Raw genomic sequence first — 115,343 nt, 5'->3', positions numbered from 1 at the left:
ATCGGTGCAGAGGGCTAAATGGTTCCACAGGAACCTCCCCCTGATCGGGGTTTTATGCGACCCCTTCATCGGGCGAGAGGCTCCTTTTCATCCCTTTATCGGCTCTTTCAATCTCTACAGGAAAACCATATCCTTTCGGGGTTGACTACTTCCGCACTGCGGGCAAAAAGACCTTGAAGGGATAGATAACTACCGGCGCAGGTACACTGCTGTACCCTGACGTTCCATCCCCTAACTGACCGTACCGGTTATCTCCCCAGCACAGCACCCCGCCGTTGTCCGTCAGCGCACAGGTATGATCTCCACCCGCGGCTACTGCTCTCACCCCGCTGGAGAGGCCGCTCACTGCCACGGGCGTCAGTCGCTCCTCCCTCGTCCCGTCCCCTAACTGACCATACCGGTTATCTCCCCAGCACACTGTCCCGCCGCTGTTCTTCAGCGCACAGGTGTGATTTTGCCCCACAGCGATGCCAATCACCCCGGTGGACAGTCCGCTCACCGCCACAGGCGTCAGCCGATCTTCCCAGGTCCCGTCCCCTAACTGACCATACCGGTTGCTTCCCCAGCACACCACCCCGCCGCTGTTCTTCAGCGCACAGGTGTGGTACCCACCCGCGGCTATCGATCTCACCCCGGTGGACAGTCCGCTCACCGCCACGGGCGTCCGCCGATCCTCCCAGGTCCCGTCCCCTAACTGACCGAACCGGTTGCTTCCCCAGCACAGCATCCCGCCGTTGTCCGTCTTTGCACAGGTGTGATCCCATCCGGCAGAGATCGCAACCACTCCGCCGGACAGTCCGCTCACCGCCACGGGCGTCAGCCGCCCCAACGTCGTCCCGTCCCCTAACTGACCATACAAGTTGGTTCCCCAGCACAGCACCCCACCACTGTCCGTCAGTGCACAGGTGTGACTGTACCCCGCGGTTATCGCAGTCACCCCGCTAGAGAGACCACTCACCGCCACGGGCGTCAGCCGCCCCAGCGTCGTCCCGTCCCCTAACTGACCGTACCGGTTATCTCCCCAGCACAGCACCCCGCCGCTGTTCGTCAGTGCACAGGTATGGTACCTTCCTGCGGCGATCGCAACCACCCCGCTGGACAGTCCGCTCACTCCCACAGGCGTCCGCCGATCCTCCCTCGTTCCATCCCCTAACTGACCATTCCAGTTATCTCCCCAGCACAGCACTCCACCACTGTCTGTCAGCCCACAGGTGTGACTGTACCCCGCGGTTATCGCAGTCACTCCGCCGGACAGTCCGCTCACCGCTACAGGGAACACGCGGTACCCCAGCGCTCCACCCCCTAACTGACCATTCCAGTTTTTGCCCCAGCACAGCACCCCGCCGCTGTTCGTCAGCGCACAGGCGTGAGACCCACCTGCGGCGATCGCAATCACCCCGCCGGTCAGTCCGCTCACTCCAACAGGCGTCAGCCGGTTCTCTCTCGTCCCGTCCCCTAACTGACCATTCCAGTTATTTCCCCAGCACAGCACTCCGCCACTGTCCGTCAGCCCACAGGTGTGACCATCCCCTGCGGCGATCGCAATCACCCCGCCGGAGAGACCACTCACCGCCACGGGCGTCAGCCGCCCCGACGTCGTCCCATCCCCTAACTGACCGTACCGGTTGTCTCCCCAGCACAACATCCCACCGCTGTTCGTCAGCGCACAGGTGAGACCGTACCCCGCAGTGATCGCAACCACCCCGCTGGAGAGACCGCTCACTCCAACAGGCGTCAGCCGCTCCAATGTCGTCCCATCTCCCAACTGACCAAACGCGTTGCTTCCCCAGCACACCACCCCGCCGCTGTTCTTCTGCGCACAGGAGTGACTGTACCCTGCGGCTATCGCAGTCACCCCGCCGGACAGTCCGCTCACCGCCACGGGCGTCAGCCGATCCTCCTTCGTCCCATCTCCCAACTGACCATTCCAGTTATCTCCCCAGCACACCACCCCGCCACTGTTCTTCAGCGCACAGGTATGGTACCCCCCGGCGGCGATCGCAATCACCCCGCTGGACAGTCCGCTCACTCCCACAGGCGTCAGCCGCCCCAACGTCGTCCCATCCCCCAACTGACCGTACTCGTTATTTCCCCAGCACAGCACCCCGCCACTGTCCGTCAGCGCACAGGTGTGACTGTATCCCGCGGTTATCGCAGTCACCCCGCCGGAAAGTCCGCTCACCGCCACGGGCGTCGCCCGATCCTCATTCATTCCGTTTCCTAACTGACCGTACTCGTTATTTCCCCAGCACAGCACTCCCCCACTGTCCGTCAGCCCACAGGTGTGACTGTACCCCACGGCTATCGCAGTCACCCCCTCAAGTGGTTCGAATGTCAGGAGGCGCCGGGCAGAGATTCCTTCCCCCAAACGCAGAGCGTCCCTGCTCTCCTCCAGCGCGGAGAAGACTGCCTCCTTTCCCCTCGCTTCGGACTGCTCATTTCCCAACCGGGCAACTTCCCCATACGGAGCAAACGCTGAAATCAACAGGAATAACAGTCCCATCACGAAAAAAAGGTTCTTTTTCATTTGTGTCCCCCTTTTCCTAATCTTTGATCTTAAGAGGTGAACTTGTAATCAATGTAACTTATTGTAGAAGGAAAATCAATCATTTCTTTCCCAAAACCGGACATGAATCTGGACAACAGGCTGATCATCCGGATTTTGGTTTAGGCCAAACGTTTCAACTGCGGGGCTTCTCTCCATCCCGTGAGGGAGGAAAGCCAGCCCGGTTGTTTCCAGGCGCTTTCAGGAGGAGAAAATCAGCGCCACATTAAAAAAACCGTGCCTTCCTCTTGCAGAAGGCACGGTGAATCAGGCGTGATTTAATGTTTACTGCGCGCTGGACATCGCCGGGCGGAACTTGTAGCCGTACACAATGATGCCCTTTTCATCGCCATCATCGCGAATCCGGCGGGTGACCATCTCCACGGGCATACCAATCTGCACCGGCTGATCGCCCAGATCGGTCAACTGAGCAGTCACAATGGGACCTTCTTCCAGTTTAACCAGCGCCACCGCATAGGGCAGGTTCTTTTCATAGCCTGCGGGGGCGTCGTTCATGACGGTAAATGAGAATACAGTGCCTTTACCGCTAAAGTTAAATTGCGTCTTGGCTTCGCCGCCGCAGTTCGGGCAGACATCCCGCGGAGGGAAGATTTTGGCTTCACAGTGCGGGCACACCTCGCCCACCAGGGCGTAACGCTGTTTACGAATTCTCCAATGGCGTGGATTTTCCATCTTTCTTACTCCTTTTCTCTCGGACCATTAAGCCGTGTTCTTTTTGACAAGTTCAAGGTTGACTATAGGGCTGCGTGGCTCTCAATGGCTATCATTGTCGCCTGAAACCCTATCAAAACCTATCAAATTTCATCCGTTGACCCGTTCCAGCACGTGCGCTACCGCCGTTGAGGCTGGACCGCCCAGATTCTGCACCAGCGCACGGCGTGCGTTGGGGATCTGATTGCTCCCCGCCTCGCCACGCAATTGTAAGGCTGCCTCAACAACCTGATAGATCCCGGCGGCGCCCAGCGGATTACCCCGCGCTTTGAAGCCGCCCATAGTCAGAATCGGCAGTTTACCATCCCGCCGCAGAGTGCCATCCTGTCCCAGTTTCCAGCCCTCGCCGCGCGGCGCAAAACCCGCCGCTTCCAGCGAAAGCACCGCGTAGATGGAGAAGGAATCGGTCAATTCGAAGAAGTCCACATCCTGCGGAAGAATGCCCGCCTGGCGGCAGGCTCCTTCGACGGAGAGCCGCGCGGCATCGAACGCCAGCGGATCAGTGCGGTCGTGCAGGGCAAGGGTGTCGCTGGAAACGCTGGAGCCCGAAACCTTCACCAGCGGATGCCTGATCGACTCAGGAACAAGTTCTCGACGGGTGAGCACCACCGCCGCCGCACCGTCGGCATAGGGCGCCATGTCCATCAGGTTGACCGGTTCGCTGAGCATGGGCGCACTGTCATAGGCTTTCTGGTTGATGGGTTTACGGTACATGGCAAAGGGGTTGCCCACAGCGTTCTCATGGGCAAGGATGGGGAAGGCTGCAAAGGCTTCCCGCGGGGCTTTGTACTCGTGCAGGTACAGTTGCATCACCAGCCCCGCCTGGCCCGTCAGGGACAACCCCTGCGCCAGTTCGTAGTCGTAGTCAGTGCTTTCAGCAATGGCGCGTTCCAGTTCAGGTCCAACGACATCGGTGATTTTTTCCACACCCACCACAATGGCTACATCCACAAACCCGGAGGCAACCGCCAGATACCCCAGGCGAAACGCTCCACCGCCTGAAGCCCCTGCCGCCTCCACGGTGATACCCTCAATGCCCGTCAGATTGCTCCAGTCGGGCAGAAGCGCACCCAGATTGCTCTGATGCGATACCGTTGGAGCCAGCAGGTTGCCAATGTACATGGCTTGCGGCTTCAACCCACCGGCATCTTTGATCGCCGCCAGCACTGCGCGGGTAGCCTGCGAACGCAAAGAAACATCCCAGTGTTCCCCAACGGGGATTTGACCAACACCTGCGATGACAACGTCGCTCATACCCTTACCCCATATCAATCTTGCCGCGGAAGCGGGCGTAGGTAGCGTAATCAATCTCGGTACGGCGGGCAATGTAGTCGGCAGTCCGCGGCGCCAGATTACGCCGCGCTTCGATTTTGTCCGTTACCACCCAGTCAAAGGCATCCGAACCGGCACCCGAGCCAAAGGAAACCACCAGGATGCGGTCGCCGGGTTGGGCAACATCCAGCACCGCGCTCAAGCCCACCAGGGCCGCTCCGGCATACGTGTTGCCGATGACCGGCGCAAGCAGGCCGGTTTTGATCTGCTCATCGCTGAATCCCAGCAGTTGCCCGGCACGCTGGGGAAACTTGGTGTTGGGCTGGTGGAAAACAGCAAAGCGGTAATCTTCCGCGCGCGTGCCCAGTTCTTCCATAAGGGCTTTCCCGGCTTCAACAATGTGTTTGAAGTACGCCGGTTCGCCGGTGAACCGCTGACCATGCTCCGGATACTTCTGATTGGCGCGCCGCCAGAAATCGGGCGTATCGGTGACATACGAATACGAGCCATTGAACACTGCCAGAGCATTTTCCGCCGGACCGACGATGTACGCCGCTCCGCCGGAAGCGGCGGTGTACTCCAGTTGATCGCCGGGCTTACCCTGTGCCGTATCCATGCCAATTGCCATGGCGTAATCGCCCATGCCCGATCCCACCAGAGAAATCGCAGCCACCAGCGCCTCGGTGCCGGCTTTGCAGGCGAACTCCCAGTCTGCCGCCTCAATGGAGGGACCCGCGCCAATGGCTTCTGCCACCACCGTGCCGGTGGGTTTGACGGCATACGGATGCGATTCTGAACCCACCCACACAGCACGCAAGAGGGATGCGTCCATCTGCGCCCGCGCCAGCGCGTTGCGCGCGGCTTCAATGGACATGGTGATGACGTCCTCATCCAGCCCGGCAACGGCTTTTTCTTTCACCGGACCGCTGCCCTTACCGCCTTCCCACACCCGCGAAACTTCGCTGGCAGGCAGGCGGTAGCGCGGGATGTATGCACCATAGCCGATGATTCCCACCGGTCGGTTCGATTTCAATACACGTCCGCTCATAACGTTTTGTCCATCCTCTCCAGAGTTATGAAGTCAGTTCTTTCAAAATTTCCTGGGCGCGGTCAATGCGCACCACTTTTTCTTCAACCATTCGGCTGGCAACCCGGTCAATCAGGTCCCCGCTTGCCCCTGCAGCAATGGCAACCTGCCGGGCATGAAGAGTCATGTGTCCGCGCTGAATGCCCTCGGTTGCCAGCGCCCGCAGAGCCGCCAGATTCTGCGCCAGCCCCACCGAAACGATAATCTGCGCCAGTTCGGCGGCGCTCTTCACCCCCATCAACTGGATGGCGGCGCGCGCCGCAGGATGCACCCGGGTTGCCCCACCCACGATGCCCACTGCCATGGGCATCTCCAGCGTCCCCACCAGATTACCCTCGCGGTCTTTGCCCCATGTGCTCAATGAGGTGTAGCGTCCCGAACGGGCGGCGTAGGCATGCGCGCCGGCTTCCACAGCACGCCAGTCGTTGCCGGTGGCAATCACCACCGCATCCACGCCGTTCATGATACCCTTGTTGTGGGTAGCAGCGCGGTAGGGATCAGAGGCGGCAAACGCCCATGCCTCGATGATGCCGTCACGCACGCGCTCGCCAGCGTAGTCGCCAAACGCCAGCGCTGTCACCGGGATGGTACAGCGCGCCCGTGCCACTCGCCGCTCGGCAAGGTTGGTGAGGATGCGCAGGTGCACCCGCCCCCCGCTGATTTGCTCCACCCGCGGAGCCAGGCGTTCCATCGCGGTGTTAACCGCATTGGCGCCCATGGCATCGCGCACATCGTAAATCAAATGCACCACCAGATAAGACCCAATGGGCGAGTCGGCAATCAGACGCACCTCCAGATCCCGCCCTCCCCCGCCCAGTTTTGCCAGCACGGGATCCACCGCAGTGGCTTCGTCGAGCAATTCCTGACGATGCTCCAGAATCTTAAGACGGGCGCTAGCCGGGTCGTCCAGATCCAGCACCTGCATTTGACCGATCATCTCCGGCGCGCTGGTGGTGGCAAAGAAGCCCCCGCCCTGCAACGCCAGTTTCGCCATGAAAGAGGCACTGGCAACCACCGAAGGCTCTTCCAGCGCCATGGGCACGAGCACATCCCGTCCATTGACGCGGAAATAGCGGGCAATCCCCAGCGGCAAGCCGTACACCCCGATGACGTTCTCAATCATGTGGTCAGCCTGCTCGGGAGTCAAGCCGGGCAGTCCACTGAGCATCTCCACTTCACTCAGGGGAATGCCTGCCTGCTCGGCAACCCAGCGCCGGCGCTCCTCCAGCGGCAAATCGTAAAACTTCAAACCCGGCTCAGCCATTCTCATCCTCCAACCTGTACATGGTTTGTATAACCAATATACTTTCTTCTACCCGTAGAAAAAAGGTCAAACTGCTTTATATATAAGGTTTCGACACTGGCAAAAACTATCAGGATTGGTATTGATAGGGAAAAAGCCATTCATCCCCCAAAGTTTATGGGAATGGATGGCTAATGATGGAACAGGTGAGAAAAAAACCTTCCCTCAGGGACAGGCAGGGACTTCCAGGAGAGATGAAAGCATCCCATACTGCCGGATACCCTGTTCGACCTTCCACGTCTTTTGAGCCTCGGTGCAATTGCCCGCGCGCATCTCCTGTTCCCAAAGCCACGCCAGCGCTTCCAGTCGCCCATCCTGCGGAGAGAGGAACAGGAAATTCGGCGGTATATCAACGGGAAACACGGCACGATCAAGATATCCTGCCAGATAGTACCCCCGCGAGCCGGTGAAAACCCGCCCCAGCCCATCACGGAGGTAACGGGCACTGCGTAATGCCCAATCCATATCTCCAACTGCCAGAGCCACCCGCCACTCTGCCACTTGAGGTGAAAAACCTTTTTCACCGGCGGCACGGCTGAAGGCAATCCACTGCCGGGCTTTGTCCATCTTGCCCGTTTCCAGCGCAGCAAGTGCTTCCTGCCAGTAGAAAGGATCCTGGCGCGGTAGACTTGCGTCATCCCTCGCCTGACGTCGTAGAAGAGTTTCTTCCCAGAAAAGACTGCTTGTCAGCAAAGGGTCAAGACGCAGACCCTCGCGATAGGCTTCCAGTGCCTGTTCCTGCCAGCCCAACTGTTCGGCAATCCAGCCAGCATACAGCGCAAACGAGGGCTCATTTCTGGCGCGCGCCCGCGCCTCTTTGATGGATTGCCACGCCGCTTCCAATTTCCCCTCAGCAACATATATCCCTGCCAGAGTAGCATGCCAGTGCGCGGGAGCAGGTTCTTCTTTCAATACACTTTCCATGCGCTGACGGGCAAGTTCGAGCCAGCGTGTATCTCCACTGGCTTGCCATGCCCACGCCGCCGCCATTCCCGCCTGCTGACGATATAGAAAATCCGCAGGATTTCGCCGGACGACTTCCTCATACCGCAATGCGGCTGAGAGTGCATCCCCCTGCTGAAATGCCTGCGCCGCCTTCACAGCAGGCAGAGCTCCCCACCATGCTCTTACACCCAGCCCGATGACAAATACCATGGGCAAAAGTAACCAGATACTTCGCAAGGGCAAGCGCGGCGCATTCGGCTTTCCGTCATCCCACGCCATGGCGGTAATCAATACGGCTCCACCTATAATAACCGGAGAGAAAGAAATATCATCCCCAATCCCATGCGCGATCAGGGTAAGCAGCGACGCCATAAATACCGCCCTCTCCATTCGGAGAGGGGAATTGAGCGGAGTATGCCGCCAAACCATCCATAAACGATAGAACAGTTTCACGATCAGAAGAATAAACACGACCAGCCCGATAATGCCAAACTCTGTGAGCACCTGAAGGTACACATTATGGGCATGCGGTGCCAGAAATCCTCCGGGAAAATCCCGGCTGTGTTCTAAGTACGCTAACATGAAATTGCCTGCCCCAACGCCCGTGAGTGGATGTTCCCGCCATGCTTGCAGGACAAACCCCCAAATGCCTGTGCGCGATTGCGCCAGTGTGCCTGCGCCATGTGAAGGGTGAGCGCTAAAATACGTGTATCCCAGTCTTGCAACCCCAAAGGCAATCACAAAACACAGCACCACTACCAGTACCATGCGCTTCCAATGGCGCCGTAACACTTCCCAGACTTTGTGCCGGACGTCCCAGCCCCAAAAGAGCATCAGACTTCCCCAGCCAACCAGAGCGCCCAGCCAGCCAGAGCGTGAACTGGAAAAAGGCAACGCAAAGGCGTACAGTACAAGCCAGAGGAAAGCGCCTGTGCGACGCCCCACCCCACCACGGCGTAAATGAAGTGCTGCCAGAGGAGCATAGAGATTCATCACTGCCATGAAAGGATTGGGATGCCCAATGATGCTGATCACCCGGTAGGGAAAGGGAGGAAGAATGGAACGACTACCAGCCACCTGCCAGAAGCCTTCGTACCACCAGAAAATTTCTGCCACTGCCATGGCGCCCACCCAACCGCTGACCAGCAAAAGCCCATCCACAACCCGCTGATGTGAAACGCCACGACCTAACAACACCAGCGCGCCGTAAAACAGAATGACATATCCCGTGGTCATGGCAAGAGGCTCCCATCCCCGTTGCGGATGGCGAGCAAAAGCCAGTGAAAGCCCCCACGCAATGGCTCCCAGCACAAAAATTCCTTCCAATCCGGTGCGCGGGAGCATCTCTTTTCCCATGCTTCCCACAAAGACGAGGCTCGCCACTGTAAAAAACACCAGAGAGATGCCCCACATCACCGGGCTGAATTTCCAGAGAACCATATTCCCGGTAGCAAGAAACATCCCAGTCGCAACGCTCACGGTGATGAGAGTATTTAGAACGCGGGTTGTGCGTGAATCCGTTTCTGATAGCATTTCCATTCTCCTCACAGACGTGCATCTCCATTGTACTGAAGGTGCAATATCAGCGCAAAGTCTTACAACAATAATCCAGTCAATTAATTTCATTGTGCGCTATTCCATCAGGGTCGTTCCATGTAACCTTTTGTCTCTGACCGCATCCAATAACTGATTAAACAATCAGAAACTGGGAGATAAAACACTCTTATGGAAATGATCATCGATTTTCCCGGCGGCGCCAAAGTGGACGCCCATTTTGGTCAGTTTACAGTGAAGACCGACCAGCCCCCCATGGGCGGCGGAGATGGATCCGCGCCCGCGCCCTTTGAGGTCTTCCTTGCCTCTATCGGTACCTGCGCAGGCATTTACGTGCTGGGCTTCTGCCGTCAGCGCGGCTTGCCCACCGAGGGCATTCGCATTATCCAGCGGGCGTACCGCGATTTCACCACCGGTTTGATCGGCACCATTGAACTGGAAATTCAAGTTCCGCCCACCTTCCCGGAGAAGTACCATGAATCCCTGGTGCGCTCGGCAAATATGTGTGCGGTCAAGAAGCATCTGGAGAATCCGCCCAAATTCAACACCTACACCCGTGTTGTGGAGTAAACAGTAAAATCCCTCTGAAGTTCAGGGGGATTTTTTATCCATGTTCGCTGACGCAAGCCTGCACGGGTGATATACTACACACGGAGCGGAATCTTATGACAACCTACGTGCAGGTTGCCGTCAATCTTACAACCCTTCCCGAATTGTACGATTACCACGTACCCGCCGAACTGGAAGGCAAAATCCAGCCGGGCAGTCTGGTGGTCGTGCCGTTCGGCAGGCAGGTGATGCAGGGCGTGGTCTGGCGTTACGTCTCTGCCCCACAGGTGAGCGAAACTCGCCCCATCGGTGCACTTCTGGACCCGCAACCGGTGCTGACGACGGCGCAACAGCAACTGGCGGAGTGGCTTTCACAGCACTATCTGGCGCCGCTTCCAGCCTGCATTGCGCTGATGATCCCCCCCGGGTTATCCCGTCAGGCAGATACCCTTCTCTCTCTGCGATTGGAGGCTCTGCCGCCTCTGGAAAGCCTCTCCCCCATTCAGCGGCGGCTGGTGGACTTGCTGAAAGAACGCGGCGCTTTACGCGGCGCTCAAATTGATACTCACATCAAAGGGGTAGACTGGCGCCCTGTCGCCCGCCGCATGACCCAACGCGGCTGGCTGGAAGCCAGACCCATCCTGCCTGCCCCGACAGTGGCGCCCCGCCGTGAGCGCCTGATCACCCTTGCCATTCCCCCTGCACAGATCGAAGCCCACTGCACCCGGCTGGGACGTCCCGGCACTGCCGCATATGAACGGCGACTGACCCTGTTGCGGGTGCTGGCGGCTCAACACGAGCCAATGGCTCCGGCATGGCTGTTCACCGAAGCCGGTGGCGGCACCAGCGCCGATCTGCGCTGGCTGGAAGAGCACGGCTTGATTCGCTCGCTGGTGGGCGAGGTGATTCGCAACCCGCTGGAGCGCATGGATATTCCCCCGTTGAGCGAGGCGCCGCAGTTGACCGGCGAACAGCAAGCCGTCTGGGACGAGGTGCAAACCGCCCTGAGGCGCGTGGAAAACGGGCAGAGCAATCCTCCGCACATTCTGTACGGCATTACCGGTTCCGGTAAGACGGAAATTTACCTGCGCGCAGTGGAAGAAACCCTGAAAATGGGCAGACAGGCTCTGATTCTGGTACCGGAAATCTCGCTCACCCCACAAATGGTACAGCGTTTTGCGGCACGCTTCCCCGGACAGGTGGGCGTCATCCATTCGAAACTCTCACAGGGTGAGCGCTACGATACCTGGCGGCGCGCCCGCGCCGGTCAATTGCCCATCATTGTCGGTCCGCGTAGTGCCCTGTTCACCCCGTTTCCTCAACCGGGGTTGATTGTGGTAGATGAGTTTCACGATGAGTCCTTCTACCAGGATGAATTACCGCCCACCTATCACGCGGTGGAAGCCGCGCTGATGCTGGCACGCCTGACCAACAGTCTGATCCTGCTCGGCTCTGCCACGCCCGACGTGTCTCTGATGGAGCGGGCGCAGCGGTCTTCGTGGCGCATCCTGCACCTGCCCGAACGCATTCTGGCGCACCGTCAAGCCGTGGAGAAGCAACTGGAACGGCTGGGGAAGGTCTCTCTGCTGAAAGTGGGAGAAGGGGAGAGCGCCCGCCTGGACCTGCCTCCCGTGCAGGTGGTGGACATGCGCCAGGAACTCAAAGCGGGTAACCGTTCTATCTTCTCCCGCGCGCTGGAGAACGCCCTGGAAGAAGTGCTGGAAAAGCAGGAACAAGCCATCCTGTTCCTCAACCGCCGCGGGAGTGCCACCCATGTGTTTTGCAGGGAGTGCGGCTTCACCCTGCGCTGTCCGCGCTGCGAAGTTCCGCTGGTGTACCATGCCGACGCCACTGCGCTGATCTGTCATACCTGCGGCTATTCCCGCAAGATGCCCACCACCTGCCCGCAGTGTGCCAGCCGTGCCATCCGTCAGGTGGGGTTGGGCACCGAGCGAGTGGAAGCCGAGGTCAAAGCGCGCTTTCCGGGTGCCCGCGTCCTGCGCTGGGATGCCGAGACCACCCGTCTGAAAGGCACACACGAACTGCTCCTGCGGCACTTCAGCCATCATGAGGCGGATATCCTCATCGGCACGCAGATGATTGCCAAAGGGCTGGACCTGCCGCTGGTCACTCTGGTGGGCGTGATTCTGGCAGATATCGGGCTGACCCTGCCGGACTATCGCGCCGCCGAACGTGGTTTTCAGTTGCTCACGCAGGTTGCAGGGCGCGCCGGGCGCAGTCCGCTGGGCGGCAGGGTGATTCTGCAAACCTATATGCCCGGTCACTACGCCATTCAGACTGCCAGCCGGCACGATTACAATGCCTTTCTGGAGCGCGAACTGCACGAGCGGCGGCGACTGGGCTACCCGCCCTTTGTCCGGCTGGCACGGCTGGAACTGCGCCATGCCGACCCGACACACGCCCGCGAGGAAGCCCATCGCATGGCAAATCAAATTCATGCCTGGATAGAGCAGAGCGGAATGACCACTCTGGAAATGAGCGGTCCAACGCCCTGCTTCTTTGCAAGGCGCGCCGGGCTGTACCGCTGGCAGATCATCCTGCGCGGCGGAGATCCGGCGGCACTGCTGCGCGGCAAGCCGCTGGAAGGCTGGCAGGTGCAGATTGACCCACCCTCTTTGCTGTAGGAAACCCTCTCTGGATGAAGGAAAGCAAAGGAATTTTCTCTGAGAACAGGACATGGCATCCTCACAGGGAGGATGCCATGTCGCTTCGGAGGAAAACCATTTTTATACGGTTGCCGGCTCTGGCTGAGATTGCGGCACGCGGAAGCCTTTCTGAACAAAATCCTTCTCCCATGCCGGCGCTAAAATCTGCTGGACACAGGCCGCGTATTCATCCAGCGCCGGAGCCAGTTCGGTGAGCAGCGTCTCTGCGCCGGGGTGCGTGGGATAGGGATGATATTGAGCGGCGATCTGCCGGAAGACGTGGGGGTTGTCAATCAACTGGCAGGGTAACAGCAAATTGGGGTTGAAGGGTTGCCGCTCGCGGATAGCGCGGAAGAAGGGCGTATCCAGCGCCTCGCGTAAACTGACCTGATGAATGTTGTGCGTGGCAAAGTGTGTGAAAATGCACGGCTCGACATCTCCGCGCGAGTTGATGTGAAAGTACTCCTTGCCTCCGGCAATGCATCCGCCCACCCAGGGGGCATCGTTCCAGAAGTCAATCACGAAGAGCGGGCGGGTATTGCGGATGCGCGCCGCGCCGTTGAGGCGCATCCATTCGCGCTGAGCAGGTGTGGGCATCAACTCCGGATTGGGGTGATCGCCTACCGGCATGTACATGAAATGCCACCCGATGAAGGCGCCCTGCTCCACCAGCCAGTCGTTGAAGGCGTCACTGCAGACCGTTTCCAGATTGTGGCGGGTGACCATGCTGGAGAAGCCAAAGAACACACCGGCTTGATGCAGGTCCTGCATCGCCCGGCTCAAACGCTCAAAGGTGCCGGTGCCGCGGCGGGTGTCAGTCTCCTCGCGGAAACCTTCCACGCTGATCATCGGAGCAATATTGCCAAGTCGGGCAATGCGCTCAACAGTTTTCTCGTTGAGCAAAGTTCCATTGGTGAAAATCATGAAAGCCACATCCGAATGTTGTTCGCACAGATCAAACAGTTCGGGGTAGACGAACGGTTCGCCGCCCAGCACGGTAACCACATAAATGCCCAGTTCCTTGCCCTCGCGAAGCAGACGGTCAAAAGTCTCGGCGGGCAGGTCATCTTTGCGGGTGTAATTGGCGGCGTAACAGCCTACACAGTGCAGATTACAACGCATGGTGGGGCTGATGAGCATGGTAAAGGGCGGTCGGAAGCCTTCCGTTTCCATCAGGCGGGTGCGCACCTGTGCGGCGGGACCGTAACTGTTGTTGAAGACCACATTGCGAATCAACGCGCGCTTGACCTGCGGATTGCACTCCTTCAAAAAACGGCGAATCAACAACGCGCCGGGGTGCTTTTCCTGCCACAACCGCCGAATGGCGGGGATTTGCTGTCGGGCGGTGGGGTTATCTCCGGCGATGTGCTCAGCCAGGGAAAGAATACGCTCCACATCCGAATCGGATGCGTGCTCCAGTAAGGTCAGCAGGGCAGACAGGCTCTGCTCCTGCGCAAGCCGGGAAAGGGAATTCCATGCCATAAGTACCTCCTTGAGAAAAACGGCATTCCATCAAAGTTTCGGTATGATTTTGCCCCGTTTATTTTAAAGTATATAGTGACACTCTACACTATTTAACACCTGCCTTTTTTCCCATCCCGCCTGCGCTGAATGGATTCCGGTTACAATAAAAACAGAAATGGAGTGGAGGACGTATGGGGCAAGGTGGAGAGAAACGCAATCCAGATCGCATTCCCATGCGCGAACTGGAGCGGTTAACTGGCTTAACGCGCATGACCATCAACTTTTACATTCGGGAAGGACTGCTGCCCGAACCGGAGAAGACCGCGCGCAACATGGCATACTACAACGCCGAGACGGTCAGCCGTCTGCGCCTGATTCATCAGTTGCGTTCGCGCTATGGTCTTTCCCTGACCCAGATTCGGGAATTACTCACCCACTCGCTGGAAGAAAACCTGCTAAGCCTGGCGCTGGAAGTACGCAACCGCGTCTTCCGTCCGGCGCGCCGACCCGTGAGGCACAAACGGTTTCGCGCGAGGAATTACTGCATAAAACCGGGCTAACCAATGCGCAACTGGAGCACCTGATTGCCCTGAAATTAATCTACCCATCGCGGGATGGTGAAACGGCACCCGAACACTTTCACTCCGACAGCGTGGTGATGGGGCAACTGATTCAGCGTTTCGCTCAGGAAGGCATCACCCTGGAAGAACTGGAGCCAATTGCCCGCGTCTTACAGGAAATCACCCGGCTGGAGACTGAAATTTACCGTCAGACCATGGCTTCTGCCGACCCCCAGGAAGGCAAGCCGCCTGCCGACGACCCACAGCGCAAACAGGTTCTGGTCGAACTGGCAAGTCTGTTCATCGCTCTGGCGCATTTACATTCCCTGCATCACGCCATGAACGGCAAAGAGACCGGCAACGGCTAGCCCCGGGTCAATTTTCTGGCTCTGGCGCGGACCGGGCAATTTGCTTTTCCCGTTCCAGCAAACGGCGCTTGCGCGATACCCCCCAGCGGTACCCCGCCAGCGAGCCATCCCCGCGCACCACCCGGTGACAGGGAGTGACCAGCGAGACCGGATTGGTAGCGCATGCCCGCGCCACCGCGCGAACCGCTCTGGGATTGCCCAGCGCTTCTGCTACCTGCGCATAGGTACGCGTCTCACCCGACGGGATACGGCGCAGTTCCTCCCACACCCGCAACTGAAACGCCGTAGCGCGCACATCCAGCGGCAGGTGACTCACATCCGGCAATTCACCCCGCAGGTAAGCCAGTACCTCGCTCACCCAGGCGCGCATTTCCTCCCCCGCGGGACGAATCTGCGCCTGCGGGTATTCCTGCCGGAGCGCCTCCAGCATGACATCATCCTCATCGCCCATGCTCAGAAAACAGATCCCCCGGGACGTGCCTGCCACCAGCAGGCGTCCCAGCGGACTGTCTACCAGCGTGTAGGTTATGTCCATTCCCTTACCTCCCATGCGGTAGTGATGCGGTGTGGTCCCCAGCGTGACCGCTCCGCCAGCGTACATGCGCGCCGGAGAGCCATAGCCGGCGGCATACACCGCCGCCGTGACCGAGTCACCCGCCCGCAATTCCTGACGCAGCGCCTGACGACGCAGGGCTTCGCCGTACTGTCGGGGAGTGACCCCCAGCGCAGATTTAAACCCGCGCGTCAGATGAGAAGGACTGATGCCCACCGCGCGGCTCAAGTCGCTCAATGGAAGCGGTCGTCCGGCTTCTTCCAGCAGACGGCACACTTCCAGCACCCACATCTGCGGGGGCGGCAGGGGGTCATCCGGCGCACAGCGTTTACAGGGGCGGAATCCGGCGGCGCGGGCTTCGGCTGGCGTGGCAAAGAAGCGCACCTGATCGCGATGCGGACGACGCGAAGGGCAGGACGGACGGCAGTACACGCCGGTAGAACGCACTGCAAAAACAAACGTGCCGTCCCGGGCGGCGTCCCGCGCCATCACCGCCTGCCAGAGCGTTTCTTCATCATGCGTTTCAATCGCCATACCCACATGATACTCGTTCTGAAGCCAACTGGCTACCCGTTTTTTGCGGTCAAAGTTCGGTATAATGAAATCGAACGCCGGACAGGCTGAACCTTTCATCCACAGGAATGGCATCCCGTTCTCTCCATGCACAGCGTTCTGCGAATGCAGGGTATGCCTGATGAGCCATATCAGACCGATCCGGTCATCCTGTCCTGCAAGCACCATCCTCTGGAGGAAAACCCATGCCCCTGGAAATCGTTATTGGCACACAGTGGGGAGATGAAGGCAAGGGACGGGTAGTGGACCTGCTCTCCGCCCGCGCCGACATCGTTGCCCGTTACAACGGCGGCGACAACGCCGGTCATACCGTCACGGTGGGCGAAAAAGTCTTCAAACTGCATCTCATCCCCTCCGGCATCATCCATCCCACCACCATCGGAGTGATTGGCAACGGGGTGGTGGTGTACCCGCCCACGCTGTTCAGCGAAATCAACATGCTTCAGGAAAACGGCGTGAACGCCTCGCCCGAACGCCTGCGCCTTTCGCATGCCGCCCACCTGATCACGCCGGCGCACCGCGCCCTTGACCACGCCCAGGAAGCCGCCCGCGGCGCAGGACAGATTGGCACCACCGGGCGCGGCATCGGTCCCGCCTACACCGACAAAGCCGCCCGCCGCGGCATCCGCCTGGAAGAAATGCTCAACCCCAATGCCTTCCACAAACGCATCCTGGCGCACGTAGAAGAGACCAATCAGTGGCTGGTAGGCGTGTATCAGGCAGAACCGCTCGATCCGCAGGCTATTGCCGACGAATACGCCGGTTACGCCGAAAAAATGAGCCCCTACATTACCGACACCTCCCTGTTCCTCTGGCAGGCGCTTCAGAACGGTCAAACCGTACTGGCAGAAGGAGCCCAGGGCACCCTGCTGGACCTGGATCACGGCACTTACCCCTTCGTGACCAGTTCCACCCCCACCGCCGCCGGCGCGCTGGTGGGACTGGGACTGGGTCCTGGCACTGCCACCCGCGTGATTGGTGTGACCAAAGCCTTCCAGACGCGCGTAGGTGCGGGTCCCTTCCCCACCGAGGTGAGCGGCGAGATGGCAACCCGCCTGCGCGGCACCGGTGCCAACCCCTGGGACGAGTACGGCACCACCACCGGACGTCCGCGCCGGGTAGGCTGGCTGGATGGCGTACTGTTACGCTACGCCGTGCGCATCAACAACATCACCGATCTGGTGGTAACCAAACTGGACGTGCTGACCGGCTTGCCCGTCATTTTGCTGTGCACCGGCTACCGCATCAACGGGACCACTTACACCGACCTGCCGCTGGGTCCCGCCGATCTCTCGCCTTTTGAACCCGTCTATGAGGAACTTCCCGGTTGGACGAGCGATGTGCGGAGTGCGCGCTCGTGGAACGACCTGCCCATGGAAGCCCAGCGCTACCTCTCGCGGATTTCTGAACTGTGCGGTGTTCCGGTATGTCAGGTTTCCGTTGGTCCAGAGCGAGAGCAGGTGGTGGATCTGTGAGACTGTGGAAAGTGTGGGCGACGGGCATTGTTCTGCTCGGTCTGGCGGCATGTGCCATCCAGCCAGTGGAGAGCGCCCCGCGGGTCACTAACACCCCAACGGCAACGCTGACCCCCACCCTCACGCCGGTGTGGTTTCCCCCCACCGAAACCCCCACCCCCATTCCCACCGCCACGCCGGTGCCAACACTGGATATGCGTCCGGGGGTTGGCGAAGTCGTGGCAGGGGATGATTTCACCGGCAACAACTGGAAGACCGGTGAAAGTGAAGCCGGACGCATCACCCTGAGCCACGGCAAACTGACCCTGGCGGTGACTGCCGAAAGAGGCATTTTAACCAGTCTGCGCAACGGCACCCTTCCCGGCGAAGGGTATCTGGAGATCACCCTTCAGGCAAGTCTGTGCCGTCCGGAAGATGTGTACGGCGTGCTGGTACGCGCCGCCTCTCCCCGGGATGGCTACCGTCTCCTGTTCAACTGCGGCGGTTTCCTGCGCGCCGAGCGCCTGAAGGATGGCAAGATTGCCCTTCTGCAGGACTGGACGCCGGTGGCTGGACTGCCTTCGGGGTTACTGCCTGCCCGCCTGGGGGTGTGGATGGCAGGGCAGGAACTGCGCCTGTTCGTCAACGACGTGTATCAATTCAGCGTGCGTGACCCGGTGTGGACGGAAGGGAGCATCGGGGTGTATGCCCGCGCCGCCGGGTCCTCCCCGCTCACGGTAACGTTTACAGCGCTGGAAGTGCGCGCCCTGGACGCCTCGCGCATCCCCACCGCCACGCCAATCCCCAGCCCAACCCCGTAACAGGGAAAGGCTTCTTAAGAAACAGAGAGTTTCATCAGCATGGAAAGTTGTTTAAACAGGGTATGATTCCTGCCAGAGAAAGGAGTATTCTATGAACACATCCACATCCAAGCCCGCATGGCTCGAAAATGCCGTTTTTTACGAAATTTACCCCCAGTCCTTCTTCGACAGCAACGGCGATGGCATTGGCGATTTACCCGGTATCATTGCCAAACTGGATTACGTCAAATCGCTGGGTTGTAATGCCATCTGGCTCAACCCCTGCTTCGTCTCGCCCTTTTACGACGCCGGGTATGATGTCGCCGATTACTACAAAATCGCCCCGCGCTATGGCACCAATGAAGACGCCCGCCGTCTGTTCGAAGAAGCCCACAGGCGCGGTATGCGCGTCTTACTCGACCTGGTGGTTGGACACACTTCCATCGAACATCCCTGGTTCAAGGAATCTTGCAAAGCCGAGCGCAACGAGTACACCGACTGGTACATCTGGAATGACGACCCCTGGCGCTGGGATGAGCCGGGTTTCCATGTGGTGCATGGCTACGCCGACCGCCACGGTAACCCGCTGACCAACTTCTTCTACTCCCAGCCCGCGCTCAACTTCGGCTTTGCCCATCCCGATCCGCGCAAGCCCTGGCAGCAGCCCGTGACCGCCCCCGGACCTCAGCGAGTGCGCCAGGAAGTCAAGAATATCATGCGCTTCTGGCTGGAAATGGGCGCCGATGGCTTCCGCGTGGATATGGCTGGCTCGCTGGTCAAGAACGACCCCGGTCAGGTGGAGACGGCGCGCTTCTGGCGCTGGATTCACGACTGGCTGAGCGCCGAATTCCCCGAAGCCGCCATGGTCTCCGAGTGGAGCAACCCCGAAGTAGCCATTGGACTGGGCGGCTACCACATGGACTTCCTTCTGCACTTTGCCTCGCGCGGCTATACCTCGCTGATGCGCAAGCAGTACGCCAAAGGCCGTCCCGGCGGAGACCCCTACGGATTTGCCTTCTTCGATAAGTCCGGTCATGGCAACATCATGGAATTTCTGGATGAGTACCTGTACCACTACAACAAAATTGCCGGAAAGGGATACATTGCCATCCCCACCGGCAACCATGACATCAACCCGCGCATTGCCATCAACCGCGACTGGGACGATCTGGAAGTCATTTACCTGTTCCTGATGACCATGCCCGGAACGCCGTACATTTACTACGGCGATGAAATCGGCATGCAGACGCTGAATCTGCCCTCCAAAGAGGGCGGGTACGAGCGCACCGGATCGCGCACACCCATGCAGTGGAGCGACGAAGCCAATGCCGGCTTCTCCACCGCGCCGCGTGAGCATCTCTACCTGCCGGTGGATGAGCGCCCCGGACGTCCCACCGTTGCCGCGCAGGAAAACGATCCCAACTCTCTGCTCAACCGCGTGCGCCGCTTGATCGCCCTGCGCCAGAGTCACCCCGCCCTGCAAGCCAGCGGCGCCTTCGAGGTGGTATATGCCGAAGCGGGCAAACTGCCCTTTGTCTATCAGCGCAAACAGGGCGATGAGACCGTGCTGGTGGCAATCAACCCGGCGGCGTACTCCGTCGAGGTGAATCTGGACGGCAAACGCTTCAGCCAGGTGGTGAAAGAACTGTACGGCGCGAAGAACGCTCTGACCCGCGAAGGAGACGGCTGGATACTGCACCTCCCGCCCGTCAGCGGCATTGCCTATCAAATCGCGTAAGGCTTAAGAGATTAACAATCAAACCCTCTTCCTGAATGGGAAGAGGGTGATTTTTTATTTTGGGCACACCCTGAAGCCCTTTCACTTCATACAAGGGGAAGCGCGCCGACTTCTCCCCGCTCAACCTCAGGGCAACCAGTCACGGGTATACCAGCGCAGGTAGGCGGGAACATGCGCCTGCCAGTAGGCTTCATCATGCAAGCCCTCGTTGAAATACCACTCGTGCGGCACGCTCAGGCGGGTAAACATCTCCTCCACCGAGATGGCTTCCGCGCGGTAGCGATCAGCGCGCCCGGTATCCAGATACACACGCGGGAAAACCGTTTCCGGATGGGAGAGGATGATCTGACGGAGATGGGTTTCCTGCCCGTAATACGGAGCAAGGCTGTGCGCCCCCACCGCCGAGAACAGGTCGGGATGCTCAAAAGCCAGATCCAGCGCCCATGCCGCCCCGCGGGATAACCCGCCAACGGCACGGCAGGCGCGTTCGCGACACAGTCCGTAGTGCGATTCAACGAAAGGAAGCAGTTCCTCCACCAGCGCCCTGCCGTAGGGGCTTTCACGCTGAGCAATGCCGGTATTCCACTCTTCCGGCAGAAGGATGACGAAGGGGCGCATCTGCCCGGCGGCGATCAGGGCGTCGGCGGCGGCGCCCATGCCCAGCCGTTCCCACTGATCGGCGCGGTAACTCTGCCCGTGGAGCAGAATCAGCACCGGGTAGGCGGTGTCGGAACGGGCATCAAAGCACGGCGGCAGATAGATGCGGTAGTACAGGGGACGATCCATCAGGCGTGAGTCCATTTCGCCATCTTCAAAATGCCCCTGCCGTTCCGGGCATGGCGTGGGGGTGGAAACAGGCATGGATGTGGGGGAAGCCTGAAGGGTCGGCGAGGGTGACGGGGATATCCCCGTCGCCCCCAGAAGGGTCAGGGATGGCGCGGGAGAAACCACGGCGGGGCTCGCCGCAGGCGGAACGCTCCCGCCGCAAGCGGCAAGCAGGAACACAAGAATCACACCCCAGCAGGCAATGCGCATGGGGCAGAGTATATCACAGCCTTTTCCCGGGGGAGAACTTATCCGTTCAAACCCAGACTGCGCAGGAACATGCCTACCAGATACGCCACCGCGGCGGCAAGCCCGCCTACCACCAGCATCTCCAGCCCACTGCGCAGGGGGGGACGTTCGGTCACCAGCACTTTGGCGGCGCCCAAACCGAACAACGCCAGCGCAGAAACGCCCACCGAAATCCAGAAGGCGCTCTGTCCGCTCAGGGTGAAGGGCAACAGCCAGTCCAGCAGGAAGACCATCATGGGGAGCAAACCGGCAATCACAAACGCTCCGAAGGTGACCAGCGCGCTGGTGAGCGGTTTCGTATCGGCGGGGAGCAGATTGAGTTCCTCAAGCATCATGGCATCCACCCAGCGGGTTTTGTCGCGGGTCTTGATCTCCACCATCTGGTTGGCGTCCTCTTCGGGGTATCCCTGCGCCAGATACAACTGGCGCAGTTCTTCCTTCTCTGCCTCGGGGAAATACTCCACCTCCCACGATTCACGCTGGCGTTCGCGCTCGTACAGTTCCATTTCGCTCTTTTCGGAAAGGTAAGCGCCAACTGCCATGGAAAAACCATCCGCAAAGACATTTGCCAGTCCCAGGATGATGATGATCTCGGGTTTGAGTCCGGCGCCTGCCACGCCGCTCACCACCGCAAAGGTGGTGATGATGCCGTCCAGCCCGCCGTACACCATGCTGCCCAGGTACTCCGACCCCGCCGAAGCATGGCGTTCGCGGTGCTGCATGGCACGGCGGATGGTTTCCAGGTCATGTGCCTGTGCCGAAAGTTCAGGTTTGCCGCTCAAAAAACCCTTGCGGGCGTCTTCTAATCGTTTGGAAAAACTCATCGTGTCAGCCTCCTTGATAGCCCCATTTTAACACAGGGAAGACTGGCGTGACTCAGAATCAACCTTTTTGGTATTTCCTCTTTTTCTGCCCATGCTATACTGATTCTCATGGAACCACGCAGTCTCACCCATATTCGTCACCTGATCTCGACCGTCGGCGCGCGAGCCAGTTGCTCTCCGGCGGTGCGTCATGCGGCGCTGGAGTGCGCCCGTCTCCTGGAAGCCTGCGGCGCGGTCAAAACACGCCTGCAATCGTTCCGGGGAGTGCCGGAAACGTACCTGCCCTTCCTGTGGGCATTTGGAGCCGCCGCGCTGGGGTCTCTGCTTGCTCTCCTGGGCGCATCATCGGGATTTTTCGCTGTGGGAGCCGTTCTCAATGCGCTGGGGGTGTGGGCAATGCTGGCAGAAAGCGAATTCCGTCCTCACTGGGCAACACCGCTGCTGCCGCGGCGGGAAACGGTTAACCTGATTGCCCGCTTCGATCCGCTGGAAAGACCCCGCCGGTCGGTGGTATTGTGCGCCCATCTGGATACTCATCGTACGCCGGTGTTCTATTCCACCGGCGCGTGGTTGAAGGCATTCGGCGCGCTGGTCACAGGATGCTTCCTCAGCATGGCGCTGGGGACACTGGCGCTGGGGCTGGCGGCTTTCGCCGGCTGGGAATGGATGCGCGGACTGGCTTTGCCCCTTTTCCTGGTACAGTCCTTTGCCGCGGGGATGATGGTGCACGCCCTGCGTACCCCGCATACGCCCGGCGCTAACGACAACGCTTCGGGCATCGGGGTAATTCTGAGCATGGCAGAACGGCTGATGAACCAGCCTCTCCGTCAAACCTGCGTGTGGGTGCTGTTGACCGACTGCGAGGAAACCGGCGCCTGGGGAATGCGGGCATTTCTCAACCGGCATGCGGAAGAGGTAGACAAAAATGCCCTGTACGTCATCCTCGATCAGGTAGGCGCGGGCGAACTGCGCATCCTTACCCGCGATGGGCTGATCTTCAAACACCCCACCCATCCGGAGGCGCTGAAATGGGCGCGGAAAGCGCTCCGCGCTCAACCACTGGCATGTCAGGAGATAGTCGGGACGGCGTATACCGATGCCCTGCCCGCCACCCTGCAGGGACGTATTGCTCTGACAGTTTGCGCCATCCCACCATCAGGGGAGACTACTTCGGCGCGCTGGCATCAGATGAGTGATGTGCCTGAAGCGCTTGAACCGCAAGCGCTCAGCGACGCTGAAACCTTTACCTGGGCAATTCTTCAGGAACTGGACCGCCCGGAATAAACCCCTTCAAGAAACGGAAACCAGAACAGGGGAGAGGAATGCACCTCTCCCCTGTGTGTTTAAAGGCTCCGGGTGGAATCCATCCGGGTACAGAAAATACTGAGCCTTTTTGTTAACAACCACTTGACAAGCGCGAGATTCACTGTATACTGTAATAGAACTAATGTTCTAAATCAGTAAATATAAAGAAAGAAACACTCATGAACTCCATGCGTCCCATGCCCCCGCTTCAACCTCTGCGTCCATTTCCCAGTTTGAGGGAAACCGGACAGCGTGTTGCTCAGCGTGTGGGAGATTCCCTGCAATCACGCGCCCAAACTGCTTCCGGAACCCGGCAGCGTCCCGCCACACCGAGACGACTTCCACCCAACACCACCCTTTTGGGAGTGGGCGAGGACGGCTTACCCGTGCTGTTAGACCTGAACGATCCTACTCCCGGTGCAGTATTGATTCTCAGCGATCACCGCGCCTCCCGGCGAGACATTCTGCGCAGTATTCTGGAGAGCGGCATTGCCTGCAATCCACCTCACCGCCTGCAATACCTGATTCTGTCTTCACAACCCGAACGCTGGTGGTCCTGGCGCAGTGATCAAAACGCTGATCGCCACTGCCTTGCCATTGAACCCCTGGAGAGCGAACCCTGCACCCGCTGGCTGAAATCCATGTCAGAACTGGTGGAACAGCGCCGCATGGGGGTTCGCGGTGGTCCTGCTGTGCTCATCCTGATTGACGATCTCGAATCGGTGATGGCGCTGGGATACGATGGTCTCGTGCAACTGGACTGGCTCATCAAACAGGGTGCAGAAGCAGGCGTCTGGGTAGTGGCAACTGCCCCCGCCGCTCGTATTCCCAACCTTGCCCGGTGGGTGCGTCTGTTCAAGACGCGCATTCTGGGCTGGTCCAGCGAGGGAAACACCTATTCCGCCCTGCCGCTGGTGGAGGAAAACCTTCCTGTTCTTGATCACCGTGAGCAGTTCTGCGTGCGCCTGCCGGAAGGCTGGCTGAAATTTGAACTGGCAGGCAAACCCCTGCCTGATGTGGAAAAAATGGAGGAATGAAAGATGATGCGAACCGGTATGCTCTGGTATGATGGCGATACCCACGCCGATTTACAGACCAAAGTACAGCGCGCAGCGGCGTATTACCAGAAGAAATACGGCATCATGCCCACCCTGTGCTTTGTGCACCCTTCCATGGTAGCGGAAGAACACCCCAAAGCCGGTACGATTGAACTGCGCACCAGCAAACAGGTCCTGCCCAATCATCTCTGGCTGGGCGTGGCAGAGGGCAGTTCCAGTTAACCCTTCCAGCGATCACCGGCAGTCGGTTTGTTTCACGGCTTGTCGGTGAACTGAACCGTTTGCAGAATGGATTGAAAAACTGCCTTCCCCTCTTTCTGCCAGCGTCCCTGTTCTCCCTGTCCTAACGCCAGACCCATACCAAAGAAGAAACCGCCACCCTTGCGCGGCACAATGACGGCTTGACCCTCAAAAGGCGCGCCAAAATACGTACCGCTCAGATTGTAGCCATCTCCTTTAATTCCACCAACAGTGACCGCGTACACGGCGCTTTTCTCATACACCCCGTTACCGCGCAGCATGGCTTCGCTGACGATGGAATCCACAATTTGTTCAAAAGGCTGATCCCCTACATCAGCAGGTTCTCCATAGAGATGCAGGATTAACGATCCCTGCGAATCGGAGAGGTCCACTTTTCCCTCCACCACCCGCGCGGCATAATCCGGCGGCACCTGGAAGGAAAAGCCCCCTGCGGTGACCTCCCGCGTCTCTCCCAGCGTGGGAACGGCAGGGGACGGGGGTTCTGCGGTAGAGGTACAGGCGCTGAGCGCCACGAGGAGAACAAGGAACAACAGGGTGATTTTACGCATCTTCTTTCCTCATTGAACCGTTCAGGGCGGGAATTCCCCACCGCCCTGAACCCATCTCATAGATGGGATTCGGCTCACTTCACCACAATATCAATGAAAATGACATCGCCAAAGGGCTGTCCGTCGGGGTTATAGGCTTGCCACGCAGAGCGGTATGTACCGGCCTCGGAAGGCGCCTGAAACACCACCTGAATGATGGCTCTGGTGCCGCTCCGTGCCGGGAAGAGGGCTTGCTCTTCAGATGCCTGCATGGCGGGACCGGCAATCAAACGCAGGCGGTAGCGCTCGTCCCAGTTGCAGTTGCCGCTGTTCTGTACCTCCCAGCGCTTATCCAGCGTGGAGTTAGGTTCCACTTCTGTGCCGTCAGGGATGGTCACATCCGAGAGGAAGGTCAGATTATCCAGACAGACCGGGGTGGAAAGCGGCAGAACCAGTTCTTCCGGGTTGGCGGGTGGCGTGGGCGAGGCAGGCAGAGGCGGCGCAGGACGAAATGGCGCCAGCGTTGGTGTGGGAGTCCCCCGTGCAGGCAGTCCTCCACACCCCGACAGAATCAACAGGATGAGCGCAAGGCTCATCCTGATTGCCCACGGTCTAGAGTTCTTCGGCATCCTCATCCCCACCGGCAAGCGGCAGAGGCAGTTCGCCGCTCATGGCACGCTGACGCACTGCCAGTTCAATTTCCTGAAGCAGGTCAGGATTCTGGCGCAGGAACTCTTTGGCGTTTTCGCGTCCCTGTCCAAGGCGAACATCGCCGTAGGAGAAGAACGCCCCACGCTTGGTGACAATTTCCAGGCTGGTCGCCAGATCGAGCACATCACCCACTTTGGAAATGCCCTCGTTGTACATGATGTCAAACTCGGCTGTGCGGAAGGGCGGTGCCACCTTGTTCTTGACCACGCGCACGCGCACACGGTTGCCGATAATCTCCGCGCCCAGTTTGATGGACTGAATGCGGCGAATGTCCAGACGCACCGAGGCGTAGAATTTAAGTGCCATGCCGCCGGTGGTGGTTTCGGGATTACCGAACATCACCCCGATTTTCTGGCGCAACTGGTTGGTAAAGATCACCGTGGTCTTGGTCTGGTTGATGGCGCCCGAGAGTTTGCGCAGGGCTTGCGACATCAAACGCGCCTGCATGCCCATGCTGGCGTCGCCCATATCGCCTTCGATTTCCGCGCGCGGCACCAGCGCCGCCACCGAGTCAATCACCACCACGTCCACCGCGCCGGAGCGCACCAGCGTCTCGGCAATTTCCAGCGCCTGCTCGCCGGTATCGGGCTGGGAGATGAGCAGATTTTCGACATCTACCCCACAGCGGGCGGCGTAAGCCGGGTCCAGGGCATGCTCCATGTCAATGTAAGCGGCAACTCCACCCATGCGTTGAGCCTCGGCAACAATGTGCTGACAGATGGTGGTCTTTCCGGACGATTCGGGACCGTAAATTTCGGTAATGCGACCGCGCGGAACGCCGCCAACCCCAAGGGCAATATCCAGCGAGAGGGAACCGGTAGGAATGGCTTCCACCGCCATGTGCTGGGCTTCGCCCATGCGCATGATGGCGCCCTCGCCATAGCGTTTGGTGATATCCCCCAGGGCTTTATCCAGCACCGCACGGCGGGCTTCATCCAGCGGGTCTGGACGCGAGGGGATCGGGACCGGGGGTTGCGATTTACGTGCCATATAGGTGTACTCCTGTGAACGAACTCTTTTTCTGATTATACATTCAATGCGTTCTGTAGAAAAAGACACCTGCAAAGAATAATCACATTATAGCACATTTGTTCAAATATCTATAAAATTTTTGGGGGCTTTTTCAAAGCCAGGCGGGAAGACCCTGCCCTCAAACGCCCACCGACACCGGCAAGCCCTTGAACTGGCTCTGATACAGGCGGTAGTAAAAGCCCCGTTGCGCCAGCAGACTGGCATGCGTGCCCCGCTCGATGATGCGCCCTTCGTGAATCACCAGAACCTGACTGGCATCGCGGATGGTGCTGAGACGATGCGCAATGACAAACGAGGTGCGTCCCTTCATCAGGCGCATCAGGGCTTCCTGAAGGTGCTTTTCGGTGCGTGTGTCCACATTGCTGGTGGCTTCGTCCAGAATCAAAATCTCGGGGTCTGCCAGCACGGCGCGGGCAATCGCCAGCAATTGACGCTGCCCCTGACTCAGGTTGCTGCCCCGCTCCGACAGAACAGTCTGGTAGCCGTGTGGCAAACGGCGGATGAACGGATCGGCGTTGGCGAGTTGTGCCGCGGCGATGACTTCCTCATCGCTGGCATCCAGCCGTCCGTAGCGGATGTTGTCCATCACGGTGCCGCTGAAGAGGAAGGTGTCCTGAAGCACCAGCCCCAGTTTTTCGCGCAGGTCGTCCATGCGGAGTGTGCGGATGTCCTGCCCATCAATGCGGATGGCACCTTCGTCCACATCGTAAAAGCGGGTGAGCAGATTGGCAATAGTGGTTTTCCCCGCGCCGGTCGGTCCGACCAGCGCAATCATCTCGCCGGGTTGGGCGTGCAGGCAGATATCTTTCAGCACCGGCACGCCGGGCTCATAGGAAAAAGAAACGTGATCGAACTCCACCTCTCCACGCACATGCCTCAGCGGTCGGGCATCGGGCGCGTCCTGCTCAGGGGGTTGATCCATCAACTCGAAGACGCGCTCTGCTCCTGCCAGCGCCGATTGAATGGTGCTGAACAACTGCGCAATCTGATTCAGCGGGCGTCCCAGCCTGCCGGCATAGTTAATGAACGCGGCAATCTCGCCGACAGTTGCCATGCCCTGGACTGCCAGCACCCCGCCGGTGCAGGCAACAATTGCCAGCCCCAGATTATTGACCATGTTCATCAGCGGTCCCATGAAACTGGTGAGGATGCGGGCTCGCAAAGCCACGCGGCGTAACCGTTGATTGGTTTCCGAGAACTGCCCCACCACCATCTCCTCGCGCACAAAGGCTTTTACCGTGCGCTCGCCGGTGATGGTTTCTTCAATGATGCCGTTGAGTTCACCCAGCGCCTGCTGCACCTCGCGAAAGCCGCGGCGGGTGCGCCGGGCAATGGCGCGGGTCAGCACGTAAGTCAGCGGCATGACGATCAGGCTGACGACAGCAAGCGGCACGTTGAGCATGAAGATGAGAATCAGCACGCCGATCAGACCGACAATGCTGGAGATCAACTGGCTGAAACTGGTCGCCAGCACATTGCTGATGTTCTCCATGTCGTTGGTCAGGCGGCTCATCAAATCGCCGTGAGCGTGCTGGTCGAAAAAACGCAGAGGCAGAGATTGCATGCGCCCAAAGAGGTCATCCCGCAGATCGCGCACCGATTGCTGTGCCACCCCAACCATCAGGTAGGTTTGCAGCCAGGTGCCGCCTGCCGCCACCAGATAAGCCAGAATCATCCAGCCAATAAGCCGTGCCAGACCGGGCAGGTCGCCGCCCTTGATGAAGCGGTCAATGGCAAGGCTCATCAGGTAGGGACCCAGCAAATCCACCGCAGTGACGAAAAGGACCAGCACAGCCGTGCCCAGAAGCACCCAGCGCTGCCGACGCAGATAACGGGCAAGGCGCAAGAGGGTAGCACGGGCATCACGCGATTTTTCGCCACCCTGTAGAAAGGCAAACGGCGGACCACCCCCGGGGCGAAAGCCCATTATCGGTGGTGGGGTGGCGGGTTGTTGTGCAGATGTGCGTCGAATTTCAGCCATAGAATTTCACTCCGTTGCCCAGTTGTGATTCAAAGATGTCCTGATAGATGGGACTGCTCGCCAGCAGTTCGGCATGTGTACCCTGCGCGACAATCCGCCCGTCATCCAGCACGAGGATTTTGTCGGCTTTCAGCACTGTACTGATGCGCTGAGCAATTACCAGACAGGTACGGTTGCGCATCAGGTCATCCAGCGCCTGTTGAATTCTGGTCTCGGTTTCCACGTCCACGGCGCTGGTGCTGTCATCCAGAATGAGAATCGCCGGTTGAATCAGCAGGGCGCGGGCAATGGCAATGCGTTGCTTTTGTCCTCCCGAGAGGTTGACCCCGCGTTGCCCGATGACCGTGTCGTGGCCATTGGGCAGGTTGAGGATAAATTCGTGGGCTTGCGCCGCCTTTGCCGCGGCAATCACCTCATCCTCGCTGGCGTCAGGCTTGCCATAGCGGATGTTGTCGCGAATCGTGCCGCTGAAGAGCACGGTTTCCTGCAACACCATGCCGATATTGCGGCGCAGGGTCTTCTGGTCCAGTTGACGCACATCCATCCCGTCAATGAGGATGCGTCCATCCAGCACGTCATAGAAGCGCGGGATGAGGTGAACCAGTGTGCTTTTGCCCGCGCCGGTCATCCCCAGAATTGCAACGGTCTCCCCGGGTTGGGCGCTGAAACTGACCTCTTTGAGCACCGGTTCACTGTTTTCTCCGTCATAGCCAAAGGTAACGCGATCGAAGACCACGTGCCCTTTCAGGCGCACATCGCAGAGAGCGCCGGGCAGGTCTTGAATATCCGGTTCGGCAGACAGAACTTCCTCAATACGCCGCGCCGAGGCTTCCGCACGGGAGAACTGGATGACCATCTGACTGACCATCATCAGCGAAAAGAGTGTGGTCATCAGGTAATTGACGAAGGCGATAATCTGCCCTACCTGCATACTGCCGCGCACGACCTGCACCCCGCCGAACCACAGCACCCCTACAACGCCCAGATTCATGGTCAGCATCATGAATGAGGGCATCACCGCCACAGTACGCCCGGCGCGCACCGCCTGATCGGTCAGGTTTTTGTTGGCGCGGGAAAAGCGTTGTTTCTCATGCGCAGAGCGGGCAAAGGCTTTGACCACGCGCATCCCGGAGAGGTTTTCTTCCATTACCCCGTTGAGGGCATCCAGTTTTTCCTGCACCAGAGTGAACAGCGGGGTGGCTTTGCGCACAATCCATACGACCGCAAGCAGTTCGATGGGCATCAGCACCAGCGGCAGGAAGGCTAACTGTGGACTGGTGACAATTGCCATGATCAAACTGCCGATGAGCAAAAGCGGCGCACGTACCAGCATGCGCAGGGTGATGAGTACCCCTTCCTGCAACTGAGCCACGTCACTGGTCAGACGGGTGATGAGTTGACCGGTTTCAAAGGCGTCCAGATTGCGGAACGAGAAAGACTGCACCTTACGGAAAAGGGCTTCACGCAAGTCGGCGCCAAAGCCCTGCACGGTCATCTCGGCAAAGATGCCGTTGCTCATCCCGCCCATGGCACCGATCACCGCCAGCCCGAACATCAGCAAACCGGTATGCAAAACAAAGGTCAAATCCAGGCGAGCGATGCCCTGATCCACAATGCGCTCGACCATGCGCGGCTGCATCAAGTCCATGATGACTTCCAACAGCATCAACAGGGGAGCGAGAATGATCCACAAGAGATATGGTTTTAGAAATGTAAATATCTTCCAGCCAGAAGATTTCATGGTGTGTTTCCGTGTGTACAAAAGTTCAAAGCGGACAATGGGGTCATGAGGGGAAACTTCTTCTGCCGTCTTTGCGGCAACCTTCCCCCCGCATGGAGGCACTCCCTTAACAGGGATCTTTCTCCTCTGTCGCCCGCCACAGATTCCCGCGAATGCGCTCCAGATATCCACGCAGGATGGTCAACTCCTCTGCGGTAAAGCCGGCAAAGGTATCGGCTTCAATGCGCTGAAGAGCCTGCTGAACCTGTTCCTGGACGGCACGCCCATGCCCGGTAAGGTACACCCGCGAAACGCGCTGGTCGGCGGGGTCGGGCTTGCGCATCAGAAAACCGGCTTTTTCCATACGCTGAAGCGTTCTGGACATGGTAGCGGGGGTAACATGGAGGCGCAAAGCCAGTTCGTTGTGGGTCAAGCCTTCCTCATCCCACAGAATGCGCAGGATGGGTGGCTGTCCACGGTACAATCCCAGACTTTCAAATACCTGCCTCACGCGGTGATGATGCAGGTGGCATACCTGATGCAGTAAAAAATCCAGTGTATCGGGGAAATGCATGGAAATTCTTCCTGTTTCAAAATTATTTAGCCGACTAATGATTAGCCGGCTAAATAATACCGGGCTTTTTCCAGAGCGTCAAGAGGAGTTTTCCCATCCTTCAGGGCTTCCTGAAAGTCGAAAAAAGCCAGATCGCAAACAGGATGATCTCAAGCTGGGGTTATCCCACAAAGGCAAGCCAGGCGCCCACGGCAATGCCCACCTGCCCCAGCAGATAGGGAATCATCAACGTTCCGGGCGCACGCAGGGGACGCAGGAAGCGATCCCACGCCAGAATGGCATCGGAAAGGAAAAACATCACCGCCCCCAGCGCCAGCAGAAGCGCCCCCTGACGATTCCAGTCCGGGCGCGCCAGGGTGAGCAGGGCGGAGAAGGTCATTGCCGAGAGGATGAGCGCATAAGCGGTCACCGGCACCGCCATGCCCGAGCGGGTGAGCCTGTGCCATGCCTCTCCGCGCGCCTGCCACGCCAGCCAGCCAAAAGCAGAAGCCACCAGCACAAAGAAAAGAACCGCCAGCCCTGTCTGGGGTGGTAATCCGTGCCACAGCCCGACAATATAAAAGACATGCGCCAGGAAAAATGCACCCATGCCGGGCAGGAAAGTGCGCTCTCTCAAGAGGAGGATGTCTCCCAGCAGAGACGCGCTCAGTCCCAGCCCGAACCACAATCCCTGCCCGCTCCAGCCCCCGCTCAGGCTGTACCACAGGATGAGCAGGATCATCGGCAGGGGTTTGGTCAGATCATGCCAGCGGCTCTTGCGCAGAACGACCACCCATTCCAGCACACAGGCAACAAAGGTCAAACCCAGCAGTGGCAGATTCATGATCTCATTCCTTTCGCACCACATATCCCAGAGAGCGCAGCAACGCGGGGTTGTCGCGCCAGTTCTCCATCACCTTGACGCGCAGATCGAGGTACACCTTGCGCCCGCTCATGGCTTCAATTTCCTGGCGCGCGGTGGTGCCAATGCGCTTGAGCATCTCGCCCCCTTTCCCGATGACAATGGGCTTGTGGGCTTCGCGCTCCAGTAAAAGCGTGGCGGCAATGTAGGCGGTGTCTTCACTGCGCTCTTTGTACTCGTCCATGCGCACGGCAATGGCGTGCGGCACTTCATCCTTGAGATGGATCAGCGCGGCTTCACGAATTAAATCGGCGGCAATCTCGCGCTCGTAGAGGTCCGTGATCTGTTCCTCTTCGTAGTACGGCGGACCAGCGGGCAAACGACGCAGGATTTCATCCAGCAGGTCCTGTGTGCCGGTGCCGCTGGTCGCAGAAATCCACACCACCCATGCCGCGGGGAGCAGGTCCTGATAACTCTTCAGGCGCGCCGGACGTTGATCTTCAGGCACCTGATCTACCTTGTTGAGCGCCAGGAGGACGTTTTCGGGAGTCTCCCCCAGCGCCTCGGTGATGCGCTGGGCACACAGGCGGTCCTCATCGGTGGGCTTGACGCTGGCATCCACCAGCCAGAGGATGAGATCGGCATCCCGCAGGGCATCCAGCGCCACCTGATTCATGTACTCACCCAGTTTGTGCACCGGTTTGTGAATGCCGGGCGTGTCTACAAAAATGATCTGCGCCTGCGGCAGGGTGAGGATGCCCAGTTGCCGGCGGCGGGTGGTCTGCGGACGCGGCGAAACGGCGGCAATCTTTTGCCCCAGATAACGGTTCATCAGGGTGGATTTGCCCACGTTGGGGCGTCCTACCACCGCAACAAAACCAGACTTAAATTCAGCAGGTTGTTCGCTCATAGAATCGATTTTAGCACGGGTTGAGAAAGCCCTTCTCCCCGTGTTTCCAAAAAAAAAGCGGGCAAATGCTTCCCGATTTGCCCGCTCAAAGATGATGTTCTTCTATTTTTCCCGATCGAATCGCCCTTCTCACCGGCTCAGTACTGCCCCACCGTGCCCAGTTGACGCACGCGCCGCTCCAGCGCGTAGAACGCCCGCAAACCGATGACGATCATCAACACCATCGAGACCAGCAGAATGGCGATTTCCACGTTAAGCGGTAGAAGCGTGCGCGTTTTCAGCAGGTAGCCGCGCACCGCGTCAAAGCCGTAGGTGAGCGGGAGCGCCAGCGAAAGCGGCAGAAGCCATCGGGGCAGGACGGTGACGGGGAAGTTGGCGCCCGAGAGCAGCATGACGATGAAACTACCCGAATCCACCAGTGTGTTGGCTTCGCGCAGGATCATCACCAGCGCAGCAAAGGCGAACCCAAAGCCATACAGCCCGATGAGCAGGGGGATGGTGACCAGCACTGCTGAGAGGACATTGCCGGTAGGGTGGAACCCCCATACCAGCGCACCGATGAGAATCATCCCCAGCGAGGTGAGCGTGGTGGTTGCCAGACTGCTCAGGGTGCGCCCCACCAGAATCAACGGGCGGGGGAGCGGCGCCGTCCAGTTGGCTTCCAGCACACCGCCATCCATATCCCATTTGAGCGAAAAGCCCATACCCCAGAACACTGCCATGATGAAGTTGGTCAGTGCCGTTCCGAGAAGGATATAGGACATGTAATCATCCGTGCCGGCAAACCCGGCAAAACCCTCCGCTTTACCATTGACGCTGAAGGCTTGCCCCATGAAGTACACCGGCGCCAGCCACACCAGCGGTTGAAGCATATCTGAAACAGCGTTGAGCGGGTAGCGCCAGTGATGCTTCCAGTTATTCACTGCAATCATCCACAGTGCGCGCAGATGAGATCGCCAGGAAGGTTGAGACAGTGCAGATTGAGGTTGCATGGCAGAATGTCCTTTCTAGTACTGGTTGAGCGCCCCTTTGAGACGCGCCCGCCGTTCAATTTGGGAAAAGGTCAGATAACCCAGTGCCAGCCAGAAGGCGCCGTAAGCCAGCAAACGCACCAGATCGGGAGCAATGACCTCCAGCGAGGCATGGTTGAGGGCGGCAAGGCGCGCGGCGCGGATAATCAACGTGGGCGGCAGCCACTCCGCCACCGCCTGCATCCACGGCGGCATGACCGCGAGGGGGTAGGTGATACCGCAGAAAATCATCACAATGCCGCGCACCAGGAAGACAAAGGCATTGGCTTCGCGGGCGGTGATGACCAGACTGGCAAAAGTGAACCCCAGTCCGTACAGCGCTGGGAGAGCCGCCAGAAACACCGCCAGCAGACTGAACAGGTTGGCGTTGAAGGTCAGGTGAAAGAAGATGCGAAATTCCACCACAGTAAACAGGAAGAACATCAGCATGCTGACAGCATGCACCGGACCCGAACCCAGCAAAAAGAGGAAACGGCTGGTAGGGGTCATCCAGTTGGACTCCAGCGTGCCGCGCATCTGCTCGCCGCGCAGGGCAAAGCCCACATTCCACAACAGGGTGTTCGCCCACATCCACACCGAAGTCCCCACGACGATATAACCCAGGAAGTTATCGGTGCCAGCCACTTCCAGGAAGCGTGTTACCCCTACCCCGCTGGGTCCCGCCAGCGCAAAGGAACTGAAGATGTAGGTGGCGGGGAAGAGGATGGGCCAGATGATGAAGGCAATGACCCAGGTAGGATACCGCACGAAGTGCAGGTACTCCCGCCAGATGATCGCGCCAAAGGCGCGCAGTTGCGCCAGCCCGGTGGTGCGGCTGAGCGAAGTCAGGTGGGTGCCAGAGGAAAGGGTGGTTTCCATGATGCGCCTCCCTCAATCGCGCAGGGCTTTGCCGGTCAAATGGATGAACACGTCTTCCAGCGTGGGAACGACAATGTTCAGGTTGACCAGATGGGTGCCATTGGTGTTAACGTGTTCGATCAGGCGGGGCAGGATGGCGCGGCTGTTGCCGGTTTGCAGGTGAATCTCCCAGATGCCGTCCTGTTCCAGATAGCGAGAGACCATCTGGCTCACCCCTGAAAGGGATTGAATCGCCTCTGCCATTTCAGGCTTCCAGCCCGCCACTTCCATCTTGATCACGTCCTGCTGGCGGATGCGCTGTTTCAACGCCGAGGGCGTATCCAGAGCAATGATTTTCCCCTGATCAATAATCCCGATGCGGTCGGAGAGTTGATCGGCTTCCTCCATGTAATGGGTGGTCAGCAGAATGGTATGCCCCTGCCGTTTGAGGTCCAGCACCATCTCGCGGATGCGCCGCGCCGCCTGCGGGTCCAGCCCCAGGGTAGGCTCGTCCAGCAGAATAATGGGTGGGCGCGCCAGCAGAGCCCGGCTGAGGACAATGCGCTGACGCATGCCTGTGGAGTACTTCTCTACCAGTTCATTGGCGCGGCTGGTCAGTTCCATGTAGTCCAGCAATTCGTCAATGCGCCTGCGGGCAACCTCCGGCGGGATGTGGTAGAGGGCGGCAAAATACTCCAGATTCTCGCGTCCGGTCAGTTTCCAGTAAATGCTGCGCTCGCCTGCCAGAACAATGCCCAAACTCTGACGCACGCGGTTGGCTTCGCGCACCACATCGTACCCGTTGATGCGCGCCGTGCCGCTGGTCGGTTCCAGCAGAGTGCACAACATGCGGATGGTGGTGGACTTGCCTGCGCCGTTCGGTCCCAGCAAACCGAAAATCTCGCCGCGATGGATTTGAAAACTGACATGATCCACGGCGGTAAACTCACCCGGGGGCGGGCGGTGAAACAGGCGGGCAAGGGGATTCTTCGGCGCGGGTGTCTGTTCCGCGGGCGCCCGCCGGGGGAATTTCTTTACCAGATCAAGGGCTTCAATGGCATAGTCGGACATGGATTCATCTCCGGTTTTAAAAATCACAGTCATTCTTTTGAAATACAAAACTTATTATAAGGAATATTTAAATTTTGTCAATATGTATTTAAAATTATTAAAACAATAAGTGAATTTTTGATATTTTTCTTAACAGAGGCGTCATATAATAAAAACTGACGCTGTAAATCGTCTGCCCGGGCTATGGAACGTCCTGCACTCAAGATACTGGCGAGATGCGCCTTAAAACGCTGGTAGATAAAGCCAAAACGTTCTGGTCATAAAATGCCAGAGCCATATCTTGGTCTGCCCCTCCACCTCTCAGATTAACTCTCAACATACCCTTCAACCCTTATTCCCCCTGTCAAAAAAAATCCCCGGGACACATGAGGGTGTATCCCGGGGTTTGACGGTCAAAATACAGACTAACTCAGCGGGCGGGGTTGCTGCTGGGTTATGCAGTGGATGTTTCCTCCGCCCAGCAAAATCTCACGCGCATAAACGCCAACGACTTTCCGTTCCGGCATCAATTCCTGAAGCGCAGCCAGAGCCTCTCTGTCATGGGGATCGTTGAATACAGGTACCACGGCTCCCCCATTCGCCATATAGAAGTTGATGTAGGATGCCGCAAGCCGGTCACCCTCGCGCCGGGGCAGGGTTCCCTCAATAGCATCTACCCATTCGCTCTCTTCCCTGGTGATGGTAACAGGATTGGGTTGATGAATCTTGTACACCTGCAGGCGTCGTCCCCGCGCGTCCTTCGCCTGAGAGAGGACTTCAAAAGCCTCTGCTGAAATTTCATACTGGGGATCCCTTTTATCGTCCGTCCAGGTTAAGGCTACGACACCGGGGCGAATGAAACAGCACAGGTTATCTACATGCCCGCTGGTTTCATCGTTGTAAACGCCCCGGGGCAACCAGATAATCGTCTCAATGTTGAGATATTCTTTCAGATAACCCTCAATCTCTTCACGGGTTAACTCAGGATTGCGATTGGGGTTAAGGAGACATTCCTCTGTGGTGATCAGCGTCCCTTCACCATCCACATGGATTGAGCCGCCCTCTAACACCAGTGGGGCTCTGTAAACATCCACCCGCTCAATCTCAGCAACCTTGCTGGCTACCAGGTCATCCTGATCCCAGGGGAAGTACAGGCCTCCTTTTAAACCTCCCCAGGCATTGAACTCCCAGTCCACAGCGCGAATCTCGCGCCCGCTGGTCACAAAGGTCGGGCCACAGTCGCGCATCCATGAGTCGTTATAAGACATCTCAACCACCCGCACGTGCGGGGGCAGCAATGAGCGCGCATTGAGAAACTGTGCCGCCGAAACCCCCATGGTGACCGGCTCAAACTGAGCAATGGCACTGGCAACCTCTGCAAAGGCGCGCTGTGCCGGCTTTGCCCCTAACCGCCAGTTGTCAGGTCGTTCTGGCCACAACATCCAGCAACCCGCATGGGGTTCAAACTCTCCCGGCATCCGAAAACCGTCCTGTCGGGGTGTCGAATCTAACCGCCGTGACATAACAAATCCTCCCATCAAAAAATGATTCAGATTGTCTCGCTTGCCCGCTCAGCCTGTAGACTCCGACGCCGTCGTGCAACCAGTACCTCACCCACAATCAGGGTTACAATCACCCCTGCAACGACGGGGATGGCAAATTGCCAGTCAATGGGTTGCCCCGGCACCCACACGAAGAAAAGAATGGCCTGGGCAATGAACACCTCACACAGTGCCGTAAGAATCCATGCAACTGATATTCCACCAGGCACCTGATAAGGACGCGGGCTGGTGGTATCCGTCAGCCGCAGTTTTAAGAAGGATGGGAACATGATGAGATAAGGGAGCAGGAAAACGATGGAACTGAAAGCAAACAGGCTCCAGAAGAGATCCTCAGCCGTGGCGGCAAAGAAACCGTAGAGAATGATCACCGCGGTCGAGATCACGCCGGTAATCAGGTAAGCCCCGAGCGGGGTCTTATTGACCGGGTGAAGGCGTCCAAACACAGCAGGGAGCACGCCTTCATTTGCCGCCTCAGCCGCACTGCGATTCGCTCCCATAGTCCACACCACCATATTGGTCAGGAAGGTGTACAGCGCGCCAATTCCCAGCAACGTAACCAGCCCGTTCCCAATGGCGCTCTCACCCAGCAAGATCCGCAGCGTGTCAATGATGCCGGAGATCAGACCCAACTGATCCAGTGGTAACGCCATTAACATGCCGAGGGTACCCAGCAGGTAGAAAACCGCAATGAGCATCCCCGCAGTAATGATTGCTACGGGCACATCCTGCTGCGGGTTTTCCATCTCCTCACCTGCTCCAGACATCAACTCAAAGCCCATGAAATTGAAGACAATCACGGGCAAAAAAGCCAGACCTGCATCCCAGGTGGGCAGCAAGGCGCGGAGCGAAAGGTCGTTGGCAACTCCATGCTTCGAGGCATAGTGAAATGCGCCAAGTCCAATGACCAGGATGATGGTGATTTTGAGGATTGCCCCAATGTTGGGCACCCATTTACCCACATCCAGAGCAATGATCCCAATCCACACGGTAATCCAGGTCATCAGGATCCCGATGCCAATCTGCCCCCACAGGGCCATATCCGGGAAAAACAGTTGCGAGAACATCCCGGCAAACAGAATATAGACAGAGGGCATCCATAAAGCCACATTCACCCAGTAAAGCCAGGTGACTCGCGCCGCCCAGGTCTCGCCAAAAGCACGACGAACCCAGGCAAAAATCCCCCCCTGTTCAGGGTAAGTGGAACCCAATTCTGCCGTGATGAGCCCGTAAGGAATGAAGAAGAAAATCAGCGTGATGATCCACCACGACACCGCTGAAGGTCCAATGGCAGCAGCGGGGGCAAGAGTATCCACCACCAGAATCGCTGCAACCGTAAACAAAATCATATCAAAACGACGTAAAGTCTTCTTAAAACCCCCAGACTTTTTGATCTCATCCTCTCTTGTCATGGCATACCTCTCCCAAAATCGATTCCCCAAAAAGAAAAGGAGGGATGGGTATTAAAAACCCATCCGCTCCGCCAGAAACGCCTGAATCCGACCGGCATGATAAGCCTGCAGTTCCGCACCAGGACGCTTTAACCGGGGATACACCAGCCAGACCAGAATTCCCTTTTCGGTGTGCAATCGGTTCTCCGCCTGATCATAAATAATCGAGCGATCTGAGTCCATCACCTCATCCGTGACCTCTACTCCGCGCGAGGCAGGCAGGCAGTGCATGAATTTGCAGTGCGCCGGGGCATATTTGAGCAATTCCATATTGACCTGATAGCGCGGCATGAACGCCTTGCTTCGTTCGGGAATCTCGGCTTCCTGACCAACCCACCACCACAGGTCAGTATAAATAAAATCAGCCTCCTTAACCGCTTCGATGGGATCTTCGGTAATATGCAACGTACCGCCCGACACCCGGCAATTTTCTAACGCCATCTTAACCCATGCCTCGGGGGGTTGATAACGCTTGGGAGCCGCGTGGGTGAAATGCATCCCTAACCGTGTGCAGATCAGCATCAGGGAGGAAAGCACATTGGTAGAATCGCCAATAAAGGTCACCCGCAGATCTTCCAGGCGCTTTCCCTCCGGCATGTGCTCCATCATCGTCAATACATCGCACACCACCTGCGTGGGATGGTTATAGTCGGTCAAGCCATTGATGACCGGCACGGTTGCTCCCGCAGCCAGCCCTGTGATGGTCTCATGTTTCAGCGTGCGCGCCATAATGACGTCCACCATGCGCGAAAGCACCTGGGCTGTATCTTTGAGCGACTCACGCACCCCCAGATGGATTTCGCCCGGCTTGAGGTAAAGAGCATGTCCACCCAGTTCTGTCATTGCCACCTCGAATGATACCCGGGTGCGGGTGGAGGGCTCTTCAAAAATCATCCCCAGACTGGCGCCTTTGAGCAATTCCGGAGTGCATCCCTGTTTGTCAGCCTCTTTAATCAAACGAGTCAGCGCAATTAAATCGAGCAATTCCTCTTTGGTAAAGTCTTGCGTGTCAATGAAGTGTCGTACGGTCATATGATCCTCTCCTATATATTTTTTCCGTTTCGGAATTTAAAAATTCCGATTACGATATTAATATATTCCAATTAACCATTAAATTCAACCGGTATCGGAATAAATATGATCAATTTCCGGCTCCAAGATGACAAATAGCATTATCGGTACGGGGAAAATCCGGTTCATTGCGCACCGGCAATAACCCTGCCTGAATAAAAAGGCTGTGCGCAAAGGTCAATGATCGAAACTGGAAACCGGGATGGGATCCGCCAGACCCTGGCAAATGGAATATGGGCAACAACATCAACCCGACCCCATCCTTTTCCCACGCTTTTTTGAGCAGTGGTTCATGGACGGGAAGAGGCTTAAGTCTCTCTCTTATTTTTATACGGTGGTGAAATCACGCAGGATGGAACAACGACACGTCCGGCTCGATCTGAACGACGCTCCGCCTAACCCTTAAGTCCCCCTTCAGGGCGCATTTCCTGAGGCAATCATTCTTCGATAAACTCTTCGGCAGGAGGCATCCATTCGTCAATGTTGCGCAGAATACGCGGCACCAGGGCGTAGCCCTTTACATGCACACCGGGGATAGCGGGCAGCACACTGCGCAAGAACTCGCGCAGTTGTTCGTTATTCTTAAAGCGCACCTCAATGGAAAGATCCTGTGTCCCCTGGCCAAATGCCAGATAAGAGACCGCGGGTATCGCCAGCAGGGCATTAATCACCGCCTGTTCTTGCTCATAATCAACTTCCAGAAAAATATCTGCGGTGATGACATACCCAAAATACGCCGGATCAACGATGCAGGTCAATCGAGCCGCTCCCGCCTCGACTATACGGTCAATCCGATTCCGCACCGTGCGTTCGTTCAAGCCCAGTTTACGCGCAATTTCAGCGGCTGATTTACGGGCATCTGCTTTCAATTCTTGCAGGATTTGATAGTCAACCGTATCAAAAGAATAGCGTTGCATGGAATTGATCTCACCTCTACCGGAGATCTGAATATAGCGGTAACTATAGCATTACCGTTTCGGAAATGCAAGAGGGAACTTCTGAAATTCAGGGATGGGCTGGGGGCACAGGCGGAAAAGGAATTCAAGTTTGGGAAAACAGCATTTGGAGGACGAGGTTCTTTCCCACCGATGTCCTCACCCGGGTTGGAACTTCACTTCAAGGCTTGACATGCGCCCGCCATGCGGTTAAAATCAACCTCGCCGGTTGGCAAGCCGAGGTAGCTCAGTTGGTAGAGCACGCGACTGAAAATTGCGGTGTCGACAGTTCGATCCTGTCCCTCGGCACCTTGCAGAATCCTGACAGCCCCATTCCGCGGGCTGTTTTCTTTTATAATAAGCGTAATAAGCGGTGGAAAGCAAAAGGAGTGGTATGGCATGAAATCAAAAGTTGCCGTTTTACGCACCCGTCCGGAGACCGTGCTGGACGATTACCGCCGGTTGTGCGCGCTGGCGGGGTTGCGCGAAGCCCTCGACCCGGGGGCAACCACAATTCTGAAAGACAACATCTCCTGGCACCTGATGTACCCCGGTTCCAACACCACGCCGTGGCAACTGGAAGGCACCATCCTCGCCCTCCACGATGCCGGTTTTCACGACCTGGTAGACGTGCACAACAAAACCGTGGTCACCATTGCTGACCTGGGTGACCGCTACAATAAGTTTGGCCCGGTGCTGGAAAAGTACGGCATTCCCAAAAAATACAACTTCCGCGATGAGGACATGCGCTGGGTGGAGATCAAGCCCAAAGCCCGCATGGCGGTGCTGGATAAAATTTTTCCCCACGGCATTTACATCCCCGATTTCTTCATCGGCAAGAACATTGTCCACCTGCCCACGGTGAAGACACACAGTTACACGGTGACCACCGGCGCAATGAAGAACGCCTTCGGCGGACTGCTCAACGTCAATCGCCACTACACCCACACCTGGATTCATGACACGCTGGTGGATTTGCTGGCAATCCAGCGAGAGATTCACACCGGCATCTTCGCCACCATGGATGGCACCACCGCCGGCAGTGGACCCGGTCCGCGCACGCTCATTCCCCATCAGAAAGATGTCATCCTCGCCTCGGCGGATCAGGTTGCCATTGACGCCGTTGCCGCGCAGATGATGGGCTTTGACCCGATGAAAATTGATTACATTGCCCACGCCACCGAACGCGGTCTGGGCCAGGGCAACCCGCGCGACATTGAAATTGTGGGTATGCCCGAAGTGGCAGAAGAGCGCTGGAACTTCAAGGTTGGCGTCAATCTCGGCACCGGCACGGGACGGTTACTGTGGCACTCGCCGCTGAAGGTGTTCCAGAAACTGTTCTTCCATACCCCGCTGGTGAACATCTTCATCTTTGCCAGCGAGTATTACCACGACCACTTCTGGTATCCCCTCTACGGCAAACCGGTGGTAGAACGCTGGAAGCGCGAAAGTCCCTGGGGGCAGTTGTTCGAGCAGTATCCGGGATAACCTGTTAACCCATGCGCAACCCGTTCCGCTGGCTTCCTCCCCTGCTGGTATTCCTGGGGATCGCCTTGATGGGTGTCTTCTTTGCCCAGCCGGTGTCCATTACCGTGGATGGGCAGAGCATCACTGCCCATCCCCTGGCGCTGACGGTTGGCGCGGCGCTGGATCAGGCAGGGGTGGAAATTTTTTCCGAAGACCTGGTGATTCCGCCGTTAACCGCGTCGATTCCGGCAAACGGCGCCATCGAAGTACACCGCGCGGTGCCCGTGCATCTGCTTGTGGATGGACAGCCCTTCAATTTCTACAGTGTGGCGCGCGCTCCGGCGGCGCTGGCGGCGCAGGCGGGCTTCCTGCTCTTCCCCGGCGATGTGATTCTGCACAATGGCGTGCCGGTGAATCCCGTCCAACCCCTTGAGGGGAACACCCCCATTTATCTGCAAATTCAGCGCGCCCGCGCGGTGCACCTGACCGAAGAGGACAGGCAGAGCACCCTGTTTGCCGCTGCCCATACCCTGCGGCAGGCGTTATGGCGCGCCGGGGTGCCGCTTTTACCGGGCGATATGCTCTCGTCTGACCCCGATACGCCGCTTTCCACCGGCGCGCAGGTATCCCTGCGGCGCGCCCGTCCTATCCTGATTGAGGTGGACGGCAGGGAAATTCCTGCCTTCAGCGCGGCGCCCACTGTGGGAACAGCACTGGCAGAAGCAGGTATCTCTCTACAGGGGCTGGATCGCGCTGAGCCGGATGAGCACGAGCCGATCCCCGCCGACGGGCGCATCCGCGTGGTACGGGTGCGCGAAGAAATCGTCCTCCAGCAGAAAAACCTGCCGTACTCCTCCACCCTTCAACCCGATTCCAGCCTTCCGCTGGACGAGCGGCGCGTCATTCAGCCGGGAACATACGGCGTTCAGGTGATCCGTGAGCGCGTGCGCTATGAAAACAATGTGGAAGTGGCGCGAATTTCTGAAGGCGAGTGGGTTGCCGCCGAACCGGTGAATCAGGTGGTGGGCTACGGCACGCAGGTGCGCGTGCAAACCGCCGAAACCCCCGACGGCACTATCGAGTACTACCGCAAGGTGACTGTGTACGCCACCTCCTATTCCCCCTGTCAGCAGGGGCTGGGACGTTGTTCGTGGAGCACATCCAGCGGGATGCGCCTGCAAAAAGGGGTGGTGGCGGTGACGCTCTCCTGGTACCGCCTCTTCAAAGGGGCACGGGTGTACATCCCCGGCTACGGCTTCGGGGTGATTGGCGACGTGGGCGGGGGCATCCCCGGCACCTACTGGGTAGACCTTGGCTACAGTGAAGAGGATTATGTGCGATGGTCGCAAAACGTGACGATGTATTTCCTGACGCCGGCGCCTCCCAACCCTCCGGCGATTCTCCCCTGAACCTGCCGCCTCTGCCGGTGGCGGCGCTGCTACGCACTCACGGGCTGGCGCCCCGAAAAAGCCTGGGGCAGAATTTTCTCACCGACCCCGCCATCCTGCGGCGCATTGTTGAGGCGGCGGAACTGCCCCCGCAGGCAGAGGTGCTGGAGATTGGTCCCGGGCTGGGTAGTTTGACCCGTGTACTGGCGCAGGTTGCCCGCCGCGTGGTAGCGGTGGAACTGGATCACACCCTCATCCCCCTGCTCGAAGAGGTGGTTGCCCCGTATGGCAACGTCGAGGTGCTTCACGGCGATATTCTGAAGTTCAACCCCGCTCAACTGATGCCCGCAGCGGGGTACTTTGTGGTTGCCAATATCCCCTATTACATCACATCGGCGGTGATGCGCCATCTGCTGGAAGCACCCGTCCGCCCGCAACGGGTGGTGCTGACCGTTCAGCGCGAGGTGGCACAACGCATCTGCGCGGTGCCGGGCGAGATGAGTCTGCTGGCGCTTTCGGTGCAGGTGTACGGGACACCGCACATTGCCATGCGCATTCCCGCTGGAGCCTTCTACCCTCCCCCCAAAGTGGATTCGGCGGTGGTGCGGGTGGATTTATCCCCCCAGCCGCGCATCCCTGCCGGACGGCTGGAGATTTTCTTCCGCCTCATCCGCGCCGGGTTCAGTCAGAAGCGTAAAACCCTGCGCAACGCCCTCTCCGGCGGGCTGGGATGGACAGGCGCACGCACCGAAGCCCTGCTCCAGCAGGCAGGCATTGACCCGAACCGACGCGCCGAAAGCCTGGCGCTTGAGGAATGGGCGTCACTGGTGGAAGCGTATGAACAACTGGAAGGGGGAGCAGAAAAGGAATCTTAAGACCGGCGGCGCAGGTCGCGGTACATCCACAGCAACTGCCAGGTGCGCAGGGCGGCTTCGATCTGGATGCGGAAATTCATCTTGCTTTTCCCCCAGCGCCGGTCGGCAAAGTAAATGGGAATTTCTTTGAACCTGAACCCCAGCAGGCTGGCAACGTAATTCATCTCCACCTGAAAAACATAGCCGTTGGAACGGATACGCTCCAGTGGCATGGCGCGCAGCGTCTCTGCCCGCCACAGTTTGAACCCACCGGTGACGTCCTGTACTTTCAGGTTCAGAATGGTGCGGGCGTAGAAATTGCCAAACCAAGAGAGGAATTTGCGCCACAGGGGCCAGCGCTCATCCAGTTGACCGCCGGGGACGTAGCGCGAGCCAATTACCCAGTCACAGGTTTCCAGCGCGTTCACCAGCGCAGTGATCTTCTCAATGGGATGGGAGAAATCGGCATCCATCTGACCGACAGCATCGGCGCCCTCCTCCAGAGCGCGCTGAAAGCCCTGAATGTAGGCTGTTCCCAGTCCCAGTTTGCCGCTGCGATGCAGAACGCTCAACCGTCCTTCGGACTGGCTTGCCAGTTCGTCAGCCAGTTGACCGGTGCCGTCGGGGCTGTTGTCGTCCACGATAAGAAGGTGAAAATCGGGTACGGGCAATGAAAACAATGCGGAGACCAGCCTAGGCAGGTTCTCCGCTTCGTTGTAGGTGGGGATAACAAAGGTGATTTTCATAAAACCGGCGGGGATCAGTGATAGAACTGCTGGAGCGCCGCTTTCAACCCCTCCAGATGGGTCTGGAGGGCAGAAGGTTTCAATGTGTGCAATTCGATGGAAAGCGGATGATCGGCAAACAGGCCCTTCTCGCGGTGCTGATCGCTGTAAAAGTAATCGAACGACTGCTCCAACTGGCGGCGGATGCGCTCGCTGATGGCGTGGACCTGGTTTTCGCGGGTGACGATGACAAAGGTAGAAGGGGTCAGGTGTCCGAAGAAATCCTCTTCCCCGCCCATCTGGATGACGGTATCGCGCATCATCAGCGAGACGGCGCGCAGGAGGTCATCCCCGGCAACAAAACCGTACACATCGCGGAATCGTTCCAGATTTTTCAGTTGCGCCACCAGCAACACGGCATCGGGTTGATGCAGACTGCTCTCCAGGGCTTCATCCACCGGCTTCCCTTCCGGCATCCCGGTGACGGGGTTAATGAGGGTCTCCTGCGAAGCCCGCTGCAGAGCATTGCGCACCCGCAGACGCAGTTCAGCGATGTCGAAGGGCTTGGTGATGTAGTCATCGGCTTGCAGTTCCAGCCCTTTCAGGCGGTCGTCGCGCCCACGCTTTTCGGTGAGGAAGATAATGGGAATATCGCGGGTGCGGCGGTTGGTGCGCAGGCGGCGGGCAACTTCAAAGCCATCAATATCGGGCAAGCGGATGTCCAGAATGATGAGATCGGGCATGCCGCTCTGTGCGGCGCGCACCCCATCCTCGCCCCAGTTCACCGTCTGGACTTCGTACCCCTGGACGCGAAAATACGCGTTCAGCATATCGGCGATGTCCAGATCATCTTCCACAATCAAAAGGGTTGACTTTTTCTCGTTCACCGGCTCACCTGCACACAAAAGAGGAATGGGAGAGCCCCAGGGCGCCTCCCACGCTCAAAGACAAACATTCCCGGGTGGGAAGAATCAGGACTCAGGCTCTTTGTAGATAATGAAATCACAGGTCGGGTCGCCGCAGGCAATACAGCGCACCTCTTCTACCTTGAACTCGTGACCACCCGAGACCCAGCGCAAGCCTTCCAGAATCACGCCCGTGGCAATGTGACAGCACGGTTTTTCGGTGTGGCGACCGTAGCACACCGGGCACTTGTGAATGGTGTACACGAAGTGGTCTTCTTTTTCCTCAACGGTGGTGTGTTGATCGCTGGTGGTGCTGAAGATTTTTGCCATGGCAGGGATGCCGATGCGCAGTTTGGTCGAGAGCGGCAGGATTTTGAACGCCAGATCGCCGGCGCCTGCCAGCGCGCCAAAGTTGCGCAAGCCTTCCATAAAGACCGCCCGCCCGGCGCGTTTTGCCAGCCCACGCCCACCGCGCGGACCGTACATTTCTTCCAGCGCGCCGTTGAGCATGGAAAAGTCGGCAAAATCAAACTCGCGGTTCAGGTTATCGGGAGGCAGGTTATCAATGAGATGAGAAAGGTTCGCCAGGTTGAGAATGGCGTTCAAGCCATTCTTGCCCATGACTTCTTCCAGCGCCAGCAGCGCCAGACGTGCCATTTTATTGGAGTAGTACAAGCCACTCTTCGGAATGGGTTCCATGAGGCAGGGTTCCCTCCTAGATCAGTTTGGTCAGGTCTTCCGCGGCTCGGCGCATATCCAGGAAGATCAAACCCAGTTTTGCCTGTTCGCGTGCCAGCGCCGTAAGAACGGCTTCTTCACCAACCGACATCAGGACGACGTAGCCTTTTTCGCCCTTAATGTACACCTGCTCGAGGGAGCCGCGCCCCAGTTCATTGGCAATGCGTTCGCCCAGCGAGAGCATTGCCGCCGACATTGCCGAGACACGATCTTCCTCAACCCCTTGCGGGAGCGCAGAAGCAATCGTCAGCCCATCCACGCTGACTACCGCCGAGGCTTCGATATCGGGCGACGAAGCCTGCAACTCACGCAGCCGATCAACCATCATTTGGGTGCGGGATTTCGTCAAAGCAACACTCCTTAAAAGTGGGATTGGATCGGTTTGACAGGACTAACGCCCTTATATGATACTTTAACACAGCCTTTTTTCAGAGTCAAGAAAGCCAGCCAGCCAGTTTCGCCCTCTATCAAAGATTGTAAAGTAACTGTTAAGTGGGTATAATCCTGCCGAAATTTGTCTGCTTTGTGGAGGATATGTGAAGAAGACGTTTGTGTTGTTTTTTATCCTGGCGGTGGTGCTGAGCCTGCTGGGCTGTGCGCCGCAGGCAACTCCCACCAGCCAGCCTGCCACCCTCAAGGTGGTGGCTCTGCCCATTCTGGACACCATGCCTGTGCTGGTCGCCCAACAGCAGGGACTGTTCAGCAAGTACAACCTGACCGTTGAGTTCATCCCCGCTGGCTCTGCCCCCGAACGCGATCAACTGGTTGCGGCAGGGCAGGCAGATGGTATGCTCAACGAAGTACTCTCTGCACTGTACTTTAACAAGGAAAGCGCCCGCGTTCAGGTCGTGCGGTATGCCCGCGCCGCCACCAAAGACGCCGCCCTTTTCACTCTGGTTGCCAACCCCAACAGCGGCGTGAAGTCGGTTGCCGATTTGAAGGGAAAATCGGTGGGCATTTCCGAAGGCACTATCATCCAGTACGTCACCGAGCGCCTGCTCACGGCGGAAGGTGTGAATCCGCAGGAAGTCAAACTGACCTCGGTGCCCAAGATTGACGCCCGCCTGGCGCTGGTCAAGAGCGGCGAACTGGATGCCGCCGTCCTGCCCGAACCGCTTGCCAGTGTTGCCGTCAAAGAAGGCAGTGTTGCTATCATCTCCGATGCCGCCTATCCACAGTACTCGTTCAGCACCTGGACTTTCCGCAACGAGGTGCTCAAGAACAATCCGGAAGCCGTCAAACGCTTCCTGCTGGCGCTGGAAGACGCCGTGGCGCTTATCAATGCCGACCCTGCCAGAGCCGAATGGAAGCAACTGCTGGTGGAGAACAAAATCCTGCCCGCTCCGCTGGCGGAGACTTTTGTGGTTCCGCCCTTTGTAACGGCGGGCGTACCCACCGAAGAGCAGTTCATGGATACGCTCACCTGGGCAAAAGAAAAGGGCTTCCTGAAGGCAGATCAAACCTATCAGGACGTCATCAACGCCTCGTTCCTGCCCCAAAAGTAAGGTTCAACGCCCACTTTGGCGAATGGGTTATGATGGAGTACAATCCTCATAACCCATTTTTGATTGAGATATAAGGAATGCTGGAATTTCGACAGGTTACGTTTCAATACCGCCACGGCGCGCCCCTCTTTCTGAACTTCAACTGGCGGGTGGAAAAGGGCGATGCCTGGGCAGTGCTGGGACCTTCCGGATGCGGAAAATCCACCCTGCTGGCGCTGGCGGCGGGTTTACTCTTCCCCACTCAGGGACAGGTGCTGGTGGAAGGACAACCCCTCACCCGCCCGCGTCCGCACACCGGTTTAATCATTCAGGATTACGGGCTGTTGCCGTGGGCAACCGTGCGTGAAAACGCCGCCCTGGGCTTGCGGGTTCGTAACCTGTACGGCGCCGATGGCATTCATGCCCCGAAAGACTACGTTCCCCGAACGGATGTCACCCACTGGCTGGAACGCCTGGGTTTGCTGGAAGTTGCCGGGCATTTCCCCGCGCAAATTTCCGGCGGACAGCGTCAGCGCACCGCCATTGCCCGCACCCTGGCGCTGGAGCCCGACCTTTTACTGATGGATGAGCCGTTTTCCTCACTGGACGCCCCCACCCGCGAAGGACTGCAATCGCTGGTGATGGAACTGTGGGCAGACCAGCACCTTACCCTGGTGCTGGTAACCCATGCCATTGAAGAGGCGGCGATGGTGGGTAAGCGCATTCTGGTGCTGGGCAACCCGCCCAACACGCAGGCGCTGGTGCTGGACAATCCGGGCGCCGGTGAAGCCCATTACCGCGCCACCCCGGAATATCAGGCAATCTGTCAGTTCCTGCGGGAGGCATTGAACCGCACATGAAACGCCGTGATTTTCTTCTGGCTCTTCTGGCACTGCTTGCCCTGTGGCAGGTGCTGGCATGGCTGGTGAATCAGCCTATTTTGCCCGATCCATGGCGCGTGTTCGGCGCATTGATTCAGGAAACCCTCTCCGGCGATTTGCCCATACACTTCCTTGCCAGTCTGTGGCGTGTGGTTGCCAGCACCCTGCTGTCCATCCTGCTTGCCGCGCCCGCCGGACTGGTGCTGGGGCAAAGCCAGAGACTCAACCGCCTGTTCACCCCCATCATTTATCTGCTTTACCCCATCCCCAAAGTGGTGTTTGTGCCGGTGCTGTTGCTCTTCTTCGGGATTGGCGACCTCTCCAAAATTCTGGTCATCTTCCTCATCCTCTTCTTCCAGATTCTGGTGCTGGTGCGCGATCAAGCCGCCGCCCTGCGCCCGGAACTGATTCTTTCGGTGCGCAGTCTGGGGGCGGGCAGGCGCGCCCTGTTCCGCTTTGTGTACCTGCCCGCCAGTTTGCCCGGAATCCTCACCGCGTTACGCCAGTCCATCGGCACGGCGGTGGCGGTGCTGTATGTGGCAGAACTTTTTGCCACCCGCGTGGGGCTGGGATACTACATTTACTTTCAGGGCAGTACCCTGCTGAATTACCCTGCCATGTATGCGGGGATTCTCGCCATGAGTTTTCTGGGGCTGGGACTGTATTTTCTGGTAGATGGACTGGAGCGACGCCTGTGCCGCTGGCAGGTGCGCTGAAAGGAGGGCGTGGATGAAAAATGCCATAGAAGCAATCTTGAACGAGATGGAGCGCCGGCAGACGCAGATCTTGCCTGCCGGGAGCGAACGCTTCTTCCCCCTCTACGAAGGCTACTCGCTGGTCAACCTGCCAGCCAGCATATTCCGCTGGCTGGGCGCTGAACCTCTACCAGCCATGTGCCCCCCGCTGGCAATGCCCGATCTCCAGCAGTGGAACGAGTGTTTCGACACGGTCATTCTGATTCTGGTGGACGGCATCGGTCTGGACTGGATGCAAAACACGCTGGAACGCGCTTCGCGAGATGATGATTTGCGTTTCTGGACGCAGTTGCCCGCCGACAGCCTCGCCGTACCTCTGACGAGCGTGGTTCCCAGCACCACTGCCACCGCACTGGTCAGCCTGTGGACGGGCGCGCTCCCTGCCGCGCACGGTGTGGTGGGGTATGAACTTTTCCTGAAGGAATACGGCATCCTCACCAACATGATCACCCTGCAACCGGCGGTATATACCGAGGGCAGTGCCACCCTGCGGCTGGCGGGGTTCAACCCCGAAACCTTCCTGCCCGTCCCGACCATCAGTCGAGCCCTGAACGAACAGGGGGTGGGTGTGCAGGTGCTTCTGCACCGCTCCATTGCCCGCTCAAGCCTCTCACAAATGCTTTACCCCGGAGCGGAAATTTTCCCGGTGGGTTCGCTGGGCGATTTGTTCGTCACCCTGGAGCAACTGGTAGCTCGTCATACCCCCTACCCGCGCTACATCCACGCCTACTGGGGGGCAGTGGATGAAGCCATGCACCGCTTCTCCCCCGCCGATCCACGGGCATGGCGCGAATGGCTGATGTTCACCCAGCAGTTTGACCTGTTCTTCCGCCAGATTCACCGGCAAAGCCGCGGAAAAACCCTCCTGCTGTTTGCCGCCGATCACGGGCACATCTCCACCCCGCGGCGGGCGGAGTTCGAGGTCCGCCGCCATCCCCGATTAATGGACTGCCTGACCATGGTACCTTCCGGTGAAGCGCGCCTGCCGTTTGCCTTCGTCCGCGCAGGCAAAGAAGCCGCGTTTCAGGAAGCCGTAACCAGCATCTGGAATGGGCGCTTTGAGGTTCTGCCCGCGGCAGAGTTCGTGCGGGCGGGCTGGCTGGGAAATACCGAACCCACTCCCTGTCTGTGGGATCGCATCGGCGATTTTGTCATCCTGCCCCACGAGGGGGATTACTGGTACTTTGGGTTGAAGGAAAATTCCCTGCTGGGACGCCACGGCGGATTGAGCCGCACCGAGATGCTCATTCTCCTTCTGGGCGTGGCGTTTTAGGACGCCGGGGAAACAGGCGGGGGAAAATCATCGGGGTGTCGCGCCGGTACCGGGCGTAGGCTTCGCCAAATTCGTCCAGCAATTTGCGCTCTTCCAGCAGAGTGCCCACATAAAGATACGCCGAAATCCCGATCATCAGCGCAAGGATGTTCCAGGTCACCACGGGAAACAGCCAGATGAGAATCAGCGAGAACAGGTACAGCGGATGACGCACCATGCCGTAAAACCCGCCGGTGATCAGTTCTCCGCTCTGCGCGCGGCGGCGCAGAGGCTGGGGATCAGATAACTGCCGCAATCCCAGAAAAGAAAGCGCATCGGTTTGACGCAATGCCATCAGCAGTCCCCACACGGCAAACGCCTGCACAGCCAGCGTCAGCACCACCCACGGGAAGGGAATGACATACAGCGGGCGGTCAGGCAGAATCAGGGGAACCGCCGCCAGTGCCAGCGTGGTCAGAGAAGCCATGAAGACAAAAAACAGGCGGTAAGTGCGCTGTGCCCATGCGCCAAAGCGGCGCTCCGCCCATCCCTTGACGGTATGAGAAGCCAGCGCCGAATGAACTGCGCCGTACAGGGCGCAGGCAATGAGTGTGCCCCAGAAACCTGAAGGAATGTCCATACCCTGATTATACGGGAAGGCAGGGCAGGAATCCAGCAATAGAAAGAAGTACTCGAACTTGATCGCCGGAAACCCATGCACGGGATTGTTCTGGGGCTTGCTGGCAGTTTCCCACAGTTGTTTCGGCAACTCCCATGCGCGAGAGGTGGTCATATCGGCGCACTCCTGCAACGCCCGGCGGACTTTGCTCCTCGATTTTTCCTACAGCGCATGGGCTAATCTACGGCACAGGGGCAGGTCTTCGGGCGTGAAGAAAAAACCGCACGCCAGGTTGTGGGGAAGGGCTCCTATGATGGAAGCCTGGCGCATCGTCCTTATGATGACCTGTCTATTCAATCCATCATAAGACGAATTGTTGATAATAATTTATTATTTTTAAATTTTCGTGTGCGCCTGACCGCAGTCACTGAAGCACCTGCTTGCGAAAGCCAGTCAGAGAGATGGGGACGAATCACGGAGAAAGCGATCCTGTGGTGCATCTGCCAACCCATGGATGAAAGCACTGAGCGCTTCGGCAACCTCCACCAGTTTCCAGGGGTCGACAATCTCGGGACAATCCTTTGGCGTGTGGGTGATATCCTGAGTTTCCATATTCTCCAGGTACCACTGAGAGGTGACTGCCACGGCAGGAATGCCCTGCTGAAGAAAGATGCTGTGATCCCCCTGATACCATGGAGCGCCTTCTGTCAATCCCTTATACCGGGTGAGGATTTGCACCATATGAGCGTGCAGGGCTTCGGGAAGGTTAAAAAAGGACAGCGCGGTTTTGCCCTCTTTATAACCAGCCCCGTCGATGTTTATATTGAGTCGGATGGTATGAAGGCGCCCCTGATTCTGTCGCAGGAACGCCATTTGCCCCGGCACCGCATAGTAATCTTCTCCATTGAACGGGATCAGTTCGAGGGTAATTCCTCCCTGATACGACCGAAGGTGTTCAGCCAGCAACAGCAAAACCACCACACCGGAGGCATTATCCATGGCGCCGGGTGTGCCTTTTTTGGCATCGATGTGGGCAGAAATTACGATGCGTTGATCAGGGTTTTCTCCCCTGCGGGCAATCACCTGATAGGCTTGCGCCGGAATGCGATCCGAACGAGACTCCAGTTGCACGATTGTGCCCACGCAGGACAGCAATTCCTGCCCGTCTTCTGCCGTCAGGTACACCGAGGGGATGTCAAAATCGCCATCTTCAATGAGCGGGAAGGGATACACTCCACCCGCCACCGCCGCGTTTCTACCCGTGGCGCACACCAGTGCAGCGGGCTGCTTTTGCTCCAGCAGAGCAATGATGTGCTGATGTTCCTGCGGGTTGTAAAACACAAAGTTTTTGGGCATGAGTTGTTCTCGGGCTAACTCTCCGTGCAGGAGCAAGACCGACCCGGCAACGTCCTGACGTTCCAGTTCTTCCAGTGTGGCGGCACTCATCAAACGCGCCTTCACCGCGCATCCGAGAGCATAAGGGCTGACTCGCACCTCAAACACCCGTTCCCCTGCCCGCAAAGTTGCACCCTCTTCCTGCCAGTCCATAACTTCCAAAAGGGTAGTTTCGGTTTCCCAGCCCAGAGCAGATACCGTTTGCTGGAAGAAAGCGGTGGCACAACGATTGCCCTCACTGCCCACACTGCGCTCGGGAAGTTCCTCACACAGGAACTGAAGATAGGCTGTAGATTTCTGAAAGGCTGTTGTTGAATTCATACAGGTCTCCTTCTAACCGCTGATGCTGAAACCAATCGGGAAACATCCGGGTCAAAATCTCAAAAAAAAGAAAATCTTCCGTGGTATCCCTGCGGAAGTCCCAGAAAAAGATGTGTTCGATTTGAGTATAGCAAAAAAATAAACTTCTTTAGATAATCTGCGTTATAATCAGTTGAACGTTCACTTTTCCCTCCGCTCAACATGGTAGAAAGGAGCGCCCCATGGAAACCTTTTCCGGCTTTGAGGCTGGCGTCAATCTGGGGGGATGGATTTCCCAATACGACTCGTTTGATTACCAGCATTTCGAGACCTTTATCCAGGAAGAAGACATTGCCCGCATCGCCTCGTGGGGCATGGATCACATCCGCCTGCCCATGGATTACCCCGTCTTTGAATCGGACGACAACCCCTTTTCCTACAACGAGCGCGGCTTTGGCTACGTGGATCGCGTCATCGAGTGGTGCCAGAAGTACAACCTGAACCTCATCCTCGACCTGCACCGCGCCCCCGGGTTCAGTTTCAACGCCCTGCAGGAAAACCGCCTCTTTCAAAATGTGGATTTACAGGAACGCTTTCTTGCCCTGTGGGAAGCCTTTGCCCGCCGCTACCGCAAGGTGGAACGCCCCGGGCTGATTTTTGAACTGATGAACGAGGTGGTTTTGCCCACCAGCGCTCCCTGGAACGAACTGGCTCTGCGCGCCGTGCGGCGTATTCGCGCGGTAGATCCCGAACGCTGGATCATGATTGGGGGGAATCAGTACAACTCGGCGTGGACGCTCAAAGACCTTGTGCGTGTAGATGACCCGCACATCGTCTACACCTTCCACTTTTACGAACCCATGCCCTTCACCCATCAGAAAGCGTACTGGGTGGATTTCCTTAAAACCTTCGACACCACCACTCACTACCCGGGAGAGATTCCGGGGCTGGACGCATTTTTAGCCCGGCATCCCGAATACGAAGCACATTTCGCCGCCTACCGCGGCAAAACGATGAACCTGGACATGCTCAGGTACTTCCTTCAGCCCGCCGTGGATTTCCTCGAACAGACCCACCTGCCCCTGTACTGCGGGGAATACGGCGCCATTGACCATGCCCCACTGGAAAGCCGTCTGAACTGGCACCGCGATGTGGTGGGATTGCTGCGCCAGCACGGCATCGGTAGAGCAGTGTGGAGTTACAAAGAGATGAATTTCCGCCTGGTCAACTGGAAAGGCGAAGTGGAAAGCCAGGAACTGGTGGAAATCGTCAGTCAGCGCTGAACCGGTTTGCACTTCTCAGAAAACAGACTGCCCTTTTGAGCGGGCAGTTTTTTATTAAAAGAAAAACGGGAACAACTGCATCAGCCAGTCGGAGAGCGCCAGCATGCCCACGCCCATCAACGTTCCCAGCAACATGCCCGCCAGCACATCGGAGAGATAATGCACCCCCGTGGCAACCCGCGCCAGGCTGACCAGCGGCGCCCAGATCAGCAAAAGCGCCGCAAACCACTGCGGACCCAGCCCCACTGCCATCACCGCTAGCAGAGCCGCCCGTACGGCATGCCCGGAGGGAAAGGAATGCGGATCCACATTGCGGTAAATGGCACCCCACTCGCCTTCAGGACGCGGACGACGGATGAACTGCTTGAGGGCAAACACGGTGAGCGCCTGAATGCCCACCGCCGCCGCCAGCAAAGCCGCACGGCGGTGCCAGGAGTCTGAAGTCAACAGCCAGATCACCCCCAGTGCGCCCACCCACAGCCAGGAATCGCCGGAGTGCGCCAGAAAAGTGGCGCAGTACCAGCCCGGACCGCGTCCCGGCTTTAATGTGAGGCGGGAAGTCCAGCGGTCATCCCACTGTTGCAGCGACTGCCAGAAAGACGACCCCATGGGATTACCTTGCTGAAAGTTCCCGCCGGGCAAGTTCGTACTGCACGGGCTTGTCCACGTCCATACCCAGTTCGGCATACGGGCAGGAAATGGCGCGGGCGCGCAGCCCCATGCGCCTGCTAAAGCGACGCTCCGCTTCGGGAATGGTCAATCGTCCCAGCAACAGCAGGAGCAGGATATCCCAGCCGATTAACCGCGCCTGCCGCAGGGGATTTTTGCGCGACTGCACCATGGCGTTCCAGTTGGAATCGGCTTCAAGCACGGCTTTCAGACGCATGGCGTTCAAGTCGCAACCGCAGTACTCGCGTCCTTCGATGCGCAGGTAGGTGCGTCTGGAGCCCGGGAAACGGGTTTCCATGACGTGGCGCTCGATGATATGGTAGTACAGATCGGCTTCGATGTCCTGCGTGTTTTGCGCCACCCAGTCCACCATCTCCCCGCGGATGAGCGGAATATCGGAAGACACCGCCAGCACCACCTGATCGCGGCGGTCTTCCTCATAAATGGCGCGCGCCCCTGCCTGAAAGTTTTCCAGCATGCCGTGATGATCGGGAAGGAAGCGCAAAGGCAGGCGGCTTTCCAGATGGGTGTCTGGCGGCAACCCCACCACGACGATAGACTCCACCGCAGAACTGGCATTGAGGGCATCAATCACCCACTGAACCATGGGCTTTCCAGCCAGATCCAGCAGGGCTTTGGGGTTGCCCCGGGTAAAGGGATACAGGGGATCCCGGGGTGAGGCTTCTCCCCCGGCGGCAAGAATGGCTTTCATGCGTTCAACTCCTGCACCTGCGGCGATAATTTCAATTCATCCAGCAGACCTTCCAGCCAGCGGTAATACCCTTCCGCCCGGGCATAGTTAACCGGTTCGCGCCTGCCGGCGGCGGCAATCAATGCCGCTTCCATCATATTTGTGCCAAACGAACGCCCTTCCAGCACGGGAGTGGTGGTGATGAGCCAGCGCACTCCGCTTTCGCGGAAGGTTTGCACATCTTCAGGGGTGGTGGTGTTGGTGACGATGACTTTCCCGCGCATGTCGTCGGGCATGTAGCGGTAAATGTAGTGACAATCGCCCAGCACCACCGCGGCTTGTCGGAAAAAGCGGGTGTGTCTGGGACTGCGCCTGCCCTGCTTCTCCCCTACCGGATACAGCCATTCAAAAGGAAGGCGCGAGAGTACCGGCAGGAGTAATGCCGCCATCAGGCGAATACTGCGCGGGCTGTGCAGAGGAATGGGAATGCCCAGCGAGTAAATCAAATCGCCAAAGGTGACGCGAAAACCCGCCTGCAGTGCGGCTTCTGCCATCCCCCAGCGATCCACTGCCGTGGTGACCAGCGCGGTTTTCTCCGGCAGGCGGGGAGCCAGTTGCTCCAGCACGCCCGCCACGCGCTTTTCCAGCGTGGTTTTCAAACCGGTGCCATCCACCACCGGCGTTTGGCGCACATCGCGCACCAGACGGCTGACCGAGTGCAGCGGATACCAGCGGTCGGCAACCCGCAAGCCCAGATCCGTTCCCCCCACGCCAAAGGCGTCCACTTTCCCGTCCAGTTCACGGTATAATTGGGCGGCTTTGTCCATATCTCCATCGGTGCCGATGCGCTCCAGTCGCACGCGTTCACCGAGCAGATCAATCTCTACGGTTTTGTTTCGTCTGGAAGACCCAATGCTGATGCTGACTGCGCGTTTCATGCTCCTTTTTCTCCCTCCAGGGTCAAACGCAGGGAGAGTATACCCTGAACAGGCAGATTGCGCAAACACCCGGCGGCGTTCCCGCAAAGAGGCAATGCAGCCGGGCGGCTGAAAGTGCCTGCCGGGCAACAGGCATTCCGCGAGAGCCTTCTGCAACCGCCTCCTGCCCGGAAAGGAAAACCTGACCTGATTAAAAGAAACCCTTTCATGGCAGAAGAGAAACGCATTTGTAACCTTTTTCCCGGCATACAATTGAGGATTTTGAAGGTATACTATTCTCTGGAATTCGTTATCGATCACAGTTTCCCTTTGCCGGTAGTTGCTGTTTTATCCGCTCTCCGTGTTGAGCGTAGAGTGGCGCAATTTTCTGCCCTCTACCTGACCGAAAGAACCGCGCCATGAAGCCACCGATTCCTTCCCAACTGGCAAACATTATCCGACGGATGCTCTTCAGCCGTCTGTTCATCCCGTTATTCATCGCCATGGTGCTGGTAAACCTGACGGCGTGGAGCGTGGTCTGGCAGGCACTGATTTCGCGCGAGTACTCCTATGCCCGCCTGATGGCACAGATGATGGATGACCATCTGCAGGATACCCTCGAAGCCATGCAGGCGGCACAATCCGTGAACTGGGACCTTCCTCCCGCGGAAAGCGCCGCCACCCTTGAGGCAATCCGCCGCACAGCCGCCGAAGTGGATCGGCTTTTCGTGATCGATGAACGGGGAGATGTGCTCACCATGGCTCCCTTTGAAGAGCCGCTCCTGCGCTGGAATTTCAGCAACCAGCCTTATACCTCCTCCCTCTCCCCGGAGATGCCCCTGCGCTTTTTCCCGCCGCAAGCCTCACCCTTCTCCGGATTTGAGGTGCTGGTGGCAGCACTTCCTCTCCCCTCCAACCGCTACCTGATTGCCGAGATCAAACTGGACATCTTTAAAGAACTCATCCGGCGAAGTTTTCTGCTGGAAGCACGCCACACCCGCTGGATGGTTTACAACGAACAGGGCACAGCATTTTTTGGCGGGGGAAATGCGCTGGACACCACCCCCGTTCAACCGCCAACCCGCGTGCAGGACCTGAACTGGATCAAGGGGACTTCCCAACCCCTTCGTCTGGCAACCCGGGTAGACATTCCCACCACCGGCTGGACGCTGGTGGTGGAGCGCGCCGTGCTGATCGGAATGGGCTGGTACGTCGCCGGAACCCTGCTGACCATTTTGCTGGTGCCTTTACTGGCATCCCTGCTGGTGGGGCAGATTGAAAAACGCCTCAACCGGGCGGTGGTACGCCCGCTGGAAATTCTCAACGACCGGGTCAAACAATTAACCGCAGGCGATTACAGCGAGGGGATATCTTTCTCTACCATTGCCATCTCATCCCGGGAAATTGCCGAACTGGCGTCCAGCATTCAGCGGATGCAGCACACCATCATGAAGCGTCAACAGGCGCTGGCTGAGAGCGAAGCCCGCTACCGCCATCTGGCAGACCTCTTGCCTGATATGGTGTTTGAAACCGACGCCGAGGGAAAACTGACCTATGCCAACCGCGCCGCGCTGACCATTACGGCTTTCTCCGACCTTTCTGCCCTGCAAAACGTGGAATTTTCCTCGATGATTCCACTGCCCGAGGTACCTGCTTTTCAAAACCTGTGTCGTTCGCTTACAACCGGTCAGGTATCCCGCCCGCTGGTGCTGCGTTTCCTGAAAAAGGACGGCACGGTCTTCCCCGGCGAGGTGATCATTGCCGCGCTGGGCAACGGTCAGGTGCATGGTTACCGCATTGTAGCCCGTGACATCACCGAGCGCCTTTCGTTTGAAGAAGCCCTGCGGCGCAGTTACCAGATGTTCATTCAGGGTCCGGTGGTGGTGTTCCGCGCCCGCACGGGCGGCAATCATCCGGTGGAGTATGTTTCGCCAAACGTAACCCGCTTCGGGTACACGCCATCGCGCTTCACAACCCTGCGGGACTTTTATGAAGTGCTGATTCACCCTCACGACCGCGAGCGCATCATCGAGCAAACGCAGGCACATTTGACGGCAAAATCGCCCACCTTTGAACGCGAGTACCGCGTGCGCTGCGCCGATGGCAGCATTCGCTGGGTGTACGACTTCAACACGGTCAGTTACGAGGCGGATGGAAACGTACGCCAGTTTGCCTGGTATCTGCTGGACATCACCGAGCGCAAGCAGGCAGAACTGCGCCTGGATCAGCAGATTCAACGTCTGGCGGCACTGCAGTTGATTGACGCGTCCATCACCGCCAACGCCGACCTGAAGTTTACCCTGCAACTTCTGATTTCCCAGTTGACCACCCTCTTAAAAGTGGATGCGGCGGCGGTCCTGCGCTACAACGGGCAGGAACAGGCTCTGACCGGCATTGCCGGAGACGGATTCCTGTACGCCGAACCGGAGAAGTTCCGCCTTGCCTTTGGCGAAAGTTATGCCGGACGCATTGTCCAGAGCCGCCAGAAAATCGTCCTGAACAATGTTCCCGATGAACTGATGAAAACTCTGGTCATGCCGGGGATGAAACAGGAAGGCTTTGTCAGTTTCATCGGGTTGCCGCTGATCGCCAAAGGCGAGGTCAAAGGCGTGCTGGAAATCTTCCAGCGCCAGCCGTTGACGCTGGAACGCGACTGGATGGACTATCTGGAAACGCTGGCGGGGCAAGCCGCCATTGCCATCTACAACGCCGACCTGCTGGAGAATTTACAGCGTTCCAATGAGGAATTGCGCCGCGCCTACGAAGCCACCATTCAGGGCTTCTCCATTGCGCTGGAGCGGCGCGACAAGGAAACCGAAGGACACAGCCGGCGCGTGGCGGAGTGGACGGTACGCCTTGCCCGCCGCGCGGGCATTCCCGAAGAGGAACTGGAACGCATCCGTATCGGCGCCATCCTGCACGACATTGGGAAGATGGCAATCCCGGACAGCATCCTGCTCAAAGAGGGCAATCTGACCGAAGAGGAATGGGAAATCATGCGCAGGCACCCCGAACACGCCGCACGCATGCTCTCTGCCATTGAGTACCTGCGCCCGGCGATTGTCATTCCGCAGTACCATCACGAAAAATGGGACGGCACAGGTTACCCCTACCGGTTAAAAGGGGAAGAGATTCCCCTGGCGGCGCGGGTGTTTGCTGTGGTAGATGTATGGGACGCGCTCAGTTTTGACCGCCCGTACCGTACCGCCTGGAAGCCCGAACAGGTGCGCCAGTACCTCATCGAGCAGGCAGGCAGGCACTTTGACCCGCGCCTGGTGCCACTGTTCCTGGAAATGCTGGATGAAGATTCCTCTTATGAGTAAACCGCAAGAGCGGGTATAATCCCCCTCGCAGGAAGGCAGGTTATCCCATGCACACCCCATACCTGCCTCAGAAAGGATGCTTCATCTCATCCTATGCCCGGTCCTCTGCCCGCTTTTCTAGAAAATTATCCGGACATCACCCTGCTGTTAAGCGAACTGCTTGCAGGCATGCAGGAAATCTTGAAAGAGCGCCTGATTGGGGTGTATCTGGAAGGTTCGCTTGCTAACGGCGGCTTCGATACCGCCAGCGATGTGGACTTCCTTTCGGTCACCTCTGAACCCGTGGACGAGAACACCTTTCGTGCGCTGTACGCCCTGCATGAGCGTCTGGCTTCTTTCCCCACTCCGTGGGCAGTGGAACTGGAAGGTTCGTACCTGCCCTTAAGTTTCCTGCAACGGTTCGACCCGGAACAGCGCTTCCATCCCAATCTGGAGCGCGGCAGGGAAGAGCGTCTGAAAATTGCCGACCACGATGAGGGCTGGTGGACGATACACCGTCACATCCTCTACCACCGCGGGATTGGGCTGTATGGTCCCGAGCCGCACACTCTGTTCACTCCGCCTGCCCCCGAAGACCTGAAACACGCCATGCGCGTGGTGCTTGCGGAATGGGCGCAGGGACTGGTGGAGAACCCTCAAAAAATGAACTCCCGCGGCTATCAATCCTACGTGGTGCTTTCGCTGTGCCGCATCCTGTACACCCTGACACATGGCGAGGTTGTCCCCAAGCCGCATGCCATGCACTGGGCGTTAACCACGCTGGACCCCCGCTGGCATGGGCTGATTCAAAGTGCCTGGGAAGGACGCATGAACCCCCGGGGCACACCTGCGGCGGACGAACTGTACAAGACTGTGGCGTTCATCCGTGAGGTGATGGCGCGCGCCGGCATGATGTAAGCGGTGTACAGAATCGGTTAAACCTGATATGCTTTTAAAAAACACCTGCCCTGGAGGATAAAGCCATGCCCGTTCAACTGGATCAACCCGCACCCGATTTCACCCTGCTTTCCATCACCGGAGAAGCAGTGACCCTCTCCGCCCTGCGCGGCAAGCCCGTGCTGATTAACTTCTGGTCTGCCGAATGTCCCTGGGCAGAACAGGCAGACCGCATGCTGGTGGAGCGCTGGCAGGCATTTCACGATTCGGCGGTATGGGTTTCCATTGCCTCGAACATCAACGAGACGCCTGAACTCATCCGCGAGGTAGCCCATTCCCGCGGCTTGCCACTGGTGCTGATTGATGAACAGCATCGGGTAGCGGATTTATACGAAGCCGTGACCACGCCGCACTGCTTCGTGCTGGACGCCAGCGGCATCCTGCGGTATCACGGTGCGCTGGATGATACCTCATTCCGCCAGCGCGTTCCCACCCGCTTCTACGCGCTCGAAGCCCTGGATGCCATTCTGAAGGGAGAGACACCCGCCATCCAGCACATCCCATCCTATGGATGCACCATCGTGCGGGAAGTGCCCGAATAATCCTTAGCGGGAAATGCGGAAAATGATTCGCGGGGATTCACCCACGTTGCCCGCCGCATCGAATGCGCGCACAAACAGGGTGTGCTGTCCCTCGGTTGCCTGCCAGTGCCAGGAGAAGGGCGCCACGAGATTTTCACCCATCTTCTGACCATCCAGCCACCATTCCACCCGGACAATCCCGCTGGTGTCTTCCGCTTCGGCGCGCAGGGTGATGCTCTGGCGGGGTTTTACCGTCAGGGTCTGCTCGGGAAGCGGGGAGAGCACCCGCGCAAAAGGCGGGGTGTTATCCACCGTTACCTGAAGAATGGCGGTATCCACACTTTGATCGGCGCGCACCACCTGTAAGCGTAGCGCGTACAACCCTTCCAGTCCCGCCGTATCCCACCTGCCCAGCAAACCGTTCTCTACGGGACGGTCACCCCGGGCAATCTCAATCCAGGATTGCGGGTTCAATCCCTCGCCCGCCTGCACCTGATAGAAAGCAAAGCCCTCTCCGCCCGCCGTTCCGCGAATCATTACCTCACCGCGCACCATGGCAAACGGCAATGGCTCGATAATTTGCGCACCCGCAGGCATGAGCGGCATTTGAATGGCATCGTACTTTTCCGGCGGAGTTTCAATGCCCTGCGACTGCGCCCATTCCAGCGCCTCAGGGGGCAGGTTCATGTACACCTTCTCATCCACCAGTGCAGGCGGAGTGAAAACGGTAGCCCGCCTGCCCGTCTCGCGGTTGATCTGCACCACCTGATAGAGGTTGTCGTAGGCAATCGGTTCGTTCCCCGTCAGGAAGACTTCCGTGACAACCTGCGGGCAGTCAGGCGTTGGGAGCAAACCCGAAGGGTCACACACCTGCACGGTAGAGATTCCCGCAGGCGTCTCCCACTCCCGCGGCGGCAGATCGCGGCTAACATACTGCATGATGGCGTGCCAGAGCGCGGCGGCATCCTGAACGCGCAGGGCAGGCGGCTGAGATTGTGCCGCCATCTCTCCCATCCATACCAGCGCCAGATGATCACGGGTATAACCCACCGTCCACAGGTCTTTTCCGCCGCTGGCTCGGCCAATTTTCGCGCCTGCGGGGCGTCCAATCTCCAGCGGATTGGGGTAGCCCAGGGTTTGCCAGCGGGCGGGTTCATCGCTGAGCACGTGGTGCATCAGATAGGTAATGGGGGCGCTGACCAGCGCACGGCTTTGCGTCTGAGTTCCATCCAGCACCACATTCCCCTGCGCATCTTCCACATACAGCGCGGTGACGGGCTGTAACGGGCGGGTGCTGTCTTCCTGCACACCGTAGAGCATGCCCATGTTTGGGAAGAACGCATAGGCTTGCGCCAGTTGCGGCAAACTGAAACGGGCATTTTCCCAGTTCTGTGTGCCCTGAACGCCGCTCAAATCCTCCAGCCCAAGCGCCTGCGCCAGTTGCCAGAGACGGTGGTCGTCACCCATCTGCTGGATAACGCGCGAGAGCGCACTCACGTAATCATTTGCTAAGGCTATGCGCAGCCGAACCGGACCGTGAAAGGTGCCATCCAGGTTGGGCAGGGAGAGGTCCTGCGGCAGGTCCCACACCAGCGTGGCAGGGCTGTACGCCCGGGAGAAGGCGGTGACAATGGCAAAGGGGGGCAGGAGGGTGCCTGCAGGGTGCACCGAGAGGTAGGCGGCTTCGCCTGCACGGGTGGTATCGCCCACAAATGCCAGCACCTGAGCCGTGCGGGGATTCATCACCAGCGCGCTGGCGGCGAGGTTCCCGGGGGCGCGTTCCACAGGCGGACGGGTGGGCAGTAAGCGGCTCATCTGGCAGGGAGAGCCGTCGGGCAGAATTGCCTGAACCGACTGCCCTTCAATCCGGGCAAGGTGGGCCTGCACACTGCACTGCAACTCCTGCTGGAGCGTCCAGTCCAGCGTGGTGATGATGCGCAGTCCACCGCGTTCGAGGCGCTGGCGCCCCAGTTGTGCGGCAATCTGATCCAGCACCAGGGTGGTGAAGGCACCCGCCGCCGAGCGGCTCTCGGGAAAATTCTCCCGCAGGCGCAGGGGGGTGTTGCGGGCGCGTTGATGTTCTTCGGGGGTGAGGACGTTTTTCTCCAGCAGGGCATCCAGCGCGGCTTGCTGATTTTCCAGCGCCGCGGCAGGGGCATCCAGCGGATTCAGGGCAGGGGTGTTCAGCAGGGGAATGAGCAGCGCCGCTTCGGCAAGATTGAGTTCGCTGGCAGATTTATCCAGATACAGCCGCGCGGCAGATTCAATGCCATAGGCGAGATGTCCAAACGGAGCGCTGTTGAGGTACCACTCCAGCACCTGCCGCCGACCGTATTGCGAGACCACCTGAGCCGCCAGCAGACGCATGCGCAGGGCGCGGCGCGCGTCCGGGGCTTCCTGATCCAGCAGCAGGTTCAGCACCAGCCGCTCGGCAATGGTGCGTGGATACGGGTCGAGCAGATGACGGGCATCCACTCCGGGACTGTTCCAGAAGGCTTCATCCAGCAGTGGAATGATCACCCGCACCACCTCAGGGGAGATGTGATCGGGACGCGCCGGGTCAAGGCTGAGCGTGCGGCGGGTGAGACCGGGATTTTCCAGCGTGTAAAGCAGATGCTGTCCGGTGCGGTCATACAGGCGGGTGGGCTGAAAGACGCCATCGCCAGAGGGAGAAAGCAGGGCAGGCAGGGAAGATACGTCCGGCAGGCTGGCGGTGATTTGCGACATCCACAGCGCCGCCAGCACCGTGCCGGCGCCCATCAAAAGGAGGAAGAGAGTCAGCACTCCACCGGCAAAGCGGGCAAACGGCGAAAAGCCGCGCGCCCTGCGCATCCATTCGCGGCGCTGGCGTTTTTTCAGCAGTAAGGCAAGCGGAACCGGACGCACGGGTTTATCGAGTCGGACTGGGGGTGGGCGTGCGGGTAACGGTGGCGCGGAGGGTAGGCGTGCGCGTTGCCGTGGCAGAGACGCCCGGGGTGCGGGTGGCAGTGGACGAAACCGCCGGGGTGCGCGTCACCGTGGGGGTGGCGCTAGGCAAAGGTGTGCGGGTGGGGGTGACCAGCACCTGCAAACGCTGGCGGGCATACTCTGCCCACTCAGGCTTGACGGCATCCTGCGGGAGCGCCAGCAGTTTGTTCCAGGTATTGATGGCGGCAATCACCTCATTAAGTTTTTCCAGCGATTGCGCCTCCCAGTAATACAGTTCGGCTTTCTGAGCATCCGTCTCTGCCAGCCCTTTGGTGGCTTCAAACTGCATGTAGGCATCGCCGGGGTAACCGCCCAGCAGTAAGGCTTTCGCCCATCCCATACTGGCGGGGTAAGTCTTCTTCAGGCGGTAAGCGGCTTTGAAATCGTCAATGGCTTTGTCATAATTTTCCTGCGCCAGGTACAGTTCCCCACGGCGAATGTAGATCTCCGGGGAACGACTGTTCAGCGCCAGCGCCCGGTCGAGGGCTTTGAGCGCCTCGGGGATGCGCCCGGCGGCTTCATAAGCGCGCGAAGCCAGCAGGTAGGCTTCCAGGTCCCTGGTCTCGTAGAGCAGGTAGGTTTCCAGCGGTTCCACAGCCTGTTCGGCTTCGCCCTTTTCCAGCAGTGCCGCACCCAGCAGGCGGTAAGCGGGGAGCAGGGTCAAATCCAGCGTGTTGGCGCGCTGAGCCTGTTCCAGGGCAGCATCCACCTCGCCCAGTGCCAGGTAGGCTTCGCCGCGCGCCAGCGCCACCAGAGGAGAATCCGGCAGGAGGGCATCTGCCTGAGCAAGCAACTGCAGGGCTTCTTCAGGATTATCCTGGCGCAGTTCCAGTTGAGCCAGGACCAGATAGGCTTCGCCCAGTTGCGGGTCGCGGGCAATGGCGGTCTCCAAATCCTGGCGGGCTTTGTCCAGGTCTTTGCCCAGTTCAAGTCGGGCGCGGGCGCGCCCCAGGTAGGCGGGAGCGAACTCCGGCTTTACACTGATGGCTTGCGAGTAATAGGTCAGGGCTTGCTCGGCTTTACCCTGAAAACGCAGGGCTTCGCCCATGTGATAGTACAGATCGGGGGAATCGGGCTGTACGGTAACCACCTGCTGGAGGTAGTTCACCACCCCGGGCCAGTCCTGCCGGGAATACGCACGCATACCAATGCGGTAGGCTTCGCTGATAGGGTGCGGCGTGTTGACGTACAGTGGGGTGGGCGTGTAGGTCGCCGAAAGTTTCATCCACAGCGGCGTGGGACCGATAAAGGTGGGGGAAGGAGAAGCCTGCACCGCCACGGTGGGGAGCGGAGTGGGGGTAAAGGTTGCCGGTAAATCCAGATTGGACGGGATGATGATAGAACGCCTTTGCGGACGGTTGAGGCCGCTCACAACCAGCACCACAATCACTGCCAGCGCCACCAGACCGCCGAGGATGGCGAAGATGGTGCGCGGCGTCATCAGCGGCGGGAGGGGCGCCTCACTCACCGGCGGGGCTACCTCCCAGTTGCGTTTCTGCCATTTAAGAGGAATGACCTGAGATTCATCCACCGGATGAAGCCCGAGGATTTGCAATCCGCGCCTGGCTTCGGCGTTTTGCGGGTCACGCTTGAGGGCTTCCTGCAGGCAGTATGTCCGCTCGCGGGCGGTCTCCACGGTGGCGCTCATGTACACCCAGTACTCGGCTTTGTTCTGATTCATGCGCAGCAGGCGGGTGAACAAATCGCGGGCGCGGGCAAGGTCGCCGCTTTTCAGCGCGGTCAATGCCTCTTCGTAAATGGTCTCTTCGGGGGTCATAAAATCAGTTTAGCACAGGCTTTTTTCTCAGACAAGGATTCTGGCGCAAGAGTCAGCCAGTTGTTAAGAGGCATGAAGGCTCTCTTTTGAGGCATTTCCTTACCCCTCTGGCAGGAAGCCGGTGTAAGAGGAAACAGCACTGGAAATTCCCCTGCGGGGGGAGAACACAGGGGAATCAGGAGCGCGCTTCTCACCACACGCCCGGAATGAGGCGATAACGTACCTTCTGCATGTATTCGGCATACCCGGGTAAATCGCGTAAAAGCACTTTCTCTTCATTACGAATCCGCGCCACCAGCAGGGCAATGATGGAAAGCGCAGGAAGCACCGCCCAGTACGATCCCAGCACCAGCGGAGAGAGAGTGTAGATGATCATTGTGGACAGGTACATGGGATGGCGCACATGGGCGTACGGTCCGCTGGATACAACCTGTTGTCCTTCTTCAACCGCAACAGTGCGCGCGGCATAGCGGTTGGCTTTCAGGGTAGCAACAAACAGGGCATAGCCAGCCAGCAATCCCACATCGGCAAGAATCGAGACCCATGCCGGCACATTCGACCAGCCCCAGCGCCGATCAAAACCCGGCAGGAGGAATATCAGCAGATAAATGACCACCGCAACGCTGATGATGGTCTTCTGTTCGGCTTCGCGTTCGCGCAGGCGCATTCGCCTTTCCAGCAGGTCAGGATCGTGATGGAAAAGCCACTGCATCACGACGAACATGGGGATAAACAGACTTGCCAGAAACAGCCAGGCCTGCCAGTAGCGCAGAGTACCGGCAGGGAGAAAAAACATCCCTGCCAGCACGACAAACGCCATGAAGAAGCGACCGTACACCTTTTTTTTGAGTTGTGAAAGAGAAACCGGCGTCTCCATCTTTTTCCCCCAACCTACAACAACAGCCAGGGTTCATCCGCGCCGACGAGTTCCACCGTACAGGCATCCACGCGGCGCACGCCGGGTTGACCGGCGCGCTCTTCGGCAAAACGTTCTCCGGAAAAGCGGGCGCGGAGGGTGAAGGGCGGCTTGCGTGTGAAGGGAGCCACTTTGCCCACCTTCCATAAAGCACGCGCCACAGTTTTCCGAATGGTCTCCCGCGCCGCCTGCGGAGAAAGACAGAGGGCGGGCTGGACATGATCCAGACCAATCGCCTCTTCGGACAGCCCTTCCTTGACAATGGCAACTTCAACATCCGGCACCAGTTGCCGGGCTTCCAGCGCCGCGGCGCGGTCGCCGCTGAGGAAGATGAACGGGACGCCCACCTTTCCGGCAGTGTAGGCGTTCATCCAGATTTCCCCGACCGCCTCTCCATTGACCGTGTACTCCAGCAGATTGCCGAAGAACGAGTGCGCCAGCACAGCCCGAGGTGTACCCGCCATGGCGTGCAGTCCCAGTTGCAGAAGCGCGTCGAAGGACGAATCCAGCCCGGCAGGACCACCATCGCCTGCATCCATAATCAGTTTACAGGCAGGATGGAGGAGTTCAACCTCCAGCCCGCCCGGGAAATTGCCATGTCCATCCCAGGCGATGATTTCCTCCGCCCCCGCAGAAAGCGCTCCCTCGACCAGCGCATTCAGTTCAAGGGTTGCCAGACGGCGAGCCTGTTCCAGAAACGGCGCATACCAGCCCCTGTCGGCATCCCAGCGGCACTGCTGAGGGTGATGAACCACCCCCGCCACTCCTTCCAGATCACAAACAACGTAGAGTTTCATGCTTACCAATCCTTTGCTTTATTTTGAGGGTGAAAAATCCCCGTATTTGCCCGCTTTTCCAGAATGTCTGAAGCCAGCAGGAAAACGCCCAGCCAGGCAAATGCCAGCGCTGCTCCATCCTGCGTTTTTTTCCACCACCACCCGTTTCATTCTTGAGGATTGTCTCATTTGCCACACTCCCCCGAATGATCTTATCCTATCAGCGCCTGAAGGATTTGGGAAGAGGAATCACGGCAGATTTCCAAATGCCTTGTCCGGAACCTTTTAGCATGTTATAAATACAGCCATGGCAAGATCAATTGTGGCACTGGTAGGAAGACCCAACGTCGGGAAGAGCACCCTGTTCAACCGGCTGGCTGGCGAGCCTCTGGCAATCGTGGACGACACACCCGGCACCACCCGCGACCGTCTGTTTGCGACGGCGGAATGGAGCGGGGTGGAGTTCGATATTGTGGATACCGGCGGGATTGACCCCAGCGCCGCCCGTGCCGGACGCGAACCGCTTTCCATTGGTTCAGCGGAATTTATTAAGGAAATTCGCAGTCAGGCGGAACTTGCCATTCAGGACGCTGACGCTGTCCTCTTTCTGGTGGATGCCATCAGCGGTTTGACACCCGCCGACCGCGAGGTGGCGCAAATTCTGCGGCGCAAACAGCAAATCGTGGACGGCAAGCCCCACCCGCCGGTGTTCCTGGTGGTCAACAAAGCCGACAGCGCCAACCTGCGCGCGGTTGCCAGCGAATTTTACGAACTCGGCATGGGCGAGCCTTACCCCATCTCTGCCCTGCACGGCACCGGAACCGGTGACCTGCTGGATGCGCTCATCGCCAGTTTACCCAAAGCGGAAGAAGAAGGCGAGGATGACTCGGTCAAGATTGCCATTGTGGGCAAACCCAACGCCGGAAAATCCAGCCTGCTCAACCGTCTGGTGGGCGAGGAACGCGCCATCGTCAGCCCCATTCCCGGCACCACCCGCGACGCGCTGGACACGCGCATCGAGTACAACGGCGTTCCCATCACCCTGATTGATACGGCAGGCATCCGCCGCCGCGGCAAAATCGAGCCGGGCGTGGAAAAGTACAGCGTTCTGCGCTCCCTGCGCGCCATTGAGCGCTGTGACGTCGCCCTGCTGATGATTGACGCCACCACCGGCATCACCGCACAGGATACCCACATCGCGGGGTTCATCCTTGAAGCGTGGAAAAGCACCGTGGTGCTGGTCAACAAGTGGGACGCTGTGGAGAAGGACAACCGCACCATGGCGGAGTACACTGCCCGCCTGCGTCAGGAATTGAATTTCATGGACTACGTCCCCATTCTGTTCATCTCTGCCAAAACCGGTCAGCGCGTGGATCAGGTGCTTCCCATGGCACTGCGGGTGCAGGAAGAACGCCTGGCGCGCCTCAACACCGGCGTCATCAACCGCCTGATTCAGGAAGCGCAGGAACGCCATGCCCCGGTCTCGCGCGGCGGGCGCTCGCTCCATATTTACTACGGCACACAGGTGCGCTCCGATCCGCCCACTTTCCTGCTCTTCTGCAACGATCCCAAACTGGCGCATTTTTCATATCTGCGTTTTCTGGAGAACGTCTTCCGCAAAGAGTACCCCTTCACCGGTACACCCATCCGGTTTGTGCTCAAACCCCGCCATTAATCGCTTTCCCCCTGACCATCCAGCGCCCCTCCGGCAAATCCCGCAGAGGGGCGCATGATTGTTATTGGGCTGCCCGGACTCGAACGCCGATTAACGCAGGATGAGGGGGATCATCACCCGGTTGATCTGAACCGTCTGAATGAGCCGCACGGTGATGATTTGCGGCGCATTCAACAGGCTCATGCCCACAGGATTCACCTGAATCTGCGCATCATACGTCCCGGCAGCGCCAGTGGGCTGAAGGGTGATCTGCATGGGCTGACTGCTCGACCCGCTTGCGGTGAAGTTTAACCAGGCGGGCTTGCTTCCTACTGCGGCGGCGCTCCAGTTGAAGGAAACGCCGTTACTGGCAGTGATCTGTACGCTGAAGGTCTGCGGGGCGCTGACCGGCTCCAGCATTGCCGCCACCGTGGGGCTGGAAACCTGCATGGCAGGAGCAAAGAGCGATTCCAGCGTCTGAGCGGGGTCGCCCACAAAGGCGTTATTCCACTGCGGTTTGGGGTTGTACCATTCATCGTAGCCCAGCCACATGGGAATGGACGGGAAAGTCGGATGGGTGGTCTGCACCGTCTTGCTGGCTTCGTAATCATAAAAGGACTGGTAAGCCTGTCCGAGGGTTTTGCCTTCAAAGAGGAAGCGCACATACTGCTGGAAGGCATCGCCAAACCAGTTCGCAAAGTACCCGCCCGCGCCGAGGGCAAAGAACGGCTGAGAGTACTCACCCACCCGCCGCCGCGCTTCTGCCTGCGTCACCGGGATGGTGTCGTTGCTGGCAGAGCCTGCGCTGAAGCAGGCATACATCATGACAATGGCGTTCTTCGCCAGTTTGAGGTCGCGCTGAATGTCGGCGCTGGAGTAAAAGCGGTCTTTCAGAGCAAACCCGCCCACGGTTGGATAGGGCATGTCTGACCAGTAAATGCCGTGCCCGCGGTAGAACAGGAAATGCGCACCGCTGGCGGCGCTTTTGATCTGCTCCCAGTTGTTACTGGGGGTGTAGAACCGGTACACGGTGACGCCGTGCTTCTCCAGTTCCTGCGCGGCGAGTTCCATGTTGGCAATTTCCTGCCGCGTCCAGGTGCCGCTATCGCCGTCAATGGGACCGACGATGAGCACGGCTTTGAGCGGCGGCAGGTTCAGCGCGGTCAGCACGGCAGTCTGGAGAGCCGGTTCGCCCGGGGAAACTTCCTGCGGGGTTTGCGGGGGCAGGTCGGGGGTATGCGGCTGGAGTGCCTGCGCCTGTACCCTGCCCGCGGCAGGGAAAGCAAGCAGGGCAAGCAACGCCAGGAAACTGATGAGAATGCGTAATTTTTTCATCTTAATCTGCCCTTTTTCATCCTGATTGTATGAGGGGATGAAAAAAGCGGGTGAGACAAACTTCTCACCCGCCAGGACAGGCAGTTTACAACCACTTATCAACCCAGTTTGTAGCCAATTTTGCGCAGGAAGTCCTTACGCCACTGAATATCTTCCTCCCCTTCGATGCCTTTGGGACTGGCGCCGTCAATCACGCCGAGGATGCCGCGTCCTTCGCCGTTCTCCACCACAATGACCTGCGTGGGGTTGGCAGTGGCACAGAAGATGCGGCAGACTTCGGGAACCGCCTGCACGGTTTTCAACACATTGATGGGGTAAAACCCTTCCCCCAGAAAGATAATGAAACTGTGCCCGGCGCCGATTGCCATGGCGTTCTTCTTCGCCAGTTCGATCATGGCTTCGTCTGTACCGCTCCAGCGAATCAGGCGCTTGCCTGAGGCTTCGCAGAATGCCAGCCCGAATCGAATGCCCGGCACCGCCGAGACCAGCGCTTCGTGCAGGTCTTCAACGGTTTTAATGAAATGCGACTGCCCTAAAATAAAATTCACGGCTTCGGGTTTTTCAATCGAAACAATTGAGAGGTCCATGGTTCACTCCTTGAGGTTTTCTCTTATTGTACAAAAAAAGCGGGCGAAAGGAATCTTTTCCCTTCACCCGCCTGCGTGCATTTAAGCGCCGCCCTACGATTCTTCCCGTGGAAGGCGGGCGAGGGATGCCACACTGTCGCCCTCGTCCAGATGCATGACGCTGACGCCCTGCGCCGTCCGCCCTTTGAAGGGGATGGAACTGACCTTGACCCGCAGGGCAACCCCCGAGGCGCTGAACAGCGCCACTTCGTCGTTTTCCTGCACCACCCGCGCCACTGCCAGTTTTCCTGTTTTGTGCAAAGATTTGTGATCCAGGGTCATCACGCCGCCGATGGCGCGCCCTTTGAGCATAAACTCGTCCAGGCGCACGCGCTTGCCCCAGCCTCTGGAGGTGATCAGCAACAGCCCGCCGCCTTCCTCGACGATGTCCATCGAAGCCACGCGGTCGCCCTCGCGCAGGGAAATGCCCGTGACGCCCGCTGCCTGCCGTCCCATGGGGCGTACTTCGGTCTCGGCAAAACGCACCAGGTACCCCTGCTCGGTGACCAGCAGAACATGGCTGGAACCATCAGTCAGGCGCACCCAGCCCAGTTGATCGCCATTCTCCAGCGAGATGGCAATCAACCCCGAAGGGCGCACGCTCTCAAATTCGCGCAAATCCACCCGCTTGACCCTGCCGTTGAGTGTCGCCATCAGGCAGTAACGCGCATCGGCAAAACTGCGCACCGCCACCGCCGCGGTGATGCGCTCGCCTGCTTCCAGCGCCAGCACATTGATGGCAGGGATGCCCTTATCGGTGCGGTTTGCTTCGGGAATTTGATGGGCTTTCTGCGCGTACACCTTGCCGCGATCGGTAAAGAACAGCAGGGTATCGAGGGTGCGCGCCGCCAGAATGGTGGTGATTTCGTCTTCCTCTTTGACTTCCTGCCCGATAACGCCCTTGCCGCCGCGATTCTGGGTGCGGTAGGCGCTGGCGTTGACCCGCTTGATGTAGCCGCGCGCGGTCAGGGTAATCAGCACGGCTTCGTCGGCAACCAGATCTTCCTCGCTGAAGTCCTCTCGGGCTTCGGCGGCAATGCGCGTGCGGCGGTTATCGCCGTACTTCTCCGCCAGTTCTTTCATATCTGTCTGAATGAGGGCGAGAATCTTGCGCGGATTTGCCAGCAGGTCTTCCAGATAGGCAATGCGCTCCTGAATGTCCCGATACTCGTCCTCGATTTTCTGACGCTCCAGGGCGGCAAGGCGGCGCAACTGCATATCCAGAATGGCTTGCGCCTGTACCTCGGTCAGTTTGAAGCGCTCAATGAGGCGCTGGCGGGCAGTTTCGGCATCAGGCGACTGGCGGATGGTGGTGATCACCGCATCCAGATTTGCCAGCGCAATGAGCAAGCCCTCCAGAATGTGCGCACGGGCGCGGGCTTTGTCCAGTTCAAAACGCGTCCGGCGGGTAATGACTTCCTGACGGTGATGGATGAACACCTGCAGGGCGCGTTTGAGGGGCAGAAGGCGCGGCTCGTTCTCCACCAACGCCAGCATGTTCACGCTGAAGGTGGACTGCAGGGGGGTGTACTTGTACAGTTGATTGAGCACCTGACGGGGTTGTGCGCCGCGGCGGAGTTCGATGACAATGCTCATGCCGTGGCGGTCGGACTCGTCGCGCAGGTCGGCAATTTCATCCAGTTTGCCCTCGCGCACCAGTTCGGCGATGCGTTCAATCAAACTGGCTTTGTTGACCTGATAAGGAATCTCGGTGATGATGATGTTGTAACGCCCGCCTTTTTGTTCTTCGATGCGGGCAACGCCGCGCACGGTCAGGCGGCTGCGACCGGTGCTGTAGCCGTGCAGAATGCCCTCCCGTCCCACGATGATGCCGCCGGTGGGAAAATCGGGACCGGGAATGATGCGCATCAGGTCTTCTGCGGTGACCTCGTCAATCTGGTCGTAGTTTTCGATGAGATAATCCACCGCCTGAGCCACCTCCCGCAGGTTGTGCGGGGGGATACTGGTTGCCATTCCCACGGCAATACCCGAGGAGCCATTCAACAACAGGTTGGGCAAACGGGCAGGCAAGACGACCGGCTCTTTGAGTGTGCCGTCGAAGTTATCCACGAAATCTACCGTGTCTTTGTCAATATCGGCAAGCAGTTCTTCCGCCATGGGGTTCAGGCGGGCTTCGGTATAACGCATCGCCGCGGGGGCATCGCCGTCAATCGAGCCAAAGTTGCCCTGCCCGTCAACCAGGGGGTAGCGCATGCTGAAATCCTGCGCCATCCGTGCCATGGCATCGTACACCGCCATATCGCCGTGCGGGTGATATTTACCCAGCACTTCACCGACGATTCTGGCAGATTTCTTATACGCCGAGTTGGAGCGGATGCCCATATCCTCCATGGCGTACAGGATACGCCGGTGTACGGGCTTCAGCCCGTCACGGGCATCGGGTAAAGCCCGCGCCACGATCACGCTCATGGCGTAATCGAGGTAAGCGGTGCGCATTTGTTCATCAATATCCACCGATTGAATGGTGCCAGCAGTCATAAGCCAATCCTCTAAACGTTCTCCAAACCGTTTGATTATACCATGCCGGGGCAGGCAGCGCCGCCCGCCACGCAGGAATTCAGAAGTTTAAAGGAAAAGCCGCTCTCTCCCGAGAGCGGCGTAAGAACCCTGCCAGAACTTACTCCGTCAGCGCCAGCGGGGTATCCTCTCCCGCGGGAGTTTCTCCGCGGGCGCGGCAACACTTGGGGCATTCACAGGATTTCTTCTTTTCTTCCCAGAGGCGCAATTCATCCAGCGAACCTCCCACGGTGTAAGCGGCATCGAGGATGCGGTAAATCTCCGGGCGCGCCACGCGATAATACACATTCCAGCCCTCTCGGCGCATCTCCAGCACGCCGGATTCACGCAAAAGCGCCAGTTGCTGAGAGAGATACGCCTGGCGGTAGCCCAGCATGGCTTCCATGTGGCAGACACATTCCTCACCCTCTCTCAACAGGGCAAGGATTTTCAGACGCGCGGGGTGCGAAAGCAGTTTGAACAGTCCCGCCTGCGCCTCAAAAATGCTTTCTTGCCTGATCTTTTTCGTTTCCATCATCTTTTCCTCCCTTAGTTTAACGACGATGGGCTGGAACGTCAACGGGAAAGAGAACATGGCATTTTTCTTAAAGTCAAAGAGCTAAACCGCAACCTGCAAGCGTTAAAAACCATTTCTCCGCTCACTCCGGTATCCCAGCCAGACTGCCTTTTTCCACCGTCCAGGCAACGCTCAGCCATGGCAGGAGCACGGGAGCGAAGTGGGATAGCAAAAATCGCAAATTTAGGGTATGCTTAAGGAAGGCACAATAAGGAAACAGATTCCCCCGAGAGTCAAGGAGGCACCTGTGATTAAAGAGACCCTCAAAGAAGCAGAAACCCGCATGAAAGGCGCCATTCAGGCGCTGGAAGAGAACCTTGCCGGCATCCGCACCGGACGCGCCAGCCCTGCGCTGGTAGAACGTCTGCAGGTGGAGTACTACGGCGTGCCCACCCCGCTGATGCAGTTAGCCAGCATCAGCGCCCCTGAACCGCGCGTCCTGATGATCCGCCCGTTTGACGCTTCCACTTTGCGCATCATCGAAAAAGCCATCATGGCTTCGGATCTGGGGCTGACCCCCAACAACGACGGCAAGGTCATCCGCCTGAACATCCCCCCGCTCACCGAGGAACGCCGCCGTGAACTGGTCAAAGTGGTGCATGCCCGCCTCGAGGAGAGCCGTATTGCCGTGCGCAATGTGCGCCGCGATATGGTCAAAGACCTGCGCGACTTCGAGAAGGAAAAACTCATCTCCGAAGATGACCTGAAGAAGGGTGAGGAAGAACTGCAAAAGTTGACCGACCGCTTCATTCAGGAAATTGACACGATTGGACAGAAAAAAGAGAAAGAGATCATGGAGGTTTAAACCTCCGCCAGACCCTATGGACGCATCTACCCCATCCACCACCCTGACCAAAGTCCCCGTGCACGTTGCCATCATCATGGACGGCAACGGTCGCTGGGCGCAAAAACGCGGATTGCCCCGACTGGCAGGTCACCGCGCGGGTACTGAAAATCTGCGCCGCATCATCCGCGCCAGCGTGGAGTTTGGCGTCAAGTATCTGACCATCTACGCCTTCTCCACAGAAAACTGGGGACGCCCTCAGGAAGAGGTAGAGGGGCTTCTACACATCCTCGAAGAGGTGATTGAACGCGAACTGGACGAACTTGACCAGCAGGGGGTGCAGTTGCGCCATCTGGGTCACCTTGAACGCCTGCCCGACATGCTTCAGGAGAAGGTCCTGCGGGCGGTGGAGCGCACCCGCAACAACGACCGCCTGATTCTGAGCGTGGCGTTCAACTACGGGGGCAGAGACGAAATCGTCTGTGCCATCCGCGCCATGATGCGTGACGGGGTCAAACCCGAAGAAGTGACCCCTGAACTGGTCAGCCGCTACCTGTTCACCGCCGACCTGCCCGACCCCGACCTCATCATCCGCACCTCGGGGGAGATGCGCGTGAGCAACTTCCTCATCTGGCAAAGCGCCTATTCCGAATGGTACATCACCCCTGTCCTCTGGCCCGACTTCGACCGTGAGGAGTACTTCAAAGCGCTGGTGGATTATTCCCGCCGCGAGCGCCGTTTTGGAAAACTGACCGCTCAGGACGATACATCCGACTGTGCCTGCTAGCCTGAGTCCACTGTCTCAACGCACACTGGTTGCCATTCTGCTCATTCCTGTGGGTGTCAGCCTGATCTGGGTGGGCGGGGCGGCATTTGCATTGTTTGCCGCGCTGGTGCTGGGACTGGCGGCGCTGGAATACGCACACCTCTTCCAGAAAGGCGGCTACCATCCCACCACCTGGATTCTGGTGAGCGGATGCGCGGCGCTCCCTCTGATTCGTTACCTGGGCGGCGATGCCTTTGCCCTGCCTGCGCTGACTGCGCTCATCTTCCTCACCATGGGATGGCAGGTGTTCACCTACCGCAGCCACCACGAAACCGCCGTGCTGGACCTGAACATCACCCTTGGCGGGCTGGTGTATCTGGGCGGACTGGGCGGGTACATCGTCTCTCTGCGTCAGTTGCCCGATGGCGTCTGGTGGTTTCTGCTGGTCTTCCCTGCCATCTGGTTTGCCGATGCCGGGGCATATTTTGTGGGCAGTCGAATGGGTAAACACAGGATGGCGCCGCACATCAGCCCCTCCAAGACGTGGGAAGGCTATCTGGGCGGGGTGGTCAGCAGTATTGCGCTGACGGCTGGACTGGCGGCGCTGTGGGCGTTGCGCGTACCCTACCTCACCGCCGGACACGGCGCACTGCTCGGTGCAGTGATTGCCATCCTCAGTCCGCTGGGCGATCTGGGCGAGAGCCTGATCAAACGCGGCTTTGGCGTCAAGGACTCCAGCCACCTGCTCCCCGGTCATGGCGGCGTGTTTGACCGCATTGACTCGTGGCTGTGGGCGGCACCCCTGGGATATTACATGATTGTGTGGTTCTTTTAAGCCATGATCATCAACCTGTATGCCACCTTCCGCCTGCTGGCGGGAACCAGACAAATTTTCATCCACCTGCCCGAACACAGCACCGTCAGGCAGGCGCTGGAAACGGCGGTATCGCAGGTGCCTGTTCTGCGCCCGCACTGGATGAACGAGGCAGGCGAACTGCATGCCCACGTCCATGTACTGGTCAACGGGCAGGATGTGTCCACCCTTCCGCAGGGGCTGGATACCCCCCTGCAACCCAGCGATGTGCTGGACATATTCCCTCCGGTTGCCGGAGGCTGACAAAAAGGAGGTCACAATGGTAGTCACTGGCTGGAATAACGGCGCTCACAGCCGCAACGGCGCGGGGTACGGCTTCCGCGTCCAAACGGCAGACCGCGATGCCTTCTTCCAGAAGGACTGGACGAGCATCTGGGTGGAACTGGAGGGCGAAGAAGGCGCAGTGGAAATCCCCCTGCCCGGCGAGAAATTCTGGAGCGAGGAAAGTGCTCCGCTGGTCAGCCCGGCAGTGGGACGCTGGCTAAGAAAAAACGGGCTGGCTCCATGGGCGCGCGGCAACCCGCCCACCTTCATCCTGGATCCCATCGAGGGCAACCGCTTCCATGCCCGTAAAGCCCCGCGCCAGCGCCCGGCATTCTGATGCCCACGTTCCATCGTCATCCCGGTAATTCCCATTTTCATCGAGGTGAATCATGACAACCCTGCCCTATACCCAATCTGCCTGGCGCCTGAGCGACCTTTCGCAGGGCACGCCAGAAGAAATCGAAGCCCTCTTCCAGAAACTGGAAACCCAGACGCAGGAATTTGAAGCCCTGCGCCCTGTGCTCACCCCGGACATTTCCGCAGAGACGTTCCTCGACCTGATTGGCAAACTGGAACGCATTACCGAAGAGGCATACCGGCTGTACGGCTACGCCGGTCTGTCCTTCAGCGCCAACACGCAGGATCAGAACGCGCTTACGCTGGTGGGACGGGCTGAGCAGTTCCTGGCAGAACTGCAAAACCGCACCCTCTTCTTCACCCTGTGGTGGAAGGGGCTGGACGACCAGAACGCCGCCCGCCTGATGCAATCCGCCGGAGATTACACCTACTGGCTGGAAGAGATGCGTCATCTCAAGCCCTACACGCTCAGCGAGGCCGAAGAAAAAATCATCAACCTGAAGAACGTCACCGGCGCCAGCGCCATCGAACGCCTGTACGAGACCTACACCAACCGCTACACCTTCAAACTGGAAGTGGACGGCGAGGTAAAGGAACTGACCCGCGGCGAACTGATGGTGTACGTGCGCGGCGCCGATCCCGACCTGCGGGCGCGCGCCTATCAGGAACTGTACCGTGTTTACGGCAACGATGGCGCTTTCCTCGCTCAGATGTATCAAAATCTGGTGCGCGACTGGTACAACGAGAACATTACTCTGCGCGGCTACAAAAGCCCCATCGCCGTGCGCAACCTTGCCAACGACATTCCCGATGAGGTGGTGGACACCCTGCTGGAAGTGTGCCGCCAGAACACTGCGGTGTTCCAGCGCTACTTCCGCCTGAAGGCGCGCTGGCTGGGCATGGAGAAACTGCGCCGCTATGACATCTACGCGCCAGTAGCGCGCGCCGACAAGACCTACCCCTTTGATCAGGCGGCGTGGCTGGTGCTGGATTCTTTCCGCCAGTTCGACCCGCAGTTTGCCAAACTGGCTCAACGGGTGTTCGATCACCAGCATCTGGACAGTGAGATCCGCAGGGGCAAACGCAGTGGCGCCTTCTGCTGGTCGGTGAACCCGCGGTTGACGCCATGGGTTCTGCTCAACTACCAGGGACGCGCCGATGACGTTGCCACCATGGCGCACGAACTGGGTCACGCCATCCACAGCATGATGGCGCAGGATCATTCCATCTTCACCTTCCACGCATCCCTGCCGCTGGCAGAGACCGCCTCCACCTTTGGCGAAATGATGCTGGTGGACCGTCTGCTTGCGGAAGAAAGCGATGAAGCCGTGCGCCGCGACCTGCTCTTCCGTCAGGTGGACGACTCCTACGCCACCATTCAACGGCAAGCCTTCTTTGCCCTGTTCGAGAAGGAAGCCCATGAGATGGTGCGCCAGAACGCCTCGCCCGACGAGATGGCGGAAGCCTACCTGCGCAACCTGAAAGACCAGTTTGGCGACTCCGTCGAGGTGAGCGATGAGTTCCGCTGGGAGTGGGTGTCCATCCCGCACATTTACGGCACGCCCTTCTACGTGTACGCCTATGCCTTCGGGCAGTTACTGGTGCTTTCGCTGTACCGCCAGTTCAAACAGGAAGGCGAATCCTTCAAGCCGCGCCTGAAGCAGATTCTGGCGGCGGGCGGTTCGCAATCGCCGGAGCGCATCCTGCAGAACGCCGGCGTGGATATGCGCCAGGCGGCGTTCTGGCAGGGCGGGTTTGACGTCATTGCGGAACTGGTCAATCAACTGGAGCAGATTCCTCTGCCGTAAGGTCATAACGCTTAACGAAACCGCCCTCCCGCTTTGCACCGCTTACGGGAGGGCGGTTGTGTTTTCCGGAAGAGTCTCTCTACGAGCCTTCTTCTTCCATCATCTTCAGGAAAGCCTCCACCACCCGGGGATCGAAGTGCTTCCCCGCCTGTTCGCAGATGTACTCCAGGGCTTTCTCGCGCGTCCATGCTTTGCGGTAAGGGCGGTCGGAGGTCAGAGCGTCATAGACATCCACGACGGCAAAGATGCGCGCCCCCAGCGGAATGGCTTCCCCCTTCAAACCGTAGGGATAGCCGCTTCCGTCCCATTTTTCGTGGTGGAAGCCGGGAATGTCCAGTGCCGGTTTGAGATACTCAATGGAAGAAAGCATGTCAATGGCATACACCGGGTGCTGGCGCATCACCTGCCATTCCTCATCGGTCAGGGGACCGGGCTTGTGCAGAATGGCATCGGGAACACCCATCTTACCGATATCGTGCAGAAGCGCGCCGCGGCGCAGATGGGTGAGCGCCTGACCGGTGATGCCCATGCGCTGTGCCAGTTTCAGGGTCAGTTGTGTGACGCGCTGAGTGTGCCCTTCGGTCTCCCGGTCCCGCAGATCCATGGCGCGCGACCAGCCCTCAATGGTGGTATCGTACGCCAGCAGAAGTTCCTGATTGGAGCGGCGCAATTGTTCCACCAGGCGGTGACTCTGAATTGCCAGCGCCAGTTGACCGGCAACCGTATCCAGAAAATCCTCCCATTCGCGGTTGGGATGGAACAAACTGCGCATGGCAACGCCCAGCGTGCCCACCAGTTCACCGTGAGCAATCAGAGGCAGGGCAAAAGCCATTTCCAGCCCTTCGCGGCGCACCAGTTCCTCCCATTCAGGGGAGATGTTCGGGTCCCCGCGCCAGAAGCGCGCTGTGTGCCGCTCCAGCGCGGCTTTTCCCGCCAGATACTCCCCCGGCGGAATGGCAGGTTCCACCATGCCCATACCGAACGAAGCCGCCAGTTCAAGCAATTGCGTATCGGGATTGTACAGACGGATGACCGCCACATCCACCTGCAGGGTCTCGTGAATCAACTCCAGCGCCATGCGCAGGGTGTCGTTCAGATTGGCGTTCTTGAGTACTTCGGTGTCCACGCGGTGCAGCATTTCCAACCGCTGAATGTGCATGCGCATCTCATCATGCAGACGCATGCGCTGGATTGCCGAGCCGCCCATTTCGCCCAGCGCGGCAAGCAGACTGACATCGTCAGGCTGTACCGGTTTTCCGGCAGGCAGGGTGATGGCAAACACTCCCAGCGTCTGCACCCCCGACTGCACCGGCACAAAGACCCCGCCGGTGCGCTCGGGCACCACACGTCGAATCATCAGCGCATTCAGCGGATCTTCCTTAAGGTCATGGGTCAAATACACCTCGCGCCGCAGATACACATTTCCGGCAATGCTCTCACCCGGCTTGAGCGCAAAGGGACGCAGGCGGGTCTGCCATCCGGCAGCAATGGCAATACGCAGTTCATCCCGGGAACTGTCATACATCCAGATGGCGCCGTCCTGCGTTTCCAGCAGATGCAGGGTTTCGGTCAACAGCCGATTCAGCAGGTCATCCAGCGTCTGCGCCGGGCGCAGGACGTTGGAGATGTGATTGATGGCTTCCAGGCGGTGCAGAAGGCGTTGAGTCTGCCGGTACAACTGTGCGTTGGCAAAAGCAACCGCCACCTGATCGGCAAACAACTGCAACCGCTCACCATCCTCCTCGCTGAACTGATCGGGACGATCGCCATCCAGGTTGAGAAAGCCGACCAACTCGCCTTTGACGAGAATGGGCGCGCCTGCATACGACTGCATCCACTCGGTGCCGGGAATCCGTACCCAGTCAGAATACTCTTCCAGGCGGGGAATGATCAAAGCCCTGCCCGTTTCGGCGATGTTGAGCAGATTCCGGGTACTGTTCAGGGGAAAGGTAATTCCCTCGGTGGGCATGTACCCACGCTCGCGGTAACCGCGGGCGCGCACCACCCGCACCATGCCGTCCTCCACCAGCATCACGTTGCAGGCGCTGGCAGGCACCACCCTTTCCAGATTTTCCAGGAGTCGATCCAGCAGTTCATCCAGTTCCAGGGTGCTGGTGAGCGAAAGCGCCGTCTCGCGCAGGGTTTCTGCCAGCAATCGCGCTTCGCGCTCCGATTTTTCCATGCGCTTGCGTATGCTGATGTCACGCACAATTGCCTGCATGAAGGTCTGCCCTTCCAGATTCAGCGCGCTCAAACTGACCTCCGCGTAGAAAGACGTGCCGTCTGGACGCAGATGCACCCATTCAAACAACTGCGCTTCGCCCATCAGCGCCAGATGGAGCAATTCCCGACCTTTGACATCAGATGGTACGCCGTCCGGCTGTAGAGGCGGGGAAATATCGAAAGGCGTTTTGCCCAGCAGGTCTTCCCGGCGGTTGCCAAACAATTCTACCGCCCGCGGGTTACACTCGATGATGTGCTCGCCCTCAATGATCAGCACCGCGTCATAGGCATGCTCGAACAGGGCACGGTAGCGCATGGCGCTGCGCAAACGCTCGGTGATGTCCTGAATCACTGCCAGAAAGACCCGCTCACTGCCCACCTGCACCAGTTGCAAATGCACTTCCACCGGGTAAGTGGAACCATCGGCGCGGCGGTGGCGGGTTTCAAACACCAGATTGGGAACTTCCCCGTTGAGCAGGGGGCGAATTTTCTCGCGAAAGGTTGCCAGGGAAAATTCGGGTTTAATGTCCAAAGGCGTCATGGTGCGCAGTTGTTCAAGGGAATATCCCAGATTGCGCAACGCCGCGGCGTTGACATACTCAAAGCGCAGGGTTTCGGGGTGAAAGAGGTAAATCTCGTTGAGGCTGCTTTCCAGCACCGCCAGCAGGCGTTCACGCTCCCGGCTGGCATGCTGGCGTTGAAAATTTAAGGAAAGAATTTTACCCACCAGCAGGGTGGCGATGGGGTAAATCGCCAGCACCGGCAGGGTGATTTCCGCCAGAACCGGACGCGCCAGCCCGCCCGGCAGGGAATACATCCACACCAGCATATTGAGGTGCACCACCCAGCCAAACAGGTACAGTTCCCACCAGGCGATTTGCTCCAGCGCGCGCCGGCGCAGGTAACGCCAAAGCAAGCCAATCAACGCGGAAGTGAAGATGACAATCACCCCCGTCAGCGCGCCACCCCCACCCAGATAGAGGCGGTACGCGGCAGTGATCACCGCCGCCAGCAGGGTGGGCAGAAAACCAAAAAACAACCCGCTCACGCTCAACAGAACCGAGCGGGTATCGAAGATCACTCCTTCAATCAGGGGAAAAGCGGTGGTGATAATGGCAATGCCAATCACCCCAAGGATAACGCCAGAAACCACCTGCCGCAGGCGCGAGAACCCCCGACCCTGAAGCAGGAACAGGTCATACAGGACGCTCATCCCCAGAAGCAATGCCGCGTTGAAAAGTAAACCGTGCCAGGTAGGCTGGTCCACTTTTTCGCTCCTTTCTAGAGATTCATTCTCTGGGGTCGCTCCCGATGAACCCGATCACTCCAATGTTGTTTATACCAGATGAAAACGCTTTCTGCAGAAGAGATTCTTTACAATTTCATAACAATCCTGAGTCTGCTTTTTTCCGAAAGCGTCGCTGTCAGGCAGGACAACCCGGCGCCCGTGGGGAAGCCGCCTTCCAGCGATTCTAAAAGGTTTTTAATCTTTTCCCATCAGGCTGGAAGTTTTATGGTTTAATTCAACTTATCGGAGGAAAAGGATTCTATGCACAAGATCCGTCGCTGGTTGCCGCTGATATTACTGTTCCTGCTGGGCGCGGTGCTGTTGTTCTCACAACCGGTTCAAGCCCAGGGGCAAAAGGTCATTCTGTACTTCTTCTGGGGCGATGGCTGTCCACACTGCGCAAAGATGAAGCCTTTCCTGGATGAACTGGAAAAGCGCTACCCCGATCTGGAAGTGCGCCGTTTCGAAGTCTGGCACAATGACGAAAACCTGAAAAAATTCCAGAAAATGATTGACGCATACCAGATTCAGGGAGCGGGCGTGCCCACCACCTTTATTGGCGACCGTTACTGGGTGGGCTACAACGAACAAATCGGCGCAGAGGTGGAAGAAGCCGTCAAATCGTGCCTGCAAACCGGCTGTAAAGACGCCGCCGCAGGGATTTTAACGCCGGTGGAAAACCCCTCCACTGAAAAGCCTGCCCCCCGCCCGGTTATTGACCCGAACAATCCCACCTCAGTTATCAATCTCCCCCTCATCGGGCAGGTAGATTTAAAATCGCAGTCCCTGCTGGTCAGCACCCTGCTCATTTCTTTCGTAGATGGCTTTAACCCCTGCTCGGTGTGGGTGCTGACCATGCTCCTGGCGCTCACCCTGCGCACCGGCTCACGCAAGAAGATCATCATCATCGGTCTGGTGTTCCTGACCGTGACCGCCGGAATTTATGCCCTTTTCATCGCCGGACTGTTCACCGTCCTCAACATCATCTCCTTTGTGGGATGGGTTCAGGTGATCGTGGCGCTGGTGGCAATTTTCTTCGGTGCGGTGAACATCAAGGACTACTTCTGGTACAAAGAGGGCATTTCCTTCACCATTGCCGATGAGAAAAAGCCCGGCATTGCCCGCGGCATCCGCCGCGTGCTGGATGCAGGCGACAACTTCTGGGCGATGGTGGGCGGCACCGTGGTGCTGGCGGCAGGCGTCTCGCTGGTGGAGTTCTCCTGCACAGCGGGCTTCCCGGTGCTGTGGACGAACCTGCTCACCGCTCAGAAAGTGGGCGCGCTGACTTTCGTCCTGCTCCTGCTGGTGTACATGATTGTTTACCAGGTGGATGAACTGGGCATCTTCTTTGCGGCGGTGTTCACCCTCAAAGCCAGCCGTCTGGAAGAAAAAGAAGGGCGCATCCTCAAACTCATCGGCGGCACGCTGATGCTGGCGCTGGCGGGAGTCATGCTGATCAACCCCGCGCTGATGAACGACCTCGGCGGAGCGGTCATCGTCTTCCTGATTGCCTTTGCTGTCGCCGGGCTGATTTTGCTGGTGCACCGCGTCATCCTGCCGCACTACGGCATCTGGATTGGCACGGAAGCCGAAGGACGCAAACGCGCCGCCGCACGCCGTGCCCGCACCAGACGGCACTAACTGTGTATATGCGTCTTTTTGCTCCCGCAGGCATCCCCTGCGGGAGTTTCTTTTTTTCAGGGGTGGCACACATCCGCGCCGGAATCGATCACCCGGGCATCTTCCACCGAGAGGAACTGCCACTCGTAACGGTCGGGGTACAGGGTGAACACCAGCACGCCAAACGTGTCGTTATAGCGCACCTCGCTGAGCGGCAGGATCTCGCCGTAGCCCCGCAAACCTGCCCCACCGGTTCCGGCGATAAACTGACGGATACCCCGGCGGTCATCGCGCTCGCCGTCGGGAGTTTGCGGCGCAAAGCGCTCGTAGTGATGATCATGCCCGCTGATGATCACCTCGGCGCCAAAATCGTACAGCGCGCGCCAGAAGGCATCGGTGCGGGCATCGCTCCCGTGTAAGCCGGAAGACCAGCGCGGGTGATGCCAGTACGCCAGCGTACAGCGGCTGGGGTGGGAGAGTAAATCCTCCCTCAGCCAGCGCTCCTGCGGTGAATCCACACCGCACCCGCCCGCGTACTCACAGTTGCTGTTGAGCGCCAGAATGTGCCAGGCGCCCAGTTCGTAACTGTAATAGCCTCTGCCCGGCGGACCGGCGCGGTCTCCAAAGTAAGCAAAATAGGGAAAACCCTCATCTGTGCCGTAATCGTGGTTGCCCGGGGCAGGATGCAGGCGGGGCATCAGCCTGCCCCAGGACCCGTCGAAGCACTGGCGGTACTGGACGGGCTTACCCTGCTCGTTGGAATTATCGCCTGCAGTGAAAACTTCACCGGGTAGACTTGCCAGCAGTTGCGCCGTCCGGTCATCGCCGTCCTGCCCGCAGATGGAGATATCGCCTGCACCCGCCAGCACCACCGGCTCGGGCGTGGGAGTCAGGGTGGGAGTACCCGTCGGGGAGGGTATGGCGGTTGCCGTGAGGGTGGGAGAAACGGTGAGGCTGGGGGTTACAGAAGGGGTGGGAGAGGCAGAAACCGGCGCGGTTCCGGCTGGCAGGGGAATCGGCACACAACCCGCCAGAAAGAGCAGGAGCATGACCCGGAAGATCCATCGTCTGTGCATGGAGGGTATTATAGCCGAAAGGAGCAGAAGGGCGGAAATGCCCCCACGATTCTCCCCTGCCCCCTGGAATCGGCAGGGAAAGATTACACCCCGCTTTCGCGGGGTGTAATCTTAAAGATGCACCTGTTCCTGCACAGAGTTCCACCATGGTTTAAGGCGGCGGCGTCCCGCCTTTGATGTATGCGCGGTTCACACACAACACATCAGCGGTGATGTATTCATCTTCCCCATGAGTGAGGAAATTGGCATTCACCACCCACTTGGGGAAAATGGTAGAACCAATCCCCTGGCTCGCCCTCGCAGTGAATACAATGGGATGGGTATCGTTCTCATCCACATCGCCGTACTGGAAGGCAATCCCCACCACACCGCAGTGGTAATCGCTGGTTGATATCGAGGTGGGAAAAGCCGGCGGCGAGAAATGTTCGTAGGTCGCCGTCATGAAGACAGGCTTATCGGTGGCAAGGAAGGCGCCCTTCTTCAGGCACAGTACTTCCACATCCCAGCGTTCTTCCGGTTTACTGGATTGGGTGATGAAATCCACCACAATCTGCCACTCGGGACCGCTGCCATCCATGCGCGCCTGCCAGATCACTTCGTGCGTACCGTTTTCATCAATATCTCCCATCAATGCCCGTTGTCCCACAATGCCGCAGAAGGAATACTCACTGGTCAAAATGCCGGTATTGTGCTTCTTGCCGCCCTCCAGCCCCCGGAAATTGTCGCGGTAAAGATATGCGCCTCCATTACCGCTCCTGTTGTTGAGGCACAGGATATCCACGCTCCATTCCGGGCTAGACTCATGGGTAAGAAAATCAACCTCCAGCCACCAGCCCTCTTTGCCCAGCGCCGCACTGTACCGACGGAACAGATAGGCTTTGAGGATGTTGCCTGTACCGCCTTCATATATATCGCCATTCCGCAACTCCATACCCATCACTCCGCAATCATACTTCTCCGTGGGCACCTGAAGATCCTTTGTTGTCCCATCGGCAAGGGTAACGTTGAGGGTATAGGCTTCGATGTCCTGTAAGATGGAAAACAGCGGCGGTAAGATGAAGCCGGGGCGAGGCAAGCGGACGATTTGATAGGCGTTGACATACCCCCGGCGGGTTTTGGTGCTGGTTTCGCCCATGGCGTTGGTTACAGTGAGGGTTACGTCGTAGAGATTGCTGGCACTGTAGGTATGGGTGGGATGGCGCTGATTTGAGGTGGTACCATCGCCAAAGTCCCACTGCCAGGAAACAAGGTTACTGCCGGTAGAGGCATCGCGGAAGGTAACCGTCAACGGCGCCTGCCCCATGGTAGGGTCGGCGGTGAAATCAGCCTGCAGGCGCTCATACACGTGAATGCGGTCGGGGCTGGTTTTGGTGGCAGTCTGTCCGTCTCTGCTCACCCGCAGGGTAACGGTGTACCCTTCGGGGTTAGGGGTCATGTACACGTGGGAGGGATTCTGCTCGCTGGAGCGCTCACCATCGCCGAAATCCCACTCCCAGGCAGTCGGCGCACCCGACGAACGATCGGTGAACGCCACAATCATGGGAGCCACCCCCTCCCGCGTGGAGTACGAGAAATCCGCCACCAGTTGCTCGCCCACAGACAGCACCTGTGAGACCGAGGAAGACCCCAGCGCATTGGAAACGGTCAACTGCACCGTGTACGAACGCGACTCCAGGAAGGTATGGGTGGGGTTGCGCTCGTTGGAAGTAGAGCCATCGCCAAAATCCCACTGCCACTGGGAAGGGGCGCCCTCTGAAGTATCAGTGAACTGCACGATCAGCGGCGCATTGCCGCCCGCAGGGGAGAAGGTAAAGCGGGCAATCGGCGCGCCTTCGGTGGGGAAGAGGATGGCTACCCCGCTGGTTTCGGGCACATTGGGCCACTGAAAGACAATCCGCGAGCGCGGCGGGATGGCGCTGAAGTCCAGCCCCTGCAGGTTAAGTTGAATCTGATACGGGCTGGTGCGGTAAGGATACAGCATCAGATTGGGGAGCGGATTGCCGGCTTCGTCCACAATGTATGCCCGCGGCGAATTGGCATCGGTGTAGTTGTAGCCGGTAAGGGTGAGAATGCCCATCTCAAAAATCATCCGATCGCCCACCCGCACCAGATCCACCCGTTCGGGAATCACCTGACACACCCACGGGGTGGGGACAGGCTCTTGAGCAGTGCCGCCCGCAAGGATGCGCCTGAGCCTGCCCACAATGCTGTGCCCGATGAATTCCTGCAGGGTAGCCCCGGCTTTCGAGCCGAGAAAATCCACGTTACAGCGGAATTCAGTGCCGGCAAAGGCAGTCATCTGCTGCATGTTGAGCCGGGCTTCGTGCATCACTCCTTTCACCTCATCCGCCATTCTGCCCGCCAGCGTGCCGCCGGAGCGCTCCAGCGTGCGGATGATGTCCGTGGCGGCAGTCTCCCAGTTGCCGGGCATGCGGTCAATGGTATCCACCATGCCGTTAAGGGTGTTGAGGGTGTCTTCATCCAGCCCGATCTTTACCCCGTCTTCCACCACCCGCAGAAGGGTATCCACCCGTTTGAGGGTGGCTTCGTCAAAACCGGCTTTGACCCCCTGCCGGATGGTCTCATTGAGTTCGCGGATGACCTGCCGGGTTTCAGGTCCGATTTCCATGCCGGTTGCCAGGGTACGGTTGACGGCATCAATGCGCGCCAGGGTGTCCGGACCTAATTCGCTGGTCGTCTCAATTTCGGCTTCCATGTTCACGCCGATATCCACACCGATCGAATCGCACCCCCCCAGCAAAAACACGACCAGAAGAAGGATCAGAAGAAACCGCTTCATCTTTCCCTCCCGTTGAATGTTCCAGAATGCCTGTCTGTTGTTCTCTGCCTGAGTTCGGGATATTTCCCGGATGTCATGGCGCGCCTCCACAGGAGAGAGAGGGCTTCTCGATCAGCACGAAAATTTCACTCAAAAGGACGAGGTCAACCGCGGGGTTCCCTCCCTGAGAATGCGCTTTGCCATAAAAGATACAATGATGGGCTTCTCCGACCTCAAATGCAGATTATTTAGATTTCTTTATCTTATTATATTATTTTTGACCACTGGAGTATCCCCCTTTTTACAAAGGCATAAGGCTGTGCGCCTGCCCGAAACGAAGGGTTGATTTATAATCTTTCTCATGGAGGCGTCCCTCATTCCCAGCCTGGATGTGCGCGTGGTGGCGTTTTGTTTGCTGGAGGAACGGCTGCACGTCCTGCTGTGCGCCGCTGGCGAATGCTTTGAGTTGCCCGGCGCGCCCGTGCCGCTGACCCGCTCGCTGGAAGAGACCGCCACCTGCCTGCTCAGTCAGTTGACCGGCATCCGTGAAACTTATCTGGAACAGTTGTACACTTACGGCGAGCCTGCCCGGGCAAATCCGCGCCTGATCTCGGTGGTCTATTTTGCCCTGCTCCCCGCCAGTCGCCTGTATGGGTCCCCTCACCCGTCCGCCCGCTGGTGGGCAGTGGAAGCGCTCCCTCCGCTCACCGGCGACCATGCGGAGATCATCGCCTACGCCATGCGCCGCTTGCGCTACAAACTGGAGTACTCGGCAGTGGGCTTTCAACTACTGCCCGAACGCTTCACCCTTTCGGAACTCCAGCGCATTTACGAGATGATTCTGGGAGAAAAACTGGACAAACGCAATTTCCGGCGGCGCATCCTGCAGGCGGGCATCATTGAAGCCACCGCAGAGTGCCGTACCGGCGAGGGCAGACCCGCCCGCCTGTACCGCTACCGCCCCGACGCCGTCGCCGAAGTCAAAGCCCGGCGGCTGTTTCCGTAACCTGTCCCTCCGCCCGTTTTCCCATGCGCAAAAACAACGCCGAAGACCCCAGCCCCACCAGCGTGCCGGTGAGCCACATGGCGCGCGCGCCCAGGGTTTCGTACAGGTTGCCGCCCACCAGCGGGCTGATGCCCGCCGAGACGCCCCACGTCAGCCCGTAGAGGGACATGTAGCGTCCGCGCATGTGGGCAGGCGCCAGATTGGCGGCAAAAGTGCTGGAAGTCGGCACGAGGATAAGTTCCCCCAGGGTCATCACCACCATGCAAACCCAGAACGCCGGGTAGGTGGAGGAAAAGGCAATTCCCAGCGCTGCCAGCGCATACAGCAGTGCCCCCAGCGCCATCATCCGCCGCGGCTCAAAGCGCTGGGTGATTCTGGAAACCCCGTACTGGAAGAACACCACCATCAGCGCGTTGGTGGTGGGTAGCCAGCCGTACATACTCTCGGGAATGCCATAGGCGCGCTTGACGTGCGCCGAAAGCAGCACCCAGATGAGCGCCGCCACCATCTGATTCAGGGTGAAAGCAACCAGAAAGGCGCGGTACAGACGATCGGAAAGCACCTGTACGTAACCGCCCAGCGGCTCGGCGGGCGACGAAGAAGCGTCCGGAGGAAGCGTTTCGCGGGCAAAGAGCAGCACCAGCAGACCATAGGCTGCCAGCCCAGCCGCGGCGCAGTAAAAGGCGATGACGTAAGACCGCGAGGCAATGAACCCGCCAATGGCAGGTCCCAGCGCCACCCCCACGTTGTTGCTCATGCGCATCAGGGCATAGGCATCGGTGCGCCACTGCGGGGGAATCAGGTCTGCCAGCATGGCATCGGCGCCCACGCGGTAGATGGGGTTGAAAGTGCCGTTGACCGCCATCGCCAGCGCAAAAGCCGGCAGGGTATCTGCGCGGCTCAACAGCAAATACCCGCCCCCGTTGACCAGCAGGCTGATCGCCATTGCCCACTTGCGTCCCAGGCGGTCCACAATGGGACCGGCAATAAAGGACGACACCAGCCCCATCAGGGAACTGAGGGTCATCAGGATGGTCACCGTGCTGAGAGGGAGGGAGAGCGTCTCGCTGGCGTAGATCATCAGGAAGGGCCAGATCATGCTGGCTCCGGTGGTGCTGATCAACATGCCAGCAAACATCAGCCAGAACTGACGGGGATAGGGGTGGGATTGCAGGCGGGAAAGCATGCGTCAGTCTCCGCGGCGATTGTACCACAAGCCCGCAGGGGAAAGGCTCAATCGGCGGGCAGGAAAATGCGCATGCCGTCCTTTTCGTCTGCCACGTAGGCGCAGGGGGGATAGCGGAGCAGGAGGACGGCAAGGATAAGATCGCCCGCCGAACCCGCCCCGTTCAGAACCATCATGAGGGCGATCAGCGAACGCCAGAATTCGCCTGGCAGGAAGGATGCCATCAGGGGGAGCACCCCGCTCAACACCACCAGTGGGGCAAGTAAAATGACCCAGTACGCCCACCGTTTGAACACCCATCCGGGCATGGTGGTGTAGAACGCTAAGGCTTTCCAGAGAATGCCGAAGCGGGGTTTGACCCCAAACACCAGCACCCCCAGTGCGTGCACCCCTTCATGGATGAAAATCACCGCCAGACCAGCCAGCAATATCAGCGGAACGGTGAGGATCAAACCATCCAGCGAAACTCCGGCAATGTGCATTGCCCACAGAGACAGCCCGATAAACACGGGCAGAAGCGCAATTGCCAGCAGATTTGCCAGAACCACGCGCTTTCGGCTGGCGGTGATGCGCCAGTACTCCACTTCACGGTAGTTCGGCGGCAGTTGGGAAGCGGGAAGGGCAACAGGCATTTTCATACGATTGATTTTAACGGGAGGTGGAAAAAAGCATCCGCCGCGAGGAGGATGATTTTTATGGAAGAAACCCCCTTGGGCACGCCCTTCAGACGCACCCCGCAGGGGCACGGACATCCGCTACAAAAACGCCCGGCGTCTCCCCTGATTTTGGGCTGATTTTCTGTTATAATCCGTGTCGTGCGATGAGGCTCGCACGGAGTTTCTCCGAACCGCCGAAAGGATGATAGCCTCTGCCCGAAAAAATCTGGCAGGGGCTTTTTGATTGGACTGACAAGGTGAGAGCAAACATGGATCGGGTTCTCTGGATTTCTATCGGCGCCATGCTGGGCGCGAATGCACGCTACTGGCTGGGCGTCTGGGCGGCACAGCGCTGGGGCGCCGCCTTCCCCTGGGGAACGTTCATCATCAACCTGAGCGGGAGTTTCCTGCTCGGTCTGTTCATGACGCTGGTCACCGGGCGCTACCCGGTTGACCCCAACCTGCGTCTGCTGGTCACGGTGGGTTTTCTGGGAGCGTACACGACCTTTTCCACCTTTACCTACGAGAGCATCAACCTCTTCATGAAAGGGCAGTGGCTGGCAGGGTTGCTGAACGTGCTGGGGAGCATGGCGCTGGGATTGCTCGCCGCAGGATTTGGGGTATATTTAGGAAAGGCGCTTTCCTGAAACGGAGGTGTGGCATGGATTTTCCCCAGACTCGAGAGGGTTTGAGACTGCGCATTTATCTGGGCGAGAGCGACCGCTGGCGGGGCAAACTGCTCTACGTGGCAATTCTGGATGTTCTGCGCCAGCAAAAGGTGGCAGGCGCCACCGTCCTGCGCGGCATCAGCGGATTTGGCGCACATGCCTACCTGCGCTCGGCAGATCTGGAAGTGCTGTCCAGCGATTTACCCATCATCATCGAAGTGGTGGATACCCCTGAAAAAATCCATCAGGCGCTGGAAAGCATCTCCCCCATGGTGCAGGAAGGCATGATTACGCTGGAAGAAGTGAACATCCTCAAGTACACCCAGCGACTGCTCAACCCCCTGCCCGCCGAGCGTCTGGTGAGCGAGGTGATGACCCGCAACGTTATCCACCTGACGCCGGAGATGAGCGTGCGGCAGGCATGGCAGCGCATGCTGGAAAGCGGGATCAAAGCCATGCCGGTGGTGGATGCCGAGGGGCAGGTGGTGGGCATCCTCACCAGCGAAGACCTGCTGGAGCGGGGCGTCATCCGTCAGCGCCTTTCGGTGGCAGTGCGGCTGGATGAATCCGAACTGCAGGAAGAAATGCGCCTGCTGAGCGACTCGCCCCTGCGGGTGAAAGACGTGATGACTCAGCCGGTCATCACCGTGCGGGAGGATGAGCATCTGGGCAAAGCCGTGCGCCGCATGATCGAAAAAGGGCTGAAGCGCCTGCCGGTGGTCAACGCCAGAAACCAACTGGTGGGCATGCTCTCACGGCTGGATGTCCTGCGGCAGATCAGCGGCACGGTTGCCCTGCCGGAAAGCGCCGCCGCTGTGCGGGGCGCGGTGCGCACCGTCGGCGAGGTGATGCGCACCGATTTGCCGGTCATCCACCTCCACGAAGGCATTGACCAGATCGTGGAAAAGTTCGCCGCCAGCGCATCCAACCGCCTGCTGGTGGTGGATGAACACCGCAACCCCCTCGGAGTGCTCAGCGATTCGGATGTGGTGGCGCGGGTCGAAGCGGCTCAGCGCAAGGGAGTGCTCCATGCCCTGCGGCGGCTGGCATCGCCGCCCCCGCTCAAAGTAACCGCCGCAGACCTGTACTCCCGCGGCGTGCTCACCGTTCCGCCGGATTTCCCCATCGCCTCAGCCGTACAGACCATGCTGGCGGAAGGACGCAAGGTGCTGGCAGTGGTGGACGAAGCGGGCAGTCTGCTGGGAGTGGTTGACCGTCAGGCATTGATGGAAGCCCTGTACGCCGATTTTGCGGAGATTCCCGGAGCCGGAGAGTAAAACATGAACTGGCGCGCCGCCCGGGCAGAGGATGCCCCGGTCGCCCTGCCGCTGATTCACGCCACCATGGGCGCGTTTGCCGATTTCCTCTTCGGAGTGGGCTCCTCTGCGCTTGCCCGGCGCAATCTGGAAGCGCTCTTCCGACATCCGCGCAACCGCCTCAGCCATGCCTTTACCCAACTGCTCGAGCATGACGATGAGATCATCGGGTTGCTGATCGCCTATCCGGGCGCGCTCCTGCCCCGCCTTGACCTGCACACCGCCGCGGTGATGTTGCCCCTGTTGGGCTGGCGAAAGTCCCTGACCTTTATCCGCCGGGCGGCTGCCTTCAGCGGAGTGCGGGAAGCCCACTCCGGCGAGGTGTACATTCAGGCGCTGGCGGTCAGTCCTTCCCACCGCGGCAGGGGGGTAGGCAAAGCCATCCTGGAACACGCCGCCCAAACCGCCCGCGCCCTGCGGCTTTCGGCGCTTTCCCTGCTGGTGAGTCTGGAGAACCTGCCCGCCCAGAGGCTGTATCTGGGCGCTGGCTTTGAGGTGGATCGGGAATATCGCTTCTCCCATCTGGAGCGGGAAACCGACATCCCCGGCTTCTGGCGCATGGTCAAACGCCTGTGAAAGTCCTCTCCATATCACCTGTCCGCCCGCAGGGGGTCTGCGGGCGGAAGGCTTGGGAGGAGGAGTCAGTTTTCGGGAGGTTCGATCAAGCGGTGACGGGGATACGACCCCAGCACACGCAGGAAGGTGGCAAATTCGCTCAGGTTGTGCAGGGCATTGCGCACCCGCGCCTCTTCCGTAGAGCCTGCCAGATCAATGTAAAAAAGGTACTCCCACGGCTTGCCCACCAGCGGACGGGATTCGATCTTGGTCAAATCGATGTCCCGCAGGGCAAACACGCTGAGGGCTTTGAACAGGGCGCCCGGCGCATTCTGCAGGGCAAAAACGATGGACGTTTTGGCATCTCCCCAGGGATGCACCGGCTCCACCGCGAGGATGAGGAAGCGGGTGAAGTTCAGCGGGTTGTCCTCGATGGCTTCGGCGAGGATGGACATGCCGTACAACTGCGCCGCCCGCCGCGAGGCAATGGCGGCGCGGCGAGGGTTGCCTTCTGCCTGCACCAGACGCACCGAACCCGCTGTATCGTACACCGCCTCGGTCTTCACCTCCAGACGGCGCAGGGTGCCGTCGCACTGTGCCAGCGCCTGCGGATGGCTGATGACGCTCTCGATCTCTTCCAGACGCGCCCCGGGCATGCCAATCAGGCAGTGGGAAACGCGCAGGTGATGCTCGCCCACCACGTGCAGGTCGTTCTGCAGAAGCAGGTCGTAGTTGCGGTGAATGCTCCCCGCCAGCGAGTTTTCAATGGGAAGGAAGCCGTAGCGGGCTTTGCCCTGCGCCACCACCTGAAACACCTGATCAAAGGTCTCGCAGGGCAGGCTTTCTACCTGTGCGCCAAAATGCTCGAAGATGGCGGCTTCGGAGTAAGCCCCCGGCTCTCCCTGAAACGCCACCTTCATCTGCCCATCAATCGTTGACATACGTCAGCCAGTGCGCATAACGGGAATCTTCGCCGTGCACCACCGCATGGAAGGCTTTCTGCAGGGCATGGGTGACCGGACCGCGCCGCCCGGTTCCAATGATGCGGAAGTCAATTTCGGTCACCGGCACCACCTCTGCCGCCGTGCCGCTGACGAAGCACTCATCGGCAATGTAGAGGTGATCGCGGCTCAACTGCGTCTCCACCACCGAATAGCCCAGATCGCGCGCCACGGTAATGAGCGCGTCGCGGGTGATGCCTTCCAGCACCGCCCAGGTGCCGGGCGTGTAGATGACCCCATTGCGCACGATGAAGAGGTTCTCGCCGGTGCATTCGGCAACGTAGCCCTGCGGGTCGAGCATGATGGCTTCGTCGAAGCCCAGCCGCACCGACTCGGTCTTTGCCAGCACGCTGTTGGCGTAATTGCCGGTGATCTTGGCTTTGGTCATCATCACGTTGGGATGATGACGGGTGTACGAGGAGATGTTCATCCGGGCGCCTTTTTCCAGCGCTTCCTCGCCCAGATACGCCCCCCAGTACCAGGCGGCGATGCCCACCCGCGCCCAGCCCTGATCGAGGTTGAGATTCTTCACCTTGCTGTCGAAGAAAATCAGCGGGCGGATGTAGCAGGAAGAGAGGCGGTTGGCGCGCACCACCGCCTTGCAGGCTTCGCCCAACTGCTCTGCCGTGTAGGGCAGGTCGCGGAAGCCCAGAATGCGCGCCGAGTCGATCAGGCGCTCCATGTGTTCGGCAAGGCGGAAAATCGCCGGTCCGCGCGGCGTCTCGTAACAGCGGATGCCCTCGAACACCCCCAGTCCGTAGTGCAGGGCTGAAGTCATGAACGGCAGGGTGGCTTTTTCGCTCTCCACCAGTTCCCCGTCCAGCCAGATATACTCCTGTGTATCGGTCATGATGCGTACTCCCTGATGCGTGATGATTTAAAAAACCAGGCGCTCCAGCACAGCGCCGGTCATCTCTTCGGTGGTCAGGCTGCCGCCCAAATCGCGGGTGCGACAGCCTTCGGCAAGCGCGCGCTCCACCGCCATTTCCACAACGCGCGCCCCCTCTTCCAGATGGAACGAATACCTCAACATCATTGCCGCGCTGAGGATGGTGCCCAGCGGATTGGCAATACCCTGCCCGGCAATGTCCGGCGCAGAGCCGTGAATGGGTTCGTACAAGCCCGGTCCGCTTCCTCCCAGCGAAGCCGATGGAAGCAGTCCCATCGATCCGGAGAGCACGGCGGCTTCGTCGGTGAGGATGTCGCCGAACATGTTCTCGGTCACGATCACATCGAAATTCGCCGGATGGGTGATCAGGCGCATTGCCGCCGTATCCACCAGCAGAACATCCAGACGAACATCCGGATAGCGGCTTGCCATCTGCGTGGCAATCTGCCGCCACAGGCGCGAGGATTCCAGCACGTTGGCTTTATCCACCAGAGTCAGTTTGCGGCGGCGGTTTTGCGCCAGCCGAAAAGAGAGATCGAGGATGCGCTCGATTTCGTCATCCCGGTATTCCAGCGTATCCACCGCGCGGAGATGCCCATTCTCCTCAAAGCGCCCTTTGGGTTCGCCAAAGTACAGCCCGCCGGTCAGTTCGCGCACCACCAGCAGGTCCACGCCCTGCAGTTTTTCCGGTCGCAGTGGCGAGGCATCCACCAGCGAAGGATAGACGCGCACCGGACGCAGGTTGGCAAACACCCCCAGCCCTTTGCGCAGCGCCAGCAAGCCCTGCTCCGGGCGCACCGGCGCCGTGGGATCATCCCACTGCGGACCGCCCACCGCACCCAGCAGGACGGCATCGGCGTTCTGGCAGGCGCGCAGGGTTTCCGCGCTCAGCGCCGTGCCCTGCCGGTCAATGGCGCATCCGCCGATGAGATGCTCCACGTACGTCAGATTCAAATGAAGACGGGCGGCAACGGCATCCAGCACGCGTCTGGCGGCAGACACTACCTCCGGACCAATGCCGTCGCCGGGAAGAAGAACGATGTGTTTGTGCATGGATGAGACTTCCCTTCGTTGTCAGAGTGATGATGGAACTGCCGGCGCAGGTTCTGCCTGATGTTCGGCAACCCAGATGCCGTACTCGATGGAATCGGCAAGCGCGCGCCACGAGGCTTCGATGATGTTGGTGCTGGCGCCGACCGTGCCCCAGGAGCGGTGTCCGTTGCGCGTTTCGATCAACACGCGGGTGGTGGCAGAGGTGCCGTTGGGTCCGTCCAGAATGCGCACCTTGTAATCCGAAAGGTGGAAGGCGGAGATGGCAGGGTAGTAGGGCAAGAGGGCTTTACGCAGGGCGGCATCCAGCGCGGCGACGGGACCGTTGCCCTCGGCGGCGGTGTGGATGACCTGCTCACCCACCCGCACCTTGACGGTGGCTTCGGCAAAGATGCCCCGTCCCTGGCGGTGTTCTACCCCGGCGGTGAAATCTACCAGCGCAAAGGGCGGCTGGTAATCGGGCTTCTGGCGCAACAGCATCAGCATCACTGAGGCATCGGCGGCTTCAAAGGAAAAGCCCTGCGCCTCCAGCGCCTTGACCTGCCGCAGGACGGCGCTCACATCCACCCCCTCCTCCACCGGAATCCCGTGCTCCTCGGCTTTGCTGAGCAGGTTGCCGCGCCCGGAAAGTTCCGAAACCACCACCTGCGAGGAGTTGCCCACCAGCGCCGGGTCAATGTGCTGGTAGGAACGCGGCGTGCGCCGCATGGCGGCGACATGAATGCCCCCTTTGTGGGCAAACGCCGCCCTGCCCACGTATGCCAGATGCTCGTCCGGCGCCAGATTGGCAACTTCAGCCACGTAGTGGGAAAGATCGGTCAACTGCGCCAGATGCCCCTCCGGCAGGCAGGCGTAGCCCATCTTCAACTCCAGATCGGGCAGGATGGAGCACAGGTTGGCATTGCCACAGCGCTCGCCATAGCCGTTGATCGTCCCCTGCACCTGCACACAGCCCTCGCGCACCGCCGCCAGGGAGTTTGCCACCGCGCACTCGCCATCATTGTGGGCGTGAATGCCCAGTTTTGCCTGCGGAAAGCGCACCCGCACTGCCCGGACGATCTCGCCCACCTCCCACGGCAGACTGCCGCCGTTGGTGTCGCACAGCACCAGCGTCTCCGCGCCGCCGCGCAGTGCCGCCGCCAGCGTTTGCAGGGCATATTCGGCATCCTCCTTGTAGCCATCAAAGAAGTGTTCGGCATCGTACACCACCCGGCGTCCCTGCGCCGCCAGATACGCCAGCGACTGCTCGATGATGCGCAGGTTGTTCTCCAGCGTGGTGCGCAGAACCTCGTGGACGTGCAGCACCGAGGACTTGCCCACCACCGTGCAGACCGGCGCGCGCGACTCCAGCAAAGCGCGGATGTTTTCATCCTGCTCGGGCGTCTTCTCCACCGCACAGGTGGAGCCAAAAGCGGCAATCTGCGCGTGCTTCCACGTCATTTGGGCGGCACGGGTAAAGAACTCGGCATCTTTGGGATTGGAGCCGGGCCAGCCCCCTTCGATGAAATCCACGCCCAGCGCATCCAGACGGCGGGCAATGTTGAGTTTGTCGTTCACCGATAAAGAGATGTCGGTTCGTTGGGTTCCATCGCGCAGGGTGGTGTCGTACACTTCGATTTTCATGGCACACCTCAGAGAAAAGCCCCGTTCAGCGGAGCATGGATTGTTCGTAACGGGTAATTTCAGCCTCCAGACTGAGCAGATAGCCCAGTTCGTCCACCCCATTCAGCAGGCAGGTCTTGCTGAACGAGTCAATCGGGAAGGATTCCTGCGTTCCATCTGCCAGACGCAGGGTTTGAGAAGCCAGATCAATGGTCAAAGGCAAAGTCGGGTCGGCGGCGTACAGCGTCATCAAGCGGGCGTGCGCCTGCGGGCTGACCACCACCGGCAACAAACCGTTCTTGAGGGCATTGTTGCGGAAGATGTCGGCGATGGTAGTGGAGATGACCGCGCGGAAGCCCCACCCCAACAGCGCCCAGGGAGCGTGCTCGCGGGATGAGCCACAGCCGAAGTTATCGCCCGCCAGCAGGATCTGCGCCCCCTGCGATTGCGGACGGTTGAGGACGAAATCCGGGTTGGGCGAACCATCGGGCAGGTAGCGCCAGTCGGCAAACAGGTTGGCTCCCAGACCGGTTTTGTCGGTGGTCTTCAGAAAGCGCGCCGGGATGATTTGATCGGTGTCCACGTCGTTGACCGGAAGGACAACCACGTGCGAGGTAAGGGTGGTAAAGGACTGCATGATGACCTCCTCAGGAGAGCAGTGGGCGCGGATCGGTGATAACGCCGGTAAGGGCGGATGCGGCGGCGGTCAGTGGGCTGGCGAGGAAGGTGCGCCCTCCCTTGCCCTGACGCCCTTCAAAGTTGCGGTTGCTGGTGCTGATGGCATACTGTCCCGGCTCCAGTTGATCGCCGTTCATGGCAATGCACATGGAACAGCCCGGTTCCCGCCACTCGGCGCCCGCCTCCCGGAACACCCGATCCAGCCCTTCGGCTTCGGCGGCGCGCTTGACCTGTTGAGAGCCGGGCACCACCAGCACGCGCACTCCGGGCGCTACCCGCCTGCCTTTGAGCAGGCGTGCGGCGCTGCGCAGGTCGGCAAGGCGCCCGTTGGTGCATGAGCCGATGAAGACCACATCCACCCGCTGACCCTGCACCGGCGCGCCCGGACGCAAATCCATGTACGTCAGGGCTTTCTCCAGCGCGGCGCGCTGGCTGGGATCTTTCATCTCCTCTGGCGCAGGAATGCGCCCGCTGATGGGCACGCCCATGCCGGGATTGGTGCCGTAGGTGACCATCGGCTCCAGCCGGGAAGCGTCCAGCGTGACCGTACGGTCGAACACGGCACCATCATCGCCGGGCAACGTGCGCCAGTACGCCACCGCGCGCTCCCAATCCTCGCCCTGCGGAGCAAAGGGACGCCCTGCCAGATACTCAAAGGTGGTGTCGTCGGGTGCAACCATGCCCGCGCGGGCACCACCCTCAATGGACATGTTGCACAGAGTCATGCGCTCTTCCATGCTCATGGCGCGCACGGCTTCGCCCATATACTCAAAGACGTAACCCGTGCCGCCCGCCGTCCCGATTTGAGCAATCAGCGCCAGAATGACATCCTTGGCAGTCACACCCGGATTCAGGCGTCCCTCGATGCGCACGGCGCAGGTTTTCGGTCGGCGCTGGAGCAGGCACTGCGTGGCGAGCACATGCTCCACCTCGCTGGTACCGATGCCGAACGCCAGCGCGCCAAATGCGCCGTGGGTGGCGGTGTGGCTGTCGCCGCATACGATGGTCATGCCCGGTTGAGTCAGTCCCAGATCGGGTCCGATGACGTGCACGATGCCCTGATTCGGGCTGTCCAGTCCCATCAGGCGGATGCCGAACTCCCGGCAGTTCTCTTCCAACTGCTGAATCTGACGGCGGCTCAATTCATCGGCAAAGGCAAGCCGCCCAGAGCCGTTGCCGCCCTGCGAGAGGGTGGGCACGCCGTGATCCATGGTGGCGACGGTGCGCTCCGGTCGGCGCACCCGCAAACCGCGCGCCCGCAGTCCGCTGAAGGCTTGCGGCGAGGTCACCTCATGCACCAGATGCAGGTCAATGTACAGCACCGCCGGGGAGTCGGGCGGCTCCACAACCACGTGGCGTTCCCAGATTTTTTCAAACAACGTCTTTGGGGCGCTCATACGCACCTGCGGTGAAGCGGAGATGTTGCTCGAAAGCCGTGCCGTTCATATCTGCCGCCCGCGCCTGCGGGTGGTTTGCCAGATTGGCGTCGGTCAGGTCCCAGCCGTTGGGGATGGTATTGGGCTGGGAAAACGGGTCGGGGTGACCTTCCTTCATGGGATCAAATGAAACGCGATGGGGATTCATACAACTCCTCCTTTGGGAAAAAATTTCCTTCTTACGAAACCAGCGAATGTTGGGCAGATTTCTCCGCCGGACCGAAGGCGCCGAGCGCCACCAGCAGTTTGTTCAGCGCCGCCAGATACGCCTTGGCGCTGGCGACGACGATATCGGTATCCGCGCCGTAGCCGCCAAAGGTGCGCGGCAGGTCGTCCTCGCGCTGAGCGCTGACCGAAGACAGCCCGTCCTCGCCCTGAATGCGCACGGTGACCTCGCCCAGCGCGTCAATGCCCTCGGTGACGGCATGGACGACGAACTCCAGCAGGGTGATGGGCACGCCGACAATGGCGTCAATGGCTTTGTAGGTGGCATCCACCGGACCGGTTCCCACCGCCGCATGGACGTACAATTGTCCATCCGGTCCGCGCAGACGCACCGTGGCGGTCGGCATGCCCATCGTGCCACAGGCAACCTGTAAACCATCCAGCGCGTACAGTTCGCGCGGCTGGTACAGTTCATCCGAAACCAGCGCCTCCAGATCGGCATCGGTGATGACCTTCTTGCGATCTGCCAGATTTTTGAAGCGCTCAAAGACCTGATCCATCTCCTCTTCGCCCAGAGCGTATCCCAGCGAAGCCAGACGGGTTTTCAGCGCGTGGCGTCCGGAGTGCTTGCCCAGCACCAGTTTGCTCTGGGTGGCGCCCACCGTCTCCGGGCGCATGATTTCGTAGGTCAGGGTGTGCTTGAGCATACCGTCCTGATGGATGCCAGCCTCGTGGGCAAAGGCGTTGGCGCCCACAATGGCTTTGTTGGGCTGAACGGGCATGCCGGTGTAGTTGCTGACCAGTTTGCTCAGGCGGGTGATCTGGGTGGTGTCAATGCCAGTGCGCAAGCCGTACAGGTTGGGACGGGTGTGGAGCGCCATCACCACTTCTTCGAGGGCGGTGTTGCCAGCCCGCTCGCCAATGCCGTTGATGGTCACCTCCGCCTGACGCGCGCCCGCCCGCAAGCCCGCCAGCGTGTTGGCGGTGGCTAAACCCAGATCGTTGTGGCAGTGCACCGAGACGATGCAGTGCTCGATGCCGGGGGTGTGGCGCAAAATGCCCGCAATCAGGGCGCCGAACTCGTCGGGGGTGGTGTAGCCCACCGTGTCGGGGATGTTGAGGGTGGTGGCTCCCGCGCGGATGGCAACCGCCAGCACCTCGTAGAGGAAAGCGGGGTCACTGCGTCCAGCATCTTCGGGGCTGAACTCCACATCCTCGCACAGACTGCGGGCATACGACACCATCTCCTCCACCCGCTCCAGCACCTGCTGGCGGGTCATGCGCAGTTTGTACTGCATGTGAATTTCCGAAGTGGCAAGGAAGGTGTGAATGCGCGGATGCCGCGCGGGGCGCACCGCTTCCCAGGCTTTGTCAATGTCGCTGTGGGTGGCGCGCGCCAAGCCACAGATGATGGGGGCTCGTCCGCCATCGGCGGGGTTGCCCACCTCCACGGCAATGCGCCGCACGGCTTCCAGATCGTCGGGCGAGGCGGCGGGGAAGCCGGCTTCGATGACATCCACGCCGAGGCGCGCCAGTCCACGGGCAACTTCCAGTTTCTCAGCGCTGGTCAGGGTTGCCCCCGGCGATTGCTCGCCATCTCGCAGGGTGGTATCGAAAATTCGTACGTAATCGTCGCTCATCTCATTCTCCTTCCCCTCCCTCGGGCTCTCCCCGGGAGCGGGGAGAGCCATTCTCAGGGGAGGGTACAGAAAGGAAGCAGGCTACTTCTGCCAGTTTTCCGGGCGCAGAGAGCGCACCAGCGCTCCCGCCCGCCACATTTCCGACTCGCGCATCTCGCGCAGTTCGGCTTCCAGTTTTTCTTTGTAATCGGGCTGGCTGTTGGCTTCCAGCACGCGGCGCGTCTCGGCGCCAGACGCCACCGACTGGTACAGACGCTCGAACACCGGCAGGGTGGCGTTGCGGAACTCGTGGCGCCAGTCCAGGGCGCCGCGCTGGGCGGTGGTGGAGCAGTTGGCGTACATCCAGTCCATTCCGTTCTGCGCCACCAGCCGAATTAAACTCTGGGTGAGTTCTTCCACCGTCTCGTTGAAGGCTTCGGAGGGGGTGTGTCCATGCGCGCGCAGGGTCTGGTACTGGGCTTCCATGATGCCTGCCAGCGCGCCCATCAGCACGCCGCGTTCGCCGGTCAGGTCGGAGTACACCTCGTGCTGGAAGGTGGTCTCGAAAAGATAGCCCGAACCGATGGCAATGCCCACCGCCAGGGTGCGTTCGCGGGCGCGCCCGGTGTAGTCCTGCTCGACGGCAAAACTGGAGTTGATGCCGCTCCCGGCGAGGAAGTTGGCGCGCACGCTGGTGCCGGAACCTTTGGGCGCCACCAGGATGACATCCACATAAGGCGGCGGCACCACGCCGGTCTGATCGCGATACACCACCGCAAAGCCGTGCGAGAAGTACAGGGCATCTCCCTCTTTCAGGCAGGGGCGGATGCGCTCCCAGGTCAGTTTCTGGGCTGCGTCCGAGACGAGGTACTGCACAATGGTGCCGCGTTCGGCGGCTTCTTCCATGGAGAAGAGTGTCTCGCCCGGCACCCAGCCGTCCTGCAGGGCTTTGTTCCACGAACGCCCGCCGGGGTTGACGCCGACGATGACCCTGACGCCGTTATCGCGCATGTTAAGCGCCTGCGCCGGTCCCTGCACGCCATAGCCCAGCACTGCCACTACCTCATCCTTTAACACTTCCTGCGCCCGGCTGAGGGGAAACTCCTCTCGGGTAACGACTTCTTCCAGCACTCCTGCAAAATCCATCTTTGCCATTCCAGTGTCTCCTTTGACGTTTTTGATTTTCTCAATCCGCCGACGCGGCGGCGTGATGTCCATTGCCGTTCCCGTTGGGTGGCGGGTAAAGCGGCGCCCCGCCGCGCGACATGGCGAGCAATCCGGTGCGCACCATTTCCAGAATACCCAGCGGGCGCAGCACTTCCACAAAACTCTCGATTTTTTCCTCATCGCCGGTAACTTCGATGATGAGCGACTGGGTGGTCACATCCACAATGCGGGCGCGGTAAACATCCACCACCTGCATCACCTGCGTGCGGGTTTCGGGAGGCGCAGCCACCTTGATCATCGCCAGATCGCGGGTCACGGCAGGCACATGGGTCAGGTCTTCCACATGCACCACGTTGACCAGTTTGTACAGGTAAGCGGTGAGGCGTTCGATGGCGACATCATCGCCATCCACCACAATCGTCATGCGCGACAATCCGGGCTGTTCGGTATGCCCGACGGTAAGCGACTCGATATTGAATGCCCGACGGCGGAACAACGACGCCACGCGGTTAAGCACGCCGGGTTTATCTTCCACTAAAGCAACCAGTGTGTGACGCATACGGCTTCCTCCTCCTACATCTCATCCTGTGCGGTTTCCACCAGCGGGTTGCGCACCGGTCGGCGAATCATGTTATGCAAATCGGCGCCAGCCGGCACCATGGGATACACGCTGTCTTCCTGCTCCACGCGGAAATCAATCACCACCGTGCCGTCGGTTTCACGGGCGCGCTGAATGGCATCGAAAACCTCCTCGCGCCGCCACACCCGCAGACCGGTCAAGCCGTGCGCCTCTGCCAGTTTGACAAAGTCGGGACTGCGCATGGGGGTAGCGGCGTAACGGCGGTCGTAGAAGAACTCCTGCCACTGACGCACCATGCCGAGGAAGCCGTTGTTGATGATGGCAACGTTCACTTTGACGCCCTCCTGCGCGGCAGTGGACAGTTCGGCTGCGGTCATCTGGAAACCACCATCGCCCACCACTGCCCACACCTCGGCATCGGGGCGGGCAATCTTGGCGCCAATGGCGGCGGGCAGTCCAAAGCCCATCGTCCCCAGCCCGCCGGAGGTGATCCACTGGAACGGCTGATCGTGGCGGTAGTACTGCGCCGTCCACATCTGATGCTGCCCCACATCGGTCACCACCAGAGCATTGCCGCCGGTGTATCGCCACAGGTCGTGGATCACATGCGCGGCGTAGAGATGTCCATCGGGGGGCAGGTACTGAATATCGCGCACCGCCGACTCACCCTTAAGGGTGTTGATGTGCTCCACCCACTCGGAGTGATCCATCTGCGGCAGGTGGTCGAGGAACTCCTGCAAACTTTCGCGCAAATCGCCAACAATGCCCAGATCCACGCGCACGTTCTTGTTGATTTCGGCAGGGTCAATGTCCAGATGAATCTTGCGGGCGTTGGGGGCATAGGTTTTGAGATTGCCGGTAACGCGGTCGTCAAAGCGCATGCCAAACGCCAGCAGTAAATCCGATTCCTGAATCGCCTGGTTAACCCACGCCTCACCGTGCATCCCCATCATTCCCAGGCTGAGCGGATGCGAGGCGGGAAACGCGCCAATGCCCAGCAGGGTCACCGCCACGGGGATGTGAGCGCGTTCGGCAAACTCGCGCAGTTCGCGCATGGCGCCGGAGAGCAGAACACCGCGTCCGGCAAGGATAAGCGGTTTGCGCGCCGCAGAGAGCATCTCCAGGGCCTGCTCCACCTGCCTGCTCAGGGGATGACGGTTGGGACGGTAGCCGCGCAACTGGATGGGGCGGTCGCTGTATTCCCAGTCGGTGCTGTTCTGCTGAGCGTCTTTGGCAATATCCACCAGCACGGGACCGGGACGTCCGGTGCGGGCAATGTAAAAGGCTTCCCGGAGAACATCGCCCAGTTCTTCCACCCGGGTCACCAGATAATTGTGCTTGGTGATGGGCAGGGTGATACCGGTGACATCGGTCTCCTGAAAGGCGTCATACCCGATGAATTTGCTCACCACCTGTCCGGTCAGGAACACGGTCGGCGAGGAGTCCATCATGGCAGTGGCAATGCCCGTCACCAGATTGGTGGCGCCGGGACCTGAAGTTGCCATGGCCACCCCCACCCTGCCGCTGGCGCGGGCGTAGCCGTCTGCCATATGCGCGGCGCCCTGCTCGTGGCGTACCAGCACATGGCGAACGGGATAATCCAGCATGGCATCGTAGATCGGCAGGTTGGCGCCCCCCGGATAGCCAAACACCACCTCTACCCCTTCGCGCATCAGCGTTTCCCAAACAATCTGTGCACCTGTGCGTTTCATCGTCTCCTCCTTTGGCAAACTCTAAAACTCCAGCACCGCACCGCAATCGGCGCTGGTGACAAAATGCTGGTAGCGGCGCAACCAGCGGCTGGTGGTGCGCGGCTGGAAAGGCGGGAGCGCCGCCAGCCGCCGCTCAATTTCTTCCTGCGGCAGGCGCACATCCAGGCGCCGCGCGTCCAGATCCATTTCCACCACGTCCCCCGGCTGGAGAGCGGCAATGGGACCGCCCGCGGCGGCTTCGGGCGAGACATGCCCGATACACGCCCCACGCGTTCCGCCAGAGAAGCGTCCATCGGTAATCAGCGCCACCTTATCGCCCAGCCCCATGCCCATGATGGCACTGGTCGGGCTGAGCATCTCCTGCATGCCGGGACCACCTTTGGGACCTTCATAGCGAATCACCACCACCTCGCCGGGTTGAACCTCACCCGCCAGAATACCGCGCAGGGCATCCTCCTGCGATTCGTAAATGCGCGCCGGACCGCTGAATCGGCGCATGGCAGGCACCACCCCACCCGTTTTGACCACCGCGCCGCGCGGCGCAAGGTTGCCAAACAACACCGCCAGCCCGCCGTCCTGCGAGTGAGCATTCTCCCACGGATGAATGACTTCCTCATCGCGGATTGCCGCGCCGCGCAGGGCTTCCCCCATCGAGACCCCCGCCACCGTCGGGCGGTCGAGGTGGAGCATGCCCGTAGCACGCTGAATTTCGTTGAGGATGGCGGGAATACCGCCCGCACGGTGCACATCCTCCATGTGCCATTGACCCGCCGGACTGACCTTGCAGAGATGGCGCACCTGCGCCGAGATGCGATTGATGCGTTCCAGCGGGTAAGCAATGCCCGCCTCGTGAGCAATTGCCAGCGCGTGCAGGATGGTGTTGGTTGAACCGCCCATTGCCATATCCAGCGCAAAGGCATCGTCCAGCGCCTCCAGCGTGATGATGTCGCGCGGGCGCAGGTCTTTCTCAACCAGTTGCAGGATGAGCGCGGCGGCACGATCTGCCAGCGCTTCGCGTTCGGGGGTACTGGCAAGCGCCGTCCCGTTGTACGGCAGGGCAATGCCCAGCGCTTCCATCAGGCAGTTCATGCTGTTGGCGGTAAACATGCCCGAGCAGGAACCGCAGGAAGGGCAGGCGTAATCTTCCAGCACCTTCAGACGGCGACGGTCCATTCTCCCCGCCTGCACCGCGCCCACCCCCTCAAAGACCGAGATGAGGTCAATCACCTCACCGTCGGGGGTTCTTCCGGCGGGCATCGGTCCACCGGAGATAAAAATTGCCGGCAGGTTCATTCGCACCGCTGCCATGAGCATGCCGGGCACAATTTTGTCGCAGTTGGGGATACACACCATACCGTCAAAAGGATGAGCGGAGAGCATCGTCTCGATGGAGTCGGCGATCAGTTCACGCGAGGGCAGGGAAAATTTCATCCCCTCGTGTCCCATGGCAATGCCGTCATCCACGGCAATGGTGTTGAACTCAAAGGGCACGCCGCCAGCCGCGCGGATAGCGTCTTTAACGCGTTTTCCAAAAGCCTGCAGATGCACGTGTCCGGGAACAATATCCACGTAAGAGTTGACCACCGCGATAAAAGGCTTGTGCAGGTCGGCATCGGTGACGCCCGTGGCTTTCAGCAAAGCACGGTGAGGGGCAAATTCAAGGGCAGTTTTGATTCGGTCTGATCGCATGACATCTCCACAGGACAAAGGTTGAAAAAAAGAACCGCCCGATTGGGCGGTTCTTCTGGTCTGCATTTGCGTTGGATTGAATTAGTGCTCTTCGTTCCTTCCTGCGCTCATCCTGACCGCCCAAATGGGTAACGGGTTCTCGAGGATAATTACGAGAACCGCAATAAGGAACAGAATGAACAGCGAGAAGAACGAATGCATAAGCCGGTAGATAGATTACCTTTTCGGGTGAATTTCGCCCTATTTTAAGGGCTGGAGCGCATAAGTCAAGGGGTAAAACGGGTAATTAATGGGTGAAAAATGGGGCAAAAAATGACCCTCTTCCGATTGCCTTTCCTGAGAATCTGGCGCCGAGCATCTTCATCCCCCCGTCAGCAAAAAGCGCAATCCCCAGAACACCACCATGCCCACCAGAATGGTCAGCAGGGTACTGCGGGTGCGGTACGCCACCAGCACCGCTGCCGCGCCTGCCAGCAAGCGGGGATTATCCAGCGCCAGGTTCAGATGTCCATCGGAGAATACCAGTTCAGGGAGAATCATCGCGCTCAAGACCGCCACCGGCACAAAAGTCAATGCCCGCTGAACCCATGCAGGCAGGCGCAGGCGCCCCCACAGAGCGATAAAGGCAAAGCGCGTCAGGTAGGTCAGCGTGCCCAGAACAAAGAAAATGATCCATGTCGAATTCATGCCCTCTCCTCCACAGTCAATCCCACCCCAAGAGCAATGAGGCTGGCAAGCACCAGTCCCAGTTTGTAAGGTAACCCCGCCAGCATCACCGCCAGCGTCCCCGCAACCACGGCAGTGAGGGCATCGGCGTGGTGACGCAGGGACGGCACCACCAGAGCAATAAAGGTCAGCGGTAGAGCAAAATCCAGACCCCACGCAGGGGGAATGACCGCTCCGAGGAAAATGCCCAGCGCCGTGCTTGCCTGCCAGACCAGCCACAGCGCCAGCCCGGCGCCGAGGAAGAACCAGTGCTCGTGCATGGTATCCTCTCCGTTCTGGCGGTAGTTCACGATCGTGACCGCAAAGGCTTCATCGGTGAGCAGGTATGCCAGCAAGGCTTTCCAGCGTAGCGGCAGATGACTCACCCAGGGGGCAACCGAGGCGCTGTAAAGCAGGTGCCGCAGGTTGATGATCAAGCCAGTGAAGAGAATGACCGGCGCAGGGGTCATCCCTGCCAGCAACTGCACGGTCATGAACTGCGCCGAACCAGCAAACACCACCGCCGACATGGCTTGCGCCTGCACGGGGGAAAGTCCTGCCTGAAGCGCCAGCACGCCGTAAATCATACCAAAGGGTGCAACCCCGATGAGCAAAGGAAATTCACGGCGCACACCTTCCCGAAAGCGTTGGAATGCGATTGCGGTCATAACCTCTCCCTCAAGAAAATGGGGATGAATACGAATGAGTGCAGATTATACCCGTTCCCTGCAGAAAAAAAAACATTCTCCCGCAGGGATACGTCCTGCGGGAGACCTTCAGTGCTATTCGATTGTCCTGTGGGGAGTCGTTACCCGCCGCCTTCGTCTTCCTTGCCATCCGGGCAACAGCGGTATTCCTGGGACTTTTCCAGCAGCTCAATGCGCTTTGCCAGGAGTTTGTTTTCCAGTTCGAGGCGCTCCAGTTCCAGTTTCTCACGCAGAGCCACTTCAGGCTCGCAAATACCACAGTCGTCCATACAGGATTTGACAATCACGCCCGCAGTGGGGATAGCGGTTTCCCGTTCGTAATCCACCTCCGCCTTGATGCGTTTGGACACCTGCCCGCCTACCCGCTCGATCAACCCCTGCCGCACCAGTTGTGCATCCACTTCTGCCAGGGCTTTGGTGCGCACCTCGTCGGAGAGGGGTTGTTGAAAGCCCAGCGCCGCGGCGGGAACAGTGGAGACCTGCGTGGCAACTCCAGCAGCAAAGCGTGTGCTGAGCAACTGGGGGTTGGCAATACCCACCTGTGAGGAACGCGCCCGCGCCTCGCTGGCAAGGGCAATTTCCTGAATTTCCAGCCGCTTCAGGTTGGTGGCAGGCACTTCCTGCGGCACGGTTGCCACAGCGCCGGTGGGTTTGTAAGGCGCCGAAGGCACCGGCATCAGCGCAACGGGGTCCAGCACGCGCCGTTCAATGCTCACCAGTTCGAAGCGAATCTTCTCGGTCTTGTTAATGCGGTAGAACAGGAAGGTCACGGCATGGCACCTGTTGGGATTGCTGAACTCACGGCTCGCTGATTCAAAGTGGTCTTCCGATTCACCCTGCACGTGGGTGCGCGAGGATACCTCACCAATGGAGAGAGTGTGCGCCCGCCGGGTGGCTTCCACCGAGAGGTTATCGGACATCTCGGCATGGGCACGAAATTCGCGCAGGTAGTCATGCGCCGAGGAGCCGCTGTGCGAACCTTTGGCATTGGTATCGGCGCTGACCGAGAAGAACCCCAGGGAACCGCTGGCATCACCGTGGAAATCCCACTTGCCTTCTTCTTGGAAGTTTTCTGAACCGCGGTCTTCCACGTTTTGATCGGACATGAATGCCCGCAGAGAGCGCAAGCGGTACTGCTCTTCGGAAATTTGCTCACTGCGGTAACTCAGTTTACTTTCACTGTCAAAACTGAAGCGGCTCCGCCGGTCGGTTGTGGCGAGCCGCACCTTCTCGCCGGGTAATAATGTGGTAGAGTACACAATATCCCCCAGTGCCAGCGGACCCGAACAGCGGCTAAAGCGCACGTGAAAGATCACCTCCACGCGCACCATCTGTCCCTGTTCGGTGCGAACACTGGTGGGGAAAACCAGATGACGGCGAAAGTCCAGTACGTCGCACGTAGGCGATGTTTTCAAATCGGGGCAGCAGGGAATCTCCGCATAGGGAGTGACGCCGGATTCTGTCTGCATGGAATTATCCTCCAATCTTTTACAAAATATATAACAGAAATCCAAATAGTATTATATAAACAAAAACGCGCCTGTCAATAAGAGATATTTCCCACCCGCCCGTTCTCCGGCAAACGGACGGAAAAAATGGAAGTATAATCACCTCAAATTCATTTTCAGCCACAAAAGAGGAACCCATTATGCCCGCACAGATTCTGGATGGCGCCGCAATGGCGGAAAAAATCCGCCAGCAGATTGCTCAAGAAGTCGCCCAACGTCTCGCCGAGGGCAAACCCGCGCCGGGGCTGGCTACCGTGCTGGTGGGCGATAACCCCGCCTCGCAGGTGTACGTCAAATCCAAGCACAAAGCCTGTCAGCAGGTGGGCATTCGTTCCATGGGATACGAACTTCCCGCCACCGCCTCTCAACAGGAAGTGATGGATCTGGTCAAACGCCTCAACGACGATCCCGCTGTTAACGGCATTCTGGTGCAGTTACCCCTGCCTTCCGGTCTGGATGAAGAAAAGGTGCTGGGAGCCATCAGCATTGAAAAGGATGTGGACGGCTTCCACCCTATCAACATTGGACGGCTGGCGCAAAAAGGGCGCGAACCGCTCTTCGTCCCCTGCACGCCCGCCGGGTGTATGGTGCTGATTGAGTCCGTCCTGCCCGATCTCAACGGGGCAAATGCCGTGGTGCTGGGACGCTCCAACATCGTGGGCATGCCGGTGGCACTTCTGCTGGTGCGCGCCAATGCCACGGTGACCATCTGCCACTCGCGCACCCGCAACCTTAAAGAAGTATGCCGCAGCGCCGATGTGCTGGTTGCCGCCGTGGGACGCGCCGAGATGGTGCGCGGCGACTGGGTCAAGCCCGGCGCGGTGGTCATTGACGTGGGCATCAACCGCGTGGAAGACGCCACTCAACCGCGCGGATACCGGCTGGTGGGCGATGTAGCCTTCGACGAGGTTAAAGAGGTGGCTGGCTGGCTGACGCCGGTGCCCGGCGGAGTGGGTCCGATGACCATTGCCATGCTGTTGCAGAACACCCTGCGCGCCGCCCGCCTGAGCGACGTCTGAGTCATTTTAAGAAACCAGAAGGGGTGTCACGGCTCGCCAATATCCGGGACGCCGGGACACCCCTCCAGAGGGACGCACGGTCACGCCATGCGCTATTCCTGCTCTGTTCCGGTGACGACGATTTCGCTCTCCAGCGCCAGCGGCGGCAGGGCGGAGATCTGCCAGCGCACCGTCAGCGCCGGTTCCCGCACCCCGTAAGTGGGCGAAAACCATCCCAACACAGGCGGGACTTCCCCCTCGCCCCACAGTGCCTCTCCCGCACGGATGATCTGCAACGCCGGGCGGGTTTCAATTAACGGGCGGTTGCGACCGCCGGGCAGAGGTTCGGCACGCGCCTGCACCCGCAGACGCACCTGCATCCCCTCTCCCTCCAGCAAAACCCCATCTTCCCCCTCCACCTGCCAGTGCCAGTCGGGCAGAAGAAAGTGCAGGGCGAACGTATGCCGTACGGGGCGTCTTCCATACGGCAAAAGACGATCGGTGATGAGCCACCTGCCCGAATCCACCCGCTCCAGGGTGCGCTGATGCAGAATACCCAGGCGCAGGTAGCCTTCGCGCACCGCTGTTACCCGGGTTTCGTCCTTTGCCGTCACCCACGAGTGATCCCAGTCCAGCCAGAGGAAACGCCCGGCGCGGGTCATGGGCTCGCGCCCATCTACGATCACGCTGTTGTGCGCCAGCGCGCCTGCCAGCCCATTATCCCACGGAGCAGGGGCATTGTAGCGGAAGGTACCGGCATCGCGCAGTAAATTAACGCCGCCATGCCACACTTCCACGTGCAGGGCATCGGCATGCGCCGGACGCGAGGAAAAGCGCGCCGCCCGTAAAACCGCCCAGTCCCCCTTCTCTCCCAGCCGATGAATGGCGGGAGAAGCGGGCAAACGGCTTTCTGCCCCAGGGACAGGCAGGGGGAGATTGAGCCACAACGCCAGTTCATCCCATGCCCCCGGCGGAAGCACCGCTCCACCGCCAAACGCCAGACCTGCCGCCTGCACCGTCGGGCGTCCATCGCCAGTTCCGCCGTGTGCCAGCGGCAAAATCCACGCCCCGTCGTGATGTCCCAGATGAATCATGCGCCCGGAAACCTCATCCAGACAGGATGCCAGCCACGCCGCGGCGGCGCGCAGGCGCTGTGCGGTAAGTGCCTGCCAGCGGCGCCCTTCCGCGCGGGCAAACGCGTCTGCCATCAACGCCAGATGAAGCATCAGACGGTGATAGTTAACCGAGTGCTGGCAGTAGGTGCCGTCGGGGGCAATTTGCCTCTGCAAGGCGCGGTTGAGTTCCCGCCAGCCCTGTTCGCGCCAGCGGAGCGCCTGCGGAACGCCCTCCAGCGCGAGACCGGCGGCGTACAACCCCAGCGCCTCGCTGAGATGATGATTGTTGAACTGCGCCCGGGCATACGGCAGGGTGGGCGGGATGCGCGCGGCATGTTCCATGACCATGGCAGTCAGGCGGGAAAGACGTTCCGGGGTGCTGTGCGGCGAAGACACAAACACTGCATGCGCAAACAGCAATGCCAGCAGGCGCAGGGCAACTTCCTGACCCGAGAGCCAGTTCACCCCCAGATAGGGCGGATTGGCACGGTCAAAGTCCTCCAGCAAACGCCAGAAGGCTTCGGCAAAACGCTCGTCCCCGCTCCAGCGGTAGGCTCTGCCCAGCACAAATGCCCAGCCCAGGCGGGCAGGCTCCCACAGGTCTTTGATATCCACCCCCGGGGAGAGATGACGCCCGCCCTCATACGCCGTCCAGTGGCGCAGGGGGAGCGGCGGAGTCAACTGCAAAGAGACCCGCTCCCCGCCGTACAGACGCACCCGACCGGCAAGGATGTCCTCCGCCTCCTCCATCAATGCGCGGCAGGCTTCATCCCCGCCCACCGCACGGAGACGCTCCGCATCAGGCAACTGCCAGAGGGGACGCAATCGGGCGGCAGGGGGCGTGTGGGGTGGTTTCAGGCGGGAATAGTGTCCCGTCCACACACCGAAGCGGTACAGCCCGTACCAGCCCAGCGAACGCCATCCCAGCGCCCGCAATGTTTTCCAGCCCAGCAGTCCTTTGCGAATCACGGATGCCCTTTTCAACAGGTCAGCAGTTCGGAATACACGCCCAGCAGGCGCTCAACGATGTTCTCCCAGGCATACTGGCGGGCATACGCCGCCGCCTGCAATCCCATCCGCTGGCGCAGTTCGCCATCTACAAGCAGAAGGCGCAGGCGGTCACTCAGCGCCTGAGGGTCTCCATCGGGCACCACATAGCCGGTCAGCCCATCCTGCACCAGAAATGCCAGTCCACCCACCTGAGAAGCCACCACCGGCGTACCGCATGCCATGGCTTCCAGCGCCACCATGCCAAAGGACTCGTAGTGGGAGGGCATGACCAGCACATCGGCGGCAGAGTAGTAGTAGGGAAGGGTATCCTGGGCGCGCTTGCCGAGGAAAAGCACCAGATCTTCCAGATGCAACTCGCGGCGCAGGGTTTGCAGGCGCGCCATCTCATCGGAGAGGTTCTCACCCGATGACGAAGGATCGCCTCCCACCACCGCCAGATAATGGGGAACATGGCACTGCACGCCGCACTCCCGCAGAATGGCAATGGCGCGCATCAGCGTATCCAGCCCTTTAAGCGGCTCAATGCGCCCCACAAATAACAACATGCGGTCTTCAGGAGGAATGCCGATGGCTTCGCAGGCTTCCTCGCGGGGGATGGGGTAAAAGCGGGTAATGTCCACGCCGGGCGGCACGATGCGGATTTTGCTCTCGTCTGCCTGATACAGGAATTGCAGTTGGGCTTTTTCTGCCAGCGTGGCGGCAAGGACGCGATCGGAAATCCGCAAAGCCCGCCGCTCGCCTTCGATGCGATACTCGCCCTCCATCTCTTCGGGAGAGCGAGCGATGCGGTTTTTCATCAATCCCAGGGTGTGGAACATGGTCACCACCGGAACAGCCCACTCCGCCTTGAGGGTCTCGGCGGCAATGCTCGACATCCAGTAATTGGCGTGAATCAGGTCGTAATGGATGCCCTTCTCGCGAGCAAAGCGCAGAATGCCTTCAGCAAACTGCGGGATGTAGTCCACCAGTTGTCGCTTGGGGAGCCAGGTCTCCGCCCCTGCAGGGAGGTGCACGACGCGGTTGCCAAAGCCCAGATCGTGCAGGACATGCGGGACATGTTCGTCCTGAGAGCGGGTGAAGACATCCACATGCACGCCGCGCATGCCCAGAAAGCGCGTCACCTCGCGGACGTACACGTTCATTCCGCCGGTGTCTTTGCCGCCCAGGGTTGCCAGCGGACAGGTGTGGTAAGAGAGCATGGCAATGTTCATAGGATGTATTTTAATGGGAGTTAAGAAAAAAGGCGCAGGGTGTCTGGCGGGTTGAGTTAAAAAGAAAAAGTCTTTTGGCGATGACCTACTCTCCCAGGGGGTCGCCCCCCA

At 59.2% G+C, this 115,343-nt stretch carries 98 protein-coding genes and 1 tRNA gene; 35 read left to right on the top strand and 64 right to left on the bottom strand.

The annotated features are described in order from the left end of the window. Positions 1–145: 145 nt before the first annotated feature. From LHF31_RS03190 to LHF31_RS03165, 6 genes are all read right to left on the bottom strand, one after another. Complete coding sequence (locus LHF31_RS03190; RefSeq protein ID WP_298007635.1) at positions 146–2,527, bottom strand: hypothetical protein; 2,382 nt, start codon at positions 2,525–2,527, stop codon at positions 146–148. Between the two features lie 303 nt (positions 2,528–2,830). Next, positions 2,831–3,238: a Zn-ribbon domain-containing OB-fold protein gene (locus LHF31_RS03185; RefSeq protein ID WP_298007633.1), complete on the bottom strand. Its 408-nt coding sequence runs from the start codon at positions 3,236–3,238 to the stop codon at positions 2,831–2,833. Positions 3,239–3,367: 129 nt separating this feature from the next. After that, complete coding sequence (locus tag LHF31_RS03180) at positions 3,368–4,531, bottom strand: thiolase domain-containing protein (RefSeq protein ID WP_298007631.1); 1,164 nt, start codon at positions 4,529–4,531, stop codon at positions 3,368–3,370. 4 nt (positions 4,532–4,535) lie between these two features. Beyond that, positions 4,536–5,597 (bottom strand): hydroxymethylglutaryl-CoA synthase, encoded by a 1,062-nt coding sequence (locus LHF31_RS03175; protein ID WP_298007629.1) that lies wholly within the window; start codon positions 5,595–5,597, stop codon positions 4,536–4,538. Between the two features lie 25 nt (positions 5,598–5,622). Further along, positions 5,623–6,900 carry a hydroxymethylglutaryl-CoA reductase, degradative gene (locus LHF31_RS03170; RefSeq protein ID WP_303773536.1) on the bottom strand — a complete coding sequence of 426 codons (1,278 nt, stop codon included), beginning with the start codon at positions 6,898–6,900 and terminating at the stop codon, positions 5,623–5,625. A gap of 204 nt (positions 6,901–7,104) precedes the next feature. After that, a complete protein-coding gene (locus LHF31_RS03165; RefSeq protein WP_303773534.1) occupies positions 7,105–9,417 on the bottom strand; it encodes an O-antigen ligase family protein in 2,313 nt (770 codons plus the stop codon). 192 nt (positions 9,418–9,609) lie between these two features. Here LHF31_RS03165 and LHF31_RS03160 point away from each other — a divergent pair, with 192 nt between their 5' ends. Next, the gene (locus LHF31_RS03160) at positions 9,610–10,008 is read left to right on the top strand and encodes an OsmC family protein (RefSeq protein ID WP_298007623.1); all 399 of its coding nucleotides are present in this window, start codon (positions 9,610–9,612) and stop codon (positions 10,006–10,008) included. Positions 10,009–10,103: 95 nt separating this feature from the next. Continuing rightward, positions 10,104–12,632: a primosomal protein N' gene (gene priA, locus LHF31_RS03155; RefSeq protein ID WP_303773532.1), complete on the top strand. Its 2,529-nt coding sequence runs from the start codon at positions 10,104–10,106 to the stop codon at positions 12,630–12,632. Positions 12,633–12,734: 102 nt separating this feature from the next. Here the strand turns inward: priA and LHF31_RS03150 are convergent, their stop codons facing one another. After that, positions 12,735–14,135 carry a radical SAM protein gene (locus LHF31_RS03150; protein ID WP_303773530.1) on the bottom strand — a complete coding sequence of 467 codons (1,401 nt, stop codon included), beginning with the start codon at positions 14,133–14,135 and terminating at the stop codon, positions 12,735–12,737. 173 nt (positions 14,136–14,308) lie between these two features. Here LHF31_RS03150 and LHF31_RS03145 point away from each other — a divergent pair, with 173 nt between their 5' ends. Then, complete coding sequence (locus LHF31_RS03145; RefSeq protein WP_303773528.1) at positions 14,309–14,677, top strand: MerR family transcriptional regulator; 369 nt, start codon at positions 14,309–14,311, stop codon at positions 14,675–14,677. A gap of 98 nt (positions 14,678–14,775) precedes the next feature. Continuing rightward, on the top strand, positions 14,776–15,045 hold the full coding sequence (locus tag LHF31_RS03140) for a hypothetical protein (RefSeq protein WP_303773526.1): 270 nt from the start codon (positions 14,776–14,778) through the stop codon (positions 15,043–15,045). Between the two features lie 7 nt (positions 15,046–15,052). On the opposite strand, the gene ada is transcribed toward LHF31_RS03140, so the two are convergent. After that, positions 15,053–16,246: a bifunctional DNA-binding transcriptional regulator/O6-methylguanine-DNA methyltransferase Ada gene (ada, locus tag LHF31_RS03135; RefSeq protein ID WP_303773524.1), complete on the bottom strand. Its 1,194-nt coding sequence runs from the start codon at positions 16,244–16,246 to the stop codon at positions 15,053–15,055. Positions 16,247–16,356: 110 nt separating this feature from the next. On the opposite strand from ada, the gene LHF31_RS03130 reads away from it, so the two are divergent. The 3 genes from LHF31_RS03130 to LHF31_RS03120 all read left to right on the top strand — a co-directional run bounded on the left by LHF31_RS03130 (position 16,357) and on the right by LHF31_RS03120 (position 20,163). Beyond that, positions 16,357–17,646: an adenylosuccinate synthase gene (locus LHF31_RS03130; protein WP_303773522.1), complete on the top strand. Its 1,290-nt coding sequence runs from the start codon at positions 16,357–16,359 to the stop codon at positions 17,644–17,646. Next, the gene (locus LHF31_RS03125) at positions 17,643–18,446 is read left to right on the top strand and encodes a hypothetical protein (RefSeq protein ID WP_303773520.1); all 804 of its coding nucleotides are present in this window, start codon (positions 17,643–17,645) and stop codon (positions 18,444–18,446) included. Before LHF31_RS03130 ends, LHF31_RS03125 begins: the two co-directional genes overlap by 4 nt. Positions 18,447–18,537: 91 nt before the next feature. After that, entirely contained in the window at positions 18,538–20,163 is a 1,626-nt protein-coding gene (locus LHF31_RS03120) for an alpha-amylase family glycosyl hydrolase (RefSeq protein ID WP_303773519.1), read from the top strand. A gap of 126 nt (positions 20,164–20,289) precedes the next feature. Here LHF31_RS03120 and LHF31_RS03115 read toward each other — a convergent pair whose 3' ends face one another. Both LHF31_RS03115 and LHF31_RS03110 read right to left on the bottom strand, forming a co-directional pair. Then, positions 20,290–21,198, bottom strand: a complete 909-nt coding sequence (locus tag LHF31_RS03115; protein WP_303773517.1) for an esterase family protein — start codon at positions 21,196–21,198, stop codon at positions 20,290–20,292. Between the two features lie 38 nt (positions 21,199–21,236). Next, positions 21,237–22,061, bottom strand: a complete 825-nt coding sequence (locus LHF31_RS03110; protein ID WP_298005440.1) for a VIT1/CCC1 transporter family protein — start codon at positions 22,059–22,061, stop codon at positions 21,237–21,239. 108 nt (positions 22,062–22,169) lie between these two features. On the opposite strand from LHF31_RS03110, the gene LHF31_RS03105 reads away from it, so the two are divergent. From LHF31_RS03105 to LHF31_RS03095, 3 genes are all read left to right on the top strand, one after another. After that, positions 22,170–23,345, top strand: coding sequence for a M28 family metallopeptidase (locus LHF31_RS03105; RefSeq protein WP_298005437.1), 1,176 nt, complete (start codon positions 22,170–22,172; stop codon positions 23,343–23,345). Positions 23,346–23,545: 200 nt separating this feature from the next. Next, positions 23,546–24,403, top strand: coding sequence for a hypothetical protein (locus LHF31_RS03100; RefSeq protein ID WP_298005434.1), 858 nt, complete (start codon positions 23,546–23,548; stop codon positions 24,401–24,403). A 3-nt stretch (positions 24,404–24,406) separates the two neighbouring features. Beyond that, positions 24,407–24,646, top strand: coding sequence for a hypothetical protein (locus tag LHF31_RS03095; RefSeq protein ID WP_298005431.1), 240 nt, complete (start codon positions 24,407–24,409; stop codon positions 24,644–24,646). Positions 24,647–24,678: 32 nt separating this feature from the next. Here LHF31_RS03095 and LHF31_RS03090 read toward each other — a convergent pair whose 3' ends face one another. From LHF31_RS03090 to LHF31_RS03020, 15 genes are all read right to left on the bottom strand, one after another. After that, the gene (locus tag LHF31_RS03090) at positions 24,679–25,233 is read right to left on the bottom strand and encodes a hypothetical protein (RefSeq protein WP_303773514.1); all 555 of its coding nucleotides are present in this window, start codon (positions 25,231–25,233) and stop codon (positions 24,679–24,681) included. Positions 25,234–25,307: 74 nt separating this feature from the next. Next, entirely contained in the window at positions 25,308–25,841 is a 534-nt protein-coding gene (locus LHF31_RS03085; protein ID WP_298004432.1) for an NBR1-Ig-like domain-containing protein, read from the bottom strand. After that, the gene (recA, locus tag LHF31_RS03080; protein ID WP_298004434.1) at positions 25,825–26,913 is read right to left on the bottom strand and encodes a recombinase RecA; all 1,089 of its coding nucleotides are present in this window, start codon (positions 26,911–26,913) and stop codon (positions 25,825–25,827) included. Before recA ends, LHF31_RS03085 begins: the two co-directional genes overlap by 17 nt. A 160-nt stretch (positions 26,914–27,073) precedes the next feature. Then, positions 27,074–28,936: an ABC transporter ATP-binding protein gene (locus tag LHF31_RS03075; protein WP_298004437.1), complete on the bottom strand. Its 1,863-nt coding sequence runs from the start codon at positions 28,934–28,936 to the stop codon at positions 27,074–27,076. After that, positions 28,929–30,677: an ABC transporter ATP-binding protein gene (locus LHF31_RS03070; protein ID WP_298004440.1), complete on the bottom strand. Its 1,749-nt coding sequence runs from the start codon at positions 30,675–30,677 to the stop codon at positions 28,929–28,931. The genes LHF31_RS03075 and LHF31_RS03070 overlap by 8 nt, the downstream gene beginning before the upstream one ends. Before the next feature lie 106 nt (positions 30,678–30,783). Beyond that, positions 30,784–31,230 (bottom strand): MarR family winged helix-turn-helix transcriptional regulator, encoded by a 447-nt coding sequence (locus LHF31_RS03065; protein WP_298004442.1) that lies wholly within the window; start codon positions 31,228–31,230, stop codon positions 30,784–30,786. A gap of 160 nt (positions 31,231–31,390) precedes the next feature. After that, a complete protein-coding gene (locus LHF31_RS03060; protein ID WP_298004445.1) occupies positions 31,391–32,053 on the bottom strand; it encodes a lysoplasmalogenase in 663 nt (220 codons plus the stop codon). 4 nt (positions 32,054–32,057) lie between these two features. Beyond that, a complete protein-coding gene (gene era / locus LHF31_RS03055; RefSeq protein ID WP_298004448.1) occupies positions 32,058–32,981 on the bottom strand; it encodes a GTPase Era in 924 nt (307 codons plus the stop codon). A gap of 137 nt (positions 32,982–33,118) precedes the next feature. Next, positions 33,119–33,973, bottom strand: coding sequence for an ABC transporter permease (locus tag LHF31_RS03050; protein ID WP_298003398.1), 855 nt, complete (start codon positions 33,971–33,973; stop codon positions 33,119–33,121). 15 nt (positions 33,974–33,988) lie between these two features. Further along, positions 33,989–34,870: an ABC transporter permease gene (locus LHF31_RS03045; protein WP_298003396.1), complete on the bottom strand. Its 882-nt coding sequence runs from the start codon at positions 34,868–34,870 to the stop codon at positions 33,989–33,991. 12 nt (positions 34,871–34,882) lie between these two features. After that, positions 34,883–35,920 (bottom strand): ATP-binding cassette domain-containing protein, encoded by a 1,038-nt coding sequence (locus LHF31_RS03040; protein ID WP_298003393.1) that lies wholly within the window; start codon positions 35,918–35,920, stop codon positions 34,883–34,885. Between the two features lie 404 nt (positions 35,921–36,324). Continuing rightward, positions 36,325–37,422 (bottom strand): agmatine deiminase, encoded by a 1,098-nt coding sequence (gene aguA / locus LHF31_RS03035; protein WP_298003391.1) that lies wholly within the window; start codon positions 37,420–37,422, stop codon positions 36,325–36,327. Between the two features lie 26 nt (positions 37,423–37,448). Beyond that, positions 37,449–38,870 (bottom strand): APC family permease, encoded by a 1,422-nt coding sequence (locus LHF31_RS03030; RefSeq protein WP_298003388.1) that lies wholly within the window; start codon positions 38,868–38,870, stop codon positions 37,449–37,451. 51 nt (positions 38,871–38,921) lie between these two features. After that, positions 38,922–39,941: a putrescine carbamoyltransferase gene (gene ptcA / locus LHF31_RS03025; protein WP_298003386.1), complete on the bottom strand. Its 1,020-nt coding sequence runs from the start codon at positions 39,939–39,941 to the stop codon at positions 38,922–38,924. Between the two features lie 476 nt (positions 39,942–40,417). Next, on the bottom strand, positions 40,418–40,897 hold the full coding sequence (locus LHF31_RS03020) for an Lrp/AsnC family transcriptional regulator (protein ID WP_298003383.1): 480 nt from the start codon (positions 40,895–40,897) through the stop codon (positions 40,418–40,420). Between the two features lie 254 nt (positions 40,898–41,151). Here LHF31_RS03020 and LHF31_RS03015 point away from each other — a divergent pair. The 4 genes from LHF31_RS03015 to rsmA all read left to right on the top strand — a co-directional run bounded on the left by LHF31_RS03015 (position 41,152) and on the right by rsmA (position 44,645). After that, positions 41,152–41,224, top strand: a tRNA-Phe gene (locus LHF31_RS03015). Between the two features lie 90 nt (positions 41,225–41,314). After that, positions 41,315–42,403, top strand: coding sequence for a DUF362 domain-containing protein (locus LHF31_RS03010; protein ID WP_298003380.1), 1,089 nt, complete (start codon positions 41,315–41,317; stop codon positions 42,401–42,403). A gap of 11 nt (positions 42,404–42,414) precedes the next feature. After that, positions 42,415–43,791, top strand: a complete 1,377-nt coding sequence (locus LHF31_RS03005) for a ubiquitin-like domain-containing protein (RefSeq protein WP_298003379.1) — start codon at positions 42,415–42,417, stop codon at positions 43,789–43,791. After that, the gene (rsmA, locus tag LHF31_RS03000; RefSeq protein WP_298003377.1) at positions 43,722–44,645 is read left to right on the top strand and encodes a 16S rRNA (adenine(1518)-N(6)/adenine(1519)-N(6))-dimethyltransferase RsmA; all 924 of its coding nucleotides are present in this window, start codon (positions 43,722–43,724) and stop codon (positions 44,643–44,645) included. The genes LHF31_RS03005 and rsmA overlap by 70 nt, the downstream gene beginning before the upstream one ends. Here rsmA and LHF31_RS02995 read toward each other — a convergent pair. From LHF31_RS02995 to LHF31_RS02980, 4 genes are all read right to left on the bottom strand, one after another. After that, positions 44,642–45,370 (bottom strand): polyprenol monophosphomannose synthase, encoded by a 729-nt coding sequence (locus LHF31_RS02995; RefSeq protein ID WP_298003374.1) that lies wholly within the window; start codon positions 45,368–45,370, stop codon positions 44,642–44,644. The genes rsmA and LHF31_RS02995 overlap by 4 nt on opposite strands. A gap of 14 nt (positions 45,371–45,384) precedes the next feature. Beyond that, positions 45,385–46,236, bottom strand: coding sequence for a response regulator (locus LHF31_RS02990; protein ID WP_298003372.1), 852 nt, complete (start codon positions 46,234–46,236; stop codon positions 45,385–45,387). An 84-nt stretch (positions 46,237–46,320) separates the two neighbouring features. Beyond that, entirely contained in the window at positions 46,321–46,953 is a 633-nt protein-coding gene (locus LHF31_RS02985) for a V4R domain-containing protein (RefSeq protein WP_298003369.1), read from the bottom strand. A 16-nt stretch (positions 46,954–46,969) separates the two neighbouring features. Further along, entirely contained in the window at positions 46,970–47,320 is a 351-nt protein-coding gene (locus LHF31_RS02980) for a roadblock/LC7 domain-containing protein (protein ID WP_013558807.1), read from the bottom strand. A 208-nt stretch (positions 47,321–47,528) separates the two neighbouring features. On the opposite strand from LHF31_RS02980, the gene LHF31_RS02975 reads away from it, so the two are divergent. The 4 genes from LHF31_RS02975 to LHF31_RS02960 all read left to right on the top strand — a co-directional run bounded on the left by LHF31_RS02975 (position 47,529) and on the right by LHF31_RS02960 (position 51,385). After that, positions 47,529–48,497 (top strand): ABC transporter substrate-binding protein, encoded by a 969-nt coding sequence (locus LHF31_RS02975; RefSeq protein ID WP_303773503.1) that lies wholly within the window; start codon positions 47,529–47,531, stop codon positions 48,495–48,497. A gap of 77 nt (positions 48,498–48,574) precedes the next feature. Next, the gene (locus LHF31_RS02970) at positions 48,575–49,336 is read left to right on the top strand and encodes an ABC transporter ATP-binding protein (RefSeq protein WP_298006989.1); all 762 of its coding nucleotides are present in this window, start codon (positions 48,575–48,577) and stop codon (positions 49,334–49,336) included. Continuing rightward, the gene (locus LHF31_RS02965; protein WP_303773500.1) at positions 49,333–50,073 is read left to right on the top strand and encodes an ABC transporter permease; all 741 of its coding nucleotides are present in this window, start codon (positions 49,333–49,335) and stop codon (positions 50,071–50,073) included. Before LHF31_RS02970 ends, LHF31_RS02965 begins: the two co-directional genes overlap by 4 nt. Positions 50,074–50,086: 13 nt before the next feature. Further along, a complete protein-coding gene (locus tag LHF31_RS02960) occupies positions 50,087–51,385 on the top strand; it encodes an alkaline phosphatase family protein (protein ID WP_298006193.1) in 1,299 nt (432 codons plus the stop codon). On the opposite strand, the gene LHF31_RS02955 is transcribed toward LHF31_RS02960, so the two are convergent. Then, positions 51,357–52,157, bottom strand: coding sequence for an isoprenylcysteine carboxylmethyltransferase family protein (locus LHF31_RS02955; protein WP_298006191.1), 801 nt, complete (start codon positions 52,155–52,157; stop codon positions 51,357–51,359). The genes LHF31_RS02960 and LHF31_RS02955 overlap by 29 nt on opposite strands. A gap of 279 nt (positions 52,158–52,436) precedes the next feature. After that, complete coding sequence (locus tag LHF31_RS02950) at positions 52,437–53,699, bottom strand: M28 family metallopeptidase (protein ID WP_303773496.1); 1,263 nt, start codon at positions 53,697–53,699, stop codon at positions 52,437–52,439. A gap of 221 nt (positions 53,700–53,920) precedes the next feature. Between LHF31_RS02950 and LHF31_RS02945 the strand changes: the two genes are divergently transcribed. Then, complete coding sequence (locus LHF31_RS02945) at positions 53,921–54,961, top strand: glycoside hydrolase family 5 protein (protein ID WP_298005092.1); 1,041 nt, start codon at positions 53,921–53,923, stop codon at positions 54,959–54,961. A gap of 54 nt (positions 54,962–55,015) precedes the next feature. On the opposite strand, the gene LHF31_RS02940 is transcribed toward LHF31_RS02945, so the two are convergent. Genes LHF31_RS02940 through LHF31_RS02930 form a run of 3 tightly spaced genes read right to left on the bottom strand, consistent with a single transcriptional unit; the run spans position 55,016 to position 57,259 of the window. Then, positions 55,016–55,570: a phosphatase PAP2 family protein gene (locus tag LHF31_RS02940; RefSeq protein WP_298005095.1), complete on the bottom strand. Its 555-nt coding sequence runs from the start codon at positions 55,568–55,570 to the stop codon at positions 55,016–55,018. 4 nt (positions 55,571–55,574) lie between these two features. Beyond that, on the bottom strand, positions 55,575–56,342 hold the full coding sequence (locus tag LHF31_RS02935) for a nucleotidyltransferase family protein (RefSeq protein ID WP_303773495.1): 768 nt from the start codon (positions 56,340–56,342) through the stop codon (positions 55,575–55,577). Next, positions 56,339–57,259 (bottom strand): hypothetical protein, encoded by a 921-nt coding sequence (locus LHF31_RS02930; protein WP_298007005.1) that lies wholly within the window; start codon positions 57,257–57,259, stop codon positions 56,339–56,341. The genes LHF31_RS02935 and LHF31_RS02930 overlap by 4 nt, the downstream gene beginning before the upstream one ends. A 398-nt stretch (positions 57,260–57,657) precedes the next feature. Between LHF31_RS02930 and LHF31_RS02925 the strand changes: the two genes are divergently transcribed. The 3 genes from LHF31_RS02925 (at position 57,658) to LHF31_RS02915 (ending at position 62,039) form a co-directional block, all read left to right on the top strand. Then, positions 57,658–60,561 carry an HD domain-containing phosphohydrolase gene (locus LHF31_RS02925; protein WP_298007007.1) on the top strand — a complete coding sequence of 968 codons (2,904 nt, stop codon included), beginning with the start codon at positions 57,658–57,660 and terminating at the stop codon, positions 60,559–60,561. A gap of 93 nt (positions 60,562–60,654) precedes the next feature. Next, entirely contained in the window at positions 60,655–61,458 is an 804-nt protein-coding gene (locus LHF31_RS02920) for an aminoglycoside adenylyltransferase domain-containing protein (protein ID WP_298007009.1), read from the top strand. Positions 61,459–61,523: 65 nt separating this feature from the next. Next, positions 61,524–62,039: a redoxin domain-containing protein gene (locus LHF31_RS02915; RefSeq protein WP_298007011.1), complete on the top strand. Its 516-nt coding sequence runs from the start codon at positions 61,524–61,526 to the stop codon at positions 62,037–62,039. Between the two features lie 3 nt (positions 62,040–62,042). On the opposite strand, the gene LHF31_RS02910 is transcribed toward LHF31_RS02915, so the two are convergent. The 4 genes from LHF31_RS02910 to LHF31_RS02895 form a co-directional block, all read right to left on the bottom strand. Next, complete coding sequence (locus LHF31_RS02910; protein WP_303773491.1) at positions 62,043–64,904, bottom strand: penicillin-binding protein; 2,862 nt, start codon at positions 64,902–64,904, stop codon at positions 62,043–62,045. Positions 64,905–64,908: 4 nt separating this feature from the next. Continuing rightward, the gene (locus LHF31_RS02905) at positions 64,909–66,762 is read right to left on the bottom strand and encodes a tetratricopeptide repeat protein (protein ID WP_298008371.1); all 1,854 of its coding nucleotides are present in this window, start codon (positions 66,760–66,762) and stop codon (positions 64,909–64,911) included. Between the two features lie 190 nt (positions 66,763–66,952). After that, complete coding sequence (locus LHF31_RS02900) at positions 66,953–67,639, bottom strand: isoprenylcysteine carboxylmethyltransferase family protein (protein WP_298008373.1); 687 nt, start codon at positions 67,637–67,639, stop codon at positions 66,953–66,955. A gap of 14 nt (positions 67,640–67,653) precedes the next feature. Next, the gene (locus tag LHF31_RS02895; protein ID WP_298008375.1) at positions 67,654–68,475 is read right to left on the bottom strand and encodes a M55 family metallopeptidase; all 822 of its coding nucleotides are present in this window, start codon (positions 68,473–68,475) and stop codon (positions 67,654–67,656) included. A gap of 286 nt (positions 68,476–68,761) precedes the next feature. Here LHF31_RS02895 and der point away from each other — a divergent pair, with 286 nt between their 5' ends. After that, a complete protein-coding gene (gene der / locus LHF31_RS02890; RefSeq protein WP_298008378.1) occupies positions 68,762–70,129 on the top strand; it encodes a ribosome biogenesis GTPase Der in 1,368 nt (455 codons plus the stop codon). A gap of 90 nt (positions 70,130–70,219) precedes the next feature. On the opposite strand, the gene LHF31_RS02885 is transcribed toward der, so the two are convergent. The 4 genes from LHF31_RS02885 to LHF31_RS02870 form a co-directional block, all read right to left on the bottom strand. After that, the gene (locus LHF31_RS02885; RefSeq protein WP_298008381.1) at positions 70,220–71,443 is read right to left on the bottom strand and encodes a hypothetical protein; all 1,224 of its coding nucleotides are present in this window, start codon (positions 71,441–71,443) and stop codon (positions 70,220–70,222) included. A 98-nt stretch (positions 71,444–71,541) separates the two neighbouring features. Next, positions 71,542–72,030: an adenosine-specific kinase gene (locus tag LHF31_RS02880; protein WP_298008384.1), complete on the bottom strand. Its 489-nt coding sequence runs from the start codon at positions 72,028–72,030 to the stop codon at positions 71,542–71,544. Positions 72,031–72,123: 93 nt separating this feature from the next. Continuing rightward, positions 72,124–74,568, bottom strand: coding sequence for a DNA gyrase subunit A (gyrA, locus tag LHF31_RS02875; RefSeq protein ID WP_298008388.1), 2,445 nt, complete (start codon positions 74,566–74,568; stop codon positions 72,124–72,126). A 139-nt stretch (positions 74,569–74,707) separates the two neighbouring features. Continuing rightward, positions 74,708–75,124: a helix-turn-helix transcriptional regulator gene (locus tag LHF31_RS02870; protein ID WP_298008391.1), complete on the bottom strand. Its 417-nt coding sequence runs from the start codon at positions 75,122–75,124 to the stop codon at positions 74,708–74,710. Positions 75,125–75,410: 286 nt separating this feature from the next. On the opposite strand from LHF31_RS02870, the gene frr reads away from it, so the two are divergent. The 6 genes from frr to LHF31_RS02840 are packed head-to-tail and all read left to right on the top strand — an operon-like array spanning position 75,411 to position 80,016. Next, positions 75,411–75,968 carry a ribosome recycling factor gene (frr, locus tag LHF31_RS02865; RefSeq protein WP_298007988.1) on the top strand — a complete coding sequence of 186 codons (558 nt, stop codon included), beginning with the start codon at positions 75,411–75,413 and terminating at the stop codon, positions 75,966–75,968. A 16-nt stretch (positions 75,969–75,984) separates the two neighbouring features. Then, entirely contained in the window at positions 75,985–76,734 is a 750-nt protein-coding gene (locus LHF31_RS02860) for an isoprenyl transferase (RefSeq protein WP_298007980.1), read from the top strand. Further along, complete coding sequence (locus LHF31_RS02855) at positions 76,724–77,548, top strand: phosphatidate cytidylyltransferase (RefSeq protein ID WP_298007982.1); 825 nt, start codon at positions 76,724–76,726, stop codon at positions 77,546–77,548. The genes LHF31_RS02860 and LHF31_RS02855 overlap by 11 nt, the downstream gene beginning before the upstream one ends. 3 nt (positions 77,549–77,551) lie before the next feature. Further along, complete coding sequence (locus tag LHF31_RS02850) at positions 77,552–77,830, top strand: ubiquitin-like small modifier protein 1 (RefSeq protein ID WP_298007984.1); 279 nt, start codon at positions 77,552–77,554, stop codon at positions 77,828–77,830. A gap of 16 nt (positions 77,831–77,846) precedes the next feature. Then, entirely contained in the window at positions 77,847–78,188 is a 342-nt protein-coding gene (locus LHF31_RS02845; RefSeq protein ID WP_298007986.1) for a hypothetical protein, read from the top strand. A gap of 52 nt (positions 78,189–78,240) precedes the next feature. Further along, the gene (locus LHF31_RS02840; RefSeq protein WP_303773484.1) at positions 78,241–80,016 is read left to right on the top strand and encodes a M3 family oligoendopeptidase; all 1,776 of its coding nucleotides are present in this window, start codon (positions 78,241–78,243) and stop codon (positions 80,014–80,016) included. Between the two features lie 79 nt (positions 80,017–80,095). Here LHF31_RS02840 and LHF31_RS02835 read toward each other — a convergent pair whose 3' ends face one another. Continuing rightward, complete coding sequence (locus LHF31_RS02835) at positions 80,096–83,506, bottom strand: HD domain-containing phosphohydrolase (RefSeq protein ID WP_303773482.1); 3,411 nt, start codon at positions 83,504–83,506, stop codon at positions 80,096–80,098. A 282-nt stretch (positions 83,507–83,788) separates the two neighbouring features. On the opposite strand from LHF31_RS02835, the gene LHF31_RS02830 reads away from it, so the two are divergent. Further along, positions 83,789–85,168, top strand: a complete 1,380-nt coding sequence (locus LHF31_RS02830; RefSeq protein ID WP_298009046.1) for a thioredoxin family protein — start codon at positions 83,789–83,791, stop codon at positions 85,166–85,168. 56 nt (positions 85,169–85,224) lie between these two features. On the opposite strand, the gene LHF31_RS02825 is transcribed toward LHF31_RS02830, so the two are convergent. Further along, positions 85,225–86,223: a metallophosphoesterase gene (locus LHF31_RS02825; protein WP_298009049.1), complete on the bottom strand. Its 999-nt coding sequence runs from the start codon at positions 86,221–86,223 to the stop codon at positions 85,225–85,227. Between the two features lie 151 nt (positions 86,224–86,374). After that, the gene (locus LHF31_RS02820) at positions 86,375–89,023 is read right to left on the bottom strand and encodes a PKD domain-containing protein (RefSeq protein WP_298009052.1); all 2,649 of its coding nucleotides are present in this window, start codon (positions 89,021–89,023) and stop codon (positions 86,375–86,377) included. Positions 89,024–89,363: 340 nt separating this feature from the next. Between LHF31_RS02820 and LHF31_RS02815 the strand changes: the two genes are divergently transcribed. After that, complete coding sequence (locus tag LHF31_RS02815; protein ID WP_298009055.1) at positions 89,364–90,008, top strand: hypothetical protein; 645 nt, start codon at positions 89,364–89,366, stop codon at positions 90,006–90,008. Here the strand turns inward: LHF31_RS02815 and LHF31_RS02810 are convergent. Together LHF31_RS02810 and LHF31_RS02805 are read right to left on the bottom strand one after the other, a co-directional pair. Beyond that, on the bottom strand, positions 89,983–91,194 hold the full coding sequence (locus tag LHF31_RS02810; RefSeq protein ID WP_298009058.1) for an MFS transporter: 1,212 nt from the start codon (positions 91,192–91,194) through the stop codon (positions 89,983–89,985). The two genes, LHF31_RS02815 and LHF31_RS02810, sit on opposite strands and share 26 nt — an antisense overlap. Positions 91,195–91,241: 47 nt before the next feature. Beyond that, entirely contained in the window at positions 91,242–91,832 is a 591-nt protein-coding gene (locus LHF31_RS02805; RefSeq protein ID WP_303773478.1) for a DUF3267 domain-containing protein, read from the bottom strand. Positions 91,833–92,119: 287 nt separating this feature from the next. Between LHF31_RS02805 and crcB the strand changes: the two genes are divergently transcribed. From crcB to LHF31_RS02790, 3 genes are read left to right on the top strand one after another with little or no spacing between them, the layout of a single operon-like run. Then, positions 92,120–92,497 (top strand): fluoride efflux transporter CrcB, encoded by a 378-nt coding sequence (gene crcB / locus LHF31_RS02800; protein ID WP_303773476.1) that lies wholly within the window; start codon positions 92,120–92,122, stop codon positions 92,495–92,497. A 14-nt stretch (positions 92,498–92,511) separates the two neighbouring features. Next, entirely contained in the window at positions 92,512–93,795 is a 1,284-nt protein-coding gene (locus LHF31_RS02795; protein ID WP_303773475.1) for a DUF190 domain-containing protein, read from the top strand. A gap of 3 nt (positions 93,796–93,798) precedes the next feature. Then, complete coding sequence (locus tag LHF31_RS02790) at positions 93,799–94,410, top strand: GNAT family N-acetyltransferase (RefSeq protein WP_303773473.1); 612 nt, start codon at positions 93,799–93,801, stop codon at positions 94,408–94,410. A gap of 65 nt (positions 94,411–94,475) precedes the next feature. Here the strand turns inward: LHF31_RS02790 and pheA are convergent, their stop codons facing one another. The 15 genes from pheA to LHF31_RS02715 all read right to left on the bottom strand — a co-directional run bounded on the left by pheA (position 94,476) and on the right by LHF31_RS02715 (position 110,858). Further along, a complete protein-coding gene (pheA, locus tag LHF31_RS02785) occupies positions 94,476–95,330 on the bottom strand; it encodes a prephenate dehydratase (protein WP_303773472.1) in 855 nt (284 codons plus the stop codon). Continuing rightward, positions 95,317–96,240, bottom strand: coding sequence for a branched-chain amino acid transaminase (locus LHF31_RS02780; protein WP_303773470.1), 924 nt, complete (start codon positions 96,238–96,240; stop codon positions 95,317–95,319). Before LHF31_RS02780 ends, pheA begins: the two co-directional genes overlap by 14 nt. Before the next feature lie 27 nt (positions 96,241–96,267). Next, positions 96,268–97,332 carry a 3-isopropylmalate dehydrogenase gene (gene leuB / locus LHF31_RS02775; protein WP_303773469.1) on the bottom strand — a complete coding sequence of 355 codons (1,065 nt, stop codon included), beginning with the start codon at positions 97,330–97,332 and terminating at the stop codon, positions 96,268–96,270. Between the two features lie 21 nt (positions 97,333–97,353). Continuing rightward, positions 97,354–98,952 carry a citramalate synthase gene (gene cimA, locus LHF31_RS02770; protein WP_303773466.1) on the bottom strand — a complete coding sequence of 533 codons (1,599 nt, stop codon included), beginning with the start codon at positions 98,950–98,952 and terminating at the stop codon, positions 97,354–97,356. A 25-nt stretch (positions 98,953–98,977) separates the two neighbouring features. Next, entirely contained in the window at positions 98,978–99,568 is a 591-nt protein-coding gene (leuD, locus tag LHF31_RS02765; protein WP_303773464.1) for a 3-isopropylmalate dehydratase small subunit, read from the bottom strand. A 10-nt stretch (positions 99,569–99,578) separates the two neighbouring features. Further along, positions 99,579–101,006 (bottom strand): 3-isopropylmalate dehydratase large subunit, encoded by a 1,428-nt coding sequence (leuC, locus tag LHF31_RS02760; RefSeq protein WP_303773462.1) that lies wholly within the window; start codon positions 101,004–101,006, stop codon positions 99,579–99,581. Continuing rightward, positions 100,981–101,193 (bottom strand): hypothetical protein, encoded by a 213-nt coding sequence (locus LHF31_RS02755; protein WP_303773460.1) that lies wholly within the window; start codon positions 101,191–101,193, stop codon positions 100,981–100,983. Before LHF31_RS02755 ends, leuC begins: the two co-directional genes overlap by 26 nt. Positions 101,194–101,224: 31 nt before the next feature. After that, complete coding sequence (locus LHF31_RS02750; protein WP_303773458.1) at positions 101,225–102,850, bottom strand: 2-isopropylmalate synthase; 1,626 nt, start codon at positions 102,848–102,850, stop codon at positions 101,225–101,227. A gap of 81 nt (positions 102,851–102,931) precedes the next feature. Next, positions 102,932–103,984, bottom strand: a complete 1,053-nt coding sequence (ilvC, locus tag LHF31_RS02745; RefSeq protein WP_303773455.1) for a ketol-acid reductoisomerase — start codon at positions 103,982–103,984, stop codon at positions 102,932–102,934. A 31-nt stretch (positions 103,985–104,015) separates the two neighbouring features. Then, complete coding sequence (ilvN, locus tag LHF31_RS02740) at positions 104,016–104,555, bottom strand: acetolactate synthase small subunit (RefSeq protein ID WP_303773453.1); 540 nt, start codon at positions 104,553–104,555, stop codon at positions 104,016–104,018. A gap of 14 nt (positions 104,556–104,569) precedes the next feature. Beyond that, positions 104,570–106,288 carry a biosynthetic-type acetolactate synthase large subunit gene (gene ilvB / locus LHF31_RS02735; RefSeq protein WP_303773451.1) on the bottom strand — a complete coding sequence of 573 codons (1,719 nt, stop codon included), beginning with the start codon at positions 106,286–106,288 and terminating at the stop codon, positions 104,570–104,572. A 21-nt stretch (positions 106,289–106,309) separates the two neighbouring features. Continuing rightward, complete coding sequence (gene ilvD / locus LHF31_RS02730) at positions 106,310–107,977, bottom strand: dihydroxy-acid dehydratase (protein ID WP_303773449.1); 1,668 nt, start codon at positions 107,975–107,977, stop codon at positions 106,310–106,312. Positions 107,978–108,337: 360 nt separating this feature from the next. Then, positions 108,338–108,664, bottom strand: coding sequence for an AzlD domain-containing protein (locus LHF31_RS02725; RefSeq protein WP_303773447.1), 327 nt, complete (start codon positions 108,662–108,664; stop codon positions 108,338–108,340). Further along, entirely contained in the window at positions 108,661–109,350 is a 690-nt protein-coding gene (locus LHF31_RS02720; RefSeq protein WP_303773445.1) for an AzlC family ABC transporter permease, read from the bottom strand. The genes LHF31_RS02725 and LHF31_RS02720 overlap by 4 nt, the downstream gene beginning before the upstream one ends. Positions 109,351–109,490: 140 nt before the next feature. After that, complete coding sequence (locus tag LHF31_RS02715; protein ID WP_303773444.1) at positions 109,491–110,858, bottom strand: hypothetical protein; 1,368 nt, start codon at positions 110,856–110,858, stop codon at positions 109,491–109,493. A 176-nt stretch (positions 110,859–111,034) separates the two neighbouring features. Here LHF31_RS02715 and folD point away from each other — a divergent pair, with 176 nt between their 5' ends. Beyond that, a complete protein-coding gene (gene folD, locus LHF31_RS02710) occupies positions 111,035–111,916 on the top strand; it encodes a bifunctional methylenetetrahydrofolate dehydrogenase/methenyltetrahydrofolate cyclohydrolase FolD (protein ID WP_369685045.1) in 882 nt (293 codons plus the stop codon). Positions 111,917–112,008: 92 nt separating this feature from the next. Here the strand turns inward: folD and LHF31_RS02705 are convergent, their stop codons facing one another. Further along, positions 112,009–113,979: an alginate lyase family protein gene (locus LHF31_RS02705; protein ID WP_303773439.1), complete on the bottom strand. Its 1,971-nt coding sequence runs from the start codon at positions 113,977–113,979 to the stop codon at positions 112,009–112,011. A gap of 11 nt (positions 113,980–113,990) precedes the next feature. Further along, positions 113,991–115,232 (bottom strand): glycosyltransferase, encoded by a 1,242-nt coding sequence (locus LHF31_RS02700; protein WP_303773437.1) that lies wholly within the window; start codon positions 115,230–115,232, stop codon positions 113,991–113,993. Positions 115,233–115,343 lie beyond the last annotated feature (111 nt).

The sequence above is a fragment of the Anaerolinea thermophila genome, from assembly GCF_020723905.1.
GTDB lineage: Bacteria > Chloroflexota > Anaerolineae > Anaerolineales > Anaerolineaceae > Anaerolinea > Anaerolinea thermophila_A.
This window is presented reverse-complemented; position numbering and strand designations above follow the sequence as displayed.

Bases quoted from the DNA above. Each gene is read 5' to 3' on its own strand.
- LHF31_RS03170 (WP_303773536.1), bottom strand. From the start codon at position 6,900: ATGGCTGAGCCGGGTTTGAAGTTTTACGATTTGCCGCTGGAGGAGCGC.
- LHF31_RS03065 (WP_298004442.1), bottom strand. From the start codon at position 31,230: ATGCATTTCCCCGATACACTGGATTTTTTACTGCATCAGGTATGCCAC.
- LHF31_RS03045 (WP_298003396.1), bottom strand. From the start codon at position 34,870: ATGGAAACCACCCTTTCCTCTGGCACCCACCTGACTTCGCTCAGCCGC.
- ptcA (WP_298003386.1), bottom strand. From the start codon at position 39,941: ATGACCGTACGACACTTCATTGACACGCAAGACTTTACCAAAGAGGAA.
- LHF31_RS02715 (WP_303773444.1), bottom strand. From the start codon at position 110,858: ATGCAGACAGAATCCGGCGTCACTCCCTATGCGGAGATTCCCTGCTGC.
- LHF31_RS02750 (WP_303773458.1), bottom strand. From the start codon at position 102,850: ATGAGCGACGATTACGTACGAATTTTCGATACCACCCTGCGAGATGGC.
- LHF31_RS02995 (WP_298003374.1), bottom strand. From the start codon at position 45,370: ATGAAAATCACCTTTGTTATCCCCACCTACAACGAAGCGGAGAACCTG.
- LHF31_RS02915 (WP_298007011.1), top strand. From the start codon at position 61,524: ATGCCCGTTCAACTGGATCAACCCGCACCCGATTTCACCCTGCTTTCC.
- LHF31_RS02755 (WP_303773460.1), bottom strand. From the start codon at position 101,193: ATGAATCCCCATCGCGTTTCATTTGATCCCATGAAGGAAGGTCACCCC.
- LHF31_RS02805 (WP_303773478.1), bottom strand. From the start codon at position 91,832: ATGAAAATGCCTGTTGCCCTTCCCGCTTCCCAACTGCCGCCGAACTAC.
- LHF31_RS03180 (WP_298007631.1), bottom strand. From the start codon at position 4,531: ATGAGCGACGTTGTCATCGCAGGTGTTGGTCAAATCCCCGTTGGGGAA.
- LHF31_RS03050 (WP_298003398.1), bottom strand. From the start codon at position 33,973: ATGCAACCTCAATCTGCACTGTCTCAACCTTCCTGGCGATCTCATCTG.
- LHF31_RS02820 (WP_298009052.1), bottom strand. From the start codon at position 89,023: ATGAAGCGGTTTCTTCTGATCCTTCTTCTGGTCGTGTTTTTGCTGGGG.
- pheA (WP_303773472.1), bottom strand. From the start codon at position 95,330: ATGTCAACGATTGATGGGCAGATGAAGGTGGCGTTTCAGGGAGAGCCG.
- LHF31_RS03090 (WP_303773514.1), bottom strand. From the start codon at position 25,233: ATGCGTAAAATCACCCTGTTGTTCCTTGTTCTCCTCGTGGCGCTCAGC.
- LHF31_RS02905 (WP_298008371.1), bottom strand. From the start codon at position 66,762: ATGACCCCCGAAGAGACCATTTACGAAGAGGCATTGACCGCGCTGAAA.
- LHF31_RS02930 (WP_298007005.1), bottom strand. From the start codon at position 57,259: ATGAAACGCGCAGTCAGCATCAGCATTGGGTCTTCCAGACGAAACAAA.
- LHF31_RS02810 (WP_298009058.1), bottom strand. From the start codon at position 91,194: ATGCTTTCCCGCCTGCAATCCCACCCCTATCCCCGTCAGTTCTGGCTG.
- recA (WP_298004434.1), bottom strand. From the start codon at position 26,913: ATGGCACGTAAATCGCAACCCCCGGTCCCGATCCCCTCGCGTCCAGAC.
- LHF31_RS03100 (WP_298005434.1), top strand. From the start codon at position 23,546: ATGAACTCCATGCGTCCCATGCCCCCGCTTCAACCTCTGCGTCCATTT.
- LHF31_RS02945 (WP_298005092.1), top strand. From the start codon at position 53,921: ATGGAAACCTTTTCCGGCTTTGAGGCTGGCGTCAATCTGGGGGGATGG.
- priA (WP_303773532.1), top strand. From the start codon at position 10,104: ATGACAACCTACGTGCAGGTTGCCGTCAATCTTACAACCCTTCCCGAA.
- LHF31_RS03145 (WP_303773528.1), top strand. From the start codon at position 14,309: ATGGGGCAAGGTGGAGAGAAACGCAATCCAGATCGCATTCCCATGCGC.
- leuD (WP_303773464.1), bottom strand. From the start codon at position 99,568: ATGCAGTCCTTTACCACCCTTACCTCGCACGTGGTTGTCCTTCCGGTC.
- LHF31_RS02880 (WP_298008384.1), bottom strand. From the start codon at position 72,030: ATGGACCTCTCAATTGTTTCGATTGAAAAACCCGAAGCCGTGAATTTT.
- LHF31_RS02720 (WP_303773445.1), bottom strand. From the start codon at position 109,350: ATGACCGCAATCGCATTCCAACGCTTTCGGGAAGGTGTGCGCCGTGAA.
- LHF31_RS03165 (WP_303773534.1), bottom strand. From the start codon at position 9,417: ATGCTATCAGAAACGGATTCACGCACAACCCGCGTTCTAAATACTCTC.
- LHF31_RS03175 (WP_298007629.1), bottom strand. From the start codon at position 5,597: ATGAGCGGACGTGTATTGAAATCGAACCGACCGGTGGGAATCATCGGC.
- LHF31_RS02965 (WP_303773500.1), top strand. From the start codon at position 49,333: ATGAAACGCCGTGATTTTCTTCTGGCTCTTCTGGCACTGCTTGCCCTG.
- LHF31_RS03085 (WP_298004432.1), bottom strand. From the start codon at position 25,841: ATGCCGAAGAACTCTAGACCGTGGGCAATCAGGATGAGCCTTGCGCTC.
- LHF31_RS02870 (WP_298008391.1), bottom strand. From the start codon at position 75,124: ATGATGGAAACGAAAAAGATCAGGCAAGAAAGCATTTTTGAGGCGCAG.
- LHF31_RS02830 (WP_298009046.1), top strand. From the start codon at position 83,789: ATGCACAAGATCCGTCGCTGGTTGCCGCTGATATTACTGTTCCTGCTG.
- LHF31_RS02840 (WP_303773484.1), top strand. From the start codon at position 78,241: ATGACAACCCTGCCCTATACCCAATCTGCCTGGCGCCTGAGCGACCTT.
- LHF31_RS03010 (WP_298003380.1), top strand. From the start codon at position 41,315: ATGAAATCAAAAGTTGCCGTTTTACGCACCCGTCCGGAGACCGTGCTG.
- LHF31_RS02825 (WP_298009049.1), bottom strand. From the start codon at position 86,223: ATGCACAGACGATGGATCTTCCGGGTCATGCTCCTGCTCTTTCTGGCG.
- LHF31_RS03150 (WP_303773530.1), bottom strand. From the start codon at position 14,135: ATGGCATGGAATTCCCTTTCCCGGCTTGCGCAGGAGCAGAGCCTGTCT.
- era (WP_298004448.1), bottom strand. From the start codon at position 32,981: ATGAGCGAACAACCTGCTGAATTTAAGTCTGGTTTTGTTGCGGTGGTA.
- LHF31_RS02845 (WP_298007986.1), top strand. From the start codon at position 77,847: ATGGTAGTCACTGGCTGGAATAACGGCGCTCACAGCCGCAACGGCGCG.
- LHF31_RS02960 (WP_298006193.1), top strand. From the start codon at position 50,087: ATGAAAAATGCCATAGAAGCAATCTTGAACGAGATGGAGCGCCGGCAG.
- LHF31_RS02950 (WP_303773496.1), bottom strand. From the start codon at position 53,699: ATGAATTCAACAACAGCCTTTCAGAAATCTACAGCCTATCTTCAGTTC.
- der (WP_298008378.1), top strand. From the start codon at position 68,762: ATGGCAAGATCAATTGTGGCACTGGTAGGAAGACCCAACGTCGGGAAG.
- LHF31_RS02955 (WP_298006191.1), bottom strand. From the start codon at position 52,157: ATGACCACCTCTCGCGCATGGGAGTTGCCGAAACAACTGTGGGAAACT.
- LHF31_RS03160 (WP_298007623.1), top strand. From the start codon at position 9,610: ATGGAAATGATCATCGATTTTCCCGGCGGCGCCAAAGTGGACGCCCAT.
- LHF31_RS03115 (WP_303773517.1), bottom strand. From the start codon at position 21,198: ATGCGCATTGCCTGCTGGGGTGTGATTCTTGTGTTCCTGCTTGCCGCT.
- LHF31_RS02925 (WP_298007007.1), top strand. From the start codon at position 57,658: ATGAAGCCACCGATTCCTTCCCAACTGGCAAACATTATCCGACGGATG.
- LHF31_RS03070 (WP_298004440.1), bottom strand. From the start codon at position 30,677: ATGAAATCTTCTGGCTGGAAGATATTTACATTTCTAAAACCATATCTC.
- LHF31_RS02940 (WP_298005095.1), bottom strand. From the start codon at position 55,570: ATGGGGTCGTCTTTCTGGCAGTCGCTGCAACAGTGGGATGACCGCTGG.
- rsmA (WP_298003377.1), top strand. From the start codon at position 43,722: ATGGTCGCAAAACGTGACGATGTATTTCCTGACGCCGGCGCCTCCCAA.
- LHF31_RS02900 (WP_298008373.1), bottom strand. From the start codon at position 67,639: ATGGAGACGCCGGTTTCTCTTTCACAACTCAAAAAAAAGGTGTACGGT.
- LHF31_RS02700 (WP_303773437.1), bottom strand. From the start codon at position 115,232: ATGAACATTGCCATGCTCTCTTACCACACCTGTCCGCTGGCAACCCTG.
- LHF31_RS02725 (WP_303773447.1), bottom strand. From the start codon at position 108,664: ATGAATTCGACATGGATCATTTTCTTTGTTCTGGGCACGCTGACCTAC.
- LHF31_RS02970 (WP_298006989.1), top strand. From the start codon at position 48,575: ATGCTGGAATTTCGACAGGTTACGTTTCAATACCGCCACGGCGCGCCC.
- LHF31_RS02860 (WP_298007980.1), top strand. From the start codon at position 75,985: ATGGACGCATCTACCCCATCCACCACCCTGACCAAAGTCCCCGTGCAC.
- ilvD (WP_303773449.1), bottom strand. From the start codon at position 107,977: ATGCGATCAGACCGAATCAAAACTGCCCTTGAATTTGCCCCTCACCGT.
- LHF31_RS02920 (WP_298007009.1), top strand. From the start codon at position 60,655: ATGCCCGGTCCTCTGCCCGCTTTTCTAGAAAATTATCCGGACATCACC.
- aguA (WP_298003391.1), bottom strand. From the start codon at position 37,422: ATGTCACGGCGGTTAGATTCGACACCCCGACAGGACGGTTTTCGGATG.
- LHF31_RS03190 (WP_298007635.1), bottom strand. From the start codon at position 2,527: ATGAAAAAGAACCTTTTTTTCGTGATGGGACTGTTATTCCTGTTGATT.
- LHF31_RS02895 (WP_298008375.1), bottom strand. From the start codon at position 68,475: ATGAAACTCTACGTTGTTTGTGATCTGGAAGGAGTGGCGGGGGTGGTT.
- LHF31_RS03095 (WP_298005431.1), top strand. From the start codon at position 24,407: ATGATGCGAACCGGTATGCTCTGGTATGATGGCGATACCCACGCCGAT.
- crcB (WP_303773476.1), top strand. From the start codon at position 92,120: ATGGATCGGGTTCTCTGGATTTCTATCGGCGCCATGCTGGGCGCGAAT.
- LHF31_RS02815 (WP_298009055.1), top strand. From the start codon at position 89,364: ATGGAGGCGTCCCTCATTCCCAGCCTGGATGTGCGCGTGGTGGCGTTT.
- LHF31_RS02935 (WP_303773495.1), bottom strand. From the start codon at position 56,342: ATGAAAGCCATTCTTGCCGCCGGGGGAGAAGCCTCACCCCGGGATCCC.
- LHF31_RS02850 (WP_298007984.1), top strand. From the start codon at position 77,552: ATGATCATCAACCTGTATGCCACCTTCCGCCTGCTGGCGGGAACCAGA.
- LHF31_RS02885 (WP_298008381.1), bottom strand. From the start codon at position 71,443: ATGAAAAAATTACGCATTCTCATCAGTTTCCTGGCGTTGCTTGCCCTG.
- LHF31_RS03105 (WP_298005437.1), top strand. From the start codon at position 22,170: ATGGAACCACGCAGTCTCACCCATATTCGTCACCTGATCTCGACCGTC.
- LHF31_RS03040 (WP_298003393.1), bottom strand. From the start codon at position 35,920: ATGTCCGACTATGCCATTGAAGCCCTTGATCTGGTAAAGAAATTCCCC.
- LHF31_RS03060 (WP_298004445.1), bottom strand. From the start codon at position 32,053: ATGAATCTGCCACTGCTGGGTTTGACCTTTGTTGCCTGTGTGCTGGAA.
- LHF31_RS02980 (WP_013558807.1), bottom strand. From the start codon at position 47,320: ATGATGGTTGATCGGCTGCGTGAGTTGCAGGCTTCGTCGCCCGATATC.
- LHF31_RS02790 (WP_303773473.1), top strand. From the start codon at position 93,799: ATGAACTGGCGCGCCGCCCGGGCAGAGGATGCCCCGGTCGCCCTGCCG.
- ilvN (WP_303773453.1), bottom strand. From the start codon at position 104,555: ATGCGTCACACACTGGTTGCTTTAGTGGAAGATAAACCCGGCGTGCTT.
- LHF31_RS03140 (WP_303773526.1), top strand. From the start codon at position 14,776: ATGGGGCAACTGATTCAGCGTTTCGCTCAGGAAGGCATCACCCTGGAA.
- LHF31_RS03075 (WP_298004437.1), bottom strand. From the start codon at position 28,936: ATGGCTGAAATTCGACGCACATCTGCACAACAACCCGCCACCCCACCA.
- LHF31_RS03110 (WP_298005440.1), bottom strand. From the start codon at position 22,061: ATGAGTTTTTCCAAACGATTAGAAGACGCCCGCAAGGGTTTTTTGAGC.
- LHF31_RS03185 (WP_298007633.1), bottom strand. From the start codon at position 3,238: ATGGAAAATCCACGCCATTGGAGAATTCGTAAACAGCGTTACGCCCTG.
- LHF31_RS03030 (WP_298003388.1), bottom strand. From the start codon at position 38,870: ATGACAAGAGAGGATGAGATCAAAAAGTCTGGGGGTTTTAAGAAGACT.
- LHF31_RS03005 (WP_298003379.1), top strand. From the start codon at position 42,415: ATGCGCAACCCGTTCCGCTGGCTTCCTCCCCTGCTGGTATTCCTGGGG.
- ilvB (WP_303773451.1), bottom strand. From the start codon at position 106,288: ATGAAACGCACAGGTGCACAGATTGTTTGGGAAACGCTGATGCGCGAA.
- gyrA (WP_298008388.1), bottom strand. From the start codon at position 74,568: ATGACTGCTGGCACCATTCAATCGGTGGATATTGATGAACAAATGCGC.
- LHF31_RS03020 (WP_298003383.1), bottom strand. From the start codon at position 40,897: ATGCAACGCTATTCTTTTGATACGGTTGACTATCAAATCCTGCAAGAA.
- cimA (WP_303773466.1), bottom strand. From the start codon at position 98,952: ATGAAAATCGAAGTGTACGACACCACCCTGCGCGATGGAACCCAACGA.
- leuB (WP_303773469.1), bottom strand. From the start codon at position 97,332: ATGCACAAACACATCGTTCTTCTTCCCGGCGACGGCATTGGTCCGGAG.
- ada (WP_303773524.1), bottom strand. From the start codon at position 16,246: ATGCCATTCCTGTGGATGAAAGGTTCAGCCTGTCCGGCGTTCGATTTC.
- leuC (WP_303773462.1), bottom strand. From the start codon at position 101,006: ATGAGCGCCCCAAAGACGTTGTTTGAAAAAATCTGGGAACGCCACGTG.
- ilvC (WP_303773455.1), bottom strand. From the start codon at position 103,984: ATGGCAAAGATGGATTTTGCAGGAGTGCTGGAAGAAGTCGTTACCCGA.
- LHF31_RS02780 (WP_303773470.1), bottom strand. From the start codon at position 96,240: ATGACCGATACACAGGAGTATATCTGGCTGGACGGGGAACTGGTGGAG.
- LHF31_RS03130 (WP_303773522.1), top strand. From the start codon at position 16,357: ATGCCCCTGGAAATCGTTATTGGCACACAGTGGGGAGATGAAGGCAAG.
- LHF31_RS02795 (WP_303773475.1), top strand. From the start codon at position 92,512: ATGGATTTTCCCCAGACTCGAGAGGGTTTGAGACTGCGCATTTATCTG.
- LHF31_RS02985 (WP_298003369.1), bottom strand. From the start codon at position 46,953: ATGGAACCCATTCCGAAGAGTGGCTTGTACTACTCCAATAAAATGGCA.
- LHF31_RS03120 (WP_303773519.1), top strand. From the start codon at position 18,538: ATGAACACATCCACATCCAAGCCCGCATGGCTCGAAAATGCCGTTTTT.